The organism is Stenotrophomonas sp. 10L48, from assembly GCF_056395105.1.
In genome coordinates this window covers 57,126-171,313 of record NZ_JBFTIX010000002.1, presented here as the reverse complement: position 1 = coordinate 171,313, position 114,188 = coordinate 57,126, and the positions used below count along the sequence as shown (strand labels likewise).

The window sequence follows — 114,188 nt, the reverse complement described above, 5'->3', positions numbered from 1 at the left end:
CTCGCCTTCCAGCGTCGGCACCACCACGCGCGTAGTCCGATGCAGCAGGCGCACGCCCAGACGCTGCTCCAGTGCTTTGATCGCGTCGGTCACCGTGGCCCGCGGCAGCCCCAGGTCTTCGGCGGCACGGCTGAAGCTGCGGCGTTCGACGATCCGCACGAACGCACGCAGGGCGGTGAATCTGTCCATTGTTCGGGCGGCCGGATGATGTTTCCGGATTATCCATGATTATCCGCGACGGCGGAGAGACCAAGATGGCCGTGCGCCATGCCGGCGCGCACTTCTGGAATCTGCCATGACCTCCTCTGCTTCCCGCTCTGTCGCCCTGGTCACCGGGGGCTCCCGTGGCATCGGCGCTGCCATCTCGCGCCGGCTGGCCGCCGACGGCCATGCCGTGGTGATCAACTATGCCGGCCGCCGTAATGAGGCCGAAGCACTGGCTGCCGAACTGACCGCCAGCGGAGGGCATGCCATCGCCCTGCAGGCCGATGTCGCCGAACCGCAGGCCGTGCACGCGCTGTTCGACGCCATCGAGGCACGCTTCGGTGGCATCGATGTGGTGGTCAACAGTGCCGGCGTGCTGCAGTTGGCCGCACTGGCCGACAGCGATGATGCCCTGTTCGACCGTGTGATCGGCATCAACCTCAAGGGTGCATTCAATGTGCTGCGCGAGGCCGCGCGGCGCGTGCGCGACGGTGGTCGCATCGTCACCCTGTCCACCAGCGTGGTTGGCATCAAGCTGGAAAACTACAGCGTGTATGCCGCCAGCAAGGCCGCGGTGGAGACCATGGGCGCGATTCTCAGCAAGGAACTGCGTGGGCGCGGCATCACCGTGAACGCGGTGGCGCCCGGGCCGACCGCCACCGATCTGTTCCTGGACGGGAAGTCGCCGGAACTGATTGATCGGCTGGCGAAGATGAATCCGTTGGAGCGGCTGGGTACGCCGGAAGACATCGCCGGCGCGGTGGCGTTCCTGGCCGGTGCCGATGGCGGCTGGATCAATGGCCAGGTGCTGCGGGCCAATGGTGGGATGGTGTAGCGGCGTGCCAACCAAGGTTGGCATCTACCAGATCATGCCGCATCGGTAGTCGCCCACCTTGGTGGGCGCCCGGCATGCCAACCAAGGTTGGCATCTACCAGATCACGCCACATCGGTAGTCGCCCACCTTGGTGGGCGCGCGGCATGCCAACCAAGGTTGGCATCTACCAGATCACGCCACATCGGTAGTCGCCCACCTTGGTGGGCGCCCGGCATGCCAACCAAGGTTGGCATCTACCAGATCACGCCACATCGGTAGTCGCCCACCTTGGTGGGCGCGCGGCATGCCAACCAAGGTTGGCATCTACCAAGGGCGCCTCAATGCGGTGTGCGCGGTTCCGGTAGACGCCAACCTTGGTTGGCGCCGCCCCTCAACCGCCGGGCATGGCCCGGCGCTACCGTGGGTGTCACCGGCTCATCGAATACGGTACCTGCGCGCCCTGCCCCGGCCAGTCCTTGTTCGGTTCGGCCTGCATGGTGAAGTGCAGCTCGCCACCGGCCAGGATCTCATCGTGGCGCAGGAACGTGCGCTGCAACGGCGTGCCGTTGAGGGTCACGCTGCCGACATAGGTGTGCTTGTCGTCCAGTCCTTCGGCCACGATGGTGAAGGTCTTGCCGTTGGGCAGCCGCATTGCGGTCTTCGGCAGGAACGGGCGGCCGAGGATGTACTCGCCCGAGCCCGGCGCTACCGGGTAGAAACCCAGCGCGGTGAACACGTACCACGCCGACATCTGGCCCACGTCATCGTTGCCGGCCAGGCCATCGGGACGATCGGCATACTGCGTGTCCATGATCTGCTTCAGGCGTGCCTGCGTGCGCCACGGCTGGCCGGCATGCGAGTACAGGTAGGCGACGTGGTGGCTGGGCTCGTTGCCATGCGCATACCAGCCGATCAGGCCGGTGATGTCTTCCATGTGCTCGAAGATGGCCGGATCGACCTTCGCGTTGAACACTTCATCCAGGCGCGCCAGCAGTCTGTCACTGCCACCATGCGCTGCGGCAAGGCCGGCCACATCCTGCGGCACGTACCATGAGTACTGCCAGGCATTGCCTTCGGTGTAGTCGGTGCCGTAGCCACTGGCGCTGGGGTCGAACGGCGTACGGAAGCTGCCATCGCGCTTGCGCGCACGCATGAAGCCGGTGTCCTTGTCGAAGGCGTTGCGCCAGTTGCCCGCGCGCTTGTCGAAGGTTGCGGCGACATCGGCCTTGCCCATCGCCTGCGCCATGCGCGCGATGGTCCAGTCATCGAACGCGTATTCCAGCGTCTTGCTGGCTGCTTCGCCCTCCTCGTCGATCGGCACGTAGCCCAGCTCACGGTACTGGGCGATGCCATCGTAAGGGCCGTAGTTGGCAGTCTGCACCATCGCCTTCAGCGCCTTGTCCGCGTCGAAGCCGCGAATACCCTTCACGTAGGCATCGGCGATCACCGGCACCGCGTGGTAGCCGATCATGCACCAGTCTTCCAGGCCATGGAACGACCACACCGGCAGCATGCCGTAAGGGCTGTGCTCGTGATGGGCCAGCATGGAATTGACGAAATCGCTGTTGCGCTTCTCCGGCTGCACCAGGGTCAGCAGCGGATGCAGCGCCCGGTAGGTATCCCACAGCGAGAACGTCGAATAGTTCGTGTAGCCCTTGGCCTGGTGCACGGCGTTGTCCGCGCCGCGGTACTGGCCGTCGGCATCCATGAACAGCGTCGGCCCCAGCAGCGTGTGGTACAGCGCGGTGTACGCGCTGCGACGCGCGTGTTCCGGTGCTTCGATATCCAGCACCGACAACGCCTGCGTCCACTCCTGCTTCGCCTGCGCGCGCACACGGTCGAAATCGAAGTCGGCCACTTCCGCATCGAGGTTGGCGATGGCGCCCGCCTCGCTGACCGGCGAAATGGCCACCTTCACCACCAGCGGTGCATCCAGCTTGCCGAAGTCGAAGGTGCCCACCAGCTGCCGCCCCTCGATCTGCGCGCGCTGCGCCGGGTCCTTCTCGCCCGGGGGCGCGAAGCCCTTGTAGACGATGTCCTTTTCGGTGTTGTGCAGCGCGTGGCTGGCCAGCGGTCGCGAGAAGCGCATCGCGAAATACAGCTGGCGGCCGGCGGCCCAGCCACGCGTCTCGCGGAAGCCGGTGATGGTGCCATCGCCACGCACGCGTACCCGCGACCACAGGATCTTGCCCGGGTAGTCATACATGCTGGTACGCATGTCCAGCAGCACCTTGGCTTCGCTGCCCTTCGGGAACGCATAGCGATGCACGCCCACGCGGGCGCTGGTGGTCAGCTCGGCGCGCACCTTGTAGTCGTCCAGGGTGACCGCGTAATAGCCCGGTTCGGCCTTCTCGTCATCGTGGCGGAAACGCGAGGCGTAACCGCTGCGTGGCTTTTCGGGGTCGCCGCGCTCCAGGCCAGGGTTGCCGGTGAACGGCATCAGCAGGATGTCGCCCAAATCGGAATGACCGGTGCCGGAAAAGTGCGTGTGCGAGAAACCGACGATGCTGCTGTCGTCGTAACGGTAGCCCGCCGCCCAGCCGTAGGCCTTCTCGCGCGGCTGGATGCGCGTGTCCGGGCTGAGCTGGACCATGCCGAACGGCACCGTTGCGCCGGGGTAGGTATGCCCCTCACCGCCGGTGCCAATAAAGGGATCGACCGAGGCATAGGCCTTGTCGGCGGCGGTCTTGGCCGGGGCGGCCGCAGCCAGGCCGGAGGCGAACATCGCCGTGGCGGCGACAGCGATCAGGAGACGACGGTCCAGCGTGGGCATCGGCATTTGGATCGATTCAGGTGGTGGTCAGATCCTAGCACCGGGGTGACGGTGTCGCATGCTGCAGTGCGGATGCCGCCTTCAACGCATGCATCTGCAACCGATTGGATGGATCGACACTGGAATTGAAGGGATGCTGCCAAGCCTGGCGGGCCCATTTCGATGCGAACGCGCAAGCGGTTGTCGGAATGGGCACTACCGAGAAAAAATCAGCCCGTAATTGGAGACTTTCAGATGCAGTGCCGGGTGGAACAGACCGCCAATGCGTGTGCAGGATATCCGCGCAGCGCGAACACCGCTGCCGGGTGTGGAACCCCGAAACGGGCTTTGGGAGCTGCTTGCCGTGACTACGGCGGGCGGTGCGCGGCGGCCGCATGGCCCTCCGGCTTTTCCCAGAGCTCAGCCGAAGTTCCAACCCCGCACCGCCCGCCACCCTTGCGGTGGCCACGTCCCCTCAAGGAGCCATCGCATGTCGCATGAACCGCCCATCCTGACCCCGGAAATGGAATCCCTGTTCTTTCGCATCGAGCACGCCCTGAACACCGCCGAGGGCATGGCGATGATGATCGGCGAGAACGAACCGGCCGACCCGCAGGCGCATCTGCGCCCGGGCTACAGCCTGCAGAAGATCACTGTGGCGATGATGGCGTTGAGCCAGCATGGCCGGCGATTGCTGCATGAACTGCGCGAGCAGCATGTGCGGGTGACGCTGCATTGAAGCGGACATCGCCGGGGAAATGAGCCGAGCGTGGCTCGGCTCCATGAAGGCCACTGAAGAGGCCACTCAATCCGGCAGCGCGCTCTGCAGCGTTGCAAGATCTGCCGCATCCACCGGCCGCACCACGCGCGCCACTTCCGTGCCATCACGCAACAGGATCACGGTGGGCCACAGCTTCACCTGGAACGAGCGGCCCAGCGGCTTGCCCTTGCCGTCTTCGATCTTCCAGTGCGGCAGATCGTGTGCCTCGACGAAAGCCTGCAGTGCCGGTTGCGCGGCCTGGCAATGGCCGCACCACGGTGCACCGAATTCCAGCAACAGCCAACCGGCCTGCGCATCCACCTCCGCGCGGGCCGGCTCGGCTGCCACAGGGTCACGCATGAAGGGCATGCCGGTTACGCCTGCAGCGTGCGCTGGATGTCTTCCAGCGGCGCGTTGGTGAGATCCTTGGCGATGTCGGCCAGCAAGCGAGACTGCGTCTCCTTGTGCAGCAACGGACGGATGCGGCCCAGCGTGGTGGGATCGGCAATCAGCACCAGATGCGCATAACGGTTGTTGAGCGCGTCTTCATTGAGCTGCTCGGCCACCTGCTTGGCGAAGGTCGCCTCGTTGAGCTGCGAGATCGACATGTCCTTGGGCACCGCACCGGATGGGCCCTGACCGGACACACCCTGTTCGCTGATGTCCTGCAGGCGCAGCTCGCCTTCCTGTTTCAGGGTGAGCTTGTGCTCGTTGCCGACGTTGGTGAACACGCGGGCCGAGCCACCATCGGCGACGATAACCAGGGTGCCTTCGGGAATGCGACGGGTCATGCGTTACTCCTTGCGTTGGTTCGTGACCACCGTAAAAGCCGGGGCGTGAGCGAGGCGAGCACAACATGTTCATTCGATGTGCGTGGGTCATGTGCATGAACAGGCAACATGGAACGCTGCGTTCGTACTGGCGCGATTCTCGGCACGCTCACACTGTAATCGTTATCATGAACGCATGATCGACACGACCCACTGCACGTCAGCACCTGTTGCTGGCCTGCGGGAAGCACTGCCGACCGGCGCTTCGCTTTCCATCATTGCCTCTCCCTCGCCTTTCCATCGCCTCGCGCTGGATCCCGGCGGATGACGCCTGCGGGCCCTGCCCCGCCTGTTCCCTGCGCCTGCCCCACCCGCGCGTGCGCTGACACGTAATCGGACCCATCCGTTCGTCCTGCATGTCGCTCTGCGTTCTGGCAGCGGGCAATGCGTGTTGCGTGCGCGGCGTTTCATCGCACACGCCTTTCGCCCCCTTCCGGGTCTTCCATCCGATGCCCCTGCGCCTGCTGCGCCAGCATCGCCGTTTCCGAATTCCGGGACATTCGTACCGCCCATTCCAACGCCATTTCCATTCTTCCAAGGGAGTCCCCATGCAGGACAACTCCGATGCCCATGCCCATTTCGGCTGGTTCAAACGCCGCCGCCATCTGAAGGTCGACGAGATCACCGTTGTCGACAAACCCATGCTCAAGCGCGCCGTCGGCGCCGCTGCACTGGGCAATGCGATGGAATGGTTCGACTTCGGTGTCTATGGCTATCTTGCCGTCACCATCGGCCAGGTGTTCTTTCCCTCCAGCAATCCCACCGCGCAGGTGATTGCCGCGTTCGCCACGTTCACGGTGGCCTTCCTGGTACGCCCGCTGGGCGGCATGGTCTTCGGGCCCTTGGGCGACCGCTACGGGCGCCAGAAGGTACTGGCCTTTACCATGATCATGATGGCATTGGGTACGTTCGCCATCGGCCTGATTCCCTCCTATGAACGCATCGGCATCTGGGCGCCGGTGCTGTTGCTGCTCGCCCGCGTGGTGCAGGGCTTTTCCACCGGCGGCGAGTACGGCGGCGCGGCGACCTTCATCGCCGAGTACTCCACCGACCGCAACCGCGGCCTGATGGGCAGTTGGCTGGAGTTCGGCACGCTGGGCGGCTATATCGCCGGTGCCGGTACGGTGACTGCACTGCACATGCTGTTGAGCAGCGAGCAGATGCTGGACTGGGGCTGGCGCATTCCGTTCCTGGTGGCCGGCCCACTCGGCCTGCTGGGCCTGTACATGCGCATGCGGCTGGAGGAAACGCCAGCGTTCCGCGCGTTCGCCGAAGAGGCCGAGAAGCGCGACCATGAGCGCCCCGGCCTGGTCGACCTGTTCCGCGTGCACGGCCGCCAGCTGATCGTCTGCATGGGCCTGGTGCTGGTGTTCAACGTGACCGACTACATGCTGCTGACCTACATGCCCAGCTACCTGAGCGTGACCATGGGATATGCGGAGAGCAAGGGCCTGCTGCTGATCATCATCGTGATGCTGGTGATGATGCCGTTGAACATCGTGGGTGGCCTTTTCAGCGACAAGCTGGGCCGGCGGCCGATGATCATCGGCGCCTGCATCGCGCTGCTGGTGCTGGCGGTGCCGAGCCTGCTGCTGGTGGGCAGCGGCAACGACGGGCTGATCTTCCTTGGCYTGATGCTGCTGGGCCTGGCGCTGGTGTGCTTCACCAGTTCGATGCCGTCCACGCTGCCGGCGCTGTTCTATACGCCGGTGCGCTACAGCGCGCTGTCCATTGCGTTCAATGTGTCGGTGTCGCTGTTTGGTGGCACCACGCCGCTGGTGACCGCCTGGCTGGTGGAACGCACGGGCGATCCGCTGGTACCGGCCTACTACCTGATGGGCGCGGCGGTGATCGGCCTGATCACGATGATCTTCGTGAAGGAGACCGCCGGCCTGCCGCTGCGCGGTTCGCCGCCGGCCGTGGGCTGCGACAAGGAGGCGGCCGCGTTGTTGAAGAGCGATGCACCGGTCACGGTGGACCGCGCCCTGCCGCCGTTGCCGGACGTGGCCGAACCGGAACAGGTGACCCCGGCCTGAGTGGCTGCGGTGGCGCCAGGCATTGCCTGGCGCTGCCGTCAGCACAGGGCTAGTCGGCGCGGGTCAGCTTGCCCGGGCTCCAGCGGTACACCCAGGCATGCTGACCTTCCGGCGGGCAGGCCACCTTGCCTCGCACGCACAGCTTCGAACTGCGGGTGCTGTTGAAGGTCACGCGGATGCGGTCACCGTCCATGGTGATCGTTTCCATTTCGCCGGGGATATGCACGCTGGCGTCATCGGCGTAGCCCGAGGCGCGGATCAACGCGTAGGTTTCGTCGTCATAGGCGGATTTGCCGGGTGACGTGGCCTGGCCCCGCGCATCACCTTCGGCCAGCGGGGTCATCACCACCAGCTCGTTGAGCTGCATCGCGCTGCCGGTCTGGGTCGCGGTATAGAGATAGACGATCTCCGGGCGGCCGTCGCCATCGAGGTCGGCATTGCCGGCCCACAGCGGGCGGTAGTCGTACTGGCTGTCGGTGCCCGGGTGCAGGCGCAGCGATGCCTCGGCGGTGCGGCGTGCCTTGTCGTAGCTCATCGGCTCGTTCGGCGCCTCGACCTTGGCATCGGCCGGCGTTGCATCCTGGGCCAGCAGCGGTGCCGCTACCGTCAATGCCATGGCCACCACCAGCGCGCGCAGGCCAGTGGCCTGCCAGTGCTTCCGCTCGTACATCCGTGTTCCTCGATCAATGAATCTGCGGGCTCGGATCATCGCACAGGCGGGCCGGCAAGCGGCGTACTGTCGGCATGCAGTTCCATCGCGCGCATGACGATGGGCTTGGCCCAGTCCGGGGTGTGCAGCAGCTCCACCACCGACACCGGATACTGCAGGCCCTGGCGATCCAGCGCCAGCACCGGCAAGGGGGCAACACGCCCATAGCGATCGGCCGGCGCGCTGTTGTCATACACATGCAGTTCGGCCAGGTGCGGCATCAATGCCAACAGGTTCTCGCGTGCGGAATCGAAGCGTGCGCGGATCTTGTCCTGCGGGATGTCGTGGCCACCGGCGGCAACGCGGGCCGCCACGCGAGCAACATGCAGTTCGACGGTGGCCAACCCGCAGAACCAGATCGCCACGTCATGCTGGCTGCAGGCCTCGCGCAACAGACGCGGAATGGTGTTGCCGCCCAGGGTGGTTTCAAAGGCGAAGTCGCTGCCGTCGGCGATCGCCTGGCGCAGCCGTCGTGCGCCCTCCTGCCACGCTTCGGCGTTGGCGTCGGCCAACGGCCAGCCCGCCTCCACCAGGCGCCGGGTGAAGCTGTCCGGGTTGTACCAGCCCAGGCCGTCGGCCTCCAGCCAGGTGCCGAGCAGCGAACTCTTGCCGGCGCCATTGACGCCGGCCAACGCCAGGATCCGCCCCATGATTCAGAGCGGACGGCCGAGCGCGACCTTGTGGCCGCGGCGGATCGGCTTGCCCATCACCTTGCCCAGCCCCTCACCCTGCTGCAGCCCGGCCAGCGCCTGGTCGAACTCGCTGCGCAGGCGCGACAGCACGTCGCTGCGCTCCTCGCTGTCGCTGCCGCTGGCCCTGGCCAACAGCTCCTGGTAGGTCTTGATGTCCACGATCACCGCCTCGGGGTGATTGTGGTTGGTGATGACCAGCGCCTGCTTCTCGCGCACGGTACGCATCAGGCTGGGCCAGCCACGGGTCTTGACCGAGGATGCCGGGGCCTTGTCCAGGCCGGGCAGGTCGAGCGGGAGGGTCATGGCACGGCTCCAGCGGAAGGATATGTGGCCACTATACCCAATTTGGCCAAATTGGGGATTAATGGACTGCGCCCCCCCCTTTGCGCCGCGCCCGACGGCTCAGAACGCCCGTTCCCATTTCAGGCTCAGCAGACTGCGGTCGTGGCTGTACAGCCAGTCCACGTTGCTGTCGATGCGTGCGTAACGCAGGCTCAGGCTGGGGACCAGCCCAGCCACGGCCAGGCGCTCGCTGCGCACGATGGCGATCAGGTTCTGCTCGCTGTCCTGCCGACGCGCCTCCAGCAACGGGCTCCAGGCATCGTAGTCACGCTCACGCAGCGACACGAACACCGTGGCCGTGGTGCCGCTCCACTGGCGCGCTGCGCCCAGGCGCAGGCCGCGTTGCCGGTAGCCGTTGGCGGGATCGGCGGCGCTGCTGTCACTCAGGTCGACCCCGGCAAACACCGTCCAGCGCGGGTTGAGCGCGCGGAACCAGGTGGCATAGATCGCCGCCAGTTCACCGTCGTAGTTGCTGGCCACGCCCTGCTGTCGATAGCGCTGGCGTTTCCAGTCGGCTTCCAGCTTCAGCAGGCTGCGCGGATCTGCGGCGAACTGCCATTCGCCATGCATGCCGGCACCGCCCTGCAGCGCGTGGTTGCCGAGTCCCTGGTAATCGTAGCTGGGCGCCAGCAGCAAGGTATGCCGTGCGCTGCGCCAGCTGTAGCCGGCCTGCACGCTGGCATTGAGCTCGTTGTAGTCGCTGTGCCCACGCCACGCCTGGCCGAACGCCAGGCCGCGCAGGTACAGCCCATGGTGGCCGGCCAACGGCAGGCGCCGTTCCAGGCTGACGTCGTAGTCCAGGCCGAACGCTGCCTGTGCATCGGGCAACCGGCGTTCGATGAAGCAGGTGGTGCCGTCACCAAACAGGCAGGTGCGGCTGGCCGAACTGCGGTTGATGTTGTCGCTCCAGGCGGGGCCGGCGGCGATGCCACCCTTCCAGCGCTGGCGTGCACGCAGGGCCTGCAGGTAGCCGTCCACCCGCGTACGCACGCCCGCCGTTGCAGGGTCGCCGCCATCGATGCCGGCTGCGATCGCCTCGAACAGGGCGATGGCATCGCGGTCGCGCTGGTCTTCGGCATACACGCGCGCCAGTTCCAGCCGCGCCGGCAGGAAGTCCGGCTGCGCGGCGAGCACGGCCTCGTATTCGGCCGCGGCCTTGCCGTGCTGACCACCCACGCGCGCCAGCGCACCCTGCGCGTAGTGGCGCAGCAGCGGATCGTGGCCAGGCAGTTCGATGTACTCGGCAAGGAAGGCGGCCGCGGCCTGCCATTGCTGGTGCTGCAGCGCGAGATAGAGCGCCTGGCCGAGGTCGTCGACAGTGCGCTCCACGCGGTACTGCTGGCCGTCGAGGGTGATGGTCGGTCGCTCGTGCTCGGCCTGGCGCAGGCGCTGCTGGTCCTGCTGCTGATGACGCAGCTCGCTGCCCTGTTCGAGCACACGGCGCAGGTCATCCTGCTGCGCGTGGGCATTGTTGAGCGGCCAGGCCAGCAGCAGGACGACAAGAAAGAGAAGGTGGCGCATGTTCGATCCGGTTGAAGCACTATCGCAGGCCGAAGCAGGGACTGGCGGATCGCGGCTTGTCCCTGCCCTGCCCCGTCAGGGGCGTGGCGATCAGTTCTTGCTGCCGCCGAAGGCGGTGTCGTACTGGCTGTTGCCGGCGAAGGTGGCGATGCCGGCCAGGGTGGCGGCGTTGGCACCGAAGAACTGGCCCTGGGTGCTGCCCGACACCGAGCCGTTGGCCACGGCCGTGCCTGCGAAGGACGCATTGGCGCTGTTGATGGCAGCGTTGACGCCCACGGTCAGGCCGCCACCGGCGATCTGGCCGCGCAGGGTGCCGGCACCGAAGTCGGCGCGGAACGCACCGGTCAGCAGGTTGCTGCCGTTGAACTTGTTCAGGCCCGCCACGCTGTAGGTGGCCACGCCTGCCGGCAACGTGGTGCCTGCACGGTCACCAGCGAAATAGACCTGGCGGTTGTTGAAGCCACCGGCGGCGCCATCCTTGGACCATTCACCAAACCAGACATCGCCGCTGCCCACCTTGACGAAGTTGAAGTGGCCCATGCCGGCGTGGTTGCCCGGGGTGCCGGTGATCGGCATGGCCAGGGTGCGCACGGTGGTGCCGTTGACAGTGGTGGGTGCCGAATAGGCGCTCAGGCCCTGGAAGTCCACGCGGGTGCCACCGGACACGGTGCCGACGCCGATGCCGGCCTTGCCAGCGACGTGCGGGCCACCATTGACCTGCGATTCGCCGACATTGACGTTCAACTGCGGATCGGTGACGGCGCTGGCGGCGCCGACGATATCGGCAGCATGGGCGGCACCGGCCAGGGCCAGGCTGGCGGCCACGGTGAGCAGGGAGCGGGAGAACATTTTCATGGAAAAACTCCTTGGATTGAGGGAACTACAGGTACAACGCTTGAATCGGTGAGGCGTCAGAAGCGCGCGGTGACTGCGAGCTTGAGGGTGCGACCGGGCGCCGGCAGCGTGGAGCGCGTGGCCGGGTCGACGTAGTAGCGGTTGCCGAGATTGCTGCCGACCAGTTCGACGCTGGCGTGGTCGTTGAAGCGCCAGCGCGCATAGGCATCCACCGTGGTGATGTTTCCCCAGGTGAACGGCACGTTCTGCCACAGCAGGCTGCTGCCGCCGGCCAGCAAGCGGTCGCGGTAGGCCTGCAGGTCCGGGTTGTGGTGACGCCGGTAGTGCATGATGCGGCTGCCCAGTTCCAGCCGCTCGTCGAACAGGCGGGTGCCCAGCGACAGGTTCACCGACAGCTTCGGCACGGCCTGGGTCAGCAAGTAACCACCGACGAAGCCATCCTGCACGCAGTTGGGCACCAGGCCGCGGTTGGCATCCAGCTGTACTGCGGTGCTTTCGTCGCACACTTCGTTTTCAAGGGTGCGGGCGATGCCCAGGTCGCTGAAGAAGCGGCGGTTGTCGAAGCGCGCCTGCAGCTCAATGCCGCGCAGGGTCTGCTTGTCGATGTTGTCGAACAGGAAGTACGCATCGCGCTCGATCACATCGCGGGTTTTCTGTACGTAGTAGCTGAGCTTTACGTCCGCATCGGCGGTGCCGTCGAACAGCGCAGAGAGGTTGTGCACATAACCCAGCTCGTAGTTGTAAGCGTGTTCGGGCTTGAGCGGATACAGCGGATTGAGGCTGCTGGAAAACGCGATGGTGCTTTCGAACATGCTGGGGAAGCGCTTGGCCTCGGTGTAGCGGGCATACAGGCGCGCAGCAGGCGAGAAATGCACGGTGGCCGAGAACGTGGGCAGCCAGGCATGGTCGCGGCGGCGGCTGTTGTGCGCCTGCACCGCCTGCCCCTGCACGGCGTTCTGCACCCGGCAGGTCTGGTCGGTACCGAGCACCATCGGCAGCAGCCCGGGGATGGCGGCCACCTGGCCGTTGAGGCACGGGTTGCTGGCTCGCGTGTAGTTGCCATCGGCATCCGCTGCCCAGGCGATGCTGTGCTCCACCGGCACCGGCGTTTCGTACTTGCTCAGCAGGTTCTTCAGCAGGTCGTCGACCAGCGAGCCCATGCCGATGCTTTCCCAGAACTCACGCTCCGATTCGATCGCATCGATCTCTCCCTGCAGGCTGGCGGGGCGTGGTGGCAGCTCGTTGACCCGGTAGCGCGCCTCCTTGCTGCCGACACTGCGGGTCAGCAGCTCCGGATGCGCCTGCAGGAAATCGTCGAACGCCCAGTAGCGGCTGTAGCGCACACCGGCGTTGAGGGTAAGGAACTCGACCGGCCGCCATTCCAGGCTCAGGTAGCCCTCGCCTTCCTGGCGCCGGCCGGCGCGTGGGTACATGCGCCAGCCGTCGGTTGCGCCGAAGTACGGATCGCCCGAGCGCAGTGTTTCGTACTGCCAGTTGCCACCCACGGTCAGGTCAAGCGTGGAATGCAGGCCGAAGCGGTTGCTCAGGGTCAGCCCGGTACGATCGTTGCGGGCATTGGCCAGGGCGGTGTTGCGCAGGATCGGACTGCGGCTGGAATCCCAATCGGGGTTGCCCGAGGCGAAGTTGGGGAAGCCACCAGCGGTGTAGGTATCGCTGTTGGTTTCGGTTCGCCACAGGTTGGCGCGCAGGTCGAGCCAACGACTGCCGGCCGGCTGCCAGCGGTATTCCAGGTTCCAGGCATCGGAATCGACCCGGCTGAGCGGCCACTGGATGCGCCCGTAATCCGGTGCGGACAGGATGCGCGAGGGCATGATCTCGCCATAGTGCGAAAGCGTGTGCCGCCAGGTGGCCTTGAGCTGCTGGTCGTCGGTGATCTGCCAGGTGGCCTTCAGCAGCCACGACTCCTGTTCGCTGGACGTGTTGGGCACTTCATCACCCGGCTTGAAGTAGCGCGCCAGCGTGGTGATGTAGTCGATGCCCTGGTATTCGTACTGCTCGCGCGGGTCCTGGTCGTAGTACGCACTGCCCTTGCTGCCGGAGAAATAGTTGCCGCGCTTGCGCCACGCGTAGGCGGCCATCACGTCCACCCTCTCACCGCGCCAGCCCAGCGCCAGGCGCCAGGCCTGGTCATCGCCATCGAACGGGTTGTCACCACTGCGCGATTTCACTGGCACCACCAGGGTGCGGTCAGCATAGGGCGAGGCCGGCGACGACTGCGGGAACCCCTCCACCGTGCGGTAGTCCTCGCCGGTGTGCAGCCGTGGCAGGCGCGGCGAGACCGCATTGCTGCTACCTTCGATCTTCAGCTCCCCGCCGAAGCGCTCGCCGGCCGGCACGATGTCGTCGACGTCGAGGGTCTTGATGACCATCGCTCCGCCGATACCGCTGTGTACATCGCGCACCAACGCTGGCCCCTTGATGACCTGGATGCCACCAATCAGGTTGGGATCGATGTAGTTGCGGTTGCTGACGCCGTTGTAGCCCCGCCATACGGTCAGTGCCTGCTCGCCGCCGTCGATGCTGACCGGCACCCGTCCCGGCCCCTGGATGCCGCGGATGTTGAGGTCCAGTGCGCCGCTGTTGCGGGCGTCGCCGCTGAACACACCGACCAGGTCCTTGACCACGTCGGCCGGGTTGGCGCCGCGATAGCGCTCCACCCGGTCGCGACCGGAATAGGCCGTGCTCAGGTCGAGCGCGAACACGTCGTCGTATCCCCAACGATCACGTGTTTCGCCGCCGTCGGCCTGCAGGCGTCCGCCCACCTTCAGCGTGTCGGTGACCACCACCCCGCCGTCATCGGCGGCGGCCTGCAGGGTCCAGGTACCGCCCGGCTCCTGCTGCGCGCGCAGGCCACTGCCCTGCAGCAACTGGTCCAGTGCCTCGGCGGGGCTGTACTGGCCCTGCACTGCGCGCGAGCGCCGCCCTTCCACCAGATCGCTGCGGAACACCACCTGCACCTGCGACTGGCGACCGAAGCTGCGCACTGCGCCGGCCAGGGCTTGTTCGGGGATGGCATACGCGCGCACGGAGGCGGTAGCGGCCTGGGCGCGGGCGGTCGGCGCCCAAGCGAAGGGAACCAGTGCCGTGGCGATGGCCAGGGCGAGGATGGTGGCGCGGCGATGACGGGCGGATGCCGGGAACGGCATGAACGGTGACTCCTCAAGGTGGCGGGACCGTGCGCACTTCGGGTGCACGCGGCTCGGTTGGCTTGAGAAGAAACGCGGTTTCGCTCTGGCTATACCACTAGAGACAAGGTGGGATCGGATCTGCCCACGGTTTTTTTCGTTGATCGACAGATCATCCACGCATGGCGTGGATCTACCATGCGCCCGAATAGATCCACGCCATGCGTGGATGAACACGAATCACGCCAGTAGATCCACGCCATGCGTGGATGAACCCACCCACTAGTCCCGTGGCATCACCACACCAACAACGCGCCGCCCGGCAGGCGCTGGCTGCGCAGACCGGCCTGCCGGGCCACTGCGGCAATCGCCGCATCCGGCTGCTGCAGGTGGAACAACCCACTCACCGCCACCTGCGCGCCCTGACCGTGCAGAACCCAGACCGGCGCACGCCGATAGCGGGCAAGGCGCTCGATCGCCTGTTGCGCAGGCAGATCATCAATGACGATCTCGCCGCGTCGCCACGGTGCGATGGCCTCCACATCGGCCAGCTGCAACGGCTGCAGCCAGCGGCCATCACGGAACGCGCGTGCCTGGCCCGCCTGCAGCCGCTGCGCGGCGACATGACCCGGCCTGATCTCCACTTCGCCCTGGCTGACCTCGGTGGTCACCACGGCATCCTGCAGTGCAACGCTGAACGCCGTGCCGATGTCACGGATCTCGCCACCGCCTGCCTCCACCCGGAACGGTCGTGCTTCGTGCGCCACCTGGAACCAGGCCCTGCCACGCAGCAACTGCAGGCGGCGCTGGCCGGCGCTGAAATCAAGCGCCAGCGCGCTGCCTGCATCCAATATGGCAGTGCTGCCATCCTGCAGCTGCACCGTGCGCGGCGCGTTGTCGCTGCGCACGTCGCTGCGGACCAGCAGCCACGCGTGCGGCGCCGCTGTTACCGAAAGCAGCAGCACCGCCGCACTGGCCAGCAGCCAAGGCACTCGACGACGCGGCTGCAGGGGCCGCAGCGCGGGTTCGGCGGTCAGCTCCGGAAGCGCAGCCAGGACATCCGGGCCGGCGGCATCCAGGCATTGCCAGAAGGCCTGCTGCTGGCGCCAGGCATCGGCATGCCGGGGATCGGCCTGCAGCCAGCGTTGCAGGGCGCGTTGCTGGCGCTCCGGCAACCGGCCCGCATTGCACCGTATCACCCAGCGCAACGCCTGCCTGGCCTGACGCGGCGAGGGTATGGACGTAGTCATGATTGTGGCCTGCGGCACCACCAACGGGTGCGCCTTACAGTTGAGACAACGGCGAGCGGCATCTGCCCACGGCACATGCCGGTCATGCGCGGCTTCCCCGCTGGTGCTGCTGGATGAGCAGGGCCGCGCGCATCACGTACTTGCCCACCACGCTCTTGGAAATACCCAGGCGCTCGGCGATCTCGCGTTCGCTCAGCCCCAGGTAGCGGTTGAGCACGAAACACTCGCGCACCTGCGGCGGCAGCGCCAGGATGGTCTGGCTGATCTCGCGCAGCTGGGCCTGGTCCAGCGCCTGCGCCTGGCCATCAGTGCTGGCATCGGCCAGGTCGCTGGCGTACTCCGCCATCGCCCGCCGTTCGCGTGCGTCGGCCTGGCTGCGGTTGAGCGCGTGGTGGTAGGCCATGCGGTACAGGTACCCGCGCGGTTCCAGGATCGGCGGGTCGCCGGGCACGCTGCTGGCCTTCAGATAAAGGTTCTGCAGGGTGTCCTCGGTACTGGCCGGGTCGAGGTAGCGGGCAATGAAGCGGGACAACGCACGGCGCTCGCGGATCAACAGCTCGATCAGCGCCAGGGCATTGGGAGACATAAGTGCCAAGGCCGGACCGGGGAATGATGGGCGTGATGGCGACGGTCCGGACCGGGAGTGTAGGCGGCAACCGCCGATCCTGCACCCCCGGTCATCCGCCACGTTGCACGCACGGCCTGGATCTACGGCTCCTCCAGCGCCTCGAAACGCTCGGCCAGATAGTCGATCAACGCGCGTACCGCCGGCAGCAGGCCGCGCCGCGACGGGAACACCGCATGCACGATGCCGTGCCTGGGCTGCCACTGCGGCAGGATCGGCACCAGCGCGCCGCTGGCCAGTTCGTCGGTGATCATCATCCGCGGCAGCATCAGCACGCCGACACCCGCCACCGCCGCACTGCGCAGGGCGATCATGTCATCGCTGACCAGCCGCGGGCGGTGGTGCACGCTGGCCTGCACCTGCTCCGGCCCGGCGTATTCCCAGGCATGCACCTGGGCGGGCGATGCCAGGTCCACGGTCGGCATCATCGCCAGATCAGCCGGCACTTTCGGCGTACCCATGCGCTTGAGCAGGGCCGGGCTGGCAGCCGTACACCAGATGCGGCGGGCCAGCACGCGCACCACCAGATCGCTGTCCTCCAGCGGTGGCGGGCGCACGCGGATGGCCACATCCACGCCCTCGCCCACCACGTCCACGCGCCGGTTGGTGGCATCCAGCTGCAGGGTCACCTGCGGATGCAGGGCCAGGAAGTCAGCCAGCATGGCGCCAATGCGCGCGTGCAGCAGTGCGATCGGACAGGCCAGCCGCAGGGTGCCGCGTGGCTCGGCACGCGACAGCGCGATGGCCTCCTCGGCGGCTTCGGCCTCCACCAGCATCGCCTTGCAGTGCCGGTAGTAGTCCTGGCCGATCTCGGTGACCGAGAAGCGGCGGGTCGAACGTTGGATCAGGCGGACACCCAGCCGCTCCTCCAGCAGGGCGATGCGGCGGCTGAGCTTGGACTTGGGCATCGCCAGCGCGCGCCCGGCCTGCGAGAAGCCGCCATGCTCGACCACCATGGCGAAGTAGAACAGGTCGTTCAGATCGCAGCGGCGGATGTCGGCGATGAACACGGGACGATCTCCTGCGGCCCTTGCCGGGCCTGCATCGTTCACTAAATAGGACTATGACGGCAAATTCTGCCGACTACCGGGGCCATTGTCACGCCGATATCGTCTCCGCAACGAAAAACAGCGACCGGTTGCCCCGGTCAGGAGATCGCCATGAAGCGTGTCACCGGTACCTACAGCGCCCCCCGCCCGCACTGGGTGGGCGACGGCTTCCCCGCCCGTTCGATGTTCTCCTACAACACCCACGGCCAGCACCTGAGCCCGTTCCTGCTGCTGGACTACGCCGGGCCGTACAGTTTCCCGCCCAGCGAGACCCCGCGCGGGGTCGGCCAGCATCCGCATCGCGGCTTCGAGACGGTCACCATCGTCTACGAAGGCGAAGTGGCCCATCGCGACTCGACGGGTGCCGGCGGCACCATCGGCCCGGGTGACGTGCAGTGGATGACCGCTGCCTCCGGCATCCTCCATGAGGAATTCCACACGCCGGAATTCAGCAAGCGCGGCGGCACCCTGGACATGGTGCAGCTGTGGGTCAACCTGCCCGCCAAGGACAAGATGGGCGCACCGGGCTACCAGACCCTGCTCGATGCGCAGATTCCTTCAGTGGCCTTGCCCGACGGTGCCGGCCGCGTACGCGTCATCGCCGGGACATTCGATGGCCATGCCGGCCCGGCCCGCACGCATACCCCGATGGACGTGTGGGACATCCGCCTGCTGCAGGGCCAGCACGCCGAGCTGCCGGTGGCCGACGGCCGCACCCTGGCGCTGGTGGTGTTGAAGGGCACGGTGCGGATCAACGGTGGCCAGGCAGTCGGCGAAGCACAGCTGGTGACCTTCGACCGCAGCGGCGAAGACGTGTTCATCGACGCCGACAGCGACGCCACCGTGCTGCTGCTCAGCGGCGAACCCATCGACGAGCCGGTGGTGGGCTATGGCCCGTTCGTGATGAACACCCAGGCCGAGATCAGCCAGGCCGTCAACGATTTCAACGGCGGCCGCTTCGGCCAGATCGCGCACTGATCCACTGCATTGCGGCGGGCAACCGCCCGCCGCATTCCGGGCCTTCGCCCCCTCCCCAGGAGACTGACCATGAGTACCCCCGCCAACTTCAACGGCGCCCGCCCGGTGATCGACCCGGACAACGCCGCGATGCTGCTGATCGACCACCAGAGTGGCCTGTTCCAGACCATCGGTGACATGCCGTTCACTTCAGTACGCGCGCACGCCACCGCCCTGGCGAAGATGGCCGCGCTGGCGAAGATGCCGGTGATCACCACCGCGTCGGTACCGCAGGGGCCGAACGGCCCGCTGATCCCGGAGATCCATGACGCCGCACCGCATGCGCAATACGTAGCGCGACGGGGCGAGATCAACGCATGGGACAACCCCGAATTCGTGGCCGCGGTGAAGGCCACCGGCCGCAGCCAGCTGATCATTGCCGGCACCATCACCAGCGTCTGCATGGCCTTCCCCTCCATTGCCGCCGTCGCCGACGGCTACCAGGTGTTCGCGGTGGTCGATGCCTCCGGCACCTATTCGAAGATGGCCGAGGAAATCACCCTGGCGCGCGTGGTGCAGGCCGGTGTGGTGCCGATGGATACCGCTGCGGTCGCCTCGGAAATCCAGCGCACCTGGAACCGCGAGGACGCCCAGCAGTGGGCCGCGATCTACACGCAGATCTTCCCCAACTACCAGCTGCTGATCGAGAGCTACCAGAAAGCGCAGGACGTGCAGAAGAACCACGAGCAGCTGGATTCGCAGCGTAGCTGAGCCGCTGCATCCGCGGCGATTTCCGCCTGCCGGCACGCCGCCGGCACCACCGCAAGCCAACCCCGACCAGGACACCCCCATGGCCAGTGAACCGATCCGCGACCCCGTCAGCGACCACCTGCTGACCCCGCAGAATTCCGCCTTCATCATCATCGACTACCAGCCGGTACAGGTGAACTCCATCGCCTCGATGGACCGCCAGCTGCTGGTCAACAACATCGTCGGCACTGCCAAGGCGGCGGTCGCCTATGGCCTGCCGATCGTGCATTCGACCGTGAACGTACAGACCGGCCTGAACAAGCCGCCGATCGCGCAGCTGCGCAAGGTGCTGGGCGACTACCCGACCTACGACCGCACCACCATCAACTCCTGGGAAGATGTCGAGTTCCGCAAGGCGGTGAAGGCCACCGGCCGCAGGAAACTGATCATGACCGCGCTGTGGACCGAAGCCTGCCTGACCTTCCCCGCGCTGGATGCGCTGAAGGAAGGCTATGAGGTCTACGTGGTGGTCGACGCGGTGGGCGGCACGTCGCTGGCCGCGCATGATGCCGCGCTGCGCCGCATCGAACAGGCCGGCGGCCAGCTGATCAGCGTGACGCAGCTGTTCTGCGAACTGCAGCGCGACTGGGTACGGGCGGAGACCGTGCCGGCCTTCATGAATCTCTTCATCGAAACCGGTGGCACGGCTGGCATCCAGTTCTCGTACGATCGTACCGAGTGATTCCTTGGCGGCTCCGGCTCCGGCTGGCGCCGCCTTTTCCTGCAACCGAGCATGGCTCGGCCCTACCACCGGGAATTCCCATGGCCTACGCACGCATTGTTTCGACCGCCGACAACTACCTGCACCACATCAGCAACGGCCACTTCGATGTCGCGGCCGATGAACCCGCTTCACTCGGCGGCCAGGGCAAGGGCTTCGCCCCGTTCGACCTGTACCTGGCCTCGCTGGCCGCGTGTACCGCCATCACCCTGCGCATGTACGCGCAGCGCAAGGGCTGGGAGCTGGGCGAGTTCCACGCCGAGCTGCGTTCCGAACGTGATGCGGATGGACGCTTCCATGTGCACCGTGTACTGCATGCCACCGCCGAGCTGAGCGATGCGCAGTGGCAGCGCTTGCTGGAGGTGGTGGAAAAGACCCCGGTGACGTTGGTGATGCGCGAAGGTGCACGGATCACCAGCGAGCGCGGGGCTGCTGCCTGATCGCCGGGCATGGCCCGGCGCTACCGGAGGAGCCTGGCGCCATCAGGTAACGCCGGGCCATGCCCGGCGGCCCTGGTTTCAACGCCGCGAATGCAGCACGGTGCGCTGGCGCATGGCGTTGAATTCCTGTTCGACCTGCTGGATGTCTTCGACCTGGAAGCCGGCGGCATCGAGCAGCTGATCGGCCGCGGCGGCAGCCAGCGGATCATCCTCGCGCTGGCGCCAGCAGCGTGCCGGCAGGAAATAGCCGACCTCGCTGCGCCCGCGCATGATGACCACCGGCCGCCCTGCATACAGCAGGAATTCGGCCAGATGCTGGCGCAATCCCTCCACCGAGACATAGGCCGGCCCGATGCCCAGTGCCTGCGCGGCGGGCTCGGAACTCTCGAACAGTTTGCGACGGCTCATCCACTCCTCCTTTGTGCAACGCGTGGTCTCCTTTCCTAGACGGGCGCATTGCCGCACCCCCGCCACACGTGTCGTGACTGCGATCACGCTGTCCGATCAGAAACCGGTATTGAACTCCAGCTGGAACAAATCGATCGACAACGGCGGGCCCGACACTTCCTTGGCCGCCATCCACTTGCCGCTGATCCAGCTGCGCGCGTCCAGCGCATAGGCGCCGCCCACGTAGTAGCCGCGCGCATTGGTGCCGCCCAGGTGAAAGTTCGGATCGTTGTAGGCATCGGGCAGTGCATCGGCCTCGATCCGCTTGTAGCCCAGCAGGGCCTGCCACTGGCCCTTCTCCTTCAGCTCGGTGGCGCCGAAGGTGGCCTGCAGCATCCAGGCGGTGTCGCCGCTGCGGAAGGTGTCGATGCTGGCACTGCCACCGGCACCGTAGTTGTTGACGATGCCGTTGTTGGCCCGCGCGAACATGGCCTGCTTGTCATAGGCCAGGTTGCGGATGTAGTCCGCATCCAGGCGCATGCCGATGTCCTGCGCAAGCTGTGTATCCCAGCGCAGGTTGAAGGTCGCCAGGCGGAAGGCAGAAGCCAGGCCCACATACTGCGGCGTGGGCGTGTTGGCCGGATCCAACGGGTTGCGGGCGATGTCGCGGATCAGCATCAGGGTGTTGCCCTTCTGCATGAACGCCGGCCGCGACCAGTCGGTATCGCAACCGACCGCGCCGGCGTACAGCGCGCAGGGAGACGACAGGCGACCACTGATGTTCTTGAAATCGTAGTAGCCCAGCGCCGCACGCAGGCTGTTGTCATCGTTGAAGCGCCAGTTCACCCCCACCTGCGCACCGGACAGCCACTTGTTCTCGTTGGGCGTCTTCACCCGGCTCTGGCTGGGCGCGCTGTCGGAGGTGTACTCCAACGGCACCACCGCCAGGTTGCCGAACAGGCCGACGTCCTCGGCGAGGTCGTAGCTGAGGTTGGCCGCCAGGCCGTCGAAGTTCAGATCGTTGGAGAACAGCGTGTCACTGGTCCAGAACGGATTGCCGAAGCGTCCGCCGCGCACCGTCACCCAGTCGGCCGGGCTGTAGGCCAGCCATGCCTGGTCCAGCCACACGTCCTTCTTGCCCAGGCCACCGCCAAGCTGTTCGGTGGTGGACACCGGCCCGTTGCTGCTGCCGCTGGCCAGGCGCACGCCTGCGGTGGTGTGCTGGCCGATCGTCGCTTCGATGCCCAGCCGTGCGCGGATGCGCCACAGATTGCGGCGGTCCTGGCGGGTGTTGAGCAGCGGCGGCAGCTGCAGGTTGGTGTTGTTGTTGGTATCGAAGCCGTTGCCGGCGTTCACCGAGGCCCAGTTGGTCTCGATGTCGCTGTTGCGCTCGGAGTAGAAGCGCGATTCGCTGCGCACACGCATGTCACCGCTGACCTTGATGCGCTTGGTCCACTCGGCCACCTCGTTCGGCGCGGCCCAGCCCTCGGCTTTGGCCTGCGCCATCACGTCCTGGCGTACCTCATCTCGGATGCCATCGCGCACGCTCTGCGGCACGTACGGCACACGTACGTCGCCGGCTTCCAGCGCCACGCCGCCGCTGCTGGCTGCGCTGACCGCGGTACCGCGTTGCGCAGCCGCCGCTTCTGCTTCGGCCTGCACCAACAGGGCCTGGCCGTCTTCGGGCTTGAGCGCGCCGCTGGCGATCAGCCCCTTGATCAACTTGACCATGGTGGTTTCGGCAGCCATCGCACTGGCCGGCGCGGCCAGGCTGAGCAGTACGGCGCAGCACAGCAACGCCCGTCGGGCCGGCCGTGGGCGGCGGGATGCGGTTCGAGCGCGGTCGTGGTCGTTCATCACGGTTCTCATCGAAAGAAGGGAAATCACGGAAGTCATCGGTCACGCGCCGGGACGGCGCCCCTGGATCAGCACGCGCGCGGGGAAATCCAGCGACGCCGGTGGCATCTGGTCGACCTTGCCGATCTGTCGCAGTGCTTCAAGCACGGCCACGTCGGCCTCTTCGTTGCCGCTGCCACGCACCAGCTCGACCTTCTCCAGCCGGCCATCGGGCGCCAGCCAGACATTCACCTGCAGCTGGAACGCCAGGCGCTTGACCCGCGCGTCGCGCGAAATCGCCTGCTGCATCAGATAGCCCAGGTAGCGGCCATAGCTGGCGTTGCCGGCACCGCCGCGGCCAACGCCGGACGAGCCACCGCCGCTGCCCGACTGGATGCCGAAGTTGTCACCACCGGCCTGTGCATCGGCGTCCATGGTCACAGGGTCGGCGTTGTCCGGCGTCGGCGTCGGTTCTTCGGCCGGCGTTGGCTGGTCCAGCGGTTCCGGCTCTGGCACGGTCTCTTCCGGCGGCGTCTCCGGCTCAGGCGGCTTTTCCGGTGGTGGTGGTGGAGGCGGCGGCGGTGGTGGCAACGCCAGCATGGGCGGCTGCAGCACCGGCCGGCGGGTGCTGGCGGTGTCCTTGAACAGCAGCCACCACACGGCAACATCCAGTACCAGCAGCGCCGCCAGCACCAGCGCGATCGTCACCAGCAACTGGCGTCCGCGCGTACCGGGCTCCTGCAGGGGTGGTCGATGACCGGCCATGCCTCAGCCCTGCGCCTTGCCGGTGACCAGGCCGACCTGGGCCAGCTCCAGCCGACGCAGCAGATCCAGCACCTCGACCACGCGCGCGTACTGCACCTGCGCATCACCGCGCACGATCACCGGGAAATCCGGCGAGGTTGCCCGTTCGGTACGCAGGCGGTCCTCCAGCTCGGTCATCGTCACCGGGTAGGCATCCAGGAACACCTGGCCACTGGGGTCGATGGTGATCGCCTTGGTCTTGGGCTTCTCCAGTGCGGTGCTGTTGCTGGCCTTCGGCAGGTTGACCTCGATGCCGGGAATGGAGGCGTTGCTGGTCAGGATGAAGATCACCAACACCACCAGCAGCACGTCGACGAAAGGCGTCACGTTGATGCCCTTCTCGCGCTTCTTGATGCCGAACTTCGCCTTGTAGCCCATGGCCGGCCCCTCAGCCCTGGACCACGGCCGGGCCGCGCCCGTCCTGCTCTTCGGCCAGGCGGGCGGCGAACTCGTCGATGAACACCGCCATGTCGGCGCCGATCGCTTCGGCGCGAGCCCCCAGCCAGTTGTAGCCGAACAGCGCAGGAATCGCGACGCCCAGGCCGGCGGCGGTACACAGCAGCGCTGCCGCCATGCCCGGGGCCACCGAGTTGATGTCCACCGCACCGGCCATCGCCGCCACCACGAACACCAGCATGATGCCGATCACGGTGCCGAACAGACCGACATACGGTGCGCCCTCGATGGTGGTCGACAGCCAGTTCATGCGCCTCGCCATCGCTTCCTGTTCGCGCACCATCACCGCATCCATCGACGCGCGGATGGCGGCGATGGTGGCCGCGCTCAGGTAGCCGGAGTTGCCATCGCGCTGATGACGCTGCTGCATTTCATCGATGGCCACCTGGTAGATGCGCCACAGCGAGCCATCGTGCATCGCCGTCGGCACCTTGCCCTGCCGGTCCATCTCGGACAACGTGCGCAGCGGCACGCCGGAGAGCTTGCTGAAGCTCTCGGTGAACACCGCATTGGCCTTGCTGGTGCGGCCGAAATGACGGCTCTTGGCGATCATGATCGCCCAGGACAACAGCATCATCAGGCCGAGGATGGCGACCACCACCCAGGCATCGAACGGCATCGCCTTGAGGATGAAGGCGAAGTGGCTCTGCCCGGCCGACTGCTCGTCGGCGCCGTAGCTGATCAGGCGCGAATCGGCGCCCTGCGCGGTGGCATCTGCCAGCAGCAGCGCCGCCGGGCGTGCTACGCGTGAGATGCGCAGTTCATCCAGCGCGCCATCGAAGTTGGCCAGCGGTTGCGCCGCGCCCGGCGCATCGGCACCCACCACCGCTGCGGTGGTCAGTGCCGGCAGCTCACCACTGAGCTGGGCCACCACGCGACCGTTCAGATACAGCTGCAGCGACCCCTTCTCGGCGGTAACCGCAACATGCGCCCACTGCCCTTCCGGAATCGGCTGCGCCGGCGTGCTGCGTTGACCGTTGAGCTGCACGAACGGCACCCGGTTGTCGATGCCCACCACCAGCTCTGCGCTGCCATCGCGCCGGGCGTAGATCGCCTGCGCGGTGGTCAGCGCGCCCGGTTTGATCCAGGCAGAAACAGTGAGCGGCGCACCCGCTTCCTGTGCCAGCGAAGCACTGGCCGGCAGCGGCAGTGGACCGACGCCCAGCTGCACGCCACGCCCGATCACCGTGCTTTCCGCCGCAGGCACTACTGCACCGGCCGTGTTGCCGTAGGCCGTGGTATCACGGGCCGGCGCATTGGCTTCAGCAAAGTGGTAGACCAGCGTGTAATCCGGATCGAACACCTGCTGGCCATTGCCGCTGGCCGGTGCCTTCGCGTTGCCGTAGTACATCCAGATCGTCTGCGGCGCGCTGGCGGTCAGTGCCGGAACGTCCACCCAGACCAGGGCCAGGCCCAGGTTCGGGTCGAACTGCTCGATCTGATGGGCCAGCACGGTGCGACCGTCGGCAGAAACGAAACGCAGGTCGTTGCCACCCTCCTGGGTGCCATCAAAACCGAAGTTGCCGGTATGCAGGCGCAGCAGCAGCGGCGTACGCCCGGGGTTGCCGGTCAACCCCGCGCCCTGTGGGCCTGCGTCGACGGTGATCGGCTTGCGGTACTTCCATTCGGCCTGCCACCAGTTGGCATCGGCCGCGGCCGCGGGCAGCGCGATCAGCGCAGCCAACAGCAGCAACATTCGGGAAAGCAGACGGTCCATGCAAAAGGTCTCCGGAGAACGCATCTCAAGGGAAGGGTCAGTAGCTGGTGCTGATGTTGAAATGCAGGCGCGGGTCGTCCTTGCGCGTGACCGGGCCATCGGCGTAGGGCCAGGCGTAGTCCAGGCGCAGCTGCAGGTGTTCGCCCAGGCGCAGCTGCGCGCCCAGCCCGACCGACGCCAGGTTGTACTTGTCGCGCTGTTCCGGCAGCGGCTGACGCAGGCGCAGGTAGGCCGCGTCGGCGAAGCTGTACAGCCGCAGGTCGGTACCGCTCCACAGCGACCACGCCGGGGTGCGCCATTCCAGGTTGGCCAGGCCACCGTAGTCGCCGATCGCTTCGGCCGACAGGTAGCCGCGCACGGTGTACATGCCGCCGGCGGCGAACTGTTCGGCCGAGACCAGCGGTGCATCGGTCGCCTGCAGCGAGCCACGCGCAGACCACTGCCAGTCGTTGCCGAAGGTGTGCGTGTTGGAGACATCGGCCTTGAACGCCACGAAACTCGGATCGGCCCAGTAGCGCTTCTGACCGAAATCGGTGGCGTTGCTGCCATAGCCGAACAGACGCCGGGTTCCCGCCACCAGCTGCGTGTTGATGCTCAGCTGATCGTGCTCGCCCTGGCGCACGCCGACGAAGGCCAGCGTGACCGGTGCGTACTTCAAGGGCGTCTTCAGGCTGTCCTTGCCCATCTGCGTGTCTTCTTCGGTGTCCTTGAAGTCCACGCCGAGGCTGAGCTGGCGCCACCAAGCGCCGCTGCCCGGCAGGCGGTAGTTGAGCTTGAGACCAATGGAATGACCGTTGCCGATCACGTTGGTGCCGGTGCCCGTGCCTGCGCCGCCTTGTCCGCCGGCATTGAGTACGCGGCTGTCGGACGTGTAGCCTGATGCCTCAAGACTCCACGGCGTGCCCTCGAAGGGAACGGTGTAGGAGGCGGAGAACACCTTTGCCTGGTGGGTGTCTTCCGGCGCGATGAACACGCCGATGCTCGCACTGTGGCCGCGCCGCCACAGGTTGTCGTGGGCCAGCGATGCACTCAGGCGCAGCTTCTCGGTATCGGCGCTGTGGTCGTTGTTGAGCGCCGCACTGGCACGCCAGGGCGACTTCTCTTCCACCTGCAGGTCCACATCCATGGTGCCCGGCACCTGGCCTTCGCGCACCAATGGCATCACCTGGCGGCGGCCCCCTTCGTTCAGCGCCGTCAGTTCCTTCTGTGCCTGGTCGAAATCGGGCACGCGCCCTTCAGCCAACGACGGCACCCGCTCGCGGATGCGCTCGGGTGAGTCATGGCGGGCACCGACCACGCGCAGCTGGCCAATGGGCGTCTGCTGCACCTTCAGCAGCACCACGCCCGCGTTGACCTGCTGCTCGGGCAGCTCCACATAGACCGATTGGTAGCCGGCCTGCTGGTACAGCGCGTTGACTGCATCGCGCGCCTTCTCGACATCGGCGAGCGTTTTGCCGGGGCCGAGGAACGGTTCGACCGCGCGCTCGATCTGGCGCGCATCGAGCACGGTGTTGCCGCGCACGATGTACTCGTTGATGTTCACCGTGGGCGCTGGCGCGGCGTCCTGCGCGAACGCTGGAGACGGCAGCGAGGCCAAGGCCAGCAGCAAGGGATGCAGGCGCAGCGGAAGGCGAACGGCACGGCACGGAACGGGAGTCATCGAAGGCATCGCGTCGTATCGAAGGGAATGGCCAGGGAGCGGCGCGTGGGTCTACCAACAGGACGTGCAGGCCGCGTTAAAACCGCCAACAGTTTTGTGACAGCACTGTCATCTGTTGACGATGCTGAAACAGGCGCAGGCGGACACTTCGCCTGGCACACGTCTTCATTGCAAAGCGCTTGCTGCCTCGGGTGATTCAGGATGCACACCACTCTGCTTACGCCAAACCGCCCTGCCCTCTGCCTGACGTTGGTTCTGGCTCTGGCTTCGCCCTGGGCGCGGGCCGACCAGGCTGCCAAACAGGCAGATGCAGCGCCATGCATCGAAGTACAGGTCAATGGCGAGCGCATCCCCGCCTGGGACTGCCTGCAACGCAAGCTGGCGCCGGCAGAGAACAACGCCCTCCATCCCAATCTTCCCGAGGCCGAGCGCTTGATGCGCAAGCCCGGCAACCAGTTGCTGCAGTACAACCTGGAGGGCACGCGGCAGCGCATGGGCGATGCGTTCGGGCGTTCGGTGGTGCCGCAGCGTCCAGCGCGCTGAGCCGTGTTCAGTGCCGCCCCAGCGCGGCGGGAACGATGCCATCGGTGGGCAGCGGCGGCAGTTCGGGCACGGGCAGCGAGCGCGGTTGTCCTGCCTGCTGCAGTTCAACCGCGTTCGCGCTGATTGCTGCCAATACGGTAGATGGACCAAGCCGCTGCCCCGGCGCATAGGCCTGGGCAGGTGCCCTATCCACCGACAGCAATGCCAGTGGCGCCTGCCGCCCTGCCATCACCCCCAGCACGGTCACCTCGGTCTGTACTGCACCTGGCGAAAGCAGCCGCACCAGCGGTGCGCTCGCAGCGTCGTCGAAGGCCGGGGCAGCGGGTACGGCGATCTGCACCGTGGCGGCGGAAACGCGAGCCGGCGCCATGAACAGGGCCATGCCCCAGTATCCCGCGACGGTCAGCAGCAGCATGGCCGCCAGCAGGGTCAACGTGCGATTGCGATCCCAACGCCTGCCGTCCATGTTCCGCACCTTCGCCAGGTTCCTGTGCGGCCACGCTAGCAGCTGACGCTGACGCTTTTGTTTCATCATCCGCGCCTACGCTGGCAGGTATCGGCAAGGACGGGAAGCGATGTGCGATGCAAGGCAGACCACGCGGTTTCACCCTGATCGAACTGATGGTGGTGCTGGTCATCATCGGCATCTGCACGGCGGGTATCGGCCTCGGCCTGGGCAGCCTGCTCGACCCTGCGCGGCAGCTGCGCCAGGAATCGGAGCGGCTGGCGCAGCGCCTGCAGGTCGCTCGCGATGAAGCGCGCATTGATGGTCGGCCGATCCGCTGGCAGGCCACTGCAGAGGGTTACCGCTTCAGCCGCCGCGACAGCCAGGGCTGGGTCGAGCTGCGGCGTGATGACCTGCTGCGCCCCCAGCAGTGGCAGACCCGTGGCATCACCGTGCAACCCACGGCTGCCATCGAGCTGAGCCCCGAATGGATTGGTGTGCCGTGGGAGCTGGCGTTGTCGCTGGACGGTCGTCGACTGCGTCTTCGTGATGATGGCAGCGGACAATTGCAGGTCCTGCAGTGAAACGGCAGCAACACGGATTCACCCTGATTGAGGTGCTGATCGCGTTGGCCATCGTGGCCATCGCATTGGCGGCGGTGATGCGCTCGGTGGCGGTGGCGACCGATGACCAGTCGCGTCTGCGTGACCGTCGGCTGGCCCTGTTGTGCGCGCAGGACCGCTGGCAGGAGCTGCGTCTGTCCGCACAGCCTCCCGGCGATGCACGTCTGCTGTGCCTGCAGGGGCGCACCCGCTTCCTGGTGCAGCAGCACCTGGGCAATGGCGCCGACGGACAACCGCAGCTGGAGTTGAGCGTGGTGGCCGAAGATGCACCGAAACAATCGCTGACGCGCCTGCAGTTGCCGTGGACGGCGGCGCCATGAAACGCGCGGCGGGCGGTTTCACCCTGATCGAGGTGATGATCGCCATCACCATCATGGGCGTGCTGGCGGTGATCTGCTGGCGCGCCCTGGACAGCGTGGCCAATACGGACCAGCGCCTGCGCCAGGCCGATGCCGAGACCAGCACGGCGATGCGGGTGCTGCAGCAGTTCCAGCGCGATATCGAGATGCGCGCTGACGATGCGCTGATGAACGGCGCGGTGCGCCCGGCCGATCAGCCTGCGCGGCTGTTGCCGCCGTCGTTGACCAGTGAGCGCCACCCCGATGGTGGCTTCACGCTGGAGATCACCCGCAGCGTCGGTAGTGATGGGCTGCAGTGGCAGCGCGTTCGCTGGTGGCGGCAAGGCAGCACGTTGTGGCGTGCCAGCGGTGCGCCTTCCGATCATTATCCGCTGCCTGTGCCCGAGCCAACGCGCGGGTTGCTGGTGGCACGTGATGTGCAGCGCTTCGAGGTGCGGGCGTGGCAGCCAGGGGTGGGTTGGGCGATGCTGCCGAGCCAGGGGGAGGTTTTGCCGGCGACCGGCCTGGAGTTGCGGTTGGGGTTGCTTGATGGGCGCGGGCCGTTGAGTTATCGGCGGGTGTTGGCGCTCTGAGGCGCATCCACGCATGGCGTGGATCTACTGCCAGGCCGGCATCTGCTGCCAAGCCTGTTCTGGTGGGTGCCGACCGTTGGTCGGCACTGAAGCTGCCCCAGCCATCCACGCATGGCGTGGATCTACTGGACTGCATCCACGCATGGCGTGGATCTACTGCCAGGCCTGCTTTGCTGCCAGGCCTGCTCTGGTGGGTGCCGACCGTTGGTCGGCACTGAAAGCTGACCCAGCCATCCACGCATGGCGTGGATCTACTGAGAGGCATCCACGCATGGCGTGGATCTACTGGACGACATCCACGCGGGGCGTGGATCTACTGAGAGGCGTCCACGCATGGCGTGGATCTACCGCCCTCCTGCCGCCGGGCGCTGTCCCGCGCCCGGCGGCGCCGTGTCGGTGGTCCTCACCGCTGATGGCTGCTCCCTGCCCTCGGTGCCGTCCTGGCTGGGGCCGCCACCGTTCCCTGGCAGCTGGCCCGATCCTCTGTTCTGCGCGTGATGGGTGCGGTCCTTGGCCCGCACCGTTCCTCCATCCACGCATGCCTGGATCTACTGCACCTGCTGCTTGCCCGCGTCTGCCCGGGCCTGCGGGAACTGGAAGGCGCTGTTGACGTCGTAGCCCGTGGCGGCGGCCGTGTTTCCGCGTGTTGGCGGATCGATGCTGCTGCTGGCACTGCCGAAGCCCAGGATCTGCACGCTGATCACCGACGGCTGGTTGCGGCGCGCATCGTCCTGGCTCTTGCGCATCACGTCCTGTGCGGCCTGGCTGGCGCTGTTGGCCGCAGCGCTTGCCGACGCCAGCGCGTTGACGTTCACCGAGGCCAGTACCGGCAGGCCCTTGCTGTCGCCCTGCACCTGGATATTGGCGGCGTTGAGCACCTGCAGTGCCGCCAGGTTGATGTTGCCCGACACGCGGATACCCGCCTCGCCGGCATCGATGGTGCCCAGCGGCGCGATCAGGTCGACATCGCCAGGTGCCACTTCGGCGATCGGGTTCAACGTTGCGATGCCGGCGCCGCTGGCCGGTGCCTGCGGCGACAGGATCACGTTGCCCCAGGTGTCGTAGACCCGACGCGGCGGGGTGTACAGCAGCGTGGTCTGCGAGCCACGGCCGGCGTTGATGTCGCCCTGCTCGGACCACGCCAGGATGTCACCACCAAAGGTGGTCATCACCCGCGACAGGCCCAGCAGCACGCTGTCCTGGCTGAACAGACGGATGTCGCCCTGGCCCTGGGTGACCAGGCCCGCGCTGGCCGGAGGCACCACGCCCTGCACGCCCACCACGATCTGCCCGCCTGGCGCCATCAGCTCGATGTTGCCACCCGCTTCGGTGCGCACACCGGAGCCGCCATACATCACGATATCGCCAGTACGGTTGATCGTTGCGCCATTGGCATCCTTGTCCGGCATCAGCGTGGCGATCGCTTCGCGCCCGCGCAGATAGGAACCGAAACGCGGCCCTTCTGCATTGGTGTACTCACGACCACCTTCGCGCAGTTCAGCGTAGTAGACCTGGCGCAGGAAGATGCGCTGCTGCTCCTTCGGCAATGCGTCGAACACGGCCAGCGCCCCGGCGCCATCGGCAGCCAGACCGAAGCGCTGCTGCAGCCACTGCTTCAGTTCCTTGTCATAGATCTTCACGGCCTTGCCGGGCTGCGATGCCAGCGACTGCGCCGGATCGGCCAGGTTGGCCGGATCCAGGTAGCGCGTGCGCAGTGCATCGAAGTCAATGCCCTGATTGCCGGCAGTCACTGCGATGCTGGCACCGGGACGGGCATCGCCCTGGACGACGCCACCCAGGCTCACGATGCTTCCGGCCTCTTCCTGGCGCAGCTGCCGGCCCGCACTCACTTCAACGTTGCCGGGGCCGGCCACCGTCAGGTTGCTGCGGATGATGTCCCGGCCCGCCTCGATCCCGCTGATATCGGTACCGCTGGTGTTGAGCGCTGTGACGTTCGCATTGATCACGTCGCGACCGGCGCGCAGCTGTACGGCCGAGCCCGCTTCGTACCAGTCGAACAGTGTCCTGCTCTCCTCGCCGATGTTCCGCCTCAATTGCCTGCGCCCGCCGCTGCCCAACCCGATGATGTCACCGGCAACGGCATAGAAGCGGCTGGGCGACGTGGGCCGGGACGTCAGCGCACCCGTGGTCGGAGTACTGGGGCCGAACGCGAACAAGGGCAGGATCGCCGACGGATCCGCTCCCTGCACCCCATCGTCGGAGAGATTGTGGCCGACCCGGGTCAGGCTGACGCCCCGCTGGGCCATGAATGCAGGATCAAACGGGCCAGGCAGGCGGGCGTCGCTACCGGAACGTGCAATGCCGGTGGCGTTGATCGCGGCATAGATCGAGCCTCCGGCCAGAACATCGAGCTGGCCGCTGGCCGAAGGCGCGAGCAGGATCACATCGCCCGTAGTCGCCCCTGGTCCGAGACCTCGAAGCGAGGCGCTGATGATGTCACCACTCGCTGCCACCGCGCTGAACCTGGACGGATACAGCCAGTAATTGATGCTGGCGGGAACGGATTGCTCGCGCAGCGCGATGCCTTCAGCGAACATGTTGCTACCGGTTGCATGCAGACTTCCGGCCAGGCTGGGTGCGAGATTTCCGCCTGCCGAGAACAGGTCCAGTGCCGTGCCTCGGGTCCAGAGCGAGAACCACGTCGTGCCAGCTGCATGCTGGCCATCGCCCAGAACCACGTCGTTGTAGTTGGCCGTCGGTACACGCCCTGCATCTGCGGCGCCACCGAGAACAATGTCACCACGGGCCTGCAGCCGGGCCGTGGAATCACCCAGAATGAGCAGGGGCCCCGCCATCGCCACCGGGGCGCCCGCCACGAACGGATCCATCAGGCCCAGCGTTCCGTAGCTGCTCTGTATCGCGCTGAGGCCACCGATGCGTGCCGCCTGCAGCAGGGTGCTGCCGCGCAGGTTGGTCACCGCGCCATTGAGATCCAGATCCTGCAGGAAACTCTCCGGCTGCTGCGCGCTGGCGCGCAGGCCAGGATTCAACGCACCGCCACTGCGCAGGGTCAGGTCGCCGCCACCGGTCAGATGCAGCTCACCGTTGCTGACGCGCCCGGTCGACCCGACCGCAGCAACAATCGCGCTGGAATGAGGCGCGGTCAACAGACCCAGGGCATTGCCCATCGGGTCGAGCACGCCCGCGTGGCGGCCCGCTTCCAGTGAAAGATTGCCGCCTCCCAACGTGCCGAAGCCGGTGAACCCGACCATGCGGGGAGCTGCGTCCGCTTCGGCGCCCACGGTGCTGTACGTGCCGAAGTTGATCCACCAGCTCGTGGGTGTTGCCTGGACGCCTTCGGTGGTGCCCGTACCCTGCCGCCACAACCAGCCGCCCACGGCTGCGCTTGAATGCCCGGCCTGGTCGCGCTGCGCCGTACCGGATTCGGACCGGGCGGTCCAGGCCTCGCCGATGATGTCGCGTCCAGCTTCAACCCTGACATCGCCGCCATGGTCGGGATACCACGCACGGTAACTGGCCAGCGCCGCATCATAGTTGCCCGAGACCTGGTTCCTGCCCAGCAGCGAGGTGTGCCAGGGCGCAGCCGTACGCACCGGATTGAACTGGGGGTCGCGGCCATCGCCCAGTAGCGTCGGCGCACCAGCGGTGTACACGCCGAAGCCGGACTTCATGCGCACGTCCTGCGCGGCCAGCAGTGCCAGATCACCCTTGCCGGTACGCAGCACGCTCCAAGCCGGCGAGCCCAGGCGCTTGCCGTAGGTGGTGACTTCGGTAAGCGTACCGCCGCCGTAGCAGTAGCCCATTGCCGCGCAGATCTCTTCCTCCGACATGCCCATCTCGGCACCCAGTTCCGTCGCCGGGCGGCCGACCCAGGATTCATCGCCCCACCATGCCAGCGAGCCTTCCTTGTCCACCAGGCGCGGCGCGGGGCCGCAGAAGGAGCCTGCACCACAGATCTCCGCCTCGGTGGTCCCGATGATCTCGGCCACCTCGGCAGGTGACTTTCCGGCCAGACTCTCATCGCCCCACCAGTACAGAGAACCCTCCAGATTGACGATGCGATCACCCTTCCATTCTGTCGTCGTGGTTACTGTCCCGATGGTGCTGTAGTGGCTGTCGGCCAGCACGATGCTGCCGTCACTTCCCCAGCGGCGAGTACGCGGATCGGCGGCGGTCGTATCGGCACCGGCCACTGCGGTCAGATCCCACGACGTGGTGCCGTCGGGCAGCATCGCCGCCAGCGCCCAGTTGCGCCCCTGGCGCCCGCTGGCATCGGCCGTTCGCAGCTTCACCGGCGCATCGCCGGCCAGCTCCACCTTGGTCATCGACGGGATGATCGCACCGGCATGCAGGTCCAGTGCGCCGGAAAGCTTCATTGCCATGGGCAGGGCGACACCGGCCGGCCACACCTGTGCGGCCACCGGCGCCGGCGTGCGCAGGCGGAAGCCAGCGCCCAGGCGGGCACCGGACTGCAAAGCCAGCGCCTGTGCCAGCACGGTACCGGCCGCCATCACCTGTCCGCTGCCTGTCGTCACGGCCGCGCCCAGAACGGTACCGGCGGGCAGCAGCAGCGGCCCGGACAACACCATCTCCGCCGGCAGCACGGTTCCCGCCGGCAAGGTTACGGCCTCGAATGGCAGTGCATAGTTCAGCGTGGCGCCAGCACGGAACTCGGTGCCGCGCTGCAGCTGGACACCTTCGCCGGGCACGATCAGGTCGCCGCCGAACGCGGTGTTGGGCGTACCGCTACTGCGCCCTTCCAGCAACACCCAGCCGTCCTCATCGGGATTGGCGGGCGGCGGCGCGAAGCCGTCGTTGATGCTGCCATAGACATTGATATCGCCCTCGGCACGCAGCACCAGCGCGGCCGATTCACCGAAGCCGCGGCGCGCAGGATCGAGCCGGTTCGACTGCGGTCCGTAGCGATAGCCGGACAGATCGATATCGCCGGCCACGACCAGATCGCCACGCGGGTTGTCACTGCTGGTCCGCGCCACGATCTGCACGCCGGGGCGCAGGCGGTAGCTGCCCAAGGCGGCAATGCGCTGCTGCAATCCCGTATTGACCAGCGCGGCGTTCATCCACTGGCTGTTGTCCGGGTCCACCACCGTATCCAGCCATTGCTGGTTGATCACCTGCGGACGATGGCCGTGCACGTCCGGAGCGCTGGCCAGCGGCGCCGAATCATAGCTGCGGAAGGCGTTGACCTGGAGATCGCCGGCACCGGCAATGCGGATGCCGCTGGCCACCTCGATCGCTGCATCGTTGGTGCCCACGCGTGGCACGTTGAGCTTGACGCTGCCGCGCGCGCGGCCGTCGTTCTGGCCCGGGCCGCCACCCGTGGCCACCGAGGTGCCGCTGCGCAGGTCCATCGAGGAGGCCGCACCCAGCTGCAGGCCGCCATTGGCCGAGGTCAGTTCGATCATGGCCCGGTTCGGGCTGTCGATGATCTTGCCGTAACTATCGACGCGCAAGGCGCTGCCATGCGCGTCCAATGTTCCGTCGATACGCAGCACATCGCGGGCGGACAGGCGGATGCTGCCGACCTGTTCGCCACTGGCATCAATGCGGCCATTGACGAGCAGACTGCCACCATCGACGCTGATATCAACGTTGCGTGCCTTCACTTCATCGCCGATCACCAGGTCGCCTGCGCTCAACTGGAACGTCCGGCCACCGGTAATGCCACCGGCGGTAAGCCGGGTGTTCAGGCCGGAGAAGTCCTGCAACTGGCGTGCACGCACTACCAGCTCGCCGCCGTCGTAGGGCACTTCAGTGCCACCGGCGTCGTAGCGGCCGCTGGCTCCGCCAAGCAACGTACCTGCCAGATCCACACGGCCGCCCTGCGCGCCCAGCGCAGCGACCGTCAAGCGGCCGCCGCGGTTGTTGCGGGCGGAAAGATCGATGCGCGACGCCGCGTCGGCAACGATGTCACCTTCGCGACTCGACAGTGCCACGTCGCCGCCCCAGCTGTACTTGTCCACGTCGAACAGGCTGACCTTGCGCCCGGCCATGTCCAGCACCGCATTGCTGCCGAGCGCCACGCCCTGGCGTGCATTGGCTTCAAACCTGCCGGACGCCAGCGCCACCCGGCTGTCGATCACAACGCGCTCTGCCGCTATCGACAGCTCCGCACCCAATGCATCGCTGCCCGCGGTTGCCGCAGCGCCGTGCAACTGCACCGTGCCGCCGTTGCGGATTGCCAGCTGCGCACCCGCGTTACCGGTCAGCAAGGGGGTGACGATATCCAGCGCGCCGCCGCTGAACTGCCAACCGCTGCCTGCCACGTAATCGCCCTGCCGCTGGAAGACCTCCAGGCTGCCCTTGCCCGAGAACAGCATGCGATCAGACGCTGCCAGCGTAACGCCGGCGAAACCGAGCACCTGGCGATCCGCGGCCACCGACGAACTGGGCCGGGTAAAGGGCGCACGCCCCAGCTCCAGCGCCCTTGCATTGATTTCCAGCTGCCCTTGGCCAAGCCGGCCCACCATCGCCTCGCCGGCCGGCTGGGTCTGCTCACCGCCGGGCAACGTGGTGCCGGCCAGCGTACCGTCCCAGACCAGCGTATCGGCGAAGATGCGTGCGCGATCGGTAGCGGTGCCGTAACCGTGAATGGCCGGTGCGCCCAGCACCAGGCTGCGCAGGCTGCTGCGTCCGGTTGCGCCCTCACGGGTGTCCAGGTCCACGCTGCCGAAGACATTGATGGCATCGCGCGCGGTCAGGCTGAGGGCCTCCAGCGCCGGCGCACCGGTGGCGGTGTTTCCCCGCAGCAATCGCTGCAACACCTCCTGGTTCATGGTCATGCCCGCCGGCAGGGCGCCGGCCGCCGCTGCCGCCGCAATGGCCTCGGCGCTGCCGAGATTGAGCGCCGACATGCCCAGGCCGAGCTGGCGCGTGCCGTAGCTCACCGAATCACCAATGTTCAAGGCACCGTCGGTGACCACATTGATGCTGCCTGCCGACAGCAACCGGGTCTGGCCATCGCAGTCCACCACGCATCCGCCGATGTCGATCGCCACCGGACCGGCGGCACTGCCGCCCTGCGCACTGAGCGCCGTCAAGCGCTGGTTGGACACGGCAAGCAGGCCGCCCGACACCAGGTAGGGCGCCGTGGGCTGCGCAACTCGCGACGGATCGGCCCCGGTCAAGGTGTCGATCGCAGCGCCCTGCTCGATCAGGATCCCCTTGCCTCCGAAGGCGGCCGACAGCAGCACTTCCTGCGCCGTCAGGGTGACGCCGTTGCGCACCACGATGTGCCGCGCGCTGCCTTCCAGCGAATAGGTCGTCGCGTCACGTCGCAGCACGCCGCCAATCAGCATCGTTTCCGGGCGGAACGCATTGAGCGCGGAGTCGAAGATGGTTGCACCGCTGCCGCTGCCGGCGCTGTCGCCTTCGGTGGCAATCTCCAGCACCGCGCCATCGGAGGTGCGCAGGTTGACCGAAAGCGTGCCGCCGCGCCCGTCATTGCTGCCGGCGTTGAAATGGGACAGGCCCTGGAAGATCGCGGCTGGCACGGCCGAACGTCCTGCGCCGTCGCCCAACACCAGGTTGAGGTTGCCGGCGTCGGTCGGCCGCCAGCGCAGCGCTTCGCCACGCCGCTCGGCCACGCCCTGCACGAACGCGCTGTAGGCGGTCTCGTTGTAGCTGGCATGGCGGCGCACCACCTCCGCCGGCGTCAGCACCAGATCGGTGAGCAGCGGTGAGACACCACCGCCCAGGCTCTGCGCCTGGTGTCCACTGACGCGCCAGGAGCCAGTGCCGGTCGCCACTGGCTGGCGGCTGCCGACGGCGCTTTCGGCGCCAACTTCGACGCGGAATGCGCCCTTCTGCAGAGCGTAGCTGGCCGGCAGCAACGTGTAGGTTCCCGCCGGAAGGCCGGGAACACCGGCGGTTATGATGATCTGTTGGCCAACGCGCGGATCGGCACTGCCGTCAGCGGTGCCCAGCGGCGCCTGCGTGCCCGAGCGTCCCGGCATGATCGCGTAGACCGCATTGTCACTGCCGCTGAAGCGGTAGCGCGGGTTCGCATCCGCCAGCGCATGCCGCAGGATGTCCACCGAGCCACCGCGCCCTGCCACGAACGCGGCACCGGACAGCTCGCCTCCGCCGGACACATCCAGCACGCTGCCCGCCGCGCCACTGAAGGCATTGGCCACGATGTCGATACCGATCGGGATGCTGATCGAGCCGGGGCCCAGTACATCGAAGTCGGCATCGTTGCGGCGCCAGCTCACACCGTCCACGGTGCCGCCAAAGGGCAGCGCCAGCCCGGCGCCACTGATGGAGGTCACGCTGCCGGCAAGCAGATCGACACGGCTGGCACGATTCGAGTTGAACTCGTTGCCGCCCAGCTGCACGCGGCCCCACGGCGCCTGCACCGTGCCGCCCTGCACCACCGTTGCCGCCACCAGCTCCAGGCTGCCGAACGCAGAATCCGGTGCCGGTTGCGCGCCGCCCGCAATGCCATGGATGCGCAGCACGGCGTCGGGGTTCTGCCAGGACGGCACCCCCGAGGGACCGATGTCGGGAACGCCGGCCACGATGCGTCCCTGGGCCCTGGCCGCAGGGTACAGGCGTGCGGCGCTGATATCGATCGAACCCGGGCTTGCCAGCGTGGAGATTCGTGAAGTGCTGGCGACTGGCGCCAGCATGCGGATGTCGCCGCTGCTGCGCAGCCCGACCTGATCAAAGCCGGCCAGCCAGGTGACGTCGCGCAGGTCGATCAGATCGGCGTCCACCTCCAGGCGATGCTGCCGGCCGGTATCGAACGGTGCCTCCAGCGGGCGCAGCGTCCCTTCCCCGGCCGGCTGCCACCAGCGCCCCTGCGCAAGGCGGACATACGGCGCGGCCAGTTGCAGGCGGCTGCCCGCGCTGTTGCCCGGGACGAAGCCGAGGTAACGCTCGTTCACGCCCTGCAGGCGCAGGCTCTGGTCCATGCGCAGATTGACATCTCCCTGGGCGCGGATATCGCCGAACAGGGCCAGATGATCGAAACCACCGGCCTCGACCTGCTGCACCGACAGTGCCGCATGGCCGTATTCAAGGCGTGCAGGCAGGCTCGCCGTCTGCGCGGCGTGCTGGGTCAGCGAGATCACCCGCGGCGCCAGCACCTCCTTACCGTCTGCCGTTCTGCCGTAGGTGCCGCCACCGAAGGCAACACCAAGGGTGCCACCGCGCGCACCGTCGCCGCCCGCCGCTGCATCCAGTTCGCCGTGCAGGTACAGGGCATTGCCCGCACGCAGCACGATGCTGCCGCCATCGCTGTCGACCCGGGTACGCCCGCTGCCATCGATATCGAGCAGCGCCGAAGCACCGGACGCATCCAGCCGTGCACCGCGCTCCACCACCACGAAGGTATCGGGCGGCAGGTGGCGCACGTTGTCCTGGTCCTCCCAGTCCAGCGCCCCCCCGATCTCGATGGTTCCGCCCCTGCGCACCTGCCCGCGCAACGCCCTGCGCGCGTCGGGCAGGGAAACGGTGTCGCCACTCACGTCAAGCAGTGCGCCATCGGCGATCGTCCACTGGCGCTCGCGGCGTGCATCGCCGCGTACGCCCGACGGATCGAATGCCTCGGCCAGGCGGATGCGCCCGCCGGCCGCCTTCAGACTACCGGCCACAGTCAGGTTGCCGGCGCTGAACAGTTCGATCGACTGGCCCGGGTCGACCTCGATCCTGGCCCCCTTGCCAACGCGCAGGTCGGCCGTGGACAACAGATGCCCGGCGCGCAGTGTCAGGCTGGCGCCGCCACGCTGCGACACGCGTCCGCTGGCTGGATCGGCCTCGTACAACGATGGCGTCCAGGCCTGCACACCCTGCTCGCGGGCCAGTGCCTGCTGTGCGCCCTCGGCCAGCCGCAGCGCCGGTCGTTCCACCTGCAGCTGGGTACCCTCTTCGACCGTCAAGCCGTTGTGACCGGCGATGTCATAGCCGGCAAAGCCACTCTTGAACAGCGCTTCCTGCAAGTGCAGCGACGCCGCCGATGCGTCCGTGCCAGGCGCGCCGATGGCCACCGCACCGCCTGTTGCCAAAGTGAAGTTGCCGCTGCCATTGCCGAGCGCGCTGAAGCGTGCGTCCTTGCCGATACGCAGCCGGCCACTGCCGTCGGTGGCGACCTCGGTGCTGGCCGCGAGCAGGCTGACACTGCCCCCCTTGCCTACGCGCCCCTTGCCATTGGCATCGATGACACCACCGGCATCCACCGAAATCCGTGCACCCTCGCCCACGTTGATGTCGTGGCTGCCGTTGAAGCGCAGCTGTCCACCGTCGATCCACGCCTGTGCGGGACCGCCTTCCGGCGCGGCAAGCGCATTGCTCCAGCCGCCGCCAAGATCGATCCGCGCGCCCGCCGCAACATCGAGCGCGCCGCGCCCGGAGGACAGCAGGGCCGTCGGCCTGCCGAGCACCAGAAGCAGGTTGCCGGCCTCCACCTGGCCGCCGGCAATCTGCACCGTTCCGCCGAGGCTGACGCGGCTTGCGGCAAGGCCAAGCCGGCCGCCCTCCTGCAACCTGAGCGTGCCGTCCAGATCGATGCGGCCGGCCGAAGCGAGGTCCACCTGCCCCCAACGCTGGGCGCTCAGGACCTCACTGTCCAACCACACGGTATTGCGCTGTGCTTCCCCGACCGGCGCCTGCAGCGTCCACGGCCGGGTGTCGGCCTGGAGCTCTCCGATGCGGACCTGCGAATCGAACACTGCACTGCGCCCGGTGTTGTCGAAACGCCCAAGCCAAAGCTGGGCGTTGCGGGCCGCCGCCGTCTGCGCCTGCGCGTACCCGTCCTGCCCCTGGTCTGGGCGGCGCGTCTGCTGCACGCCCTGGAAGGCCACCGTATCCACCTTGCCCTGCAGGACGGCCGTGGGCGCCGAGATCAACAGGCGGCCGGCGTCGCGTCCCACGGTGTAGCCATTGTCGAAGCGCTGGCCAGGGGCAACCAGTGGATTGCGGAAGGATTCGGTGACCCCCCAACGCTCCTGCTTCAGTTCGTAGCCCTGGTACAGACCGTCGTACAGCATCTCCGCCGGCGCATCGTCAAGCCGGTACAACTGGCCATCGCGCCCACGCAGCCAGCTCTGCTGGACCACGCCGGACTGCACATCCAGGCTGCCACCGGCCAGATTGATGCGCGAACCCGCGTGGCTGACCACTTCCTTGCCTGCCAGCTGGACGGTGCCGCCCTGCGCCGCCCATTCGCTGATCGAATGCCCCTGATTGTCCAGGTAGCCACCCACTTCCAGCAGGCCGCCGCCGGCATACCAGCGCGTACCTTCATAGCCACCGGTACCGGCGGCAACTTCGATCAACTGGCGGCGGTCGATCCACACCTCGCTGCTGATCAGCTTGCCGCTGTCACGGTTGTCCGGCGAATCGCGCAGCTCGTTGCCCTGCACCTTCACCTTGACGTTGTTGCTCTCCATCGCCACCTGCACGCCCACCGCACCGGAGACGTCCACGCGCGCGCCATCATCCAGGTAGCTGCGCCGGCTGGCGTCGGCGATCACCTGGCCGCCGGTGGCCACCGCCAGCGAGCCGGCCTGGAAGTTCACATCGCCGCCGGAGACGACTTCGATGCGTGATTGCTCCCGGCGGTCCTGCAGCCGCGAGAGATTGTCGAAGGTGCCACTGTTGCTGGCGGCACGAAGCTTGTCCTGCTCGGCCGATTCCTTGATGAGGGCGTCGCGCTGGCTGTCAAGCGCGGTGGTCTTGCCATCATCTTCGATCAGCACTGCCGTCGTCGAACCCGTGGCCAGGGTCACGCTGCCCTTGCTGTCGGAGGACGAACTCAGCAGATGCACGGTGCCGCGCTGGTTCAACGTCGTTGTGGCCACCGCCACGCCGGCCTGTTCGACCGTGCGGCCGGCAAGAGTGACGTCGCCCTCGCGCGCCTGGATCAGACCGCTGTTGCGAACGCTGCCGGCCGTGCTGTCGGTGACGAAGCGCGGCGCGATCTCATTGCCCCGCGTGGTCGAAGCCGTGTTCTGCGCCGTGCCCACGCCGCGGCGGATCACGAAGCTGTCGCCGGCCGCCAGCTGGGTCTGGCCCCTCCGGGTTTCGATCTGGCCCGCATTCTCCACGCTGTGGCCGGCCAGCAGCACATAGCCACCGCCGCGCGTTGCGCTGGTGGGCTCATGCGTGGTGATGCGCGCACCACGTTCAACCATGATCTTGCCCACCGCATCGGTCAGGGCGGACGTGTTCGCATCAACGCTGTACAGACCGTTGTCACGGAACTGCGCGTCGCTGATACGTGCTGCAGCAGCAACCAGGTTGCGGACATTGACCTGGCTGTTGTTGCCGAACACCACGCCGTTGCGGTTGGCAACGAACACCGTGCCATTGGCCTTCAGCTGGCCGAGAATCTGACTGGGCCTTGCGGCCGGATCATTGACCCGGTTCAACACGGCCCAGTCAGCGTTCTGCAGGAAATTCAGCGTGGTGTTGCCACCGATGTTGAAGGTTTCCCAGTTCAGGATCGCCTGGTCGGCGGTCTGCTCGATGCTGACCTGCACCCGGCCGTCGGCGCCCTGCGACTGGGTCGCTTCGCGGGCATTGATCCAGCCACGGGTCAGCGGATTCTCGTCCACCTTCAGGCCATCCTTGCCCAGCCCATCGGCCACCACGAAGCCCGCCTCCCGTCGCGCCTGCCTGGCCTGCTCCTGCATGCGCTGCTGCAATGCGATGGCCTGCGCGGCCGTGCCGAGGTTGTCGATCGACTGCTGCAGCTTCTGTCGCGCCGCATCCTGCTGTTGTGCAGGCAGCTGGAACTGGATCGGCGCGCCATTGGGCATACGGCCACTCTGCGCTGCCGCACCTTGGGCGGCGCCGCGGTCGGCGAACCAGCCGGGGCTGAAGGCCTGCTGCGCCTGGCTGGCAGGAGCGACCACGCTGCCCAGCGCCACGGCCACGGCCCAGGCCATCGGGTGGCTGCGCCAGAGGGAGGCGGAGAAATGGGCGGCGGGCGAATGCGGGTGCGACATCGGGGACCTCGTCAACCTGATGGGCCGCGTCGGCCGCGGCGAGTACGAAGGGGGCCTGCGTAACGCATGCCCTGCACCTGATAGACGGTGGCCGCGGCGTGAAGACGACAGCTCAGCGCGGATGCGGTGCCACCACGAAGGAAAGCGCCGGCATTTCGGCCGGCGCTTCGATCAGCAGGTGTTGCCTTGCAGACAGTTACAGCGGACGGCCGATGCTGGCGCAGGTGCTCGGGTTGTTCACGGCGCCAGCATTGCTGGCAGTCGCGAAGCGGGCACGGACCGCATCACGCCAGGCCTTGGTCAGCGGGATGAACTTGTGCGCGCGGATCGCGGCATCGTTCGGGCCCTGCTCGACGCCGGCGACCACGACACTGCCGTAATGGCGGGTCAGGAAGCCACGCACGTTGGCGCCGACAGTGGCGTTCTTGTAGCACTGGCCGAACACGAAGTTGGTGTAGCCAGCGATCGGGTAGCCCGCGCTCGGGTTGCCGAACACCGGCACCCAGTTGGCGGGATTTTCAGCAGCGGCGCCGGTCGGCGGCGCAGCGGTTTCCAGGGTCGCCTGCACGCTCACTTCATCCGGCGAGAAGGACTTGACCTTGGCCACCTTGGTGGCATCGGTCAGGCTCGGGATGACGTCCGGGCCAACGTAGCCGATGCGGCCGTCAACGGCGTACACCGCGTTGTACAGCGAGGTGCCACCGGTGGCCGGCGCGGCGATGAAGTTCGACGGCACGGTGGTGAACAGGTTGGCGAAGGTCGACTGCACCGAGAACGCCGGCACGCCGTTGGTCAGCTTCAGGGTGGTGCCGGAGACGTCCGCCGGCTGGCAGGCGCTGGTCAGGAAGCGGGCCAGCAGCTCGCTGGTACCGCTGCTCTCGCCACGGTAGACAACCTGCAGGGCACCGGTACGGCCCGAACCAGCCAGCTGGCTCCAGTCATTGATCTTGCCGGAGAAGATGCCGCAGATCTGGGTGACCGACAGATCAACCGCCGAACCGGCCTTGTTGAACGGGATGGTGACCGAGGTGGCGACCGACGGGATCTGCACCAGCGCGCCGAAGCGGTTGGCATCGCCGGCCACGTTGTAGGTGCTGTTGTAGGTGCTCAGCTCGGTGCTGCTCAGCACCGAGTCGCTGCCGGCGAAATGCACGGTACCGGTGGTCGAGAACAGCGCCGAGTTGTTTTCCAGGAAGGCCTTCTTGCCGGTGCCCGAACCGGTCACGGCGTAGCTGAAGTTGGCCGGCAGGATGCTGTCGGCCTGGCCCTTGTAGAGGTCGGCCGGCAGCGAAGCGCCGCCGCCGGTGACAGCGGTCTGGGCCGACGCGGCACCAGCAGTGGCGAGCAGCGCGGTAGCAACCAGCGCGGCCAGGGTCTTGTACTTGGTCATGATCTTCTCCTGAAGGGTTTACTGCGAAGGTGAAACACCAAGGGAGGAACGGTCACTACACGCCTGCTGCCGCCGAGGGCCTCCCAGCCCACTCTGCGGCGACAGGGACATGCTGGTCGCCGCCGATGACAGGCCGCTTAAGAAACCTGTGGAAGATCGAGAAAAGGTGTGGAGGATTGTGTGGAGAATCGAAAGCCTGCCGCGCTGCGCGCTCGCCGGGCATGGCGCGTCGCTACCCGTGATGCGCTTCGCGCATCACTGCACCAGCTGGTTCATTTCCATGATCGGCATCAGCACGGCCAGCACGATGGTCAGCACCACGCCCCCCATCACCAGGATCATCGTGGGCTCCAGCAATGCAGTGAGTGCCATCGCGCGGCGTTCAATCTCGCGTGAGATGGTCTGTGCAGCGCGGTCGAGCAACGGTGCCAAGGTACCGGTCTTCTCGCCACTGGCCACCAGATGCACCAGGATCGGCGGATACACTTTCTGCACCTTCAGCGCAGCGCCAAGCGAAGTACCTTCGCGCACGCGTGCGGCCACATCATCGGCACAGCGCGCCAGCAGCGCATTGCCCAGTGTCTGTCGTGCGGCGTCCAGTGCGCGCAGCAAGGGCACACCGGCATCAAGCAGGATCGCCAGTGTCGATGCGAAGCGTGCGCTGTTCACGCCCAGCACGAAGCGGCCCACCATCGGTACGCGCAGCAGCAGGCTGTCCCAGCGCAGGCGAAGATCCGGCCGCCGCAGCGCCAGCCGCCAGCCCACCACCAGCGCGCCGATACCGATCCCCGTCCATATGCCCCATGCGCGTACGAACGCACTGGCAGCCAGCATCACCTGGGTCAGCATCGGCAGCGTCTGGCGCGCCTGCACGAACGCAGTCACTACCTGGGGAACCACGTAGCTGAGCAGGAAGATCACGATCGCCACCGACACCAGGCTGATCGCCGCCGGGTAGATGAACGCCGTCAGCACCTTCGCCTGCAGCGCGTTGCGCTCTTCGATGTAGTCGGCCAGGCGCTCCATCACCCGCGCCAGATCGCCGGAATCCTCGCCGGCACCCACCAGGGCACGATAGATCGCGGGAAAGTCGCGCGGCCGCGCCGCCAGCGCCACGGTCAACCGTTGGCCGCCGCGCACATCGGCACGCACCGCAGTGAGTGCCTGCGCAACGTGCGGGCGTTCGGCCTGTTCGATCACGGCGCTCAATGCGCTTTCCAGCGGCAGGCTGGCGGCCAGCAGGCTGGCCAGTTGCCGCGTGGCCCAGGCCAGTTCGCTGGCCGACAGCCTGCGCGTGCCCCAGCCACTGCCAGCACTGCGTGCGGCTGATACCTGTACCGGTGTCAGCCCACGCCCGCGCAGTTGCTGGCGCACGCCGCGCGCGTTGTCGGCGTCCAGCTGTCCCTTCTCGATGCGCCCCTGCGCGTTGGCGGCCTGGTAGTCGAACAGTGCCATGCGCGCCTCAGTCGTCGCCGGTCACGCGCAGGATCTCCTCCAGCGTAGTCACCCCGCTGTCGACCCAGCGCTGCCCGTCCTGGCGCAGGGTGCGCATGCCGGCGCGCCGCGCGGCCTCGCGCAGCGCAGGTTCGCCCTGCCCTTCATGGATCAGTGCCCGCACGCGCTCATCCACCACGAACAGTTCGTGGATACCGGTGCGCCCGCGGTAGCCGCTGTTCGCACAGGCGGGGCAGCCTACGGCCCGCCACACGGTGCGGCCCTCGGCATCCACTTCGGCACGCCGGCACTGCAGGCACAGCCTGCGCACCAGCCGCTGCGCCAGCACGCCACGCAACGATGAGGCCAGCAGGAAAGGTTCCACGCCCATGTCCGCCAGTCGGGTCACCGCCGAAATCGCATCATTGGTATGCAGCGATGCCAGCACGCCGTGGCCGGTCAGCGACGACTGCACCGCGATCTGCGCCGTTTCCAGGTCACGGATCTCACCGATCATGATGGTGTCCGGATCCTGGCGCAGGATCGCGCGCAACGCCGTGCCGAAACTCATGCCGATGCGCGCGTTGACCTGGATCTGGCCGATGCCGGCGAAGTCGTACTCCACCGGGTCTTCCACCGTGAGGATGTTGCTGGTGCTGCTGTCGAGCTGCCCCAGTGCCGCATACAGCGATGTGGTCTTGCCGCTGCCGGTCGGCCCGGTCACCAGCACGATGCCATGCGGCTGGCGGATCAACCCGGTGAAGGTGGCCAGCGTATCGTCGGCCATGCCGAGGCGTTGCAGCTGCAACCGCCCGGCATCCTTTTCCAGCAGGCGCAGCACCGCCCGTTCGCCGTGCCCGGTGGGCACGGTGGAGACGCGGATATCCAGCGGCCGGCCACCCACGCGGATCGCAATGCGCCCATCCTGCGGCAGGCGCTTCTCGGCGATATCCAGGTGGGCCATGATCTTGATGCGCGAGACCAGCGCCGCGTGCAACGCACGTCGTGGCTGCACCATGTCACGCAGGGTGCCATCGACGCGGTAGCGCACCACCGAATGAGTTTCGAAAGGTTCGATGTGCAGATCGCTTGCACCGTCACGCGCGGCCTGTGCCAGCAGGGCGTTGATCATGCGGATCACCGGCGCGTCGTCCTGTGCATCCAGCAGATCGGTCACCTCGGGCATGTCCTGCATCAGCCGGTCGAGATCGACTTCACTTTCGGCCGCGCCGACCAGTGCAGCGGCATCGCCACCGTCACGATACTGCTCGCCCAACCGCTGCTGCCAGGCCGCCGCATCCAGCACCTGGAACGGCAGCGGCCCATGCCGGCGGCGCAGTTCGGCCACCGCCCAGGCGGCGGTCTCGGCAGTTCCCAGCAGAACCGGCGCGCCGCCTGCTTCGGCCAGCATCACGCCGTGGCTGCGCACCCAGGCATACGGCAGCGCTGGCGGCGGCGTGGCCATGCTCATGGGCCGATGACCAGTTCCGGGGTGTAGCCCAGCCCGCGCAGCTGCTGCAGCGCCGGGTCGAGCGTGGCCGGGTCGCGTGCCACCCGCACCCGCAGTCGCTGTCCGGTTTCGCCCGGCGTGGTTTCGGCATAGGCCTGCAGGCCAAGCGCGCGCACCTGTGCCACGGCCTGCGTGGCACGCGCTGCATCCAGCCCCTGCGCGAACTGCACCACCTGCACAGTGCCCTCGCTGGCCGGATACAACGCCGCAAGGCTGCCGTTCTGCAGCGGCTGGCCCTGTCCATCGCGCGCATTGCCCTGGCCGAGCACAGACAGGTCCTGCGGTGGCAGCTGCGGCGCCGACAGCGCCGGCAATGCCCAGCTCTGCACCGGCTGCGCGCCGGCCTGTGCATTGCGCATGTAGTCGTAGCGGTCGCGGGTCAGGCGCTGGCCGGCAGCCGGGTCACGCACCACGTGCGGGCGCAGGAACACCATCAGGTTGGTCTTGGCGCGCTTGCGGGTGTCACTGCGGAACAGTGCGCCCAGCACTGGAATCTTGCCCAGGCCCGGCACCGCATCACGGCCATGACTGACGCTGTCTTCCAGCAGGCCGCCCAGCACCATGATCTGGCCGTCATCGAGCAGCACGCTGGTGTCCAGCGCGCGCTTGTTGGTGATGATGCCGGCGCTGCCCGAGCTCTGCGCATCGATGCTGCTGACTTCCTGGTAGATGTCCAGCTTCACCGTGCCGCCCTCGGAAATCTGCGGGCGCACCCGCAGCTTCAGGCCCACGTCCTCGCGTTCGATGGTCTGGAACGGGTTGTTGCTGCCACCACCGCCATCGGTCACATAGCGGCCACTGACGAAGGGCACGGTCTGCCCGACCATGATGCTGGCCGCCTCGTTGTCCAGCGTCATCAGGTTCGGCGTGGAGAGGATGTTGGCGCCGCCTTTGCTCTGCAGTGCGTTGGCCAGCGCCTTCATGTTGAGGATCTGGCCCACGCCCGGCAGGTTGATCGTGCCGTCGATCACGCCGACGTTCAGCCCGTCCTTCGGCAGCACGTCGAGCGTGGTGCGCGCGGTGGTGTTCAGCCCACTACCACCGGTGGTGCCGCCGAAATGGGTGCCACCGAAGGTGCGGCCGTTGCCCAGCATCCATTGCACGCCCAGTTCGGCAGCGTCGGTCTGGTTGACCTCCACGATCAGGCTCTCCACCAGCACCTGCGCCCGACGCTGGTCCAGCTGGTCGATCACCCGCCGCAGGTTGCGGTACACCGGCTCCGGGGCAGAGATCAGCAAGGTGTTGGTGGCGATGTCGGCCTGCACCGAAATGCCGTTCTGGCTGAAGCCGGTGCTGCCGGCATCGGTCGGTTCGCGACGGCCGGGATCAAGCCGCGGCGATTCCAGCGCATTCCCTTTGTTCTTGCCCTGTGCAGGCTGCGGCGGCGGGCTGGCATTGCGGCTGGTCTCGCCCGGCAATGCAGTGATGCCGTCGCTGCTGCCCATTGCCGGCGCATCGCTCTGCCCTGCCACCACGCCCCGCAGCACCCCGGCCAGCTGCGTGGCCTGGGCGTTGCGCAGGTACACCACATGCAGGTTGCCGGACTCGTCCTGGGCCTTGTCCAGCTTCTCCACCAGCTGCCGCGCCAGGCGCGTGCGGCCCGGGCTGCTGGAACGCAGCAGCACGCTGTTGCTGCGCGGGTCGGCCATCACCACCACCTTCTGCGCCGGCTCCGCGCCCTGCGCATCCAGCAGCGGTGCGACCATCGCCGCCACGTCCACGGCAATGCCCTGCTGCAGCTTCACCACGTCGGTGTCCATGCCGGCCGGTGTATCCACGCTGGCGATGACCCGCGCGATGCGCTCCAGGTTGTCGGCGTAGTCGGTGATGACCAGCGTGTTGTTGCCGGGGTTCGCGGTGATCGGATTGTCCGCGGTGATCATCGGCCGCAGCACCGCCACCAGCGCTGCGGCACTCTCGTAGCGCAGGGAAAACGTGCGCGTGGCTATTTCGCCGCCCGCGCCACCGGCACCAACGCGGCCGCCCAGCAGCTTGGCATCCGCCTGCGGCACCACCCGGCTGACACCCCCGCTTTCAACCACGGCAAAACCGCGCATGCGCAATGCACCCAGCAGCAGCTGGTAAGCCTGCACACGGCTGACCGGCCCATCGGAGACCACGGTCATCTTGCCGCTCACCCGGGGGTCGACCAGGAACTGGCGGCCGGTGAAGCGTGCCGCCATGCGCAGCACCCCACCGATATCGGTGTCCACCAGGTTCAGCTGCACCGGTTCGCCATTGGCGTCCTGCGCCTGCACCGGCGCCGGAAGATGGGCCAGGCCCACCACCAGTGCCAATGCCGCGCTGCAGCCCAGGCTGCGCATCGCCTTCATGGATGGCCACCGCCCTGGGCGGCCATCACGATGTTTCCGGAAATCCGTGCCGCCGGCATGTTCGCGTCCCCTGTCCGTTGCAGTTGCAGTTGCTGCAGTTCGATGGCCGGGTCGGCCAGCAGAGGCAGCAGCCAGTTCCAGAGCGCATCGGCGGGCACACTGCGTACCTGCAGGTGCCAGCGCCCGTCGCGCGTTTCGATATGCAGGCTGCCCGCCAGGCCGGCAGCGGTGATCTGTTGGCGCAGGCCTGCAAGTGTCGGCCGCCGGCCTTGCGCCTGCTGCTGTTGTTCACGGGCGCGCAGCAGCGGTGCAAGTGCTGCCGCCTGCGCCTGCAGCCGTGGAAGCTCAGCCTGCCAATGGCTGCGCTGCTTAAGCAGCGGCTGCAGCCAGCCCAGCCACAGTGCGGCCGCCGCTATCGCCACAGCCATCAACAGCAGCATCGCGCGCTCGCGCGCCGCCAGCCGCTGCCAACGCTGCGACAGTCCGCGCACGACGCCCGCCGGCCGTAGTTCCGATGCGGTCACGGAGCAGTCCCGCTGCTGATCCGCAAGCGGCCACCGGCTTCGTGCGCAAGCTGCAACCCCTGTGCCTGCATCGCCTGCTGCCAGCGCTCCAGCCGTTGCGCGTCCTCGGCCAAGGCTTGCGCGTCGGCATCCAGCTCCATCTCCAGCTGGCCCGGCTGATAGCGCAGGCTGCGGACCTGGCCAGCCAACTCGGGGATGGCCTGCAGCACGCTGGCAACCTGCTGCTGCACGGCGGGAAGTGCCCGTGGCACTGCCGGCACCGCCAGTGCCCGCCGCGCCTGCACCACCGGATCGACCACATCGTGGATCTCGGGGAAGTGCGTGCTGAACTGCCGCGCCATGTCATGCTGCAGGGCTTCACCCTCGCTGTGCCAGCGCGACACCTGCAGTTGCAGGCCCAGTGCAGCCAGCACCGCCGCCGCCAGCGCAAGACCGATAGCCAGGCGTGGCGCACCTGCACCCGAGGCCGGCAACGGCAGTGACCAGCCAGGCAGCGGACCGCTGCACTGCACCGCCTGCGTCAGCACGCTGGCCGGCAGACGCTCGGCCCAAGCGGGCGGCACGGCATCGATCCACTGCACTGCCTGCACCCCGGCCTGCTGCAGGCGCACGGCCAGCACCTGCATCACCGAGGCCAGGTCACGCCCACCGCACCACTGCACGAAGCCACGATCACGGCCACAGCGGACCAGCACCTGATCACCACACAGCTGCAGGGTGGCCTGCCCGACCGCCCACGGCAGCAGCAAGGGCGTTGGGTGCAGCGCCTGCAACTGCAGCCCGCACTCCTGCAGCTGCTGCTGTACGCGCGCAATCGCCTGCAGGCCAAGCCACGCCACCGCCACCGTGCCATCGGCCGCCTGGGTGCCATGGCCCAGCGCCACCTCCTGCAGATCATCCAGCAGCATCGCTTCCACTTCACCCTGCAGGGCCGCCTGCAGGCGTCGCCCGGGCAGCGGCGGCAGCTGCAGCTCAAGCAGGATCAGGTCCTGCGGATCAAGGCTCGCATGCACCCTCGCCTGCGGAAAGCGCTGGCCCAGCGTCGACAGAGGGTCGCTTCCCGTGGCCAGCACGCGGTCCTTGTGCAGCTGCGACCACTCCACCGCGCTGTCCCCATCCAATCGTTCCAGCGCCGGCAGGCGCACTCTCAGCTGCAGGCTCATGCACCGATCCTTGTCCATACCCGTTGCACACGCACGCTGTCGTCACGGTACTCGCGCCAGATCAATGCGCGGAAATCCACCGATGCGCCGTCTGCCTGTACCTGGCCTACCGCCAGGAACCACTCGCTGTGGATACCCAGCGGCATCAGCGCCATCTGTTCGTTGCTCAGCTGCAGCCGGTTGGCGATGTCCCCGCGGTTGAGCAGCCAGTGGCCACGATCGCGCTCGCCCAGCAGCGCCTGCAGGCGCCCGGCATCCACCCCCGGTGCAACCGCCTGCAGTACGGCGATATCACCTGTATTGGCGTTGACCAGGGTCTGCGCTGGCAGCACCACCGTACGCCGCGCCAGTGCCTGTATCGCCACCGGATCAGCGCCTGCCAGCACCTGTTCAATCAGCGACTCACGCGGCAACGGTGCCCGCGCCTGCCGATCGCCATCGCGCAGGCGCGACTGGACCTGCGTTGCGGCGCTGGCACAGGCCGCGCGGGGCAGCCCCTGCCCCACACACAGCGAAGTGAACGCACGCAGTGCCTCTGCGGCAGGCTGGCCGTCAGCCAGCAGCGTGCGCAGGTTGAACCTCGACTGCGCGTCCACCAGCTGCAGGTGCACCGGCAGCGGCGCCTGCAGCTGCACCGGCCGCGCCCAGCGCCCGTTGCCAACGGTAGTCAACTGCTCGCGCGCGTCGTCACGCAACTGCTGCGCCGCGCGTTCCAGCGTGACGTCCACTGCCATGCGTACCTGCATGCGCAGCTGGTCGCTGCGTACCGCACGCAGCTGTGCGGCCTGCCGGGTCAGCAGCGCAGTGGCGATCACCGCCACCAGTGCCACCACCAGCATCGCCACGATCACCGCCATGCCCTGCTGGCGGGTAAACGCACCTGGAATGTTCCGGCGTGCCATTGTCCGGCCTCACAACTGCCAGGAGCCGATGTCCGCGTTGCCGGCCTCACCGCCGGGCTTGCTGTCGGCCCCCAGCGAGAACACGTCGATATCGCCGTGCGTGCCGGGGTTCTGGTACTGGTAGGGGTGCCCCCACGGGTCATCCGGCAGGCGGTCGAGGTACGGCGTGACCGGCATCGCGCCGCTGCCCTGCGGCGGTCTCAGCAGCGCCTGCAGCCCCTGCCCGGCACTGGGGTAACGCCCATTGTCCAGCCGGTACAGCTTCATGGCCTGCATCAGTGCGGCGATGTCCTGGCGTGCCGCCACCACGCGGGCCTGGTCGGGGCGATCCATCAGGCGGGGCACGATCAGTGCAGCCAGAATGCCGATGATGACCACCACCACCATGATCTCGATCAGGCTGAAGCCCTGCTGCCGAGCCCTGCGACCACCCATCTGCATTGCCATTGTTCCGCCCTCATCATCCTGGAAGAGACCGCCGCCCCATGGTCAGCGGCGCATGTGTCAGTACGATAAACATCCTGCGGAAATCGGCCGTTCCTGCAGCCGATCACCCACACGGCGCGCATTCCCCACGCAGGCAGCGTCCACCAGCGACGACGGAACGCGCGCAAGCGTTTCCTCCACGCAGCGCTGCAGCACTGGCGCGGCACACGCCTGCAGCAGGCGCATGCACTGCAGGGGCGACCAGGCCATGCCATGATCGAAGCCGATGAACTGCCGGTACACCTGGTGATAGCGAAGATCGTCGTGCAGGCGCTGCACGCTGCCAGGGGCGCACAGCGCGATCAGCAGCACCGCACGTTGCACCATGCGCATCTCCGCGCTCTCCTGCGCAAGCGTGGCCAAGGCCGCTTCAGGCCACGGCTGCAGGCATGCGTCCAGCGCCTGCCGCAGCAGCATCAACGGATGGCCGCTGACATCCAGCGCTGACCACCTTGCCGCATCGGCCCAGGCATCGCTGGACAGCATCCACACCCACGGCTGCCCATAGCGCTGCACATTCACTGGGGCGTGCCGCGCCTGCTCCAGCGACTGGCTCAGGTGGCGGTCCAGCTCCAGCATGCTGATCCTGCGACTGTCGTTCATCGGCGTCGCCTGCGCTCCGCGACGCGGGAGCGTCGTACTCTGCAGAAGACGTCAGCAAGGCAGCCGAAGCGACAGCACGAATGCGATGTTGAGCAGTGCGTGGCAGCATCGCGGGAATGTCACCGCAACGTCATCCTCCTGCAGGCTTGCAGGTCCAGGCGCGGCGCCTCTCCGCCACACCGCCGGGCCAGCACGACAACGTCGCTGCGCTGCGCGAATGCCGCCAGCGCGTGCATCGCGTCCGCGTCATCCAGCAGCGCCGCCGTCGCCGCCGGCAGCAGTGGCAGCTGCCATCCCTCCATCTGTGCATCGCTGGCGGCCACGAACCAGTGCCACAACCGGTGGTAGCGCACGTGATCGTGAAGTGCCGCCAGACCCTCGATGCCGTGCATGGCCATCAGCAACAAGGCACGTGCCAGTGCAGCAGCAGGCAGCATTCCCGATTCCGAAAGTGGCAGCGCCTGCCGCTGCAACCGCAGCAGCATCGCCAACGGATGGTCCTGTGGCTCGAACTCCAGCAGCACCGCCTGCTGCCGCCACTGCGGGTCGGACACCACGCATACCCACGGCGCGCCATAGCGGTGCACCATCAGCGGCCGCCGCTGGGTGGTTTCCAGCAGCGCCGACAGATTGCGGCGCAGATCCAACACACCGATGGTCTCGTTGCGCATCCTTGGCCTCTCCATGCATGCAGCGGGCGTGCGCGTCGCGCGCAGCCAGGGTCTTACCCCAAGACGGCAATTCCACCGGGAAAGCGACGCAGGCCGAGTGACAGCGTCTGCCCGAGCTGCTCCAGTGCGGCATCCGGATCATCAATGCGGAAGCGACCACTGACCGGCGCCCGCGCCAATGCGGATTCGCCCAGCAGCACCTTGCCGCGCCGGTAGCGGTTGATCTCGGCCACCACCTCACGCAGTGGCGCGCGGCGGAACACCAGCATGCCTTCGGTCCAGGCGCTGACTTCGGCCGCCACGGCTTCGGCCACCACGCCACTGAGGCGCTCGTCATACACCGTCTGCTGGCCGGCCTGCAGCTGCAGGCGACCTTGCGGATGCTCGATGCGCACGCTGCCGCGCAGGCAGGTCACGCGCACCTGGCCGTCGGTGTTGCGCACATCCAGGCGTGCTGCGCCCTCGTCGGCCACCAGGCAACCCGGCCCGGCGAACAGCGCCAGGCGCGCTCCCGCAGCGGCCTCGATCGCCGCCTGTCCCTGCACCAGCTCGAAGCCTTCACCCTCGGCATCACTGCGCCGGCGCAGGCTGCTCTGCGTATCCAGCTCGATCTTCACGTGCGGCGTCGGCGCAATCTGCAGCCGCTCGCCGGTACCGGTATGGAAATCGGCGGTCATCGCCGTCACCGAAGGCCACAGGCCCAGTGGCGGGTGCAGCGCAGCCACCACGGCCAGGCTCGCCGGCGCTGCCACAGCCGCACCCAGGAATGCACGCCGGCTCCAGCGTTGTGCCGGGGTTGCCGCTTGCGGCTGTCGTGCGGCGGCAGGCAGCTGCTCACCGGCCAGGCGTACCTGCTCCCATTGCCGTTTCGCGCGCGCAAAGGCGTGCCGATGGCCGGGATCGGCCTCGCACCATTGGCGGAATTTCCTGGCATCGGCCGCAGTGGCTTCGCCCGAGGTCAACCGTACCACCCACGCGTGGGCCTGGCGCTCCACGGCGTCGAGCGGGCGGTGCGGTTGGTCGTCAGCGTCCATGAGGGCTCTTGCCGTCCCCGCACGCTGCGGGGTTCTGCTCGGCGTCAAAGTGTAGACGGATGCCGTGCCTCAGAACCGCACCTGCCGTCCCTGCCCGCTGCGTTCGGCCAGATAATCCTGTGCGGCTTTCAGCTCACGCTGCACCAGCCGCAACGACACGCCCAGGTGCTCGGCCACATCGCGCTGCTGCAGGCCGTCCACGCGGATCGCCAGCAGTATCCGGCGGCGGCGCTCGGGCATCCGCTGCAGCAGGCCGACCATGTCTTCCAGCGCCATCTCCTGCTCGGCCGCCTGTGCCGGCCCCGGGCCGGGATCGGCCATGTCCATCAACGTATCCACTTCTTCCAGGCTCAGCAGGCGATGGTCGGCGCGCTGGCGGTCGATCACGGTGTTCATCGCCATGCGCAGCAGGTACGCCGCTGGGTTCTGTACCGGGTCCAGGCGATCGCGACGCGTGCTCAGGCGCATCCAGGTGTCCTGCAGCGCGTCGCCGGCCAGCTCTTCCGAGCCCAGCTTGCGCACCAGGCGGCGCTTCAGTTCGTCGTACGCGCCCAGCAGATGGTCCATCAGGTCTACCGCCCCAGCCGTGCTGTTGCTCATGTTCGATTCCTTGACGTCATGGTTGGGGCGGGCGCCGGCCACAGTCGTGGCCCGCGCTGGAAGGACGGATCTGCAGGGTCACCGGCTGCGGCAGCGCGGCAGCATCGGCGTCCAGCCGCAGCGCCTGCATCGCCTGCAGAAGACGCGCATCGCGGCGGGTGCTGCCGCTGCCGGCAAGCAGTTCGGGTTCCTGCACCTGGCCGTCGTTGGCAATGCGGAAGCGCAGCGTCGCCGCATAGGCGCCCGGTGCAAGGTCAGGGTCGCCACAGAACGCAGTGCGCAGCCGCTGCTGCAGGTCGCCGAAGCGGCGACGCTGCCCGAGGTCGTTGGCCACACCGGTCGCAGAGGCCTCGGCAGCGGCGCGTGCGGCGCGGCGCAGGACCACGCGCTGCGCGCCGATCAGCTCGGCCTCGACACCCGTATCCTGCAGCACCACCTGCAGCGCCTGCAGTGGCGGCAGGCTGGCCTGCAGCGGATGGCTGCTGCGGCCCGTGCCGAGGTCGCCGGGATACATCACCGACCAGCCGCTGACGACGCTGAAGCGCTCGACCGCCTGTTCCAGCGGCTGCGCGGGAATGTCATAGGCGCGGATGTCGTCCTGTGCGGCGGCAGCGAAGGCGAACAGCAACCCGGCGGCGGCCGCCACCCTCCAACGTCTGATCGCATGCTGTCCATTCAGCCCCCTGACGTAGAACACATGACCCTCGGCAGCGACATCAGCTGCAGCGGCGAAGCGCGGTGCGACCAGGCGGGTCGACCTGCGCACGGCCGGCAAGCGGGTCAAACCGTAGCGGCGTCACGTGTCATTGCGATGACGGCGGCGCGCAGGGGACGCGCCGGGCCGTTCAGACCGGCAGTTCAGTGGTCTGCTTGATCCGCTGCATGGGGATTTCGGTCTTGGTGTTCTGCACCCCGGCGATCCGGTTGAGGTGCTGTATCTGGAACTGCCGGTACGCATCAAGGTCGGCCACCGCCACCCGCAGCAGGAAGTCGCAGTCGCCCGCCATCAGATGGCATTCAAGCACTTCCGGGAAGGACTTGATGCTGTTGATGAAGTGGTTGGTGGTGTCTTCGTCCTGGCCACGCAGCCACACGCGGACGAACACCGTGAACCCACGCCCGATCCTCGCCGCGTTGAGCAGGGCCACGTAGCGATCGATGTAGCCGCCCTCTTCCAGCAGGCGGACCCGGCGCAGACAGGCGGACGGCGACAGCCCCACCTGTCGCGAAAGCTCCAGGTTCTGCAGGCGACCATCGCGCTGCAGGGCGTCGAGGATGCGGCGATCCAGGTTGTCGAGCTGGTACTGCATGAAATTTCACCCATCAGGCTGATGGCCGCATGATATTCCACATTCCGTCGGCTCAATGGCATCAACGCAACCCGATTTCGTGATCGGACCGTTAGCATGGGCCACCCCCACCCGTTGTTGATCCATGGACGCCCGAACCACCCTGCCCCTGCCTGATCCCGCGTGCGACACCGCACCGCGCGCCGAATTCCTGCGCGGCCTGCGCGCCGCCGTGCCGGTGATGATCGGCTTCATTCCTTTCGCCCTGGTGCTCGGTGCCCAGGCCGCCCAGAAGGGCCTGTCGGTGCTGGAAGTGCCGCTGATGACCGGCCTCAACTTTGCCGGTGGCTCTGAATTCGCCGCGGTCGAACTGTGGACTTCGCCGCCACACATCGCGCTGATCGTAGCGATCACCGCGCTGGTCAACAGCCGCCACCTGTTGATGGGTGCCAGCCTGGCGCCGTTGCTGCAGCACCTGCCGCGCCGTCGCGTGCTGCCGGCGCTGTTCTTCATGTGCGATGAAAGCTGGGCACTGGGCGTGGCCGATGCGCGCCGTCGCGCACTGGGCTTCAGCCTGTCCTACTACCTCGGCGTGTCGGCCGGCCTGTACACCGTGTGGGTACTGTGCACCGCGCTGGGCGCGATCGTCGGCCCACTGCTCGGTGACATCCACGCCTATGGCTTCGACATGGCCTTCCCCGCCGTGTTCCTGGTGTTGCTGCGTGGCATGTGGCAAGGCATGCGCGCCGCCCGGCCATGGCTGGTCAGCCTGGTGGTGGCAGCGGGCACCTACCTGCTGGTGCCCGGCGCCTGGTACGTCGCCAGCGGCGCGCTGGCCGGTCTGGCCGCTGCGTGGCTGCTGGCCGAGGACGCCGCATGATCTTCAACGGCCTGATCCACTGGACCTCGGTGCTGACCATCATCCTGATGGCCGCCGCCACCTATCTCACCCGCATCATCGGTTTCCTCGCGCTGCGCAACCGCACCCTGGGCAAGCGCGCGGTGACGGTGATGGAAGCCGCCCCGGGCTGCGTGCTGATCTCGGTGATCGCCCCGGACTTCGTGGCCGACAAGCCGGCCGACCTGGCTGCACTGGCGATCACGTTGCTTGCGGCCACGCGGCTGTCGATGCTGCCGACGGTGCTGATCGGCGTGGTATCGGCGGGTGTGCTGCGGTATGTGATGGGGTGAGCGCCAGAGGACAACCGGCGCCGACCATCGGCTTCCCTATGCAACACGTCTGATTGTGCGTGCGCCGGGGCGTCTGCAAGGATGCATCCACCGCCTTGGAAGGGTGATCTCCTGCAGATGGAATCCTGGTTGCGGCACGCCACGGGCGCAGCAGCGCTGCTGCTCTGCGCCAGTGCGTGCAATACCCTCGATATTCCCCCGCGAGATAGTGTCGGCGCGGACGGAGGGTTTGCCACGCGCCTGCGCGGAGCGCCCTTGCAGCTGAGCGTTGGCACCGCATCGGTACTGCGCGGCCAGGAGAGTTCCGAGCAGACGACGCACTCGCACACTTGCCAACGGGAAACAATCGAAGTGATGGTGCGCTGGGTCGAACCCAGCCTATCCACTGACCAGGCCGTGATTCTATGCACTGCCGCCGCGCACGCCGCGAGACAACCGCTCCATGCCGCAGGCCTGAACGATACACCGGTCCGCTACCAGGTCACGATCGTCAGCGACGGCGGCGGCATCTGGCAACAACCTGCCAGACCAGTCCGACCAGAACTGGTGGTGGCGTTCTGGTTTCCCGCTGGCGACGACGCTGCTGCACTGCGTGCGCGCGTAATCTCCACCACCGCGCACGAGTTCCACCATATCGCCACCGCGATGGCAGGCCAGCGCCGATGGGGAGCGCACCGGGAACCGGAGGCCTACCTCGCCGGGGCATGCGCGCTGCTGGCGATTGAACGTGAGCTTCGGCGCGAGCAGCTACCTGGCCGCCATGATCCCCGCGCTGACAGCCTGCTGCCGGCGGCTGCACAGCGCTCTGGAAATGCCGGCAACGCGATGGGCCAGTCGTTGCAGGCATTCTTCAGCGGGGATCGTATCCAACGCGATGACGAAGAAGGGCGCGCACTGCTACGGCACTGCCACCACACCATCGGATTCCCCGCCATCGCCCACTAGCGCCGCCCCTCCCTGCGACAGCCGGTCGCAGCCCCCTCCGGGCACACGCTTGACCTATATCAATCCGCCCCACGCCACGGGCGCGTATCTCTATGCAGGAACCCAATACGCCGGCGTCACCGGCATCCAAAGGACCTGCGATGAGCTACACCCCCGACAACGCCCAGCTGCTCAACGCCATGCAGAACGTGATGGTGATTTCCACCACCGACCTGCAGGGCAACATCACCTATGCCAACGACCTGTTCTGCACGCTCACCGGGTTCGCGCGCGAGGAACTGATCGGCCAGCCGCACAGCATCGTCCGCCATCCTGACGTACCCAAGGCCGTCTACAAGGACATGTGGGACACCATCAAGGCCGGCAAGACCTGGACCGGCATCGTCCCCAACCTTGGCAAGGGCGGCGTGCTCTACGTGGTCGACACCACCGTGCAGCCACTGTTCGACGCCGATGGCAACATCACCTCGTACATCAGCATCCGCCGCGTGGTGAACGACCTGATGCAGAACTACGACCTTGTCGAGTTCAGCAAGGAAAAGTTCGACGACTTCTACGAGGCTGCGTGAACGCCATCCCCACACGCAGGCCCATCAGCCGGCTGCTGGTGGGTTTCGCCTCCGAGTCGGGCAACGCCCGCGCCCTGGCCCAACGCCTGGGCGCGGACCCGGAACTGCAGCCGCATGGACCGCAGGTCCTGCCGTTCAATGACATCGATGTGGCCGGCCTCGGCCACGGCGATGTGCTGCTGGCCATCTCCAGCTCGTTCGGCGACGGCGAGCCACCGGCCAATGGCGAGCGCTTCTTCGAGTCGCTGCGACAGGCGCCCGCCCTGCCCGGACTGCGCTACGCGGTGTTCGGCCTGGGGGATACCGGCTACCCCAGCTTCTGCGGTTTCACCAAGGCGCTGGATGCAGCGTTGAGTGATCGTCAGGCGCAGCCACTACTGCACCGTGTCGACGCCGACCTCGGCTACGAACAGTTCTTCCAGCAGTGGCGGCCGGTGCTGGGCCAGGTACTGGACGGTGATGCGACCGCCGGCCAGGATCTGCGCCTGCAGGTGACGGCTTACGGCGAAGACAACGCGTTCGCCGCCGGCATTGTCGAACGGCGCCGACTGAATCACAGCACCCCCGCCGCCTGGCACCTGCAGCTGGACATCGCGGGCAGCGGCATGGCCTACCGGGCCGGCGACACCCTGCATCTGATTGCAGAAAACGATCCTGCGCTGCTGCAGGCTCTGGCCAGCTGGTATGGCGATTCCAGCGCCGTCGACGCGCTGCGCGACCGCGAACTGCGCCTGCTCAGCAAGGGCGTACTGCGCGAACTGGCCAGGCTGGGGGGTAGCGACGTACTGAAAAGCCTGCTGAAGATCAGCCAGAAACGCGAACTCGACGCCTACCTGCATGGCTTGGACCTGCTGGACGTGCTGCAGGACCACGCCACCCCGCAGTCGGTTCCGCTGGCGCGATTGCGCGAGCTGCTATCACCCTGCCTGCCGCGCGCCTACTCGATTGCCTCGCATCCGCGCGATGACCAGCTGAGCCTGTGTGTACGCGAAGTGCGCTACACCCTGCGTGGCCGCGAACGCTTCGGCACCGCCACCGGCAGCCTGCTGCAAGGCGGCGACACGGCGCGTGTGTACTGCCGCTCCAATCCGGGCTTCCACCTGCCCGAAGGCGACAACGCACCTCTGCTGCTGGTGGGCACCGGTACCGGCATCGCGCCGCTGATGGGCCTGATGCAGGAACTGCAGGCAACCGGCGATGCGCGGGAGGTCCATCTGGTGTTCGGCGAGAAGCACCGCGAGCATGACTTCCTGTACCGCGAGCAGTTGCAGGACTGGCAGGCGCGTGGCGTACTGGCCAGCCTGCACACGGCGTTCTCGCGCGATGCTGCGCAGAAGGTCTATGTGCAGCATGTGTTGCAGCAGCAGGCCACGCAGATGCGGGAAGTGCTGGCCCGTGGCGGCCACATCTACCTGTGTGGCAACAAGAGCCACCTGGAAGGTGCGATGCGCGAAGCCATCGACGCGATCGGCGGCGAAGGCCATTGGGATGCCCTGCGCGGTGAGGGCCGCACCCACTGCGAGCTGTATTGAACCGTCCCTACGACGCTGCCGGCCAGCGGCCGGCACTACCCGCGTGGATGCACAGCGCGCCAGGATATGGCTCGCCAAGACCGCCGCGTATCAACCATCGACGACGCGCCCGTCCACCACGCGCGCCACCTGCTGGCCGAACACCGCCACATCCTGATTTGAACCGTCCCTCGGGTAGTGCCGGCCGCTGGCCGGCTGCTCTTCGCACTACGGCGCTGCCGGCCAGCGGCCGGCACTACCCGCGTGGATACACGGCGCGCCAGGATATGGCCCGGCACCAACGCCGCGCGTCATCCGCCGACGACGCGCCCGTCCACCACCCGCGCTACCTGCTGGCCGAACACCGCCACATCCTGATTTGAACCGTCCTTCGGGTAGAGCCGGCCGCKGGCCGGCTGCTGTTGGCGCTACGAAGCTGCCGGCCAGCGGTCGGCACTACCCACGTGGATGCACAGCGTGCCGGTGTCCGCCGGGCATGGCCCGGCACGACCGCCGCGCGTCATCCGCCGACGATGCGCCCGTCCACCACGCGCGCCACCTGCTGGCCGAACACCGCCACATCCTGCGGATCGTGGCTGATCAGCAGCAGCGGAATACCGGTTTCATCCAGCACGGTTTCCAGCTCCTGGCGCAGGTGCTGGCGCAGGTCGTGGTCGAGCGCTGCGAACGGTTCGTCCAGCAGCAACGCCTGTGGCCGGGTCACCAGTGCACGCGCCAACGCCGTGCGCTGGCGCTGTCCGCCGGATACCTGTGACGGCAGCAGATCCGCCACATGCTCGATCCGGAATGCCTGCAGCCACTGCTCCACTGCCTCGATACGGGTGCCGCGCGGTGGATTCAACCAGCCCCGCTGCAGCCCGAACGCCACGTTCTGGCGCACGCTCAGGTGCGGAAACAGCGCGTAGTCCTGGAACACATATCCCAGGCGACGACGCTGCGGTGGCAGATCGACCCCTGCTCCCGCATCGAACAGTGTCTGCCCGTGCAGGCGCACATGACCATGCTCCGGGCGCAGCAGGCCGGCCACCGCTTTCAGCGTCAGGCTCTTGCCGGCACCGGAAGGCCCGAACAGCACCACCTGCCGCTGCGTGCACTGCAGTGCTACGTCCAGCTCGAACGTCTGGCCGGACGCCTGCAATCGCCGCTGCACCTGCAGGTCAAGCCACATCGCGCAGCTCCCGACGGCGCCCACCCACCAGCCGCGCGGCCAGCAGCAGGATCACGATGCACACCACCGACGTCAGGATCACCAGCGCATTGGCCTTGCCATCCTGCCCCGCCTGCACCGCTTCATAGATGGCGATCGACAAGGTCTGCGTGCGGCCCGGAATGCTGCCGGCCACCATCAGCGTGGCGCCGAACTCACCCATCGCCCGTGCGAACGCCAGCAGCAGGCCCGCCAGGATCCCGCGCCATGCCAGCGGCAGGGTGATGCGGAAGAACACCGCCGCTTCGGACACGCCCAGCGTGCGCGCGGCCTGCTCCAACTGGCCGTCCACTTCCTCGAATGCAGCGCGTGCCGGTTTGAACACCAGCGGAAACGACGCCACCGCAGCAGCGATCACCGCCGCCTGCCAGGTAAACACCAGGTTGATGCCGAACCACGACTGCAACCAGGCGCCGATCGGGCCATTGCGCCCGATCAGCACCAGCAGGTAATAGCCCAGCACCGTCGGCGGCAGCACCATCGGCAGGGTCAGTATCGAATCCAGCAGTTCCCGACCGGGAAAGCGCCGCCGCGCCAGCAGCGCGCCAAGCGCCACGCCGGCAACAAGATTGATCGCCGTGGCCCAGCCGGCCACCTTCAACGACAATCCCAGTGCGCTCCAGTCCAGGTCCATCCGTCAGGGCTTGCCGAACCCGTGCTTGTGCAGGATCGCCTGGCCCTGCGCCGAGCGCACGAACGCCGCGAAGCGCCTGGCTTCCACCGGCTGCGTGCTGGCCTGCACAACCGCCAGCGGATAGGCGATGCGTCCGGCAACCGGAACCTGGAACGCGCGCCGCACGCGATCAGGCATTGCCTGCGCGTCGGTGGCGTAGACAAACCCCGCATCCACCTCGCCCCGCGCCACGTAATCCAGCGACTGCCGCACATTCTGCGTACTGATCACCTTGCCCTGCACGGCCGGCCACAGCTTGGCAGCCTGCAGCGCGCCCTGCGCGTAGCGGCCCACCGGCACGCTGTCCGGGTTGCCCACTGCGATGCGCTGCACGCCGGCACCCGCCAGATCGGCCAGTGCGCGCGGCGGCGCCTTCGCCTGCGGTGGCACGACCACCCACAACGCGTTCACCGCAAAAACCTCACGCGTACCGGCCGCCAGCAGCTTCTGCTGCGCAGCCTGGTCCATCGTTGCTTCATCGGCCGAAGCGAACACATCCACCGGCGCGCCGCGCGCGATCTGCTGCAGCAGTACGCCGGAAGCGGCAAAGTTGAAGTCGACCCTGCTGCCCGGGTTCGCCTTCTCATAGGCTGCGCCCAGCTCGCGGAAGCTTTCGGTAAGGCTGGATGCCGCCGACACTGTAAGTTCGGCCGACCACGCCGGCAGCGCAGCCACCATCCCCAGCAACAACACGCCCAGCGTCTTCATATCGGCTCCTTGTCCGTGTTCAATCCGTTTCGGAATCCCTGGCCACGGCCAGCGCCGCCAGCCGCTCGGGTTGCAGCAGCAGCATCTCACGTTGGTTGACTGCGATGACACCCTCATCGCTCAGCCGCCGCAGCACCCGGCTGACCGTCTCCGGCGCCATCCGCAGATAATTGGCGATCTCGGTGCGGGCCATGGTCAGGTTGAAGCGGGTCGCGGAAAAACCACGCCGCGCATAACGCGCCGACATATCCAGCAGGAACGCCGCCATCCGCTCCTCGGTGCGGTGGTTGGCCGCCAGCGTGGCGACCTTGCCGATCTCCGCGCTGAGCAGGCTGAACAGCTTGGCCTGCAACCCCGGCATGCGGGTGGCCAGCAGGCTCAGCTTGGGGAACGAAATGCGGCACAGGTGCACCGTATCCAGTGCCACCGCATTGCAGGGGAAGCGCGAACCGTGAATCGCGTTGAGCCCGATCACCTCGCCCGGCAGAGCAAAACCCAGCACCTGCTCGTTGCCCTGGCTGTCGTCGACGAAGGTCTTGACCATGCCTGCGCGCACAGCGGCGATGGAATCGAAGGCCTCACCCGCACGGAAGATGTATTCCCCCGCATGGAACGGCCCCACGTGGTCTACCAGCACATGCAGTTCGCCCAGCGCCGTCTTGTCATAGCCCTGCGACATGCAAGCATCGGAGAAGGCACAAGTGCTGCAGAAATGCAGCGCGTCGCCATCATCGGCGGCGGCAGGATTCGGCGTGGCCCGGCCGGGGCGCGGCTGAGGGGACGGAATCGAAGACATTACGGCAACGCTCGAACGGAAGCATCCATCATACGGCACGGCCCCATCGCCTTCCGTGCACTGCACGGGTCACGCCGCTGGTGACGTGCCGCGCCGGCCTGCGCCGCGCTGGCGCACGCTGTCGCGCACATCCACATCGAACTGCAGTTGCAGCGTGGTGCCGTCGTCCAGATACAGCGCAAAGGCCAGTCCATCGCGGCATGGCAGGCGCCCAGCCAGGTCCTCCACGGAAGACCGGGGCAATACCAGGCGGCAATCGGTGCCGCTGTCGAGCAGCACCGCGCTTTCGCCGCCGTGCAACGAAACGGCCGTGCCCCAACCGCCGCTGCCACCGAACCGGGTCAGGTTCTCCACCGTTTCACCGGCCAGCAGCGTGGCCAGCTCGGCCTCGTCCAGGCGCAAGCGCATTGTCTGTTCCTGCAACTGCACCTTCATGAGGCAACGTCCTCCCATTGGGTGGGGGTATTGCAGTTGACCAGGGCGCCTTCATCGGCATGGGCCAGGCGCAGGGTCTGCGCGTCCAGCCGGTGTTGCAGGGCCTGCAGGGAGCGCGGGCCGAGGGGATCGTGGATCATGTTTTCGAGGATCGTGCGGCTTTCATTGGCTACATTAAACAGCATCGGAAGCGGATGCCCGTCAAAGATCGTGCAAGCGCCGCTGTGCCGGTCACGCAGCTGCTGCAATAGCTCCGGGGTCAACCGGGGTGTATCCACCGGCACCACCCAGGCAGGGCCATCGGGCATCTGCATCGCCACGCTGTACAGGCCACCCAGTGGCCCGCAGCGCGTGATCTGGTCCGGCACGCCGCCGAACGCCGGATAGCGTCCGCTCACCCAGACCCGGTCTGCCCCGGCCAGCCGCAAGGTGCCGCGCATGTGCTCCAGCAGGGTGCGCCCCTGCCAGGGCAGCATTGCCTTGTCGCGGCCCATCCGGCTGGACAGGCCGCCGGCCAGCACGATGCCGGCAATGGGCGTTTTCACGCGGGAAACCCGACCACGCCATACGTGGCCGCTCCTGTCGGGCGCGAGGGGAAGGCCCCATCCACGCATGGAGCAACCGTGCAGGTACGCCTCAATAGATCCACGCCATGCGTGGCTGCTTCTGCCAAGCGCGAGGGGAAGGCGCCATCCACGCATGGAGCAACCGTGCAGGTACGCCTCAGTAGAGCCACGCCATGCGTGGCTGCTTCTGCCAAGCGCGAGGGGAAGGCGCCATCCACGCATGGCGTGGATCTACTGCCGTCAGTGGTGATCATGCGCCGGTTCACCATCGGCGTGGCACAGCGTGCAGCCTTCGCTCCACTCGCTGTCGCCGTCCTCGTAATGTTCCTGCTTCCAGATCGGGCACTGGTGTTTCACCGCCTCGATCAACTGCCGGCACGCGCGGAACGCCTCATCACGGTGCGGGCTGCCCGCAGCCACCACCACCGCAACATCGCCAATGCCCAAGCGGCCCTTGGCATGCGCCACATACAGCTTCAGCTTCGGCCCGAACGTCGCTTCGATCTCCGCCGCAAAGCGCTGGATCTCGTTCAGCACCAGCGGTTCGAACAGGTCATAGGTGATGCCGGTCACCGGCCGCCCCACATTGAAGTCGCGCACCTTGCCGATGAACACATCTATGCCGCCGAATGCCGGGTCGGACACCGCCGCGATGCCTTCGGCCGGGTCGATGGCGTGCTGCGCACGGTCCACCACCTTTGCCGTCACGTTGCTGCTCATGGCTCAGCCCCCGCTCACCGGCGGCAGGATCGCCACCTTGCCATCGGCAGGCAGCGCCTCGTGGTCACGCAGCACGCGCTGCTGGTCGGCAAAGGCAGAATAGTCCAGCAACCCGGCGCGGAAACCGGGAAAGCGCACCGGCAACAGCTCACGCAGCGCCTGGCGCAGATCGGCCACCGTGCCACCGGCCACCTCCAGCGCAATCTCGCGGCTGTCATCCAGATCGGAAAACGCACCGAACAACTGCAGATTCACCTGTTTCATCGTCACTCCTGGGTTGCCAGCTGCAGCGGGTCCTGATGGCCCCAGCCCTGCACACGCACCGGTGTGCCGGCCGCGACGAGGTCCCCCTCGCCCTCCAGCACCACCCAGGCGTTGGCCTGCAGCATGGATTTCAAACGGAACGATTCCTGCCCAGACAGCACGCGCGCGCTCAAGCGCCCCTGCGCGTCCACGTCCACCCGCGCACGCGCGTGGAAGCGCAGGCCCGGCGGTTTGCGCACATCGGCCTGCAACGGCAGCTGCAGCAGCGGCTCTGCGGCCAGGCCCAGCAGGCGGCGCAGCACTGGTTCAACGAAGAAACGCTGCCCCACCGCCGCCGACACCGGGTTGCCCGGCAGGCCGAAATACAGCGCGCCATCGGGCAGCACTGCAAACAGCAGTGGCTTGCCCGGGCGGATCGCCACCTTGTGGAACACGATGCGGGCGCCGCGGGCGCGCAACGCATCGGGAATGAAGTCGTAGCGGCCGGCCGACACCGCGCCGGTGCTGATCAGCACCTTCGCACCCGCAGCCAGCGCGTCGTCCAGCACCGCATCGAAGGCAGCCACGTCATCGCCCACCGTGCCCTGCCACACCACCTCGGCACCGGCGGCCTGCAGGCGGGCGATCAGGTAGGGCCGGTTGCTGTCACGGATCTGTCCGGAGTCCAGCGCCTGCGCCGCTTCGGTCACCAGCTCCTTGCCAGTGGCAATGACAGCGACCTTCGGCCGTGCCACCACCGCCACCTCGGCCACACCGATGGCGTGCAGCAGGGTGCGTGCATTGATGTCCAAGGCCTGCCCGGCCTGCAGCACGCGCTCGCCTTCTTCCACGTCCTGTCCGCGCAGGCGCACGTTCTGGCCAGGTTTCACCCCGCTCTTCAACGCAATGCGGGTCGGGCGACCCTGCTCGCTGGCAAGGATCTCCACGTTCTCGATCGGCACCACCGTATCCAGCCCAACCGGCATGCGCGCGCCAGTCATGATTTCCCATGCACCGTCGCCGCCCTCGGCACCGGCGTCGCCCGCCGCCTGCCAGCCCTGCACCACAAATTCGGTATCGCTTTCGAACGGCGTGCCATTGGCGCGCAGCGCGAAGCCGTCCATCGCCGAGTTGTCGAACGGCGGCAACGACTGCCCGCTGATGATGTCCGTGGCCAGGATGCGACCCGCAGCCTCATGCAATGCCAGCCGCTCGGCCGGCAGCGGTGCAGCCGCTTCCATCAGGTGCTGCAGCGCTTCGCTGTAGGCAATCATGCGTGGCCACCGCCATCGACCATCGCCAATGCGTGGCCCAGCACCGGCGCCAGGATGTCCAGGCACTGCGCGGCCGCACGCGGGCTGCCCGGCAGCGCAAACACCAGCATGTCATCCAGCTGCACCACCTCGGCCCGGCTCAGCCAGGCCATCGGCGTGTGCTGCGCACTCAACGCGCGCACCATCTGCGCCAAGCCGTGCACCGGTCGCGCATTCAACGAACGCAGCGCCTCCGGGGTCAGGTCGCGCGGGCCAAGCCCGGTGCCGCCGGTACACAGGCACAAGCGCACGCCCTCGCCCGCCAGCGCACGCAGGCGGCCCGCCAGCGGCTCGATGCCATCGGGCAATACCTCGGCAGCCACCACCTCGCCACCGAGCGACTGCAACCCGCTCACCAGCTTCGGGCCGGACTCGTCGGCATAGCTACCCTCGCTGGCGCGATCGCTCAGGGTGATCACCGCGCAGGCCGCGCCGTTCAGGCCCTTCGGCGGGCGCGGCCTGAAGCGCGCGCGCTCGCCCTCGTCCATGCCGTCGGGATGCAGCCACAGGCCGCGCTTGCCGCCCTCCTTGAACAACAGGCGGATGCCCTCGATGCGCAGCGCCGGCTCCACCGGCTTGCTCAGGTCGTACAGGGTCAGCAGTGCCGCGTTGACGCCGGCAAGCGCCTCCATCTCCACACCGGTGCGGGCCTCGCTGGCGCACTCGCACCACACGCGTATCGCCTGCCGCTCCGGCACCGGCGCGCAGTACACCTGCACCAGTTCCAGCGGCAACGGGTGGCACAGCGGCATCAGCATCGAGGCCATCTTGGCGCCCTGCAGCCCAGCAATCTCGGCCATCACCAGCGCATCGCCCTTTGGCAACCGGCGCTCGACAATCAGCGGGTAGGCCACTGGCCCGGCATGCAGCTCGCCCACCGCCACCGCGCGGCGGCGGGTAATACGTTTGTCGCGCACATCGGCCATGTGGAAGGCCGCCTTCAGATCACCCGGCATCGTGTTCCTCATCCTCCAATCGAAGCCAGGTGCGGAATCAATCCGGTCTGGCCCTGGTGCAATCCGTGCCCGGCCGCTTTCAGGCCAAGCTGTGTGGTGATGCGTGCCAGCAGCGCGTCCTGGTCGTCGTCGCTCTGCAGCAGCGGGCGCAGCGGCACGCCGAATTCGCCGAACAGGCACAGCCGCAGATCGCCCTTGGCGGTCACCCGCAGGCGGTTGCAGCCCTTGCAGAAGTCACGCGAGTACGGGGCGATGATGCCCACCGTGCCGCGATGCTGCGGGTGGCTGAACTCGCGCGCGGGGCCGGCATCGTCCGCGCGCGGGCGCTCGTGCCAGCCAGCGGCCAGCAGCTGCTCGATCACCACGTCGGCGCGCAGATGGTGGCGCTGGAAATAGGCTTCGTTGTCGCCGGTACGCATCAGTTCGATGAAGCGCACGCTGAAAGGACGGTCGCGCAGGAAGTTCATCCACTGCGGCAACTCATCGTCGTTCAGGCCGCGCAGCAGCACCGCGTTGAGCTTGATGGCCGGCAGGCCCAATGCCTGTGCCATCGCCAGCCCCTGCTGGATTTCCGGCAGGCGGTCGTGGCCGGTGATGGTCCTGAAGCGCTCGCGCTGCAGGCTGTCCATGCTTACGTTCAGCGCGGTCAGGCCGGCCCGGTGCCAGCCGGGAAGGCGCCGCGGCAGCAGCGTGCCATTGGTGGTGATGGCCACCTTGCGGATGCCCGGCACGGCCGCCACCGCAGCGATGATCTCGTCCAGGTCCTTGCGCAGGCTGGGCTCACCCCCGGTAAGGCGGATCTTGCTCATCCCCAGCATGGCAAAGGCGCGCACCAGGCGCGCGATCTCGTCCACCGCCAGGAAGCGCGGACGGCCGTCGGCCTGGTAGCCATCGGGCAGGCAATAACTGCAACGGAAGTTGCAGGCCTCGGTCAATGACAGGCGCAGATACGGGAAGCGGCGTCCGAACCCGTCGGTGAGTTGGCTCATGGCTGTTTCACTCCTGAGCCCACCATGCCGCTGGGCGCCTGAACAGGTTGTCGACCCGAGCCCTCAGAGTGCGCCGGGGCGCTGAAAGCGTCAACCCGGAGCTCGACTGCGGTGGCGCTGAAGGGTACAGCCTTCAACCCTGTCGTTTTCGAACCGGCCGCTACGTCCCGCTTCTTCACCCAACCACGACACCTGTCGCAGATTGCCTGGTCGCGGTGGGTCATCGCGGCAGCCAGCAGTGCCGGTACTTAACAGCGTGGTTCAATGCCGAAAGCGTCTCCAATCGTGAGCTATTTGCAACTCTTCTGATTGGCATTGCACAGCGACGCGGGCTCAGATGGCGTGCCACCGAAAACGGGTGGCCGGGTTTCGAATCCCGTGTTGACCTTGAGTGATTGCGCTTGCCAGTCGGCGTCCACATTCCGTGGCGCCGGCTGGCAATCCGTCTGCCGGCTATGGCGGGCGGTGCGTGGGGGCGTTCGCGCCCGCCGGCTTGAGGTCAACCCGGATTCGAACCACGTACCGTCCGCCACCTCTGTGTGGCGGCTACCGATTGCCTTGCACGGAGCCATGCCATGAACGGATCTGACCTGCCCCATCTGCACGCCTACAGCGACCCGGCCAACGCCGATGACCTGGCAGAGGCCGTGCACCCGGATGCGAACACCTTGAGTGCCAACCTGAGACGCATCGGCAAAGGCGCCGCCGCCGACGGGCAGCCCTGGCCAGAGCGACACCAGCTGCCCGGGCGCTGCATGGCGCTGGCCGATGCCGATTGCGCATTGGCCGGCTTGCGGGTGGTGCAGGAGGTACTGCTGGCGGCGGAGCGAACCCGGCAGAACGGCGAGCCCGAGGACTACGTGGGCGACCGGGTGATGGAGGGGCTGATGCTGGCGTGCCTGGCGTTGAGTGCGCAGGCTGTGGGGCGGTTGCAGGTGGAGGGGTGAACGGGACTCGCTTGGAATGCACCTTGCGCCTCCAGGTTCACCAGCGAACGGGAAAAAGCCCACCGGTACTGCAGCCCCCCCCCCCCCTTTGTCTCGCGTGTTACTCCGTCTCAACAACAGCATTGCCCCACGCTCACTCGCCTGTTGCTCTCTTTCCGGATAGAGCAACCAGAAAGATCAGAACAAGGACGATGCATACCGCCAGGTTGAACAAGAGGATGGGGCGTATGGCGAGGTAGAGCTCACCAACTCCCACAGAATAAGAACCATGATTGGACTGCGAGCCTAGCGCTCTTGCAGTGATCTGAATCCACACAAGCGAAGCTATTTGAACAACAGCGATTCCAATCGCGGAGAACAGCCGTCTGGTAGGAGTTCTGCCGACCATTGCGACATACGCGAGCACCGAGAGCGCCGCATAGAAAACAACCAACATCCAAGTCATCACCGCTTCCGTTCGGAATTCTCCGCCCTCATGCAACCCGTGCTCGCTGGGCCTTCATCAGGCCTTCCTTGGTACGCGGAAGCTAATGTGCCTCGCCTTGGCAAACGCCGGTCTGCTCCCTTCCGCTTCTGGCATGAACCGCTGCACGCCGCCCCGCAGCTGGGAACGCCCAACCTGTCAGCCTTGGGGGGCTTGGTCATTTCCGGGATCGACAGCTGAGCCGGCCGCACGTTGAGCAGCGCTGCTCGTACTCCTTGATGCACGATGGCTTGCAGCACTACGCCGGCGTCCGTGGAACCGAAAAGCCTTCATCGTTGACGCCGTTTCTTTCCTGACTGGGCTGATGGACTTTCGCGCAGCCCTTGTCGGATCGCGATATCCAACGCTACTGCCGCCGCGACGAAGCACATCGCCGCGACGGACCTCTCATAGGCCAATTGGCCAAAGTACTGCTGAATCGCAAATCCAAAACCACAAAGTCGACCGCACAGCGTGCCGCTATTGTTGATTCCAAACTTCAGAACCAAGACGCCCATGAAGGCAGCCAGACTGCAGAATACCAAGCCCGGAAAGAAGACGAGGGGGCGCCAAGCTCGCTTTGATTTCGACATCAACGGCTCCAATGCGGTCGTGGCAGTGCTGGGGGTTTCCTTTGGCGTGACACACTTGGCCGAGGCGACCCTCGCGTCATAGCTGTAGCCCACACTAAGATTAGGGCATGGCTAGGCGATTCGGACCAAGCGGGTAAGCGCATCGTAGCGATTAGTAACACTGCGCGGGTCGGTGGCGATCTTGCTATTCCCGACGGCGTCGACGGCAAAGCTGTTCGCACCACTGCCCGGGCTGACCCGGCCAGTCAGATCACCGAAACCGCTGGAAGTTCAGGTGGCGCGCAACCCCTTCGGGACGGTGACCTAGATGATCTGGTCCCATGCGCCGTACTGGTCGTACTGGCTGTGAATTTCCGCCTTCACGCCGCCCACGTCCTGCAGGGTCTGAGCCAGCCTGTTCAGCGGGTCGAACTGCTAGCGGCTGACACTCCGCAGGGGACACGCACTTATATTCAGAGTGCTGAACACGGCCCTTCGAGTCGAACGACTGCGTCGCACCGTAATTGGCTCCAACGCCTGCGCCGATGATACCGAGAGTTCCCGATGCCTCTGCGTAGACTCCTACTCCGTTGGCAGACTCACATGAGTCGGCAGCTTTCTGATCGGGGCTTCCACCCATAGGATCGAATGAGAACCCGCCGCCTACGCCGATACCAGCCCTGATAGCTCAAAGTCCCCAGAAGCCATCCCAGATCAAGCGCCACCAAGATTTGGTTGTTCGGGCCACTTCACTTGGCTTTCTTGTGAGAGCCAAAATGACCCAAATGGTGCTTCCGCCCATGATGATTAGCCCAATCAACGTCATCAGCGCGGGGCTTATGTGCCTATAAAACCACCAGCCCAGGAGGATCAGGATCATCAAAGCAACATAGCGGAGCAGCAATCCAGTTTTCATAGTCCTATGGTTCCTACTTCCTGCAAGAATTCACTTGGCTTATGGACAGCCTCCTTAACGTGCTTCTCCATAATATCAATCCAAAAAGGCTCACCAGGGTCATCTGACTCAGTTCCCCAAGGCAACAAACCCGAGTATGTCTTCAGGACGTCGCCCCTTGAATAATTGCTACTGTCTTCACAGGCTGCCTCCGCCCACTGCTGCTCGGCGCGAGCCCACGCCTTCTGGCCACTAGTGATGTTCCAGACGCCCAACCCAATACTTGCGGAGCCCGGTGCGGCGGTCACTACTGCACCCTCCATGCCAAGTCCTCCAGCGATCCTCAGCGTACCTGAAGCAAGCAAGCGCCCAGCGTTGATGGCATTCCCAATTGCGACGGCTGTCTTGTGCACGTTCCTTAATCCCAACGGGTCTATCAAGCTAAGTGAGTTTCCGCCAGCGTATCCGTAGGTGCTGATTCCGCCTCGTAACCCAATCGGATCACTCTGCGAATACCGCCCCACTGCCGGGTCGTACTCCCGTTGGTAGTTGTAGAACAACCCACTCGCATCCGTCGCCTGCTGGCCCGGGAAGCGCAGCGCCAGCTCGAACGCCACACCGTCGCCATCCGGGTCGGCACTCGTAATCTGGTTGCCGAACACTTCGCTCTTGTTGCTCCACTCCCAGATCGAGACGTTCCGTACCGGGTCGATCACCACGCGCGGCGTACCCAGATGATCCGGCTGGACGTAGGCCAGCTCCGGTACGCCGGCGCTCGGCACATTGATCAACGCCACCGGATAGTTGTCCAGCCAGATCGCCTGCTGCTGCGCCTGCCCCGTGGCCGAGTAGTTGCCCACCCACTGCCCTGCCTCGTCATACAGGGTAATCTGAGCCGCACCACCGGCCGGGGTACGCAGCACGCGCTCACCGCGATGGTTGTAGGCGTAGCTCTCCAATGTGGCGTTGCCCTGCTTCACTGCGTTCATGCGGTTGGCATCGTTGTAGGTGAAAGCCTTGCTGCCAATGCTGGTGGTGTTGCCCGATGCGTCGTGATTCCGCACCTCGCCATCCACCGCAGTCAGCCGGTGGCTGGTGGCCGGATAGGTGTAATTGGCGGTTCCTGCCGAAGTGGTCAGCGAGATGCGGTTGCCGGTTGCGTCGTAGCCGTAGGTTTCAATCGGCGTGCCGGTCGTACCGTCCTGGGTCTGGGTCAGGCGGCCGAGCGCGTCATAGGCGTACTTGGCCAGCACTTCGGACCCTGCTCCATTCTTCAGCTCGATGATCGAACCGACCGGATCATAGCCATAGCTCAGCGATAGCCCGCCTGTTGCCGGGTCATGCACGGCCTGCTGGCGGTAATCCAGGTCCAGTGGCCGCTGCAATTGACGCCCGTTGCCGTAGGTCCACCCTGACGCCGGGCCGAAGGCCGCGTAGGTCACGTTGTTCACCACGATCTGCCGCGACTGCCCAGGGCGGGTCAGGCCGATCTCACTGACGCGCCCCTGGGTATCTCGCACGTAGTCGGCCACGCTGCCGTCCGGGTAGGTCAACGCGGTCAGGCGGCCGGACTTGCTGTAGGCATAACGCAGCGTGCTGACGACGCCGTTGACGGTCTGCACCTTGCGGGTGACCTGGCCGAAGCGGTCATGGCAGTACTGGGTGCTGCCATTCGCGTGCAACACCTGCCCCAGGCGCCCCTTGGCAAAGCGCTCGTCGGCGGCGCAGGCAGCCGGTGCCACGTCATAGCTGTAGCCCACGTCCAGATTGGGGTCCGGATAGGCGATGCCGATCAGGCGGTTGAGCGCGTCGTAGCTGTAGGTAGCGGTGAGGCCCCGCGCATCGGTGGCGGTCTTGCGGTTGCCAGCCACATCAACGGTGAAGCTGCTGGCGCCACTGTCCGGACTGACCTGTCCAGTCAGATCACCGAAACCGTTATAGGCATAGGTAGTGTGCAGGCCCTTCGGGTCAGTCACCTGGGTGACCTGGTCCAGCGCGTTGTACTGGCTGCGGATTTCCGCAGCAACTCCTCCCACGTCCTGCAGGGTCCGCGCCAGCCGGTTCAGGGGATCGTACTGCTGGCTGGAGACGCGCTGCAGGGCGTCGGTTACCGTCTGCGGGTTGCCGTTTGCATCGTAGGTGAAGCCAGTGGCGTGGTTGCCGGCGTCTTTCAGCGCCGTAAGCTGGCCAATCGTGTTGAAGGTGCGTGCCAGGGTGCGGCGCAGGGTGCCGCCTGCATCCAGAGTGTCCTCCTTCAGGCGATTGCCGGCATTGTCCAGCGTGTAGTGGACGGTGTTGCCGGCGTTGTCCTCGATGTCGGTCAGTCGTTGTGCAGCGTCATACACGTAGGTCACGCTGTTGCCATCGGGCTCGGTGATCTGCTGCACCTGGCCGGTGGGCCAGTAGCTGATGTGGGTGGATCGATCATCGGCGGTAGTGGCTCCGCGTACGGTCACCGAGGTGGGCCAGCCCCGGGCATGGTAGGCGTAGTCGGTGACCACGCCATTGGCATCCTTCACCGACAACGGTCGCCCGTAGGCGTCGTAGGCCAACGTCTCCACCGTCTGACCAAGTGCATTGGTGACGCTGCGCAGGTCGCCCTTGCGATAGGTGCAGGCCCCATTGGTCGCGCACCCTGCGTCGTCTGCGGCGTAGTAGGCATAGGTGCTGACGTCGGCCACGTCGGTGCGCGCGCCATCCACGCTCTTCAGCAGCCCCTCCACGGGGCAACTGCCCGCCGCGGCCACATCCGCAGCCTCGCAATAGGTATATGTGGTCGTACGCGTCTGCCCGGATGCCAGATCCTTCAGGGTCACGCTCACCGGTTGTCGGCGCGGGTTGTAGGCGGTACGCGTCTCACGCTGACCGATGGTCGTCGCCAGCACCGCGTTGGTCACACTGTCGCGCACGGCCTGCACAACACGCTGTTCAGGCAGGCCCACCGCATCGGTGATGGTATGGGTGTTGACCGGTCGGCCCGTCACCGCGTCGACGCCTTCGCTATATGTGTGCTTGGTCTGGACGCCGCGCCGGTCCGTATAGGTATCCAGACGCCGGCGGAAATCGACCGCGCCGTCATAGTAGGTGCGGCTGACCGAACCCTGGGCATCGGTCGTGCCCGACACCTTGCGGGGAGGTGCGCTGTCGCCACCGGCTGTCAGCGTGTAATCGGTCTGATGGCCCAATGCATCAGTGACCACCGCACCGCCATTGGGGCTGTAGGCAAGGGTTACGCCATCAGCGCCACCCGCGTGCTGGCTCGAAATGACGCGACCGATGGTGTCATAGGTGAAGGTGCTGTAGCGGCGCCCATCCTCGGCGGTAATGCCGGTCAGGTGCTGGGGGAAATCCAGATTCTCGTAGTGATAGGTGCGCACCCCGCCGCCCGCGTACGTGACGGTAGCGACCTGCCCGTGCGCGGTATAGGTATAGCTCGCCTGCGGTACGCCCGCGACCAGAACGGAGCTGATCAATGCTTCGTAGTCGTTGGACTGATAGACGAATTCAAGCGTACGGCCGCTGCTGTGCACGACGGCAGCGAGGCGCTGGCTATCGTCATAGATGAAGGTGAGCGACGTGCCGTCCACAAAGCGCTTCACGGCGAGCCGGCCCGCATCGTCGAATGTCGAAATGGCGTCGGACGCGTACAGCGTCCAGTTTCCATTCTGGACCAGGCGATCGCCACTGCTGTCGGCGGCCTCGTAGACCTGGCCGATCTTCTTGAAGGCGCGCTGGAAACCGGTGGCTTCAACGATGCCTGCGCCGCCCGCCCCATCCAGTGCGAGCTGGGCACCTAGCGAGTGTGTCCAACCGTAGCCGAAGCCTCCGGACGAGGTGGATATTCCCGAATGGTAGTAGCGCGTCAGTGCAACCCAGCCCAGATCGAAGTCCTGCGCGATCTCGTACTTCTCACCGGTCTTCACGTCGCAGGGGTTGCCTACGGTGCCAGTGCACGGAGGCTCCTGCGATGCCGGAGTGCTGGAGGGGTTCGGGCTCATGCCACTCATGGCGCTGTTACCCGAGGTCGGGCAATTGCCGTTCCCGCCATCCTTGTCGCACTGCGTCGTCTTGGAGGTGATGGTTGCTACGAACTCTTCGCTGACGCAGGCTTCGTGCTTGTTGGACCACTGGGTGAGGGGGACCGGGCAGTTCAGACGCCGGGTCCGCGTCATATGGGCATCGCTTGGGTAGGGCGTGCACGGCGACTCGGCTGTGTTGTCGCCGGTCATGTATATCACTTCAAAATCACGTGTCTCGATGGTTCCTTCCATGTCCGGGCTGAGCGCATACCACTCGCTTGTAGGCGTAACGGCTGCACCCGGGCATACAGGATTGAACGCCTTGATATCGGCGAGATAGGAAGCAACCATCGCCTCTTCTGTCGGGAATATAGCGGTACTCAGATACGACCAATCAGGGTCGGAGGGCTGGGACTTGCCCATCCAGTACGTGATTGAGGTATTTCCCTCCAGGTCCACGACCTTCGACTTGATCGAATTGACGGACTGCCAACCGAACTGGAGCTCAGGCGGGAACGGACTCGGCGCGGGCAGGCTCTTGATCGCCTGCACTGCCTCCTGCTGAGTCTTGTACTGGGTCGAATTCCCGCTTGGCTGGGAGATGCGCCAGGTTGTCTTGCTCTCCTGCGCCTGCGCGGCAAGGGGGGCCGCGCAGCCAAGCGCGGCCATCGTCAGCGCCACACACACCAGCTTCATTGTCCGTTCGAACATCCGTGTTCTCCTTCCTGGGCGAATACCGCGCCGGGAGGGACGAAGGCGCACGGGCGGTTCACCGCCCTATCGCGCCCTGCTTCGGATCGTCCCTGTTCCGGAATGCGGCAACGCCGCACGGGGCAGTTATCGCGCAAGCCCATTACATAATCAAGTCAAGCCGTGGGATGTCGGTCACGATTATCGATATCGGCAACGCCCCTCCCTGGTGATCAGAGTACTCCCCCAAACTGCTTCCAGTCTTCATTGGTGCTAGCGTGCACCGTCAAGCCAGTGATGCAAGGATGCGCTGCAGGATCGTCTATGACGCCGACATTACCTCCATTTTCAGACCGCATGAGGCTGTTCCTCCTCTTCGCGCTCTGCTTGATACTCATCTCCTGCGATCTGGATCTGGTGATGGACAGCTCCTACGCCACGAAGCAGGAAGCCGTCGACGCCGAGATGATTGCCAAGGGCTGGATTCCCGCGTGGGTGCCCGAGGAGGCGACCGACCTGCGTGAGGTGCACGACCTCGATTCAAACGTGAGCGCGCTTGCCTTCAGCAAACCACGCAGCAAGCAGTTGCTGTTGCCGCCCGGTTGCCGGCCCCTCAACCACAGCGCTACCCAGCCGGCGCTGTTCAATCGAAGCTGGTGGCCGAGTGAGACCGCTCTGAAGCGCTCCTATATCTTCTTTCGTTGCGAGCCCGAATTCGGCAAGTCGATCTTCGTCGCAACAAGCGGAACCGGCGATCATGTGCTCTTCTGGCGCACGTACGCTCGCTGATGCGCATGCCCGCCCTCCCCTGCAACCCGACACTACAGATGCACACTCCAGGAACGGTCCTCACCACCCTCGCCCTTTGCCTGTTGCCCAGCCTTCCGGTCTACGCAGAGCAACGCACGCCTGCCGATGTGGAAGCGATCGAACAGGTGATCGAGTCCTTCCGCACCTCGCTGATCAACAAGGGCTGGTCCGCACCGAGCGGGGCTGGAAGATCTTTTCGGTGATCTATTCGATACGTGACAAACGCAGTTCCGCAGAGAGCTGATGCGCCCTTTCAGCAAATCAACGTCAGCCAGTCACCATCAACCACCACGCGCAGCTGAATCCTGATCCCGCAACCGCGCCGCAAAATACCGCGTGGGCGATTGCCCCAGCGCCTTCTTGAACATCGTGATGAACGCCGTCACCGATTCATAGCCCAGGGTTTCAGAAACCCGCTGCACCGCCGCGCCGCCTGCAAGCTCGCGAATGGCAACCAGCAGATGCAGCTGCTGCCGCCAGCGCCCGAACGACAGTCCGGTTTCCCGATCAATCAGCCGCGTCAACGTGCGCTCACCCAACGCCAGGCGTTTGGCCCACTCGCTGATGGTGCTGCGGTCGGCCGGATTGGCTGACAGCGCCGCAGCCAGCGCGCGGATCTTGGGGTGGTCACTCACCGGCAGGTACAACCGCTCGGCCGGCATCTGCACCAGTTCGTCCAGCAGCACTCGCGCCAGGCGATCGGTGTGCCCACCGCGCGGGTAGTCCTGCGGCGCATCGGCCAGGTGCAGGATCATCTCGCGCACCATCGGCGAGATCGACAGCGTCACGCAGTGCAGTGGCAGGTCGACAACGCCCGGCTCGACGAACAGATAGCACAGGCGGGCGTTGGCGGTGGCCCGGTTGCTGTGCGGCATGCTGCCCGGAATCCACACGCCGCACTGTGGCGGCACGATCCACAACGCATTGGCCACCTCGCAGGTCACCGCGCCATGAAGTGCCAGGATCAGCTGTCCCTTGCGGTGGTCATGCACTGGAATCTCGGCATCGTGGTCGGCCACCTGCAGGCGGCTGGCCACTGCCGGCCGATCCGTCGCGTCCGGGTCCAGATCAAAGCCAGGCAGTGAAATGCGAGTCATTCTCGATGACCGGATTCAGCGATAGACTGACATTCTAGCGAAATTCGGCGACGGGGCTCGCTGAATACGATGGCGCCATGCACATCCCCGCCCCCACCCGCCCTTGGCTTTTGCGCCCCATCGCGCTGTTGACGTCGCCCGCATTGAAGGTCGACCGCGAAGCGGTGCTGTTCTCGCTCAAATGCCTGCTCGCCGCCATCCTCGGGCTGTATGTCTCGCTGCGCATCGGCCTGACCCGCCCGTTCTGGGTGATCGGCACTGTCTACCTGGTGTCGCAGCCGATGTCCGGCGCGACACTCAGCCGTGGCCTGTTCCGGCTGCTGGGAACGGTCGGCGGTGCGGTTGCTACGGTGCTGCTGGTGCCGCGGTTCGCCAACGCGCCGATGGTGTTGGGCGTGGTACTGGCCGCCTGGATGGGCCTGTGCCTGTATTTGGCCATGCTCGACCGCACACCGCGTGCGTACGCCTTCCTGCTGGCCGGGTACACCACCAGCCTGATTGGTTTCCCGGCGGTGATGGTGCCCGATGACGTCTTCACCATCGCCATCACCCGCGTGCAGGAAATCTCCATCGGCATTCTTGCGGCGACGCTGGTCCATGGCCTGCTGTGGCCACGCCGGGTCTCGCCGCGTGTGCACGCGCGCGTCGCATCGATCCTCGCCGATGCGGAGCGCTGGACGCGGGACATGCGCGCTGGCGCAAACGAAACGGTACTGGCTGCGGATCGCTCCAAGGTAGCCGCGGACCTCCTCGACCTGCACACGCTGTCCATCCACCTGCCGTTCGACAGTGTGCACGGCGTCGCCCAGGTGCAGATCCTGCGCGCACTGCATGACCGGATGCTCGATGTGCTGATGCTGTCCAGCGCCGTGGACGAATCACTGGCCCAGTTGCGCGCGCAGCCCGCTGGCACGGCGCACACCACTTGGCAGGAATTGATGCGTGCAGATCTCTGCGCAGGTCAGGCCGAACTCGATGCTGCGCATCACGACTGCCGGCTGCTGGAAGAGCAGCTGCACGCCGCCCGCCCGGCCTGGCGCCTGCATGTGCCCGCGCACCTTGCCAGGAAGGCGAGCGGTCATGTGCTGCATCGTGACCACCGGATCGCCCTGCGCAGCGCCTTGGGTGCCTTCGTTGGCATCGTACTGGCCTGCGCGCTGTGGATCATTACCGCGTGGTCCGATGGTGCAACCGCCGTCTCCATCATCGGCACGGCCTGCGTGTTGTTCGGGACCACCGAGGCACCTGCCGGGCATGTCATGCGCTATCTGATCGGGTCGACCATCGGCGTGGTCATCGGGCTGTTCTACGCGCTGTTGATCTTTCCGGGTCTGTCCGATTTCGTCGGCCTGGCCATGGCACTGGCGCCGGCACTGCTGGTGTGTGGCTCGTTCCTCGCCCGCCCGCCGTTCATCATGGGCGCATTGGGGGTAGTGCTCACCTTCCCCCTCATCGCCGGGTTGGGCGCCACCAATGCCACCCACATCGCGGGCGCGCTCAACAGCAGCGTCGCGCTGTTCGTGGGTACGGCGGCGGCGCTGTGCAGCATGTCGCTGTTGCAGACGCTGGACAGCAATCGCAGCCGCGCGCGCCTGCAGGATGTGATCCGACGGGACATCGCACGCCGCGCCGCCGGGCAGGTGCGAAATGCCAGCGACTGGACAAGCCGCATGGTGGATCGGCTTGCGCTGCTTGCCCCTCGCCTGCGCGGCCATCCGGATGCAGCCCCCACGTTGCGGACGCTGTTTGCGGACATGCGCGCGGCCAGTGCCGTGGCCGAACTTCGCGTAATTGGCGGGGCGTTGAATGATCGCCGCAGCCACGACTGCCTGGCCCAGTTGCTGCACAGCGCGTCGGCCCACTTCCGTATCCGTACCTCCACATGCCGCACAGTGGATACGCCGGTGCTGGAATCACTCGAGCGCACACGCGAGGTGATCATCGCTGGCAGCAACGGCGCATCCAAGCCTGTTCTTGCGCTGCTTTGCGGCCTGCGCCGTGACCTGATCGCTCCGTTGATCGTACATGGGGACTGAGTCGATGTTTTCCGATATCTCCATTGACGGCGTCTTCGTTCCCGGGCTGCTGGCGGTGGCACTCATCGCGCTGGCGCTGTCGATGATGGCCTCGCGGTTATTGGCAAGCCTCGGCCTGTACCGACTGTTCGCCTATCGCCCGCTGGTGGGCCTTTCGCTGTTCGTGATCCTGGCGGAGCTGCTGATCCAGCTCGCGCCCCTGCTTGAGAACCTGAAATGAAGCACCTGTTGAGTGTCATTGGCCGCTGGAGCGCAACGCTCTGCCTCTTCGTCGTTGCCGTCATCGCGGCCCTGTCCCTGTGGAACCGCTACGAAGCGCAGCCGTGGACGCGCGACGGCCGCGTACGGGCGGACGTGATCCGCGTGGCGTCGGACATGGGCGGGCTGGTCACCCAGGTGCTGGTGCAGGACAACCAGCGGGTGAAAGCCGGGCAGCTGCTGCTGGTGCTGGACCAGCCGCGCTACGCCGCCGCGCTGGACAAGGCCGATGCCGCGGTGAACAGCGCGCAGGCCACGCTTGCCCTTGCCCGCCGTGAATCGAAGCGGGACATCGCGCTGGGCAACCTGGTGGCTTCGGAAACGCGGGAGCGCAATGCCGCCAAGGTCGATACCGAAGTGGCCGGCCTTGCACAGGCCCGAGCGGAGCGGCGGGTGGCGCTGCTGAACGTGCAGCGCACCGAAGTGCGCGCCAGCGCCGATGGCATCGTCACCAACCTCGACCTGCACCCGGGCGACTTCCTGCAGCCGGGTGCCCAGGCGCTGGCGCTGATCGACGGCGCCAGCCTCCGGGTCGAAGGCTATTTCGAAGAAACCAAGCTCAACTGCATCAACGAAGGCGATGCCGCTGTCGCCCGCCTGATGGGCGATGGCCGCGACGTGCATGGGCATGTGGAGAGCATCGCCGCCGGCATTGCCGACGATCAGCGCGCGAGCACCCACAACCTGCTGCCATCGGTTGCGTCAACGTATACCTGGGTGCGGCTGGCGCAGCGGATACCGGTGCGCATCCACTTGGACGACGTGGCACCGGATACGCGCCTGATCGTCGGCAGGACCGCCAGCGTGACCATCACGCCGCGCGCGCAGGGAGCCTGCAAGTGATCGGCACGGCATCACGCGTGGGCGTGCTCGCCTGTGCGCTGTCGCTGGCCGGCTGCGTGTCCGGCCCGGACTACACGCTGCCGGCCAATGCGGTTGCCGCCGCCCCGGCAGCCCGCCGCGCATTCGTATCGAGCCACCAGGCGGCCTACGCACAGGCGGAGCTGCCGGACCGCTGGTGGCAGCTGTACGATGATCCACGACTCGATGCTTACGTCAGCGAAGCACTGCGAGCCAACACCGATCTGCGCGCGGCTGATGCCAACCTGCGCCGCGCCACGGCGATGGTGCTGCAGTACCAGGCCGAGGGCTCGGTAAGCACCGACGCAGATGCATCGGCCACGCTGGCCCATGCCGGGGGATATACCTCACCCACCTCGCCACCGCAGGTGTATGCGCTCGGCATCCACCTGTCCTACCCACTGGATCTGGCAGGTGGCATCCGCCGCGGTATCGAAGCTGGCAGCGCCGATGCAGAGGCTGTCGCTGCAGCACGTGACCAGGTGCGGGTGGTGGTCGCCGCCGCTGTCACCCGCGCTTATGTCGGCATCTGTTCGACCAACCTCACCCTGGCGGCGACGCAGCGGGTGCTCGCTACGCAGCGCGCTACGTTGGACGCCACCACGCGCTTGGCGGCCGGCGGACGCGGAACCGAGTTCGACGTCAGCCGGGCACGCGCGGCGGCCAACCGCAGTGCGGCGGCGGTGCCGCATCTGGTTGCCGAACGGCAGGCGGCCCTGTTCGCGCTGGCGGCGCTGATGGGACGCGTACCGGCCGACTATCCGCAGGACGTCGCCAACTGCCAACAACCGCCGCGCCTGCAGCAACCGGTTCCGGTCGGCGACGGTGGCCAGCTGATCCAGCGCCGCCCGGATGTCCGCGCGGCCGAGCGCAGCCTGGCGGCCGCCACCGCGATGATCGGCGTGGAAACGGCAGCCCTGTACCCACAGGTGAGCATCGGCGCGTCCGCCGGCACGGCAGGTTCATTCAAGCAGCTGCTGAGCAGCGACAGCCTCGGCGCGTCCTTCGGGCCGCTGCTGTCGTGGCGCTGGCCGAACCGCCGCGCAACCCGGGCGCGGATCGATGCGGCCGGCGCCAACGCCGATGCCAGGCTGGCATCGTTCGATGGCGTGGTGCTGGACGCGCTGCGGCAGACAGAAACCGCGCTGTCGGCCTACGCACAGGAGATCGATCGCGAGCACAGCCTTGCCCTCGCCCGCGACGACGCGGCACATGCGAGCGACCAGGCCGGGCAGTTGTACCGGTTCGGCAGGATCGACTTCATCGACGTGCTGTCTGCCGAGGCTGCGCTGGCCGATGCAGAGTCTGCCCTGGCAGCATCGCGCGCGCAGCTGGGGGACCGTCAGGTGGATCTGTTCCTGGCGCTGGGTGGGGGCTGGGCGGCGGCAGGCACAACGCCCGACGCGCTTGATCGCTGAACCGCGCTCAATCGTGAGCGGCTGGCCTGTGAAACCAGCCGCTCCCGCACTGCCATCGATGTTGCGGCCCTGGGCTTACTTCGGCATCAGCACCGAATCGACCACATGCACCACGCCATTGGACTGCCTCACGTCGGCGGTGGTCACCGCAGACTTGCCGCCTTTGGCGTCGACCACCCAGACCTTGCCATCCTGCAGCTTCACCGTCAGCGCTTCACCCTGCACCGTTTTCAGCGTGCTGCTGCCACCGTGGCTGCGCGCTGCTGCGGTCAGCTGGGTGGAGGTGTAGGTGCCCGGCACCACGTGATAGGTCAGGACCTGGGTCAGCTTGGCCTTGTTTTCAGGCTTCAGCAGCGTTTCCACGGTGCCTGCGGGCAGCTTGGCGAAAGCCTGGTTGTCGGGAGCAAATACGGTGAAAGGACCCTTGCCGCTGAGCGTGTCGACAAGCCCGGCCGCCTTCACGGCAGTCACCAAGGTGCTCAGGTTCTGGGCGGTGGAGGCGTTTTCGACAATGGTCTTGTTCGCGTACATCGGCACGCCACCCACCATCGGGTTGTCGGCGGCAAAGGCGGCCGGGGCAGTTGCGCAGGCAACCGCGACGGTGGCGGCAAGGGTCAGGCGCTGGATCTGGGTACGCATGTTCGTGTCCTCGTTGATAGCCCAACCGGGCTGGGAAATGCGCAGCGTTCGCTGCCGTCACTGCACCACCTTGCAGCCATGCGGGAATGCAGGGCGTCCGTAGCAGCAGGGAAGAAGCGTTGCGTGCATGAGGGCATACGCCGCAAGCCGATGGCCGGATGCATCGCCTGGCGCCGGGGCAGTGAACGGTTCAACAAGGTGCGTGCCGCGTCGTGAGGATGTTCACGGGATCGTGATGCGCTGAAGAGCGGAGAGTTGCCGCGATCGGCTGTCCAAGCAGAGGGGCGGTGCTTCAGCTTTCGCCGCTGGCCCTGAGCTGGGCACTCAACAGACGTGTCAGGGTCCTGCGTGCCAACCAGCCCTGCAGTTGCTTGGCCTTGATGGTCTTGGCCATGAGGCAGGGCGCGCCTTCCACGGTGTGGTCGATGTGGTAGCAGCGCGAGGCGCCACAGAGCTCGGCCTGGCTGGCGGTCACGATGACGACGGACACCTCCAGGCTGGTGAAGGCGATATCCGCCTTGATGTCCGGGTTCTCAGTGCCGGCACGGTCGATGAGCGTGCGGAAGCGGCCCAGGTCGCGTTCTCCGCCGCTGCTGAGCGGCCCCACGTTGGTGGCGCGCCGGATGTCCTCCTCCTCTCCGGGGACAGCGTTGTTCCAATGTTCAGTGCGCTCGGGAATGACTGCGCGGACGACCTTGCCGCCCGGCTCGATCAGATCGATGACCACATCCAGCAGATACACCGGCTCCAACCCAAGGTTGGTCACAAAACAGTGCGCATCCAGATGCTTGCCCGCACCGGAGGTGATCAGAATGGATGGCCGTTGCTGGCGGCGGTAGCTGCGCAGGAACACGCTCAGATAGACCACCCAGATCAGCGCCGTTACGCAGGTCATGGCGGCGGTGATCAGAGGTGCAAGGTGAAGCAGATTCTGGAGCATTCCCGATGGTGTCTCACGCAGCTTCGCTGGAGAGAACATCATCGCGATTGCATCGCTCGCGGGCCGTGAAGCCATGCTCGTGGCGAAGACGGCACCTCTGCGCGGTTGCCCGCTGGCGTCGGTGCCCGGCTTGGTCGACGCGTCCAACAGTCGTCGTCAGCGGGCAGAAGGAGCTGACTGGCCCGGCTGCGCACTGCAGCGGCCGAGCAAAGGCTCGGCGCCGCAATGCGGTACTCGATCAGTTGGCCAGAGCGAAATCCAACCCCGCGCACACCGCCGCCACCTGGGCGTCGTTGCATTCCTGCGGGTTGGTGCGCGGGCTGTCCGGGTACACCTCGGTGGTGGTGGCATACAGCGCATCGGTGAAGCCGGCACATGCACCAATGGAACGCGACTCGCCCCACACCACGCCCAACGACTGCAGCGGCATGCCCACCAGATTGCCTTCGGCATCGGCCGGGGCAATGTGGGTGATCGGGGCCACCGCGGCGATCAGCGCCTTCTGGAATTCGTGCTGCGGGTCTTCGCTGTTGCCGATCACATAGAAGCCATCGGGAATGGTGTCGCGCTCGAACGGCTTGCCGTCGCGGGCGCAGCGGGCCGGGTCGAACTCGTGCAGATCGCTGTCGGTGGTCTCGTGCAGGTCCAGGTGGACCCGGATGTTGGCCTTGCGTTCGGCCACCCAGCGCATCAGCGAGGCGGCTTCCTCGATCAGGCCGCCGTCACGGAAGCTGCGGTTGGGATCGATGGCGATGGGGTTCCAGCGCTGGATGCGCTCATAGCCCCACGGGCTCACGCACGGGGCCACGATCAGGTTGAAGCGGCCCAGGTAACGCTCGGCGTGCTGCTCCAGGAACTGCAGGGCGCCATGCACGCCGCTGGTTTCGTAGCCATGCACGCCGCCGGTGACCAGCGCGGTCGGCAGGGCCGGGTTCCAGTCGTGGTTCACCACCGCAAACAGAGGGTAGTGGTCCGGGGCGTAGTCCAATTGGCCGTACTGCACCACGTCGAAGCGCTCGTCCAGCCGTTCCAGCGCGGTCACCACGTCTTCGTGGTAGCTGCGCTGTCGCTGCTGGCGGGCCCGCCACTGCGCGCGTTCGGCGTCGCCCCAGGGCTGTCCGGGGGTGCCGATCGGGTAGAACTGCGCAACGGTCATCTCAAGCTCCAGAAGTCGGGGTGCGGTGGTACAGCCGACCATTTTAAGCCTTGTGGCCCGATCGGTGCTGCCCCTCGCCCCCGCCTTCATACGGCCGGCCTCATCTGGTTGTAAAATCAACGGTTTTTGGCCCCCACCCCCTTGATGGCGAACGCAGCGCAGCCGGTCGTGGATGGACCGGACTTCCTCCGTCTGCTCGCCCGTCTCAGCGACGGCGCGATGCCGGCCTCCAGTCCCGCCCTGACCGATCGCCTCGGCCAGTGGGTGGACTGGAGCCGTGCCGTGGCCCTTGCCGGGGCGCTGGATGGCCGCCTGGCTGAACCGGCCGAGGCCGCCGAAGCGCTGGATGATCTGCTGGCCGATTGCGCCCAGGCCGAAGCGAGCCTGTTGGCTTCGCTGAGCGAGGATGCCGAGGCCGAGCGCCTGCTGGACCTGGCCGAGGCCGCCGCCGCGCCGAACTTCGCTTCGTTGCGGCAGCGCTACCGGGTGCTGCAGCAGGCCATCCAGACCGCTACCGGCCGCCTGCGCGGCCGCCTGCGCGACCAGCTGGTGCAGGCGTCACCGGAGCTGGCGCGGCTGGCCGAGGTCGATGCGGTGATGGAGCAGACCTTGAGCCCGCGCGAGCACAGCCTGCTCGCCACCGCCCCGGCGGTGCTGGGTGCCCGATTCGAACGCGTGCACGGCCAGCCCGGCTGGCGCGCGTCCTTCCGCCACGACATGCGCACGCTGCTGCTCGCCGAGCTGCAACTGCGCTTCCACCCGATCCAGGGGCTGCTTGCCGCCCTGCGCTCACACTGACCGGAACACCATGTCCAGAACTGTTTTCCACGTCCTTGTCTTCCTTGCTGGCCTGCTGGCCGTGTGCTGGATTGGCGTCGGCTATGTCTCGGTGCACCCGCTGGGTGCAGCCGTGGCAGCGATCATCGCAGCCTGCTACATCGCCGGTGGCGTGGAGCTGTACCGCTACCGGCAGGCCAGCAATGGCCTGCGCGCCGCACTGGCTGACCTTTCGCTGGCCAAGGAAAGCCTGGCACCGTGGCTGGAGCGTTTGCCGCTGGGCCTGCGCAATGCCGTGCGCCTGCGCGTGGAAGGCGAACGCACCGCCCTGCCCTCGCCGGTGCTGACGCCCTATCTGGTAGGCCTGCTGGTGCTGCTGGGCATGCTCGGCACGCTGCTGGGCATGATGGACACCCTGCGCGGCACCGGCCTGGCGCTGCAGAGCGCCACCGACATGGCGGCCATCCGCGGCTCGCTGGCCTCGCCAGTGCAGGGGCTGGCGGTGGCCTTCGGCACGTCCATCGCCGGCGTGGCCAGCTCGGCCATGCTGGGCCTGCTGTCGGCACTGCTGCGCCGCGACCGCCTGCAGGTGGTGCAGCAGCTGGACCGCGCCATCGCCACTGACCTGCATCCGTATTCGCAAGCCTGGCAGCGTGCCGAGTCGCTGCGCCTGCTGCAGTCGCAGTCTGCGGCGCTGCCTACGCTGATCGATCGCCTGCAGGCGATGACCAGCACCTTCGAACAGCACAGCGCGGCCGCCAATGAGCGCCTGCTGGCCGGTCAGGCCGAGTTCCTGACGCAGAGCCAGGCGTTGCAGGAACGCCTGGCAACCTCGCTGCAGCAGTCGCTGCGCGAGGGGGCCGAAGCCAGTGCTGCGGCCATTGGTGGCGCACTGCAACCGATGGCCGAAACCACCTTGGCCGGTCTGGCCAGCCACGGCCAGGCGCTGCATTCGCGTGTCGAACAGGCCGTGCAGCAGCAGTTGAATGGTCTGGCCGAGGGCTTCGAGCGCAGCCGCGTGGCGACCGAAGCGAGCTGGGCCAGGGTAGTGGCCGAGCAGACCGGCGCGCAGCAGGCGCTGGTTGCCGAACTGCGCCAGCATCTGCAGTCCTTCAGCGAAGGCCAGAGCACGCAGGGTGAAGCCCTGGTGGCACGCATCGGCGAGCGCCTGCAGGCCGATGCCAGCAGCAACGCCGAGGCCTGGCGCGCTGCTGCCGAACAGCAGCATGCATTGAACAGTGAACTGGTCGAGCGCCAGCAGCAGGCGCTGCAGCATGCCAGCAGCCACCTGGATGACCGTGCGCAGGCGCTGCTGCATGCCCTGGATGAGCGCCACGCCGCCGGCCAGTCGCTGCTGCAGGAACACGAACAACAGCGCCTGCAGGATTGGCAGGCCGCACAGGCCGCCACCGCCACGGCGCATGCCGAACTGCAGGCGGGCCTGGATGCACGCGAACAGCAGCGCCAGCTGCGTTGGGACGCGGTAAGTACCGAGCTGCAGCAGGCGCACGCGGCGTTGCAGGCCCAGCTGCTGGCAGGCGACGAACAGCGCCTGCAGCGCTGGAGCGATGCGTTGCAGAGCGTTTCGGCCGATCTGGCCGAGCGCCTGCAGGCCGATGGCCAGCGCCTTGCCGAACAGCAGCAGCAGGTCTGCGACACGTTGGCACAGACCGCGCAGCAGATCGGCGAGAACGGCCGTGCCCAGGCCAGCGCCACGCTGGCCGAAGTGTCCACCCTGCTGCAGACTGCGGCCGCGGCACCGAAGGCCGCCGCCGAGGTCATCAACGAACTGCGCAGCACCCTGTCCGAAAGCCTGGTGCGCGACAACAGGATGCTGGAAGAACGCGGCCACCTGCTGGCCACCGTGCAGACCCTGCTGGACGCGATCAACCACGCCTCGCACGAGCAGCGCACCGCTGTCGATGCACTGGTCGGAGGCTCGGCCGAACTGCTGGAACGCGTCGGTAGCCGTTTCAGCGACCATATCGCGGCCGAGACCGGCAAGCTCGATGGCATCGCCACGTTGCTCAATGGCAGTGCCGGTGAAGTGGGCCAGCTGGCCGGCACCTTCGGCGCTGCCGTCGAGCAGTTCGGCACCGCTTCGGCAGAGCTCTCCGGGCGCCTGGAGCAGATTGGCGGTGCGCTGGACGCCTCGCTGGCGCGCAGCGATGAGCAGTTGGCGTACTACGTGGCGCAGGCGCGCGAGGTGGTCGACCTCAGCCTGCTGTCACAGAAGCAGGTGATGGAAGAACTGCAGCAGCTGGCCGCGCGCCGCGGCAAGGCCGGCAGCGCATGAGCGACGAGCTGGAGGTCGACGGCGGCTCACACGCCCCGATCTGGGCGGCATTCGGCGATCTGATGTCGGTGCTGCTGGGCGCGTTCGTGCTGATCCTGGTCGGCGTGGTCGCCGTGCAGCTGGAGTTGTCGCAGCGCCTGGACCAGGAGGTCAAGCAGCGCCAGGCCGAAGCCAAGCGCCTGCAGACGCTGGAACAGGCGCTGGCTGGCCCGCTCGCCGCCGGCCGGGTGACGCTGGTGAATGGCCGCATCGGCATCAGCGGCAGCGTGCTGTTCGCGCTGAACTCCGACCAGCTGCAGCCGGAAGGCCAGGAACTGCTGCGCAGCCTGGCCGCGCCGCTGGCGGCCTATCTCGGCACGCGCGAAGAGATCCTGATGGTCAGCGGTTTCACCGATGACGCACCGGTGCGGGAAGGCAACCGCCGTTTTGCCGACAACTGGGAGCTGTCCGCGCAGCGCTCGCTGACGGTCACCCGTACCCTGATCGCCGACGGCGTACCGGCCGATGCGGTGTTCGCCGCCGCGTTCGGCAGCGAGCAGCCGGTCAGCTCCAATGCCAACGAAGATGGTCGCGCGCGCAACCGCCGTGTGGAGATCGCGCCGATTCCCAAGCCCAAGGCTGCTGCGCCAGGCGAGAAAAACGGCAATGGCAGCTGAGCCCTCGCCTTTGGAGGGATTGCGTGCCCTGGTGCGCGACCTCGACAGCGGGTCGCGATCGCTGCTGCACTACCCGCAGGTGCCGATGCTGGACGACGTGCGCCGCGAGTGGTCCGAGCTGCGCAGCGAACTGCAGGTGCGCCGCTCGCTGCGCACCGAAGCCCCGGCGGATGGTGGCCCGCTGAACTCGGCGGTGCTGGTGCAGCGCATGCTGGACACGATGCAGGCGACCAGCCCCGGGTATCTGCGCCACTTCATCGACTATGTCGATACGCTGTCGTGGCTGCAGGCGTTGCAGGATGGTGCCGCCAGCGGCGCTGATGCAGCAAAACCCAAACGCACACGCAAGCCGCGCAACGCGGGTTGATCCCGTCGACGCTGCCACTCCGGTAGATGCCAACCTTGGTTGGCGCCTCTCGACAACACAACGCAGCGGTCCGCAGCGCCGCATGCCAACCAAGGTTGGCATCTACCCGTGGCACGGGGTTCGATGACCATGTCACCAGACAGTCATCTGTCTAGCGCACCATTTTCACGTTGATCGCGCGGCGCCCAAGGCGCCCGTGATCGCATCGCGTGTTTCCCCTTTCATCTGCCTGAGCTCCGCTTCCATGCGGCGGCTCGCGCTTGCCTGAGTGCCTGTTCCATGACCAAGACCCTGTTGGCTGCTGCGTTGTCCCTGGCCCTTGCACCGACCGCGTGGGCGCAGCAGGCGCCGTCGGCCACCGAACTCGATGCGGTTTCAGTCATCGGCAGTGGCGAGGCGCGCCAGGTGCAGCGCATCACCCGCGAGAATCTGGACATCCTGCCGCCGGGTACCAGCCTGCAGAAGACGCTCAACCTGCTGCCCGGCGTCAACGCGCAGTCGGCCGACGCGCTGGGCACCAACGAACAGTCGATGACCCTGAGCCTGCGCGGTTTCAACTCCACCCGCCTGGGCTACACGCTGGACGGCGTGCCGCTGGGCGATGGTGCGTACAACAACTACAACGGCCTGACCATCAACCGTGCGCTGATCAGCGAGAACATGGCGGGCGCCGAACTGGCGGTGGGCATCGGCAGCCTCGGCACGCCGTCCACCAGCAACCTCGGCGGCACCATTTCCTATACCTCCGACGGCCCAGCGCAGGAACTGGGCGGCCGCGTGGTGCAGACCATCGGCAGCGATGCCAACCGTCGCACCTTCGTGCGCGTGGACAGCGGCGAGTACAACGGATTCTCCGGCTACGTATCGGGCATGAACGCGGTCTCGGACCTGTGGAACGACCAGACCGCGTACAACAAATCCACTACCAAGCAGTTCAACGCGAAGGGCGTGTGGAACTTCGGCAGCGGCCAGATCACAGGTTTCGTCGACACTTCGCGGACCAGCCAGGCGGACTACTTCTACCTGTCCAAGGACGAGATGTCCCGCGGCCTGGGCTGGGACTGGGGCGGCTACGCACCGGACTGGAACAAGGCCGTGGCCAAGGCCTACTGCAACACCGCCAGCCTCAACGCGAAGAAGTGCGACAACAGCGGTCCGGACAAGGACGCCGACGGCGCATTCACCGCCGGGCAGATCCTGCGCGATGACAACCTGTACTACCTGGCCGGTGATTTCTTCCTGGCCGATGGCTTCAGCTTGCGGGCACTGGCCTACCACCACGATGACCGCGGCGAAGGCCACAACTGGAACAGCGGTGCGTGGTCCAACAAAGGCACCGCGCAGGAAATCCCGATCATCTTCCGCAACACCATCTACACCATCGACCGCGATGGCGGCACGCTGTACTTCGATTGGGAGCTGGGCGCACACCGCCTCGAAGGTGGCGTCTGGTACGAACGCAACACCAGCAGCGCCGAACGCTACCAGACGGCGGTGGACGGTCCACGCGACCTCAGCGGCATGAACACCCTGCCCTCGGATGTGGGCGTGTTCGCCCAGCGTACGCGCTGGAGGACCCACCAGTTCTTCCTGAAGGACACCTGGCGCCTGCTCGATGACCGCCTGACCCTGGAGTTCGGCGCCAAGAGCCCGCACGCCACCTCCGATGCGCAGGTGCTGCCGGGCGATGCGAAGACACCGATCCTGCCGAGCTCGAACAACCAGTTCGCCACCGGTTCGCTGAAGGCCAGCAGGAATTTCCTGCCCAGCGTGGGTGCCAACTTCCGCCTCAGCGAGCATCACGAAGTGTTCGCCAGCTACGCCGAGAACATCGCCATGTTCCAGGGCGGCTTCAAACTTGGCCCACAGGCGGTCAGCCAGGCCACCTGGAACGCGCAGGGCAACCTGAAGCCGGAAGAATCACGCTCGCTGGAGGCGGGCTATCGCTTCGTCACCGATACGTTGCAGGCATCGGTCGCTGCCTACAGCGTGCGCTTTGACAATCGCCTGCTGCAGTACAACCCCTGCGATTCGCGGCAGCCGGTCGGCCCCACCTGCGGCAACCGTTTCTACAATGTCGGCGGCGTCGACAGCCGCGGTGCTGAACTGACCGTGCTGTGGACACCGAACGAGCACTTCAGCTGGTACACCTCGGCGTCGCTGAACCGCTCGACATATGCCTCCAACTACACGCAGGCCGGCGTCGAGCAGCAGATCAAGGGCAAGATCCAGACCGACACGCCCAAGCAGCTGCTGGCCACCGAAATCACCTGGCGCGACAACGGCTGGTTCGCCAGCCTGCGCGGCAAGTACACCGGCGAACGCTTCTACACCTATACCAACGACCAGGGCTTTGGTGGCTTCACCGTGTTCGACCTGGCCGGTGGCTACGATTTCGGTCAGGTTGGCTTCGCCAAGGGCATGCGCCTGTCGCTGAACGTGACCAACGTGGGTGACAAGCGCTACGCCAGCAACCTGGACTCGAGCGTGTTCGCACCCAGCGACCCGGCCGGCAAGCTGTATGTGTTCCATGCGTCGGCACCTCGCCAGGTGTTCGGTACCATCGACATCCGTTTCTGATCGCCGGCCGAGGAGTCCATTGATGTCCGCTACTGCCCTGCTGTTGGCCGCGCTCTCGGTCAGCGGCTACAACGCACCGCATGAAGCCCGCGGCATGCCACCACGCGCGGTGGACGTGGCCAGCTTCACTTACGTGGACAGGGGATTGGTCGCCGCCGGACGATTGCCGGCCGGCACCGTGGACTTCCTCGGCGATACGCTGGGCTCGTTCTCGTCGTTGGCGGTACAGCCGGGCACGTGGCGGCGTACCGCGCGTGGCTATGAAGGGGTGCTGTGGACCCTGCCCGACCGCGGTCGCAACGATCCRGAAGCCGGCCTGTTCTACGACTACGCCGGTCGCCTGGAGCGCATGCAGCTGCGCATCGACTGGCCCGCGGACAAGCCAGAGAGCTTCGGCACGCTGACGATGAAGCCGGAAAAGGGGCTGGTGCTGAAGGACTACAACGGCCAGCCATTCACCGGTGCCGACCCCGGTGATCACACCATCATCCAGCGTGGCGTGGTGCTGCCCTCCCCCGCCGTGGGCGCGGGGGCCGGCAAGGTCGCACTTGATGCCGAATCGCTGCAGTTCACTGCGGACGGCCACTTCTACATCGGCGACGAGTACACCGCCAACGTCTATTACTTCAACGCACAGGGCCAGCTGCAGGGCGTGATCGTGCCGCCGCAGGCGATCCAGCCACAACGTGATGGCAAGCCTGCCTTTGGATCATTGGCTCCGCCGCAGACCGGGCGCCGCAACAACCAGGGCGTGGAAGGCATGGGCCTGTCGCCCGACGGCACACGGCTGTTCGTTGCCCTGCAGAGCGCGCTGATGCAGGACAGCGCGGCGGGCAATGCCGCCGGCCGCATCAACACCCGCGTACTGGTCTACGACGTGTCTGCCAACCCGACGCCGACGCAACCGGTGGGCCACCATGTGATGATCCTGCCCGCCTACGCCCACGACGGCAAAGGCAAGCTCGACCGTACCGCTGCACAGAGCGAGCTGCGTGCGCTGGACAACGAGCGTTTCCTGATGCTGGCGCGCGATGGCAATGGACTGGGCAAGGAGGGCGACGACCCGATCGTCTATAAATCGGTGCTGCTGGTGAACGTGGCGCAGGCCTCCAATCTGGTGGGCACGGCCTATGAGACCGGCACGGCATCGGTGCTGGCCGATCCCGCTGACGCCATGTTGAAGACCGGCATCGTGCCCGCCAACGTCAAAGAGGTGCTGAACCTGCTCGACCGGCCGCAGCTGGCCCGGGCCGGGCTGGACCTGGATACAGGACGTGGCCCTCACCCGGGATTGCTGTCGGAGAAGTGGGAAGCAATGGACGTCTTGCCGGCGCTTGATCCAGAGCACCCGAACGACGTACTGCTGCTGATCGGCAACGACAACGACTTCACCGCCCGCAACTGCCGCATGCAGGGCGAGCACTGCGACAGTGCGTACGACAACGACAACCGGGTGCTGGTGTATCGGCTCACCCTGCCGTAGTGCCGGCCGCTGGCCGGCAACTTCGTGAACCTCCGGACGCACCGCCTGGTTGCCGGCCAGCGGCCGGCACTACCCGACAGGAAAAACCCGCGCGCCTGCCCCATGGTAGTGCCGGCCGCTGGCCGGCAGCCTCATGAATCTCCGGAAACACCGCCTGGTTGCCGGCCAGCGGCCGGCACTACCAGATCGACCACGCATAGGGATACTGGCCAATCTCCCTGGCCAGGCCCGCTCGAATGGGATTTCCCAGGATATACAGAGCCTGGCGATGCAACGATTCCTCTGCCCTGACCGCATGATCGAAGTACCCGGACTGCCAGACCACGCCGCGGCGACCGACCAGCCGATTCAAGGCCAACGCGCTGGATGATTTGAACCGGCGGGCGATGCCCGACAGCTCCGACGCACGCAGTCGCAACATCCAATGCACATGATCCGGCATCACCACCCATGCCAGTGACTGGACCAGGCCTTGTCGCTCCAGTTCCTCAAACTGGCTGGAGACGCAGCCTGCGGTAGCGCCGCATTCAAAGCGTCGGCGGCGCTGGCATGTTGTCGTGGTCAGCACATATACCTGACCGATGATGGAGCGCCGCCCGTGGCGCAGGAGATCGCTGCTCATGGCCCATCGTGGATCAGGCAGACCTCGCTGGCTGTCGGGGAACAGCGCGAGATTCCATGAGGATGTTGCTGACAGTCTGCTGGGGTTGCCGGCCAGCGGCCGGCACTACCCAACGCAAAAGCCCGTCACGTCCGCCCCGTGGTAGTGCCGGCTGCTGGCCGGCAACCCAAGCCAACGCACAAGCCCATCGCGCCTGCCCCATGGTAGTGCCGGCCGCTGGCCGGCAACCCATGCCAACGCACAAGCCCATCGGGCCTGCCCCGTGGTAGTGCCGGCCGCTGGCCGGCAACCCATGAACCCCGCCCGGCGGTGTGCCCGGCCCCGTCACCCGCGCAGCGTGGCGCCACCATCCACGTACAGGTCACTCATCGCCACGTGCCCGGCCTGCTCGGACAGCAGGAACATCACCGCCTGCGCGATGTCCTCCGGCGTGGCCAGCTTGCGCAAGGGGATGCCCGCCTTGTAGGTGGCCGGATTGCCGGCGATCACCCGTGCCGCGCCCTGCTCGTCTTCCCACATGCCGGTCTGCATCGGGGTCAGCGTGGAGCCCGGCGCAACGATGTTGCAACGGATGCCCAACGGTGCAAGCTCCAGGCCCAGGCAACGGGTGAACATCGTCGCCGCCGCCTTCGAGGCGGCATAGGCGGCCATGCCATGCCGTGGCACGCCCGCCGCGTTGGAACTGACGGTCACGATGGCGCCTTGCCGGCGCGGCGACATCACCCGTGCCAGTGCGCGGCCCACATGGAACACACCATCGGCATTGACCGCGAACACCCTGCGCCAATCCGCGTCACGGGTGTCCACGACCTCGCCGACATGCAGCACGCCCGCCACGCTGGCCGCCAACATGATCGGTCCCACCGTGGCTTCCACCTGGTTTACCAGCGCGTCCACGGCCGCGCCGTCGGTGACGTCCAGTGCGAAAGCCTGCACGCGACCATCGTCGGCTGCCAGCGCAGGTCGCTCGCGATCGGTTGCCACGACCCGGCACCCTGCGTCCAGCAGTTGCCCCACCAGCGCCGCACCGATACCGCCGGCTGCGCCGGTCACCAGCGCCACATTCCCTTCAAAACCCGTCAGCTGCATGTTGCACTCTCCTGTTGCCTGTCCCACTGCTGCAGCCGCGCCGACAACCACGGTGCCAGCTGCGCCACCGCATCACGCCCGGTCAGTTCGGCGTGCAGGAACGGCAGCTCGATGGCATCCACCTGCAGCGCATGTGCCTTCCACAGCGCGGACTGCAACTGCGGCCGTGCCTGATGATCGCGTCCGGCCCGCACATGCGCCAGCGTTCCGACGAAGGGTCGGTGCTGGTGTTCGCGGATCAGTCGATTGGTTCCGGTCACCGCCCGTACCACGCCGTCGAGCACCACCTCGGGCAGGCTGCCCAGCGCGCTGCCGCCGCGCCGCAGGAAGGCGAGGATGCGCTCGCGATCGTCCAGTTCCGGATGCGCGTCCGGGTCATGCCCGGCGATGGCCAACAGCGCCCGCAGCGCCGCGATCGGGTCGGGCTCCGGTTCGGCACGCCAGCATTCGCTGGGATAGGCATCGAGCAGCACCAGTTCGCCGACCTCGCGGCCGATGTCGTGCAGGCGCACGGCCATCGCCTGCGCGAGGATGCCCCCCACCGACCAGCCCAGCAGATGGATCGGCCCCTGTGGCTGCAGCGTGATCACCCGCTGCACATAGTCATTGGCCATGGCCTCGATGCTGCCTGGCAGCGGTTGCGTGGGGTCGAGCGCGGGTGACTGAAGCCCGTACACCGCGCGCGTTGGCTGCAGCGCCCGGGCCAGTGCGCGATAGTTCCAGGCAATGCCGCCTGCCGGGTGCAGCACGAACAGGGGGGCTGCGGTTGCCTCGTCGGATGCCGACAGCGCAATCACCGGCCCCAGCGCGTGATCGGCGCGTGCGGGCGGCTCGGCAATGCGTGCCGCCAGCGCGGCTACGGTCGGTTGCGCGAACAGCGCACCCAGCCCCAGCTCGCAACGCCAGCGCTGCTCGATGGCCAGCAGCAGGTGCACGGCCGACAGGGAGTCGCCTCCGATGCTGAAGAAATCCACATCAACCGCCACCGGCAGTTCACGCCCCAGCGCCTGTGCAAACAGCCCGGCCAGTTCCTGCTCCAGCGGCGTGCGCGGCGCCTGCCCGGCGGCCTCTTGCTGCCGTGGTTTCGGCAGCGCAGACCGGTCCAGTTTGCCATTGGCGGTCACCGGCCAATGATCCACGCCCACGAACGCAGACGGCACCATGTAGTCCGGCACCCGCGCCAGCAGATGGCTGCGCAGCGCCGCTGCATCGAGCAGCGCCGTCGGCACATAGGCGACCAGCCGCGCCTCGCCGGGTAGATCATCGCGCAACAGCACTTCCACCCGGTCCATTCCAGGCAGCTCGCGCAACGCTGCTTCAATCTCGCCAAGTTCGATGCGCAGGCCGCGCAGCTTTACCTGATGGTCGCTGCGCCCCAGGTACTCGACAGCACCGTCGCCCCGCCAGCGTGCCACGTCGCCGGTGCGGTAGATGCGCTCACCCGGCAGGAACGGATCCGCCAGGAAGCGCTCGGCCGTCAGGTCGTGGCGGCCGAGATAGCCGCGTGCCAACTGCACACCGCCGAGGTACAGGTCACCGGCCACGCCCACCGGCACGGGCTGCATCCGTGCGTCCAGCACATACAGGCGGGTGTTCCAGACCGGGAAACCGATCGGCACCGGGCGCGAGCGGTCATCGGCCGACGCCGGCCACCAGCTCACATCCACTGCCGCTTCGGTCGGCCCGTAGAGGTTGTGCAGTTCGGCATGTACCCGCGCATGGAAGCGGTCGCGCAGTGCGGCATCCAGCGCCTCGCCACTGGTGAACACGCGCCGCAGCCGCAGGTCCTGTGAGGCCGGTGCAGCCAGGAACGCATCCAGCATCGACGGTACGAAATGTGCGGTGGTGACACCATGGACGCGGATCAATCGCGCCAGCTCGGTCGGGTCGCGGTGTGCGTCCGGCCCCGCCAACACCAGCGTCGCGCCGCACAGCAGTGGCAGGAAGAATTCCCAGACCGATACGTCGAACGTTGCCGGGGTCTTCTGCAGAATCCGGTCGTCGGCACCCATGCCATAGTGCTCGCGCATCCACAGCAGGCGATTGACGATGGCGCGATGTTCGATCACCACGCCCTTGGGCTCGCCGGTCGAACCGGAGGTATAGATCACATAGGCCGCATCGTCGCCCATCGGGCCCGGCCAGGGTGCGGCAAAGCTCACGTCGGTCCACTGCTCCGGCGGCAGCACCGGCACATCTGAAAGACGGGATTGCACGCCGGCCTCTGCCAATACGCAGACCGGTTGCGCCGACGCCAGGATGCGCGCCAGGCGCTCCGCGGGATGGGCAAGGTCCAGTGGCAGGTACGCGCCGCCTGCACGCAGCACCGCCAGCAACGCAACCACCAGTTCCAGCGAACGCGGCAGCGCTACGGCAACGACCGTGCCCGGGCCCACGCCCAGCGAGCGCAGCTGCGCGGCCAGGGCGAAGCTGCGCGCCTCCAGCGCAGCATGGTCCAGCGTCGTATCGCCGAACACCAGCGCCGCTGCCGACGGATCGCGGTCCATGCCCTGCTGCAGCAGTTCGGCCAGGGTGGTGTCAGGCAGCGCATGCGTGGTGGCATTGAAGCCATGCACGACCTGCTTCGATTCTTCCGGCGTGGCCAGTGGCACCGTCGCGATGTCTTCGGCCAGCAGCGCGGCCGACACGAAATGCAGCAGCCGCCGGGCATGCGCCTTCATGTCATCCAGGCCATAAAGGGCCGGGTTTGCTTCAATCTCCAGATCCAGCAGGGTCTGTCCATCGCCACGGAAGCCCAGTGTCAGGTCGTCAACCGGGCCGGTGCTCAGCACTTCCAGTGAGGCCTGCACACCCGGCAGCGCCAGCGGCTTGTAGAACGGCTGTACATTGATCAACGGCCCATGCAGACGGTGCTGTGCACCGACCAGGCCGAGGTCACGACGCAGCTGTTCGCCACGGTAGCGCCCATGCTTGCGGCTCTGGCTGAGCTGGCGCCCGATGCGCCCGCAGAATTCCTCGACACCGCCCTCGCCGCCCGCCACCCGCAGCGGCAGCACGTTCATCACCATCGCCGGCACCCGCGCCGCCGCGTTGCCAAGCCGCGCCATGTACGGCACCCCGAGCACGACTTCCTCGGACGCGCTCATGCGACGCACATACTCGGCGGCCAACGCGGCAAGCACATCCGGCCACGGCTGCAGCCACGATGCCGAGACCTGCAGCAGGCGCTTGCGCAAGGCGGGGTCCACCGGCTGCACCCAGCGCAGTGCATCGTCACTGGCCGCGGCGGTGCCGGCCAGGCCGGTGGAGGCCGGGGCGCCCTGCAGCGCCTGCAACCACCACTGCCGGTCGACGTCGCGGCGCGCATCACTGCGGTAGCTGGCATCATCGGCCAGCACGCCCGCCAACCCTGGCAGCGCACTACCGGTGCGCCCCGCATACAGGGCGCAGACGCGGTCAGTGAACAGCGCCATGCCATAGCCATCGGTGGCCAGGTGATGCACGCGCAGGTACCAGGCCCAGCGCTGGCCACCCAGGTCGAACAGCACCTGCTGGCTCAGCCGGTCGCGGGTCGGGTCGACCGCGCTGCAGCGGTCAGCCAGCATCGCCGCGCGCGCCGTCTGCTGCGGATCATCGGCCGCGGCGACATCGCGCAGCTGCAGCAATGGCACCCGCGCGGGCTCGTGCCACTGCACGGGCTGGCCGTCCTCGGCCTCGGCGAAACGCAACGCCAGCGCCTCGGCCTCGACGGCGGCCTGGTTGGCGGCAGCGATGAACGCCGGCACATCCAGCGAACCCTCGATCCACACCGCGTGCGCGGTATTGAATGCAGGATTCTGCGGTGCCAGCCGCTGGGCAAACCACAGCCCTGCCTGCGCCTCGGTCAGCGGCAGCGGCGATCCGCTCATGACGTCTGCGCGGCCTGCAGCTGCTGCACCACCGCCCACCACTGGCGCAGCGTGGTGTGCTCAGCCAGCTGCGCGAACTCCAGTGGCAGCCCGGTGTTGCCCCAGGCCAGCACCAGCCCCAGCATGCGCATCGAATCCAGATCCAGATCGATCAGGTTGTCATCATCGCCGATGTCAGCCGCGTGGCAGTCCAGCACGCGGGCGACGTCGGCGCGCATGCGCTCCAGGGTCAAGGTTTCGGTCGTCGCGTTCATCACATTGCCTCCAGCAGCTGGTCGGTGGTCATCGGTACGCCGCACGTGCGGGCGATCCAGTGCAGCGCCTGGTCATGGTCGGCACGCGAGAAATCGGCCACGGCATCGGCAGCGATGAACGTCTCGATGTCACGCTGGAACGCCTCCACCGCCGTCGCGGTGCATCCGATGTGCGCGTAGACGCCGGTGATCAGCAACTGGTCGCGGCCGCGCACGCGCATCAGCGTTTCCAGATTGCTGCGCTGGAACGCGCTGTAGCGGTGCTTGACCAGCACATGCTCGCCCGGCTGCGGCGCGAGTGCGTCGATGATCGGCTCGTGGTCGGCACGCCGGCCCATGCCCGGGCCCCACAGGTCTGCCTGCAGGCCGCGGTCGCGACGGTCCTGGTCGCCATGCTGGGCGGTGTAGAACACCGGAATGCCGTGCGTACGGCAATGTCCCAGCAGGCGCGCGATGTTGTCCACCGCCGGCTGCAGCGGTGCGTTGCCGGCGTCGAATGCGGCGAGGAAATAGCGCTGCATGTCGTGTACCAGCAAGGCAACACGATCACGCTGGGGACGCCAGGCGCCTCGCGCCTGCGGCAGTTCCGCAGCGGTCGGCAGGGAATACGGGGTAATGCGGGGCAGCGCCATCAGCGCGTTCCTCCTGTCTGTTGCAGATGACGCGCGCGCAGCAGCGCGCGCAGTTCGCGGCGGCTGATCTTGCCAACCGCCGTAGTGTCGAAACTGTCCACGAAAACAATCTGATCGGGCACCTTGAAGGCGGCCAGGCCACGCCCGCGCATCCACGCCTTCAGCGCCGGCGCCTTGATGGCCTCGCCCTGCTGGATCACGAAGGCACAGCTGCGCTCGCCCAGGTAGTCGTCAGGAATGGAGACCACGGCGGCGTCGAACACGCTGGGATGGGCCAGCAGATGGTCTTCGATCTCCTCGGCGGAGATCTTCTCGCCCGCCCGGTTGATGTGGTCGCCGGCACGGCCCTGCACCACCAGATAGCCGCCGGGCAGCTGCTGCACGCGGTCGCCGGTGCGGTAGAAGCCGTCGTCGGTGAACGAGCGCGCGTTGGCCGCCGCGTCATTGTGGTAACTGCGGATGGTGTACGGACCGCGCGTGAGCAGATGACCGACCTCGCCTTCGGCAACGGGCTGGTCGTGGTCGTCGACCACGCGCACTTCATCATCCTCGCTGATCGGCCTGCCCTGGCAGGCGACGACCAGGTCCTGCGGGTCATCCAGCCGGGTGTAGTTGACCAGGCCTTCGGCCATGCCGAACACCTGCTGCAACGTGCAACCGAGGCCATCGATGACCCGCCGCGCGGCTTCCGGCACCAGCTTCGCTCCCCCGACCTGCAGCACCCGCAGGCTGGACAGATCGTGCCTGCTGGTCGCCGCCGCCTGCGCCCACAGCAGCGCCAGGGGCGGCACCAGACCACAGCAGGTCACCTTCTCGCGCGCGATCAACGGAAACGCCGCATCCGGGCCGGGGCCCGGGCTGAGCACCACGCGGGCGCCGGCGTACAGCGCACCGAAGAAACCCGGCGAGCTCATCGGGAAGTTGTGTGCTGCCGGCAGCGCAACCAGGTACACGCTGTCGCGGTCGATCCCACAGATTTCGTTGCTGGCGCGGAACGAGTAGATGTAATCGTCGTGCGTGCGCGGAATGAGCTTTGACAGCCCGGTGCTGCCGCCGGAGATCTGCAGGAACGCCACCGACTGCGGATCGGGATCGGCCGGCAGCTGGCTGCGATCGCCCTGCAGCGATTCCAGCGCGACGAACTCGGCCGCATCGCCGTCGATCAGCACGTGGCGTACCGCCGGCACTTCCGCCTGCAGCGCGCGCGCCAGGCCACGATGATCGAATCCTTCATGGACATCGGTACTGATGTAGGCACTGGCCTCGGCCTTGCGCGCAAAGTGGGCCAGCTCGGTGATGCGATGTGCCGGCAGCGCGTACACCGGCACCAGCCCGGCGCGGAACAGGCCACAGACCGTTGCGATGAAACCGGCCGTATTGCCCAGCTGCACCAGCACGCGCTCGCCGGGTTGCAGGCCCAGCGCCAGCAGCCCGGCGCCGATGCGCCCGGCCTCATGCCAGAGCTGCGCATAGCTCAGGCGCACATCGCCAGCCACCACCGCGATGTCATCGGCATGGCGCTCGGCGCGTTCGCGCAGGAAACCCGGGAAGGTTTCGCCACGCCAATGACCTGCGGCCCGATAGCGCGCGACCAGCGCTTCAGGCCATTGCTGCTGCAGTGGCAGGCGCGAATCAACGGTGGACGGCGTCATGCGGATACCTCGATCAGGGACAGCGGGTCCTGCACGCCCAATGCGTTCAGCAGGGCAGCAAACTTGGCGGCGGTTTCGGCCACTTCGGCCTCGGGCTGCGAGTCGGCGACGATGCCGGCGCCGGCATACAGGCGCAGCTGGGTGCCCTGCAGGCGCGCGCAGCGGATCGCCACATACCAGTCGCCGTCCCCCTGCGCATCGAGCCAGCCCACCGCACCGGCATAGAAACCGCGCGGCACCGGTTCCAGCGCACGGATGCGCTGCAGTGCCTGCAGCCGCGGGGTACCGCAGACGGCCGGGGTGGGATGCAGCTCGGCCAGCAGGGTCGCCGCCGACGTAGCAGCGTCCTTCAGCGTGGCGTGGATGCGCGTACCCAGATGCCACATGCTGGCGGTGGCGTGCAGCACCGGGCGTGGCTGCGCTTCGATATGGCTGCACCAGGGCGAGAGGCCATCGACAATGGCGTCGACCACATGCCGGTGTTCGTCATGATCCTTCGCCGATGCCAGCAACGCCTGCGCGGCGCGCTCGTCCGCAACCGGATCGGCACTGCGCCTGGCCGAACCGGCCAGCGGATGCGACAGCACCTGCGCCCCGCGTTTGCGCAGCAGCAGCTCCGGTGTCGCCCCCACCAGCCATGCCGGCGCCTGGCCAACGTCCACCGGCAGCGGCACGGCGTAGGTCGCCACCGAAGGATCGGTGCCGAGGCGGGCCAGCAGCATTTCCGGTGACAGCGCCTGCTGCGTGTGCGCCAACAGGCTGCGCGCCAGTACCACCTTGTGCAGCTCCGGGTCCGGCGCGCGCATCGCGCTGACCGCGTCGGCCACGGCCGCTGCATACGCCTGCGCCGAGGGCTCGGCAGTCAGCGCTCCGGACAGCGCCGGCGCCGCCTGCGACTGTACGGGCAATGCCGGCAGCAGGCGCTCGGGCTGGTACAACGCATCATCGGCGCGCGGCTCGAACGGCACCGCGCCGACCAGCAGGCCCGGCCCACCGCGCTGCTGCGCGAAGAACGTCGCCACGCGCTCGGCCAGCGTCGCCAGCGCACCGGTCGGCAAGGGTGCGCGGCAGCCGCGCGCGTGCATCTGCTGATCGGCCTGCCGCAGCAGGAACAGCGACGCTTCGGCGGTGGGCTCGGGCAGCATCGACGCAGCCTCCGGCCACGCGCCCTGCATCAGGGAATCGTTCATGGGGTCTCCTTCATCCGATACGCTGCTGCCAGCACGCACAGCACCAGCAGCAGCACGCCGACCAGCAGGTAAGGCAGGCTGGCGCCGCCGCGATACAACAGGGTGCCGAGCATCGGCCCGGCCACCATGCCCAGCCCCTGCGCCGCCGCGACGGTGCCGGCCGCCGCCCCCTGTTCGTGCGCCTGCACCGCGTCGGCGGCCAACGCCTGGAACGAGGGGAACACGAAGCCCATGCCGAACGCTGCAAGCGCGTAGGCCGCCGGCAACTGCCAGGTCTGCTGCACCGCCGCCACCGACGCAAAGCCGATGCCTGCGATCAGTGCGCCGAGGATGATCCAGCGCCGGGGATGCACGTCCAGTTTCATCACCAGCCCCTGCGCGAGGATCAGGCCCACGCCGACTGCAGTCAGTGCGATGCCGGCCATGCGTGCACCTTCGGCTGCATCCAGGCCGAAGCGATCGATGGCGAAGAAGCCGACCGTGACCTGGGCGATGGTCACCGACACCATCGCCACGAACGCGGCCATCTGCGGCAGGCGCAGCCGCCGGTCGAGGCGCGACAGTGGTACGCGGTTGCGGCTGTGTGCGGCTGCCACCGTCGGCGTGGCCGGCAGGCGCCAGGCCAGCAGGCCCAGCGCGAGCAGCGGCAACAGCGCAGCCACGTACAGCGCCAGCGGCAGGTTCTTGTAGGCAAGCCATCCGGCAGCAGCCGGACCCAGCACCATCCCCAGCGCGTTGGCGCTGCCCAGGCGGGCGAGGAATTTCGCACGTTGGCCGGTGGGTGCCTTGTCGGCGATCAGCGCGGCAGCGGTCGGCGGCACAGCCGCGTAGAACAGGCCGATCAGGCCACGCGCACCGACCAGCACCAGCACCGAGACCAGCATCGGCGGTATTGTCTGCAGCGCGACATCGATGAACACCGCCAGCGCGATGTAGACCACGGTGTAGGCACTCATCGCCAGCATCAGCACGCGCTTGCGGCCGATGCGGTCGCTGAGCTGGCCCCACGGGCGCGCGGCCAGCATCCACAACACGCCTGCGGCCGTGACCGATAGACCGGCATGCCATTCGGACAGGCCCAGCAGGCGGACCACCGGGCCGATGACGGCGACGAAGGACATCATCGCCATGGTGCCGATCAGGGCAGCCAACACCAGCGCCGGCAAGCCGGGAACCACGGGACGTGAATGCATGGAACACCAACCGTAACCAGGGAGGGAACGCCGGGCGCATCCGCACCCCGCGCGACGTCGCCCTGTCAGGCGGCGACGTCATCCTTAAATGATAACGGCTCGCATTTGCATTTGATACCCATTCGCTTGACGGGCACGCACCTGCGGGTGCATCACTGCCCTGCGCGTACCGACAGCAGGCCGCGACGCTTGAACCACCACTCCAGCGGCAGGGTCACCAGCGGCGGAACCGCAGCCAGCAACGCCAGCCCCGTTGCCCACCATGGCCAGCGCAGGCGCAGCGCCGCAAACAGAGTCACCGCCACGTAGACCAGGAACGCCACGCCATGCAGCGGCCCGAACAGCTTCACCAGCGCGACGTTGGCCTGCGGGCCGTACTTGAGCCACATGCCGGCCAGCAGACCGGCCCAGGTGATGGCCTCGATGAAGGCGACGACGGCGAAAAGGCGCCCGGTCGGGTGCAGCGGGTTACGGTGGGTCACGCAGGGCTCCAGCGCTGGATATCAAATGCGAATGATACGCAGATGCGAACGATCCGAACACCGAGGGTAGCGCCGGGCCATGCCCGGCGAACGGTAGAGCTCTGTCCACCAAGGTGGACACCTACCGACGCGTATCGGGCAGGACGTGCTCGCCGATCTCGCCCAGTACGTCGTCCACCGGTCGGCCGTTGTCCACCAGGTTGAACATCACATGCGCCACACCCTGCGCGTGTACGCGTTGCAGGTACCCCCGCAGCCCATCGCGGCCCACCTTCAGGCCCAGCGGCAGCGGCTCCGCCGGCGCAGTTGGATCGGCCTGCAGGTCCAGCAGCATCGACTGCACGAATGGCTTGGGCGCGCCTCCGCTCTGGGCCAGCGCCTGCTGCCACAGACCGATGCGCCCTTCCTGCGCGGTCTCTTCGCGGTGATAGGTCGCCCAGCCTTCGGCCTCGCGTGCGATCCACTGCAGGCTTTGCCGCGCGGTACCGACCACCAGCATCGGAATGCGCCTTGCCGGCGCGGGAAGTACGTCGTATCCACCGGTTGCCTGCAACACCGGCGCGCGCTCGGAGGGTTCGGAGGACAGCGCCGCACGCAGCAGCGACCAGCGCTCGCGGAAGGTGCCCGCCCTGCCCTGTAGGTCCTCGCCGAAGGCCGCGAACTCTTCTGGTCGATCACCCGAGCCCAGCCCCAGCACGAAGCGTCCACCGCTGATCCGGTCCAGCGTCAGCGCCGATTTCGCCACCTGCAGCGGTTGCCGCAACGGCAGCACGATGGCCGCAGTGCCGATCACGATGCGTTCGGTCGCCGCGGCCAGCATGCCCAACCACAGGAACGGATCATCCAGCGCACTGGCGGTCGCATCCGGCCCCTGCGGCACCATCAGCGGCACATCGCGGGTCCACAGCGCAGCAAAGCCCAGATCGTCGGCCAGCCGCGCGACGCGGCACGCCTCCAGTGGATCGGCCAGGCCGCGCGCGGCCACCGGCGTCATCAGGCCAAGGCTCAAGCCCTGCTCTGGAAACAGACGTGCATGGGCAGGATTGAAATCAGTCATGCCGCCAGCTTAGCGTGGGGCATTGATGGCGTCCCACAACAGGAAGTACAGCGCATGCCCAGGATCCGTCCCGCCCACGTCGATGACCTGCCCGCGATCAGCGCGGTGTGCATGGCGGCCTTCAATGCAGCCGTTGCGCCCATGCTTACCGCCGAGGGCATCGCCACCTTCGGCAACGTGGCCGCAGCCAGCGCCTTCGCCGAGCGCCTGCAGGGTGACAACCACATCCTGGTGGCCGAACAGGAGGGCCGTGTGGTCGGCGTGGTGGAACTGAAGGCGGGCCAGCACCTGGCGATGCTGTTCGTCGCGCCGGAGCTGCAGGGGCAAGGCATCGGTCGTGCCCTGCTGCAGGCGGTGCTGCCGCAGGTACGCGGCCCGCAGATGACCGTGCGCGCCTCGCTCAACGCGGTGCCGGCGTACGAACACTATGGGTTCGTGCTGGATGGCGACGTCGGCGAGTACCACGGCCTGATCTACCAGCCGTTGGTGTTGGCGGTGTCCGCTGCGGTGGCTGCGCCCCCTGGTCCGCACTGATACCCAGCCCACATGCCGTGCAGCGCGTGCGACATAAGCAAACTGCATCAGCCAGCACCCCGACCGTTCCTACAATGGCCCACCACCCTGTCCTTCGAGATGCTGCCGATGCGCGTCGCGCTTTCCCTGTTGCTGCTGGCCTCGGCCCTGAGCGCCTGCTCCCCCGCGTCCGCGCCGGTACCGACGGCGAAGGCGGCATCGACCGCCCCGGCCTCCGCCATCGCCTGGCGCCAGGGCGACGTGGATGATGCCTTCAACGAAGCCGCCGAGAGTGGCAAGCCGGTGCTGCTGTACTGGGGCGCGGTGTGGTGCCCGCCGTGCAACCAGCTCAAGGCGGGGCTGTTCAAGGATCCGGCCTTCATCGCACTGACCGGCAAATTCGTGCCGGTCTACCTGGACGGCGACGAAGAAGGCGCGCAGGCATGGGGCGAACGCTTCGGCGTGCGCGGCTATCCGACCCTGATCGTGCTCGACCCGCAGCGCAACGAAATCACCCGCGTGGCCGGCGGCAACGACGCGGCCGAACTGACCCGGGCCCTGACCGTCGCCGCCAGCCGCCGCAGCGCCGTTGCTGAAACGCTCGCGACCGCGCTGGCAACGCCGGCCACGCTCGGCGCCGAAGACTGGCAGGTACTGGGCGATTACGGCTGGGAGGTGGATGCCAACCGCCTGGCTGGCAAGCGCAGCGCCCAGGACGTGCTGCAGCAGCTGGCCAAGGCCGCACCCGAGCCTGCGCTGCAGCGTCGCTTCGCGCTGCTCGCCTTGGCTACCGCCGAGAAACCGACGGCAGCGCCCACCCAGGTACGCGAACTGTTGCAGGCGGTGCTGGCACAACCGGCGGAGGTACGTCGCAACCGCGAGTTGCTGGGGTATGCCGGCGCCGGGCTGGTCAAGCAGGCCAGCGCCGGTCCGGCCAGCAGCAATGCCCTCGGCCAGCAGTTGCTGGTCGCGCTGGAACGTGCCGACGCCGCGCGTGGTGATCGCGCAGACGATGCCTTGTCACGTGCGTTGACCGAGTTGGCGCTGGCACGCCAGCAGCAGCCTGAAGGCCCGCTGCCGGCAGCACTGGTGCAGCGCGTAAAGCAGCGCGTGGCCGCCGCAGATGCCGCAGCCACCGATGCACACGCGCGCCAGGCCACCATCAGCAGTGCCGTCTACGCGCTGCGCCAGGTCGATGATGATGCAGGCGCCGAGGCCTTGCTGCTGGCAGAGCTGAAGCGCAGCGAGCAGCCTTATTACTACATGCCGGAGCTGGCCGAACTGGCCGAGCAGCGTGGTGATACCGCCGGCGCCCTGGAATGGCTGAAGCGTGCCTACGAAGGCGCGCAGGGCCCTGCCACGCGCGTGCAGTGGGGCGTGCTGTACGTGGAAGGCCTGCTGCGGCTGGCACCCGATGATGCACCGCGTATCGAGCAGGCCACCGAGGCCTTGATCGCCGAGCTGGACAAGCAGCCGTCCGGCTACCACCAGCGCACGCGCCAGCGCTTCGAACGGCTGGCCGGGCAGCTGCAGGCGTGGAGCGCCAAGCACAAGGGTGCGGGCCCCGACCATCACCCGCTGCCGGCCAGCGGCCGGCACTACCCTGCTGCTTCTGCTCTCGCCTTTGACGTCGCCTCCGCGCCGGCGCGTGGACCTGTCCTGCGTGGGCGGACCTGCATGTGCCCATCCGCCCACGGGATCCCGGGACAGTCAACGCGCCGACAGCGCCCTCTTTTCAACCACCCCGCTTGACCTCAACCAATGTTGAGGTGCGATAACAGTCTCCCCACGGCCATACCCCTGGCCTTCCCCACGGAGACTGTCTCGATGCCGTACTCGCTTCCCGCCCTCCCCTATGCCTACGACGCCCTCGAGCCGCACTTCGATGCGCGCACGATGGAAATCCATCACAGCAAGCATCACCAGGCCTACGTCAACAACCTCAATGCCGCGCTGGAACAGGCGGGCCTGCCGGCACAGCCGGTGGAAACCCTGATCGCCGACCTCGACGCCCTGCCCGAATCGATCCGCGGTGCAGTGCGCAACAACGGCGGCGGCCACGCCAACCACAGCCTGTTCTGGACCGTGCTCAGCGCCAATGGCGGCACCGCCGACGAAGAGCTTGCCGCGGCCATCGATCGCGACCTCGGTGGCTACGACGCCTTCAAGGAGGCTTTCAGCAAAGCGGCGCAGACCCGTTTCGGCAGCGGCTGGGCGTGGCTCACCGTCGATCACCAGGGCCGCCTGCAGGTCGAAAGCACCGCCAACCAGGACAGCCCGCTGATGGGCGTGGCGGCTGGCGCCTCCGGCAACACCCCGATCCTTGCCCTGGATGTCTGGGAGCACGCCTACTACCTGCATTACCAGAACCGTCGCCCGGACTACATCGGCGCGTTCTTCAACCTCACCAACTGGGCCGAGGTCGGCCGGCGCTACCGCCAGGCCAGGGCCGCATGAACGCGGACTCCGGTGCATACGCCGGGCCGTGGGCGGGGGTGTTCCCCGCTCCGGCACCGGTGCCATCGGTCAGCCTGCCACCACGTGCGCTGCGGCGGTTGCTCGGCCATTTCCCTACCGGCGTGGCGATCGTCTGCGCCCGCGACGCACAGGGAAAACCGCAGGGGCTGACCATCAACTCGTTCGTGCCGATCTCGCTGCAGCCGCCACTGGTGCTGTGGAACCTCGCCCTGCATGCGCAGAGCCTGTCCACGTTCCAGCGCGCCACCCGCTTCGCGATCAGCGTGCTCGGCGCTGGCCAGGAAGCCCTGGCGCGCCGGTTCGCCGATCCGCAGGTGCGCCATCGATTCACCGATGTGCCCTTGCTGGACGACGGCGAAGATGCGCCACCGCGTATCGCCGGTGCCGTGGTCCACCTCACCTGCACCCGCCACGCGCAGTGGCCGGTCGGCGATCACCTGTTGCTGGCCGGGCGCATTGTCGATGTGCAGGAAGCAGGCGGTGCACCACTGCTGTTCCATCGCGGCCGCTTCCAGGCGGGACCGGTGGAAACCCTGCTGGAGGTGCGCTGATGGACATCGAAACGCTGGAGAGGATGCTTGCCGCCGGCAAGGACAGCGCACTGCTGCGCTTCGGCCTGGGCAAGAGCTGGCTGGATGCCGGCGACCCGGTGCGCGCAGCCACCCATCTGGGCCGCTGCGTGGTGCTGGACCCGCACTATTCGGCGGCGTGGAAGCTGCTGGGCAAGGCCTGGCTGGCTGGTGGCCAGCCGCAGGCGGCGCGCGAAGCGTGGCAGCGCGGGCTCAGCGTGGCCGGCAGCAAGGGCGACCAGCAGGCCCGCAAGGAAATGCAGGTGTTCCTGCGCAGGCTCGATCGCGATTCACCTGCGCTGTTGGCGAAGGCCGGGTGAAGACTCAGCCGGCGTTGGCCGACGCCGGTGCCGGCATGATGTCCGGCATCGGCAGGCGGCGCGGCTTGCTCGGGAACGCGTGGCGCAGGATGCGCCAGACCACCTGGGTGAACTGCCGCGGCAGCGAGCCGTTGTTGTAGTGCTGGCCGTAGCGCCGGCAGATTTCCTTCACTTCCTTGGCGATGGCCGCATAGCGGTTTGCCGGCAGGTCCGGGTAGAAGTGGTGCTCGATCTGGTGGCTGAGGTTGCCCGACAGCACGTTGATCACGAAACCACCGCTGATGTTGGACGAACCGCGCAGCTGGCGCAGGTACCAGTGGCCACGCGATTCATTGCGCAGGCATTCCTTCGGGAAGGTTTCCGATTCGGCGGTGAAGTGGCCGCAGAAGATGATCACGTAGGTCCAGATGTTGCGCAGGCCGTTGGCCACCATGTTGCCCAGCATCACCGGCAGGAAGAACGGACCGGCCAGCAGCGGGAAGAACACGTAGTCCTTCAGCACCTGGCGGATCATCTTGCGGGCCACCGGACGAGTCTGCAGCCACATCGCACGGCTGCTGATGCGGCCCTTGAACCAGCGCCCCAGGCGCAGGTCCTGCGCCGCCACGCCCCACTGGAACAGCAGCGCGAAGATCGGTGCGATGATCGGCTGCAGCAGGTAGAACGGCTTCCAGCGCTGTTCCGGGAAGATGCGCAGCAGGCCATAGCCGATGTCATCGTCCATGCCACGCACGTTGGTGTAGGTGTGGTGGCGGAAATTGTGGGTCTTGCGCCAGTTGTCGGCGGTGGCAACGATGTCCCATTCGTAGGTGTTGCCGTTGAGCTTGGGATCGCCGGTCCAGTCGTACTGGCCGTGCATCACGTTGTGGCCCAGTTCCATGTTTTCCAGGATCTTGGCCAGCGCCAGCAGCAGCGTGCCGGCGATGCAGGCCGGCCACAGCAGCGGCGCCCAGAACAACGGAGAGAACGCACCCAGGAACAGCAGGCTGCGGCCGAGCACGCCGGACCAGCGCACAGCCGCTGCGACGCGGCGGATGTAACGGGTGTCGGAGGCGCCGAGGCTGCCGATCACACGGTCGCGGATCGCATCGAGTTCCTCACCAAACGTCTGCATCTCGGYAGGGCTCAGGGCACGGTCGGTAGCGCGGGTCATGGCAGCGGAGTCCTCAGAGATCCAGGGTCAGGTCGGTGGTCGGCGCGCTCACGCAGATCCGCACCGGCACGGCCGTTTCGGACTGGGTATCGCCGGTGCGCAGGTGGCGGGTGGTGCCACTGACGCGTTCACAGGTACAGCTGTTGCAGATGCCCATGCGGCAGCCGTGCTTGGGCGCGATGCCCTGCGCCTCCAGGCTTTCCAGCAGCGAGCGGCCACGCGGCACGATCAGCCGCCGGCCGCTGCGGGCCAGGGTCAATGCGACCTCACCCAGGCTGTCGGCATCACTGAGTGCCGCAGGTGGCGTAAAGGCTTCAGCCTGGAAACCGGCCACCTGCTGCGCCAGGCGCGTGCGCGCAGCGGCAACGAAGCCATCCGGGCCACAGGCCAGCACATGGCGCTGCGCCAGCGGGGTGTCGTCACCGGCAACGGCCAACGTGTGGCTGTCGATGCGCGCGGCCGGCACCTCGCCTTCGCGGGTGGTCAGCAGATGCACGCGCAGGTTCGGGTTCGCTGCGGCCAGCGCCTGCAGCTCATCACGGAACTGGAACGCCGCGGCGCTGCGCTCCCAGTAGAACAGGTCGACCGGCGCCGCCAGCGGGCGCTGGCAGGCGTCGCGCAGCAGGCTGCGCATGGGCGTGATGCCGCTGCCGGCGGCCAGTAGAAGCACCGGCGCTGCGGCAGGCATGTGGAAATCACCGAAGGCCGCATCCAGCCGGAACAGGTCGCCCGGCTTGGCATGCGCGACCAGATGCTGGCTGACCTTGCCGCCTTCCACCGCCTTGACGGTAATGGCCAGCTCACGACGGCCCAGGCGGGTCGGGCTGTAGCTGCGGCGCAATACACGCCCCTCAAGCTCGACGCCCAGGGTGACGTGCTGGCCGGCGCGCATCCCGGCCCAGTGCCGGTTGCAGCGCAGGACCAGGGTGGCGGCGCCCTCGCCGGCCGGCTCGCGCCGTACCAGGCGGGCCATCGGCTCACGCAGGGTCCACAACGGATTCAGCTGGCCCGCCCAGAAGTCGAACAGCGACGGCGACAGCCAGCGGTACGGGGAAAACAGGGAAGGACGGACGACAGCGCTCATGGATGCACTATACGGCCGCACACACAGCTGTGTATACATGTGTATATTGCACCGGATTGGGTATGATTCAGCCTTGCCCCTCCGGAAGTACCATGGCCGCCGCCACCGTTCTGTCTCCGCCTGAAGATGCCAGCAGCCCGGCCCGCCGTACGGTGAGCCGCGAAGATCTGCTGGCCGCCGCGTTGAAACTGATCGGCCCGCATCGCAGCCTCTCCACCCTCAGCCTGCGCGAAGTCGCGCGCGAGGCGGGCATCGCACCCAACAGCTTCTACCGCCAGTTCCGCGACATGGACGAACTGGCCGTCGCCTTGATCGACGTGGCTGGGCGCTCGCTGCGCACCATCATTGGTGAAGCCCGCCAGCGCGCTACGTCCAGCGCCACCAGCGTGGTACGCGTGTCGGTGGAAACCTTCATGGAACAGCTGCGTGCCGACGACAAGCTGCTGCACGTACTGTTACGCGAAGGCGCGGTCGGCTCGGACGATTTCAAGCACGCGGTCGAACGCGAACTGCACTACTTCGAAGAAGAACTGCAGCATGACCTGGTGCGCCTGGCCGCACTGGATGGCGCAGTGCTCTACAAGCCGGAACTGGTGTCGATGGCGATCACCCGGCTGGTGTTTGCGATGGGCGCTTCGGCCATGGACCAGCCCCCTGAGAACGATCCGGAACTGGTCGAACAGATCTCCACGATGATCCGCATGATCATCGTCGGCGCGCGCACTCCCGCCGCCTTCCGCCGCGGCTGACCGCTTCCGGTGCATGACCACCGGCACACGCGCGTGCGCATTATGTAATGTTATAACAATTACGTTCGAGTAAAGGCCACGGTTTACGCACGCGCCGAGACCCTGATATAGCAATTGCTATGTTGATGACCATCTGCTTTCATGTGCGCCAGCCAGGTCGCCCTCGCCGCCCTCCCTCCCCAAGGACGACGCCCTCATGCGCATTGCTGCCTCCCTTCTCCGCCGGCTGCCGCTGGCTGCCGGTATTGCCGCCGCCCTGCCGGTGACCGCATTCGCCGCACCGCCTTCGCCTACCGAGCTGGACCGCGTGCAGGTGAAAGTCAGCACGGCCACCCGCAGCGAACGCCTGCTGTCGGACGTGCCGATCCGCACCGAGGTACTGCGCAAGGAGGACATCGCCCTGCGCGCGGCCACCGACTTCTCCCGCGCGGTCGAGCTGATCAACGGCCTGCGGGTGGAGAGCAACTGCCAGAACTGCAACACCAGCGAAGTGCAGCTGCTGGGCCTTCCCGGTGCCTACAACCAGCTGCTGTTCGATGGCATTCCACTGTTGTCCACGCTGGGCAGTGTGTATGGGCTGGAACAGATTCCCGCCGGCTTCGTCGACCGCATCGAAGTGGTCAAGGGCGGTGGTTCGTCGCTGTACGGGCCGGGCGCCGTAGCCGGTGTCA

General features: G+C 67.0%; 100 protein-coding genes and 3 pseudogenes (2 of these 103 cut by a window edge). 36 read left to right on the top strand and 67 right to left on the bottom strand.

Annotation, left to right across the window (positions count from 1 at the left end):
* Positions 1-189: the 5' end (the start) of a LysR family transcriptional regulator gene (locus AC1DCU_RS04140; RefSeq protein ID WP_312963620.1), read on the bottom strand. It extends 705 nt beyond the left edge of the window; the window shows 189 of its 894 coding nt (coding positions 1-189); the start codon lies at positions 187-189; its stop codon lies off the left edge, out of view.
* A 106-nt stretch (positions 190-295) separates the two neighbouring features.
* Here AC1DCU_RS04140 and AC1DCU_RS04135 point away from each other — a divergent pair, with 106 nt between their 5' ends.
* Positions 296-1,039 carry an SDR family oxidoreductase gene (locus tag AC1DCU_RS04135; RefSeq protein WP_442251785.1) on the top strand — a complete coding sequence of 248 codons (744 nt, stop codon included), beginning with the start codon at positions 296-298 and terminating at the stop codon, positions 1,037-1,039.
* Positions 1,040-1,446: 407 nt separating this feature from the next.
* Here AC1DCU_RS04135 and AC1DCU_RS04130 read toward each other — a convergent pair whose 3' ends face one another.
* Positions 1,447-3,798: a GH92 family glycosyl hydrolase gene (locus AC1DCU_RS04130; protein ID WP_442251784.1), complete on the bottom strand. Its 2,352-nt coding sequence runs from the start codon at positions 3,796-3,798 to the stop codon at positions 1,447-1,449.
* 463 nt (positions 3,799-4,261) lie between these two features.
* Between AC1DCU_RS04130 and AC1DCU_RS04125 the strand changes: the two genes are divergently transcribed.
* Positions 4,262-4,510, top strand: a complete 249-nt coding sequence (locus AC1DCU_RS04125) for a hypothetical protein (protein ID WP_025874402.1) — start codon at positions 4,262-4,264, stop codon at positions 4,508-4,510.
* 66 nt (positions 4,511-4,576) lie between these two features.
* On the opposite strand, the gene AC1DCU_RS04120 is transcribed toward AC1DCU_RS04125, so the two are convergent.
* Positions 4,577-4,900 (bottom strand): thioredoxin family protein, encoded by a 324-nt coding sequence (locus AC1DCU_RS04120; protein ID WP_442251783.1) that lies wholly within the window; start codon positions 4,898-4,900, stop codon positions 4,577-4,579.
* A 5-nt stretch (positions 4,901-4,905) separates the two neighbouring features.
* Positions 4,906-5,322, bottom strand: coding sequence for a baeRF12 domain-containing protein (locus tag AC1DCU_RS04115; protein ID WP_032974590.1), 417 nt, complete (start codon positions 5,320-5,322; stop codon positions 4,906-4,908).
* A 587-nt stretch (positions 5,323-5,909) separates the two neighbouring features.
* On the opposite strand from AC1DCU_RS04115, the gene proP reads away from it, so the two are divergent.
* Positions 5,910-7,397, top strand: a complete 1,488-nt coding sequence (proP, locus tag AC1DCU_RS04110; RefSeq protein ID WP_025874399.1) for a glycine betaine/L-proline transporter ProP — start codon at positions 5,910-5,912, stop codon at positions 7,395-7,397.
* 49 nt (positions 7,398-7,446) lie between these two features.
* Here the strand turns inward: proP and AC1DCU_RS04105 are convergent, their stop codons facing one another.
* The 9 genes from AC1DCU_RS04105 to AC1DCU_RS04065 form a co-directional block, all read right to left on the bottom strand.
* Positions 7,447-8,067 (bottom strand): hypothetical protein, encoded by a 621-nt coding sequence (locus tag AC1DCU_RS04105; protein WP_313444657.1) that lies wholly within the window; start codon positions 8,065-8,067, stop codon positions 7,447-7,449.
* Positions 8,068-8,102: 35 nt separating this feature from the next.
* A complete protein-coding gene (locus tag AC1DCU_RS04100; RefSeq protein WP_099842614.1) occupies positions 8,103-8,756 on the bottom strand; it encodes an ATPase in 654 nt (217 codons plus the stop codon).
* Between the two features lie 3 nt (positions 8,757-8,759).
* Positions 8,760-9,101, bottom strand: a complete 342-nt coding sequence (locus tag AC1DCU_RS04095) for a type II toxin-antitoxin system prevent-host-death family antitoxin (RefSeq protein WP_025874396.1) — start codon at positions 9,099-9,101, stop codon at positions 8,760-8,762.
* A gap of 99 nt (positions 9,102-9,200) precedes the next feature.
* Complete coding sequence (locus tag AC1DCU_RS04090) at positions 9,201-10,661, bottom strand: surface lipoprotein assembly modifier (protein ID WP_478013497.1); 1,461 nt, start codon at positions 10,659-10,661, stop codon at positions 9,201-9,203.
* 90 nt (positions 10,662-10,751) lie between these two features.
* Positions 10,752-11,516, bottom strand: a complete 765-nt coding sequence (locus tag AC1DCU_RS04085) for a Slam-dependent surface lipoprotein (RefSeq protein ID WP_025874394.1) — start codon at positions 11,514-11,516, stop codon at positions 10,752-10,754.
* A gap of 56 nt (positions 11,517-11,572) precedes the next feature.
* On the bottom strand, positions 11,573-14,683 hold the full coding sequence (locus AC1DCU_RS04080) for a TonB-dependent receptor (protein ID WP_478013496.1): 3,111 nt from the start codon (positions 14,681-14,683) through the stop codon (positions 11,573-11,575).
* 275 nt (positions 14,684-14,958) lie between these two features.
* Positions 14,959-15,912, bottom strand: a complete 954-nt coding sequence (locus tag AC1DCU_RS04075; RefSeq protein WP_442251779.1) for a FecR family protein — start codon at positions 15,910-15,912, stop codon at positions 14,959-14,961.
* A gap of 82 nt (positions 15,913-15,994) precedes the next feature.
* A complete protein-coding gene (locus tag AC1DCU_RS04070; protein WP_025874391.1) occupies positions 15,995-16,498 on the bottom strand; it encodes an RNA polymerase sigma factor in 504 nt (167 codons plus the stop codon).
* Between the two features lie 122 nt (positions 16,499-16,620).
* The gene (locus AC1DCU_RS04065; protein ID WP_032974583.1) at positions 16,621-17,547 is read right to left on the bottom strand and encodes a LysR family transcriptional regulator; all 927 of its coding nucleotides are present in this window, start codon (positions 17,545-17,547) and stop codon (positions 16,621-16,623) included.
* 150 nt (positions 17,548-17,697) lie between these two features.
* On the opposite strand from AC1DCU_RS04065, the gene AC1DCU_RS04060 reads away from it, so the two are divergent.
* From AC1DCU_RS04060 to AC1DCU_RS04045, 4 genes are all read left to right on the top strand, one after another.
* Complete coding sequence (locus AC1DCU_RS04060) at positions 17,698-18,564, top strand: pirin family protein (protein ID WP_134832649.1); 867 nt, start codon at positions 17,698-17,700, stop codon at positions 18,562-18,564.
* Between the two features lie 69 nt (positions 18,565-18,633).
* Entirely contained in the window at positions 18,634-19,314 is a 681-nt protein-coding gene (locus tag AC1DCU_RS04055; RefSeq protein WP_442251387.1) for an isochorismatase family protein, read from the top strand.
* A gap of 79 nt (positions 19,315-19,393) precedes the next feature.
* Positions 19,394-20,035 carry a hydrolase gene (locus AC1DCU_RS04050; RefSeq protein WP_025874387.1) on the top strand — a complete coding sequence of 214 codons (642 nt, stop codon included), beginning with the start codon at positions 19,394-19,396 and terminating at the stop codon, positions 20,033-20,035.
* An 80-nt stretch (positions 20,036-20,115) separates the two neighbouring features.
* Entirely contained in the window at positions 20,116-20,514 is a 399-nt protein-coding gene (locus AC1DCU_RS04045) for an OsmC family protein (protein WP_025874386.1), read from the top strand.
* Between the two features lie 78 nt (positions 20,515-20,592).
* Here the strand turns inward: AC1DCU_RS04045 and AC1DCU_RS04040 are convergent, their stop codons facing one another.
* The 6 genes from AC1DCU_RS04040 to AC1DCU_RS04015 form a co-directional block, all read right to left on the bottom strand.
* Positions 20,593-20,922 carry a hypothetical protein gene (locus AC1DCU_RS04040; protein ID WP_025874385.1) on the bottom strand — a complete coding sequence of 110 codons (330 nt, stop codon included), beginning with the start codon at positions 20,920-20,922 and terminating at the stop codon, positions 20,593-20,595.
* A 96-nt stretch (positions 20,923-21,018) separates the two neighbouring features.
* Positions 21,019-22,758: a putative porin gene (locus tag AC1DCU_RS04035; RefSeq protein WP_442251386.1), complete on the bottom strand. Its 1,740-nt coding sequence runs from the start codon at positions 22,756-22,758 to the stop codon at positions 21,019-21,021.
* Between the two features lie 42 nt (positions 22,759-22,800).
* Positions 22,801-23,502 carry a cell envelope integrity protein TolA gene (tolA, locus tag AC1DCU_RS04030; RefSeq protein WP_442251385.1) on the bottom strand — a complete coding sequence of 234 codons (702 nt, stop codon included), beginning with the start codon at positions 23,500-23,502 and terminating at the stop codon, positions 22,801-22,803.
* 3 nt (positions 23,503-23,505) lie between these two features.
* Positions 23,506-23,919, bottom strand: a complete 414-nt coding sequence (locus tag AC1DCU_RS04025; protein WP_025874382.1) for an ExbD/TolR family protein — start codon at positions 23,917-23,919, stop codon at positions 23,506-23,508.
* A 10-nt stretch (positions 23,920-23,929) separates the two neighbouring features.
* Complete coding sequence (locus AC1DCU_RS04020; RefSeq protein ID WP_442251384.1) at positions 23,930-25,714, bottom strand: DUF2341 domain-containing protein; 1,785 nt, start codon at positions 25,712-25,714, stop codon at positions 23,930-23,932.
* Positions 25,715-25,751: 37 nt separating this feature from the next.
* A complete protein-coding gene (locus AC1DCU_RS04015; RefSeq protein WP_059064319.1) occupies positions 25,752-27,374 on the bottom strand; it encodes a ShlB/FhaC/HecB family hemolysin secretion/activation protein in 1,623 nt (540 codons plus the stop codon).
* Between the two features lie 201 nt (positions 27,375-27,575).
* On the opposite strand from AC1DCU_RS04015, the gene AC1DCU_RS04010 reads away from it, so the two are divergent.
* Positions 27,576-27,917 (top strand): hypothetical protein, encoded by a 342-nt coding sequence (locus AC1DCU_RS04010; RefSeq protein WP_032974574.1) that lies wholly within the window; start codon positions 27,576-27,578, stop codon positions 27,915-27,917.
* 7 nt (positions 27,918-27,924) lie between these two features.
* Here AC1DCU_RS04010 and AC1DCU_RS04005 read toward each other — a convergent pair whose 3' ends face one another.
* The gene (locus AC1DCU_RS04005; RefSeq protein WP_032974572.1) at positions 27,925-28,383 is read right to left on the bottom strand and encodes a general secretion pathway protein; all 459 of its coding nucleotides are present in this window, start codon (positions 28,381-28,383) and stop codon (positions 27,925-27,927) included.
* A gap of 116 nt (positions 28,384-28,499) precedes the next feature.
* On the opposite strand from AC1DCU_RS04005, the gene gspH reads away from it, so the two are divergent.
* Genes gspH through AC1DCU_RS03990 form a run of 3 tightly spaced genes read left to right on the top strand, consistent with a single transcriptional unit; the run spans position 28,500 to position 29,916 of the window.
* Complete coding sequence (gene gspH / locus AC1DCU_RS04000) at positions 28,500-28,946, top strand: type II secretion system minor pseudopilin GspH (RefSeq protein ID WP_059064322.1); 447 nt, start codon at positions 28,500-28,502, stop codon at positions 28,944-28,946.
* Positions 28,943-29,305: a type II secretion system minor pseudopilin GspI gene (gene gspI / locus AC1DCU_RS03995; protein WP_025874376.1), complete on the top strand. Its 363-nt coding sequence runs from the start codon at positions 28,943-28,945 to the stop codon at positions 29,303-29,305. The genes gspH and gspI overlap by 4 nt, the downstream gene beginning before the upstream one ends.
* Complete coding sequence (locus AC1DCU_RS03990) at positions 29,302-29,916, top strand: prepilin-type N-terminal cleavage/methylation domain-containing protein (RefSeq protein ID WP_442251382.1); 615 nt, start codon at positions 29,302-29,304, stop codon at positions 29,914-29,916. Before gspI ends, AC1DCU_RS03990 begins: the two co-directional genes overlap by 4 nt.
* A 548-nt stretch (positions 29,917-30,464) precedes the next feature.
* On the opposite strand, the gene AC1DCU_RS03985 is transcribed toward AC1DCU_RS03990, so the two are convergent.
* The 15 genes from AC1DCU_RS03985 to AC1DCU_RS03915 form a co-directional block, all read right to left on the bottom strand.
* Positions 30,465-42,869, bottom strand: coding sequence for a filamentous haemagglutinin family protein (locus tag AC1DCU_RS03985; RefSeq protein ID WP_478013495.1), 12,405 nt, complete (start codon positions 42,867-42,869; stop codon positions 30,465-30,467).
* 196 nt (positions 42,870-43,065) lie between these two features.
* Positions 43,066-44,259 carry a substrate-binding domain-containing protein gene (locus tag AC1DCU_RS03980; protein ID WP_025874374.1) on the bottom strand — a complete coding sequence of 398 codons (1,194 nt, stop codon included), beginning with the start codon at positions 44,257-44,259 and terminating at the stop codon, positions 43,066-43,068.
* A gap of 255 nt (positions 44,260-44,514) precedes the next feature.
* Positions 44,515-45,714, bottom strand: a complete 1,200-nt coding sequence (gspF, locus tag AC1DCU_RS03975; protein WP_442251380.1) for a type II secretion system inner membrane protein GspF — start codon at positions 45,712-45,714, stop codon at positions 44,515-44,517.
* Positions 45,715-45,721: 7 nt separating this feature from the next.
* On the bottom strand, positions 45,722-47,164 hold the full coding sequence (gene gspE / locus AC1DCU_RS03970; protein ID WP_032974563.1) for a type II secretion system ATPase GspE: 1,443 nt from the start codon (positions 47,162-47,164) through the stop codon (positions 45,722-45,724).
* Positions 47,161-49,536 (bottom strand): type II secretion system secretin GspD, encoded by a 2,376-nt coding sequence (gspD, locus tag AC1DCU_RS03965; RefSeq protein ID WP_032974562.1) that lies wholly within the window; start codon positions 49,534-49,536, stop codon positions 47,161-47,163. The genes gspE and gspD overlap by 4 nt, the downstream gene beginning before the upstream one ends.
* On the bottom strand, positions 49,533-50,060 hold the full coding sequence (gene gspM / locus AC1DCU_RS03960) for a type II secretion system protein GspM (protein ID WP_032974561.1): 528 nt from the start codon (positions 50,058-50,060) through the stop codon (positions 49,533-49,535). Before gspM ends, gspD begins: the two co-directional genes overlap by 4 nt.
* A complete protein-coding gene (gene gspL, locus AC1DCU_RS03955; protein WP_032974560.1) occupies positions 50,057-51,223 on the bottom strand; it encodes a type II secretion system protein GspL in 1,167 nt (388 codons plus the stop codon). The genes gspM and gspL overlap by 4 nt, the downstream gene beginning before the upstream one ends.
* Positions 51,220-52,080, bottom strand: a complete 861-nt coding sequence (gene gspK, locus AC1DCU_RS03950; RefSeq protein ID WP_152543261.1) for a type II secretion system minor pseudopilin GspK — start codon at positions 52,078-52,080, stop codon at positions 51,220-51,222. The genes gspL and gspK overlap by 4 nt, the downstream gene beginning before the upstream one ends.
* Positions 52,081-52,134: 54 nt before the next feature.
* Complete coding sequence (gspG, locus tag AC1DCU_RS03945; protein WP_442251378.1) at positions 52,135-52,572, bottom strand: type II secretion system major pseudopilin GspG; 438 nt, start codon at positions 52,570-52,572, stop codon at positions 52,135-52,137.
* Between the two features lie 57 nt (positions 52,573-52,629).
* Positions 52,630-53,214 (bottom strand): hypothetical protein, encoded by a 585-nt coding sequence (locus tag AC1DCU_RS03940; protein ID WP_032974555.1) that lies wholly within the window; start codon positions 53,212-53,214, stop codon positions 52,630-52,632.
* 119 nt (positions 53,215-53,333) lie between these two features.
* Positions 53,334-53,885 (bottom strand): hypothetical protein, encoded by a 552-nt coding sequence (locus tag AC1DCU_RS03935; protein WP_032974553.1) that lies wholly within the window; start codon positions 53,883-53,885, stop codon positions 53,334-53,336.
* A 53-nt stretch (positions 53,886-53,938) separates the two neighbouring features.
* Entirely contained in the window at positions 53,939-54,919 is a 981-nt protein-coding gene (locus tag AC1DCU_RS03930; RefSeq protein WP_032974552.1) for a FecR family protein, read from the bottom strand.
* A gap of 69 nt (positions 54,920-54,988) precedes the next feature.
* On the bottom strand, positions 54,989-55,519 hold the full coding sequence (locus AC1DCU_RS03925) for an RNA polymerase sigma factor (protein WP_025874363.1): 531 nt from the start codon (positions 55,517-55,519) through the stop codon (positions 54,989-54,991).
* A 16-nt stretch (positions 55,520-55,535) separates the two neighbouring features.
* Positions 55,536-56,216: an STN domain-containing protein gene (locus tag AC1DCU_RS03920; protein ID WP_032974850.1), complete on the bottom strand. Its 681-nt coding sequence runs from the start codon at positions 56,214-56,216 to the stop codon at positions 55,536-55,538.
* 148 nt (positions 56,217-56,364) lie between these two features.
* The gene (locus AC1DCU_RS03915; protein ID WP_025874361.1) at positions 56,365-56,829 is read right to left on the bottom strand and encodes an Lrp/AsnC family transcriptional regulator; all 465 of its coding nucleotides are present in this window, start codon (positions 56,827-56,829) and stop codon (positions 56,365-56,367) included.
* 124 nt (positions 56,830-56,953) lie between these two features.
* Between AC1DCU_RS03915 and AC1DCU_RS03910 the strand changes: the two genes are divergently transcribed.
* The 5 genes from AC1DCU_RS03910 to AC1DCU_RS03890 all read left to right on the top strand — a co-directional run bounded on the left by AC1DCU_RS03910 (position 56,954) and on the right by AC1DCU_RS03890 (position 61,045).
* Entirely contained in the window at positions 56,954-57,688 is a 735-nt protein-coding gene (locus AC1DCU_RS03910; protein WP_032974550.1) for an AzlC family ABC transporter permease, read from the top strand.
* Positions 57,685-57,999 carry an AzlD family protein gene (locus AC1DCU_RS03905; RefSeq protein ID WP_032951659.1) on the top strand — a complete coding sequence of 105 codons (315 nt, stop codon included), beginning with the start codon at positions 57,685-57,687 and terminating at the stop codon, positions 57,997-57,999. The genes AC1DCU_RS03910 and AC1DCU_RS03905 overlap by 4 nt, the downstream gene beginning before the upstream one ends.
* Before the next feature lie 117 nt (positions 58,000-58,116).
* Entirely contained in the window at positions 58,117-58,944 is an 828-nt protein-coding gene (locus tag AC1DCU_RS03900) for a hypothetical protein (protein WP_032974549.1), read from the top strand.
* Positions 58,945-59,084: 140 nt separating this feature from the next.
* Positions 59,085-59,513, top strand: coding sequence for a PAS domain-containing protein (locus tag AC1DCU_RS03895; RefSeq protein ID WP_005409905.1), 429 nt, complete (start codon positions 59,085-59,087; stop codon positions 59,511-59,513).
* On the top strand, positions 59,510-61,045 hold the full coding sequence (locus AC1DCU_RS03890; RefSeq protein ID WP_442251376.1) for a diflavin oxidoreductase: 1,536 nt from the start codon (positions 59,510-59,512) through the stop codon (positions 61,043-61,045). Before AC1DCU_RS03895 ends, AC1DCU_RS03890 begins: the two co-directional genes overlap by 4 nt.
* Positions 61,046-61,544: 499 nt before the next feature.
* On the opposite strand, the gene AC1DCU_RS03885 is transcribed toward AC1DCU_RS03890, so the two are convergent.
* The 11 genes from AC1DCU_RS03885 to moaA all read right to left on the bottom strand — a co-directional run bounded on the left by AC1DCU_RS03885 (position 61,545) and on the right by moaA (position 69,651).
* Entirely contained in the window at positions 61,545-62,213 is a 669-nt protein-coding gene (locus tag AC1DCU_RS03885; RefSeq protein WP_032974546.1) for a sulfate/molybdate ABC transporter ATP-binding protein, read from the bottom strand.
* Complete coding sequence (gene modB, locus AC1DCU_RS03880; protein ID WP_025874355.1) at positions 62,203-62,886, bottom strand: molybdate ABC transporter permease subunit; 684 nt, start codon at positions 62,884-62,886, stop codon at positions 62,203-62,205. The genes AC1DCU_RS03885 and modB overlap by 11 nt, the downstream gene beginning before the upstream one ends.
* A 3-nt stretch (positions 62,887-62,889) precedes the next feature.
* Positions 62,890-63,633, bottom strand: coding sequence for a molybdate ABC transporter substrate-binding protein (gene modA, locus AC1DCU_RS03875; protein ID WP_032974545.1), 744 nt, complete (start codon positions 63,631-63,633; stop codon positions 62,890-62,892).
* 19 nt (positions 63,634-63,652) lie between these two features.
* Complete coding sequence (locus AC1DCU_RS03870) at positions 63,653-64,429, bottom strand: helix-turn-helix domain-containing protein (RefSeq protein ID WP_032974543.1); 777 nt, start codon at positions 64,427-64,429, stop codon at positions 63,653-63,655.
* A 69-nt stretch (positions 64,430-64,498) separates the two neighbouring features.
* Positions 64,499-64,864, bottom strand: coding sequence for a hypothetical protein (locus AC1DCU_RS03865; protein ID WP_032974542.1), 366 nt, complete (start codon positions 64,862-64,864; stop codon positions 64,499-64,501).
* A complete protein-coding gene (mobA, locus tag AC1DCU_RS03860) occupies positions 64,861-65,409 on the bottom strand; it encodes a molybdenum cofactor guanylyltransferase (protein WP_032974541.1) in 549 nt (182 codons plus the stop codon). The genes AC1DCU_RS03865 and mobA overlap by 4 nt, the downstream gene beginning before the upstream one ends.
* A 261-nt stretch (positions 65,410-65,670) precedes the next feature.
* On the bottom strand, positions 65,671-66,150 hold the full coding sequence (locus AC1DCU_RS03855) for a molybdenum cofactor biosynthesis protein MoaE (RefSeq protein WP_032974540.1): 480 nt from the start codon (positions 66,148-66,150) through the stop codon (positions 65,671-65,673).
* 3 nt (positions 66,151-66,153) lie between these two features.
* On the bottom strand, positions 66,154-66,414 hold the full coding sequence (locus tag AC1DCU_RS03850) for a MoaD/ThiS family protein (protein WP_025874341.1): 261 nt from the start codon (positions 66,412-66,414) through the stop codon (positions 66,154-66,156).
* Between the two features lie 2 nt (positions 66,415-66,416).
* Positions 66,417-67,667 carry a molybdopterin molybdotransferase MoeA gene (locus AC1DCU_RS03845; RefSeq protein WP_032974539.1) on the bottom strand — a complete coding sequence of 417 codons (1,251 nt, stop codon included), beginning with the start codon at positions 67,665-67,667 and terminating at the stop codon, positions 66,417-66,419.
* Complete coding sequence (gene moaCB, locus AC1DCU_RS03840) at positions 67,664-68,662, bottom strand: bifunctional molybdenum cofactor biosynthesis protein MoaC/MoaB (RefSeq protein ID WP_032974538.1); 999 nt, start codon at positions 68,660-68,662, stop codon at positions 67,664-67,666. The genes AC1DCU_RS03845 and moaCB overlap by 4 nt, the downstream gene beginning before the upstream one ends.
* An 8-nt stretch (positions 68,663-68,670) precedes the next feature.
* Positions 68,671-69,651 (bottom strand): GTP 3',8-cyclase MoaA, encoded by a 981-nt coding sequence (moaA, locus tag AC1DCU_RS03835; protein WP_032974537.1) that lies wholly within the window; start codon positions 69,649-69,651, stop codon positions 68,671-68,673.
* A gap of 575 nt (positions 69,652-70,226) precedes the next feature.
* Here moaA and AC1DCU_RS03830 point away from each other — a divergent pair.
* The gene (locus tag AC1DCU_RS03830; protein WP_032974535.1) at positions 70,227-70,598 is read left to right on the top strand and encodes a hypothetical protein; all 372 of its coding nucleotides are present in this window, start codon (positions 70,227-70,229) and stop codon (positions 70,596-70,598) included.
* Between the two features lie 133 nt (positions 70,599-70,731).
* Here the strand turns inward: AC1DCU_RS03830 and AC1DCU_RS03825 are convergent, their stop codons facing one another.
* From AC1DCU_RS03825 to AC1DCU_RS03805, 5 genes and pseudogenes are all read right to left on the bottom strand, one after another.
* Positions 70,732-71,043, bottom strand: a complete 312-nt coding sequence (locus AC1DCU_RS03825) for a hypothetical protein (protein ID WP_032974534.1) — start codon at positions 71,041-71,043, stop codon at positions 70,732-70,734.
* Between the two features lie 308 nt (positions 71,044-71,351).
* Positions 71,352-71,654 carry a hypothetical protein gene (locus AC1DCU_RS03820; protein WP_152543251.1) on the bottom strand — a complete coding sequence of 101 codons (303 nt, stop codon included), beginning with the start codon at positions 71,652-71,654 and terminating at the stop codon, positions 71,352-71,354.
* A pseudogene (locus AC1DCU_RS03815) lies at positions 71,641-72,068 on the bottom strand (RHS repeat protein); the annotation flags it as partial. The pseudogene AC1DCU_RS03815 and the gene AC1DCU_RS03820, both read right to left, overlap by 14 nt.
* Positions 72,069-72,321: 253 nt before the next feature.
* Positions 72,322-72,549, bottom strand: a complete 228-nt coding sequence (locus AC1DCU_RS03810) for a hypothetical protein (protein ID WP_032974533.1) — start codon at positions 72,547-72,549, stop codon at positions 72,322-72,324.
* Positions 72,546-77,258: an RHS repeat-associated core domain-containing protein gene (locus AC1DCU_RS03805; protein ID WP_032974532.1), complete on the bottom strand. Its 4,713-nt coding sequence runs from the start codon at positions 77,256-77,258 to the stop codon at positions 72,546-72,548. The genes AC1DCU_RS03810 and AC1DCU_RS03805 overlap by 4 nt, the downstream gene beginning before the upstream one ends.
* 336 nt (positions 77,259-77,594) lie before the next feature.
* Here AC1DCU_RS03805 and AC1DCU_RS03800 point away from each other — a divergent pair, with 336 nt between their 5' ends.
* The gene (locus tag AC1DCU_RS03800) at positions 77,595-78,026 is read left to right on the top strand and encodes a YbbD-related protein (protein ID WP_442251374.1); all 432 of its coding nucleotides are present in this window, start codon (positions 77,595-77,597) and stop codon (positions 78,024-78,026) included.
* Between the two features lie 38 nt (positions 78,027-78,064).
* Positions 78,065-78,208, top strand: a pseudogene (locus tag AC1DCU_RS03795) (nuclear transport factor 2 family protein); the annotation flags it as partial.
* 120 nt (positions 78,209-78,328) lie between these two features.
* Here the strand turns inward: AC1DCU_RS03795 and AC1DCU_RS03790 are convergent.
* Positions 78,329-79,144, bottom strand: coding sequence for an AraC family transcriptional regulator (locus AC1DCU_RS03790; RefSeq protein WP_032974530.1), 816 nt, complete (start codon positions 79,142-79,144; stop codon positions 78,329-78,331).
* Positions 79,145-79,221: 77 nt separating this feature from the next.
* Between AC1DCU_RS03790 and AC1DCU_RS03785 the strand changes: the two genes are divergently transcribed.
* Genes AC1DCU_RS03785 through AC1DCU_RS03770 form a run of 4 tightly spaced genes read left to right on the top strand, consistent with a single transcriptional unit; the run spans position 79,222 to position 83,717 of the window.
* Positions 79,222-81,180 (top strand): FUSC family protein, encoded by a 1,959-nt coding sequence (locus tag AC1DCU_RS03785; RefSeq protein ID WP_442251373.1) that lies wholly within the window; start codon positions 79,222-79,224, stop codon positions 81,178-81,180.
* 4 nt (positions 81,181-81,184) lie between these two features.
* Positions 81,185-81,400, top strand: a complete 216-nt coding sequence (locus tag AC1DCU_RS03780) for a DUF1656 domain-containing protein (RefSeq protein WP_032975345.1) — start codon at positions 81,185-81,187, stop codon at positions 81,398-81,400.
* A complete protein-coding gene (locus tag AC1DCU_RS03775; protein ID WP_032975344.1) occupies positions 81,397-82,281 on the top strand; it encodes an HlyD family secretion protein in 885 nt (294 codons plus the stop codon). The genes AC1DCU_RS03780 and AC1DCU_RS03775 overlap by 4 nt, the downstream gene beginning before the upstream one ends.
* Positions 82,278-83,717, top strand: a complete 1,440-nt coding sequence (locus AC1DCU_RS03770; RefSeq protein ID WP_032975343.1) for an efflux transporter outer membrane subunit — start codon at positions 82,278-82,280, stop codon at positions 83,715-83,717. The genes AC1DCU_RS03775 and AC1DCU_RS03770 overlap by 4 nt, the downstream gene beginning before the upstream one ends.
* A 75-nt stretch (positions 83,718-83,792) precedes the next feature.
* Here the strand turns inward: AC1DCU_RS03770 and AC1DCU_RS03765 are convergent, their stop codons facing one another.
* The 3 genes from AC1DCU_RS03765 to AC1DCU_RS03755 all read right to left on the bottom strand — a co-directional run bounded on the left by AC1DCU_RS03765 (position 83,793) and on the right by AC1DCU_RS03755 (position 86,452).
* Positions 83,793-84,356, bottom strand: coding sequence for a fasciclin domain-containing protein (locus AC1DCU_RS03765; protein WP_025874323.1), 564 nt, complete (start codon positions 84,354-84,356; stop codon positions 83,793-83,795).
* Positions 84,357-84,648: 292 nt separating this feature from the next.
* On the bottom strand, positions 84,649-85,443 hold the full coding sequence (locus tag AC1DCU_RS03760; RefSeq protein WP_152543279.1) for a hypothetical protein: 795 nt from the start codon (positions 85,441-85,443) through the stop codon (positions 84,649-84,651).
* 91 nt (positions 85,444-85,534) lie between these two features.
* Entirely contained in the window at positions 85,535-86,452 is a 918-nt protein-coding gene (locus tag AC1DCU_RS03755) for a M14 family metallopeptidase (RefSeq protein ID WP_032975342.1), read from the bottom strand.
* A gap of 144 nt (positions 86,453-86,596) precedes the next feature.
* On the opposite strand from AC1DCU_RS03755, the gene AC1DCU_RS03750 reads away from it, so the two are divergent.
* The 6 genes from AC1DCU_RS03750 to AC1DCU_RS03725 all read left to right on the top strand — a co-directional run bounded on the left by AC1DCU_RS03750 (position 86,597) and on the right by AC1DCU_RS03725 (position 94,611).
* Positions 86,597-87,250 carry a DUF3348 family protein gene (locus AC1DCU_RS03750; protein WP_032975341.1) on the top strand — a complete coding sequence of 218 codons (654 nt, stop codon included), beginning with the start codon at positions 86,597-86,599 and terminating at the stop codon, positions 87,248-87,250.
* Between the two features lie 10 nt (positions 87,251-87,260).
* Entirely contained in the window at positions 87,261-89,525 is a 2,265-nt protein-coding gene (locus tag AC1DCU_RS03745) for a DUF802 domain-containing protein (protein ID WP_032975339.1), read from the top strand.
* Positions 89,522-90,181 carry an OmpA family protein gene (locus tag AC1DCU_RS03740; RefSeq protein WP_025874313.1) on the top strand — a complete coding sequence of 220 codons (660 nt, stop codon included), beginning with the start codon at positions 89,522-89,524 and terminating at the stop codon, positions 90,179-90,181. Before AC1DCU_RS03745 ends, AC1DCU_RS03740 begins: the two co-directional genes overlap by 4 nt.
* Complete coding sequence (locus tag AC1DCU_RS03735) at positions 90,171-90,548, top strand: DUF2894 domain-containing protein (protein WP_032975338.1); 378 nt, start codon at positions 90,171-90,173, stop codon at positions 90,546-90,548. The genes AC1DCU_RS03740 and AC1DCU_RS03735 overlap by 11 nt, the downstream gene beginning before the upstream one ends.
* A 279-nt stretch (positions 90,549-90,827) precedes the next feature.
* The gene (locus tag AC1DCU_RS03730; protein WP_032975336.1) at positions 90,828-93,128 is read left to right on the top strand and encodes a TonB-dependent receptor; all 2,301 of its coding nucleotides are present in this window, start codon (positions 90,828-90,830) and stop codon (positions 93,126-93,128) included.
* 22 nt (positions 93,129-93,150) lie between these two features.
* Entirely contained in the window at positions 93,151-94,611 is a 1,461-nt protein-coding gene (locus AC1DCU_RS03725) for an esterase-like activity of phytase family protein (RefSeq protein ID WP_478013494.1), read from the top strand.
* A gap of 178 nt (positions 94,612-94,789) precedes the next feature.
* Here AC1DCU_RS03725 and AC1DCU_RS03720 read toward each other — a convergent pair whose 3' ends face one another.
* From AC1DCU_RS03720 to AC1DCU_RS03675, 10 genes are all read right to left on the bottom strand, one after another.
* Positions 94,790-95,233, bottom strand: a complete 444-nt coding sequence (locus tag AC1DCU_RS03720) for an REP-associated tyrosine transposase (protein ID WP_032975334.1) — start codon at positions 95,231-95,233, stop codon at positions 94,790-94,792.
* Positions 95,234-95,557: 324 nt separating this feature from the next.
* A complete protein-coding gene (locus tag AC1DCU_RS03715) occupies positions 95,558-96,322 on the bottom strand; it encodes a 2,3-dihydro-2,3-dihydroxybenzoate dehydrogenase (protein ID WP_032975332.1) in 765 nt (254 codons plus the stop codon).
* Positions 96,313-100,191 (bottom strand): amino acid adenylation domain-containing protein, encoded by a 3,879-nt coding sequence (locus tag AC1DCU_RS03710; RefSeq protein ID WP_442252164.1) that lies wholly within the window; start codon positions 100,189-100,191, stop codon positions 96,313-96,315. The genes AC1DCU_RS03715 and AC1DCU_RS03710 overlap by 10 nt, the downstream gene beginning before the upstream one ends.
* Positions 100,188-100,445 (bottom strand): phosphopantetheine-binding protein, encoded by a 258-nt coding sequence (locus AC1DCU_RS03705; protein WP_032975329.1) that lies wholly within the window; start codon positions 100,443-100,445, stop codon positions 100,188-100,190. The genes AC1DCU_RS03710 and AC1DCU_RS03705 overlap by 4 nt, the downstream gene beginning before the upstream one ends.
* The gene (locus AC1DCU_RS03700; RefSeq protein ID WP_025878587.1) at positions 100,445-101,077 is read right to left on the bottom strand and encodes an isochorismatase family protein; all 633 of its coding nucleotides are present in this window, start codon (positions 101,075-101,077) and stop codon (positions 100,445-100,447) included. The genes AC1DCU_RS03705 and AC1DCU_RS03700 overlap by 1 nt, the downstream gene beginning before the upstream one ends.
* Positions 101,077-102,729, bottom strand: coding sequence for a (2,3-dihydroxybenzoyl)adenylate synthase (locus AC1DCU_RS03695; protein ID WP_442252165.1), 1,653 nt, complete (start codon positions 102,727-102,729; stop codon positions 101,077-101,079). The genes AC1DCU_RS03700 and AC1DCU_RS03695 overlap by 1 nt, the downstream gene beginning before the upstream one ends.
* A complete protein-coding gene (locus AC1DCU_RS03690) occupies positions 102,726-103,919 on the bottom strand; it encodes an isochorismate synthase (RefSeq protein WP_032975325.1) in 1,194 nt (397 codons plus the stop codon). Before AC1DCU_RS03690 ends, AC1DCU_RS03695 begins: the two co-directional genes overlap by 4 nt.
* Positions 103,916-105,112: an MFS transporter gene (locus tag AC1DCU_RS03685; RefSeq protein WP_032975324.1), complete on the bottom strand. Its 1,197-nt coding sequence runs from the start codon at positions 105,110-105,112 to the stop codon at positions 103,916-103,918. The genes AC1DCU_RS03690 and AC1DCU_RS03685 overlap by 4 nt, the downstream gene beginning before the upstream one ends.
* A gap of 152 nt (positions 105,113-105,264) precedes the next feature.
* Positions 105,265-105,594 carry a DUF3817 domain-containing protein gene (locus AC1DCU_RS03680; RefSeq protein WP_235189905.1) on the bottom strand — a complete coding sequence of 110 codons (330 nt, stop codon included), beginning with the start codon at positions 105,592-105,594 and terminating at the stop codon, positions 105,265-105,267.
* 121 nt (positions 105,595-105,715) lie between these two features.
* Entirely contained in the window at positions 105,716-106,651 is a 936-nt protein-coding gene (locus tag AC1DCU_RS03675) for a TIGR03571 family LLM class oxidoreductase (protein WP_032975323.1), read from the bottom strand.
* Between the two features lie 54 nt (positions 106,652-106,705).
* On the opposite strand from AC1DCU_RS03675, the gene AC1DCU_RS03670 reads away from it, so the two are divergent.
* From AC1DCU_RS03670 to AC1DCU_RS03650, 5 genes and pseudogenes are all read left to right on the top strand, one after another.
* Complete coding sequence (locus tag AC1DCU_RS03670) at positions 106,706-107,185, top strand: GNAT family N-acetyltransferase (RefSeq protein ID WP_032975322.1); 480 nt, start codon at positions 106,706-106,708, stop codon at positions 107,183-107,185.
* 99 nt (positions 107,186-107,284) lie between these two features.
* Positions 107,285-108,724 (top strand): annotated as a pseudogene (locus AC1DCU_RS03665) (thioredoxin family protein); the annotation flags it as partial.
* 267 nt (positions 108,725-108,991) lie between these two features.
* Positions 108,992-109,621 carry a superoxide dismutase gene (locus AC1DCU_RS03660; RefSeq protein ID WP_032975320.1) on the top strand — a complete coding sequence of 210 codons (630 nt, stop codon included), beginning with the start codon at positions 108,992-108,994 and terminating at the stop codon, positions 109,619-109,621.
* Entirely contained in the window at positions 109,618-110,193 is a 576-nt protein-coding gene (locus AC1DCU_RS03655) for a flavin reductase family protein (protein WP_032975319.1), read from the top strand. The genes AC1DCU_RS03660 and AC1DCU_RS03655 overlap by 4 nt, the downstream gene beginning before the upstream one ends.
* Positions 110,193-110,531: a tetratricopeptide repeat protein gene (locus AC1DCU_RS03650; RefSeq protein ID WP_032975318.1), complete on the top strand. Its 339-nt coding sequence runs from the start codon at positions 110,193-110,195 to the stop codon at positions 110,529-110,531. Before AC1DCU_RS03655 ends, AC1DCU_RS03650 begins: the two co-directional genes overlap by 1 nt.
* Before the next feature lie 4 nt (positions 110,532-110,535).
* Here AC1DCU_RS03650 and AC1DCU_RS03645 read toward each other — a convergent pair whose 3' ends face one another.
* Positions 110,536-111,684, bottom strand: coding sequence for a fatty acid desaturase family protein (locus AC1DCU_RS03645; RefSeq protein ID WP_478014123.1), 1,149 nt, complete (start codon positions 111,682-111,684; stop codon positions 110,536-110,538).
* 13 nt (positions 111,685-111,697) lie between these two features.
* A complete protein-coding gene (locus AC1DCU_RS03640) occupies positions 111,698-112,768 on the bottom strand; it encodes a ferredoxin reductase (RefSeq protein WP_051584920.1) in 1,071 nt (356 codons plus the stop codon).
* A gap of 92 nt (positions 112,769-112,860) precedes the next feature.
* On the opposite strand from AC1DCU_RS03640, the gene fabR reads away from it, so the two are divergent.
* On the top strand, positions 112,861-113,517 hold the full coding sequence (fabR, locus tag AC1DCU_RS03635; protein ID WP_025878574.1) for an HTH-type transcriptional repressor FabR: 657 nt from the start codon (positions 112,861-112,863) through the stop codon (positions 113,515-113,517).
* Between the two features lie 196 nt (positions 113,518-113,713).
* On the top strand, positions 113,714-114,188 hold the beginning of the coding sequence (locus tag AC1DCU_RS03630) for a TonB-dependent receptor plug domain-containing protein (protein ID WP_032975315.1). It continues 1,685 nt past the right edge of the window; 475 of the gene's 2,160 nt are visible here — the first part of the coding sequence; its start codon is at positions 113,714-113,716; the stop codon falls past the right edge of the window.

Bases quoted from the DNA above. Each gene is read 5' to 3' on its own strand.
- AC1DCU_RS04135 (WP_442251785.1), top strand. From the start codon at position 296: ATGACCTCCTCTGCTTCCCGCTCTGTCGCCCTGGTCACCGGGGGCTCC.
- AC1DCU_RS04130 (WP_442251784.1), bottom strand. From the start codon at position 3,798: ATGCCGATGCCCACGCTGGACCGTCGTCTCCTGATCGCTGTCGCCGCC.
- AC1DCU_RS04125 (WP_025874402.1), top strand. From the start codon at position 4,262: ATGTCGCATGAACCGCCCATCCTGACCCCGGAAATGGAATCCCTGTTC.
- AC1DCU_RS04120 (WP_442251783.1), bottom strand. From the start codon at position 4,900: ATGCCCTTCATGCGTGACCCTGTGGCAGCCGAGCCGGCCCGCGCGGAG.
- AC1DCU_RS04115 (WP_032974590.1), bottom strand. From the start codon at position 5,322: ATGACCCGTCGCATTCCCGAAGGCACCCTGGTTATCGTCGCCGATGGT.
- AC1DCU_RS04105 (WP_313444657.1), bottom strand. From the start codon at position 8,067: ATGTACGAGCGGAAGCACTGGCAGGCCACTGGCCTGCGCGCGCTGGTG.
- AC1DCU_RS04100 (WP_099842614.1), bottom strand. From the start codon at position 8,756: ATGGGGCGGATCCTGGCGTTGGCCGGCGTCAATGGCGCCGGCAAGAGT.
- AC1DCU_RS04095 (WP_025874396.1), bottom strand. From the start codon at position 9,101: ATGACCCTCCCGCTCGACCTGCCCGGCCTGGACAAGGCCCCGGCATCC.
- AC1DCU_RS04090 (WP_478013497.1), bottom strand. From the start codon at position 10,661: ATGCGCCACCTTCTCTTTCTTGTCGTCCTGCTGCTGGCCTGGCCGCTC.
- AC1DCU_RS04085 (WP_025874394.1), bottom strand. From the start codon at position 11,516: ATGAAAATGTTCTCCCGCTCCCTGCTCACCGTGGCCGCCAGCCTGGCC.
- AC1DCU_RS04080 (WP_478013496.1), bottom strand. From the start codon at position 14,683: ATGCCGTTCCCGGCATCCGCCCGTCATCGCCGCGCCACCATCCTCGCC.
- AC1DCU_RS04075 (WP_442251779.1), bottom strand. From the start codon at position 15,912: ATGACTACGTCCATACCCTCGCCGCGTCAGGCCAGGCAGGCGTTGCGC.
- AC1DCU_RS04070 (WP_025874391.1), bottom strand. From the start codon at position 16,498: ATGTCTCCCAATGCCCTGGCGCTGATCGAGCTGTTGATCCGCGAGCGC.
- AC1DCU_RS04060 (WP_134832649.1), top strand. From the start codon at position 17,698: ATGAAGCGTGTCACCGGTACCTACAGCGCCCCCCGCCCGCACTGGGTG.
- AC1DCU_RS04055 (WP_442251387.1), top strand. From the start codon at position 18,634: ATGAGTACCCCCGCCAACTTCAACGGCGCCCGCCCGGTGATCGACCCG.
- AC1DCU_RS04050 (WP_025874387.1), top strand. From the start codon at position 19,394: ATGGCCAGTGAACCGATCCGCGACCCCGTCAGCGACCACCTGCTGACC.
- AC1DCU_RS04045 (WP_025874386.1), top strand. From the start codon at position 20,116: ATGGCCTACGCACGCATTGTTTCGACCGCCGACAACTACCTGCACCAC.
- AC1DCU_RS04040 (WP_025874385.1), bottom strand. From the start codon at position 20,922: ATGAGCCGTCGCAAACTGTTCGAGAGTTCCGAGCCCGCCGCGCAGGCA.
- AC1DCU_RS04035 (WP_442251386.1), bottom strand. From the start codon at position 22,758: ATGAACGACCACGACCGCGCTCGAACCGCATCCCGCCGCCCACGGCCG.
- tolA (WP_442251385.1), bottom strand. From the start codon at position 23,502: ATGGCCGGTCATCGACCACCCCTGCAGGAGCCCGGTACGCGCGGACGC.
- AC1DCU_RS04025 (WP_025874382.1), bottom strand. From the start codon at position 23,919: ATGGGCTACAAGGCGAAGTTCGGCATCAAGAAGCGCGAGAAGGGCATC.
- AC1DCU_RS04020 (WP_442251384.1), bottom strand. From the start codon at position 25,714: ATGGACCGTCTGCTTTCCCGAATGTTGCTGCTGTTGGCTGCGCTGATC.
- AC1DCU_RS04015 (WP_059064319.1), bottom strand. From the start codon at position 27,374: ATGACTCCCGTTCCGTGCCGTGCCGTTCGCCTTCCGCTGCGCCTGCAT.
- AC1DCU_RS04010 (WP_032974574.1), top strand. From the start codon at position 27,576: ATGCACACCACTCTGCTTACGCCAAACCGCCCTGCCCTCTGCCTGACG.
- AC1DCU_RS04005 (WP_032974572.1), bottom strand. From the start codon at position 28,383: ATGGACGGCAGGCGTTGGGATCGCAATCGCACGTTGACCCTGCTGGCG.
- gspH (WP_059064322.1), top strand. From the start codon at position 28,500: ATGCAAGGCAGACCACGCGGTTTCACCCTGATCGAACTGATGGTGGTG.
- AC1DCU_RS03990 (WP_442251382.1), top strand. From the start codon at position 29,302: ATGAAACGCGCGGCGGGCGGTTTCACCCTGATCGAGGTGATGATCGCC.
- AC1DCU_RS03985 (WP_478013495.1), bottom strand. From the start codon at position 42,869: ATGTCGCACCCGCATTCGCCCGCCGCCCATTTCTCCGCCTCCCTCTGG.
- AC1DCU_RS03980 (WP_025874374.1), bottom strand. From the start codon at position 44,259: ATGACCAAGTACAAGACCCTGGCCGCGCTGGTTGCTACCGCGCTGCTC.
- gspF (WP_442251380.1), bottom strand. From the start codon at position 45,714: ATGGCACTGTTCGACTACCAGGCCGCCAACGCGCAGGGGCGCATCGAG.
- gspE (WP_032974563.1), bottom strand. From the start codon at position 47,164: ATGAGCATGGCCACGCCGCCGCCAGCGCTGCCGTATGCCTGGGTGCGC.
- gspD (WP_032974562.1), bottom strand. From the start codon at position 49,536: ATGAAGGCGATGCGCAGCCTGGGCTGCAGCGCGGCATTGGCACTGGTG.
- gspL (WP_032974560.1), bottom strand. From the start codon at position 51,223: ATGAGCCTGCAGCTGAGAGTGCGCCTGCCGGCGCTGGAACGATTGGAT.
- gspK (WP_152543261.1), bottom strand. From the start codon at position 52,080: ATGGCGGTGATCGTGGCGATGCTGGTGGTGGCACTGGTGGCGGTGATC.
- gspG (WP_442251378.1), bottom strand. From the start codon at position 52,572: ATGGCAATGCAGATGGGTGGTCGCAGGGCTCGGCAGCAGGGCTTCAGC.
- AC1DCU_RS03940 (WP_032974555.1), bottom strand. From the start codon at position 53,214: ATGAACGACAGTCGCAGGATCAGCATGCTGGAGCTGGACCGCCACCTG.
- AC1DCU_RS03935 (WP_032974553.1), bottom strand. From the start codon at position 53,885: ATGCGCAACGAGACCATCGGTGTGTTGGATCTGCGCCGCAATCTGTCG.
- AC1DCU_RS03930 (WP_032974552.1), bottom strand. From the start codon at position 54,919: ATGGACGCTGACGACCAACCGCACCGCCCGCTCGACGCCGTGGAGCGC.
- AC1DCU_RS03925 (WP_025874363.1), bottom strand. From the start codon at position 55,519: ATGAGCAACAGCACGGCTGGGGCGGTAGACCTGATGGACCATCTGCTG.
- AC1DCU_RS03915 (WP_025874361.1), bottom strand. From the start codon at position 56,829: ATGCAGTACCAGCTCGACAACCTGGATCGCCGCATCCTCGACGCCCTG.
- AC1DCU_RS03910 (WP_032974550.1), top strand. From the start codon at position 56,954: ATGGACGCCCGAACCACCCTGCCCCTGCCTGATCCCGCGTGCGACACC.
- AC1DCU_RS03905 (WP_032951659.1), top strand. From the start codon at position 57,685: ATGATCTTCAACGGCCTGATCCACTGGACCTCGGTGCTGACCATCATC.
- AC1DCU_RS03900 (WP_032974549.1), top strand. From the start codon at position 58,117: ATGGAATCCTGGTTGCGGCACGCCACGGGCGCAGCAGCGCTGCTGCTC.
- AC1DCU_RS03895 (WP_005409905.1), top strand. From the start codon at position 59,085: ATGAGCTACACCCCCGACAACGCCCAGCTGCTCAACGCCATGCAGAAC.
- AC1DCU_RS03885 (WP_032974546.1), bottom strand. From the start codon at position 62,213: ATGTGGCTTGACCTGCAGGTGCAGCGGCGATTGCAGGCGTCCGGCCAG.
- modB (WP_025874355.1), bottom strand. From the start codon at position 62,886: ATGGACCTGGACTGGAGCGCACTGGGATTGTCGTTGAAGGTGGCCGGC.
- modA (WP_032974545.1), bottom strand. From the start codon at position 63,633: ATGAAGACGCTGGGCGTGTTGTTGCTGGGGATGGTGGCTGCGCTGCCG.
- AC1DCU_RS03870 (WP_032974543.1), bottom strand. From the start codon at position 64,429: ATGTCTTCGATTCCGTCCCCTCAGCCGCGCCCCGGCCGGGCCACGCCG.
- AC1DCU_RS03865 (WP_032974542.1), bottom strand. From the start codon at position 64,864: ATGAAGGTGCAGTTGCAGGAACAGACAATGCGCTTGCGCCTGGACGAG.
- AC1DCU_RS03855 (WP_032974540.1), bottom strand. From the start codon at position 66,150: ATGAGCAGCAACGTGACGGCAAAGGTGGTGGACCGTGCGCAGCACGCC.
- AC1DCU_RS03850 (WP_025874341.1), bottom strand. From the start codon at position 66,414: ATGAAACAGGTGAATCTGCAGTTGTTCGGTGCGTTTTCCGATCTGGAT.
- AC1DCU_RS03845 (WP_032974539.1), bottom strand. From the start codon at position 67,667: ATGATTGCCTACAGCGAAGCGCTGCAGCACCTGATGGAAGCGGCTGCA.
- moaCB (WP_032974538.1), bottom strand. From the start codon at position 68,662: ATGCCGGGTGATCTGAAGGCGGCCTTCCACATGGCCGATGTGCGCGAC.
- moaA (WP_032974537.1), bottom strand. From the start codon at position 69,651: ATGAGCCAACTCACCGACGGGTTCGGACGCCGCTTCCCGTATCTGCGC.
- AC1DCU_RS03830 (WP_032974535.1), top strand. From the start codon at position 70,227: ATGAACGGATCTGACCTGCCCCATCTGCACGCCTACAGCGACCCGGCC.
- AC1DCU_RS03825 (WP_032974534.1), bottom strand. From the start codon at position 71,043: ATGACTTGGATGTTGGTTGTTTTCTATGCGGCGCTCTCGGTGCTCGCG.
- AC1DCU_RS03820 (WP_152543251.1), bottom strand. From the start codon at position 71,654: ATGTCGAAATCAAAGCGAGCTTGGCGCCCCCTCGTCTTCTTTCCGGGC.
- AC1DCU_RS03810 (WP_032974533.1), bottom strand. From the start codon at position 72,549: ATGAAAACTGGATTGCTGCTCCGCTATGTTGCTTTGATGATCCTGATC.
- AC1DCU_RS03805 (WP_032974532.1), bottom strand. From the start codon at position 77,258: ATGTTCGAACGGACAATGAAGCTGGTGTGTGTGGCGCTGACGATGGCC.
- AC1DCU_RS03800 (WP_442251374.1), top strand. From the start codon at position 77,595: ATGAGGCTGTTCCTCCTCTTCGCGCTCTGCTTGATACTCATCTCCTGC.
- AC1DCU_RS03790 (WP_032974530.1), bottom strand. From the start codon at position 79,144: ATGACTCGCATTTCACTGCCTGGCTTTGATCTGGACCCGGACGCGACG.
- AC1DCU_RS03785 (WP_442251373.1), top strand. From the start codon at position 79,222: ATGCACATCCCCGCCCCCACCCGCCCTTGGCTTTTGCGCCCCATCGCG.
- AC1DCU_RS03780 (WP_032975345.1), top strand. From the start codon at position 81,185: ATGTTTTCCGATATCTCCATTGACGGCGTCTTCGTTCCCGGGCTGCTG.
- AC1DCU_RS03775 (WP_032975344.1), top strand. From the start codon at position 81,397: ATGAAGCACCTGTTGAGTGTCATTGGCCGCTGGAGCGCAACGCTCTGC.
- AC1DCU_RS03765 (WP_025874323.1), bottom strand. From the start codon at position 84,356: ATGCGTACCCAGATCCAGCGCCTGACCCTTGCCGCCACCGTCGCGGTT.
- AC1DCU_RS03755 (WP_032975342.1), bottom strand. From the start codon at position 86,452: ATGACCGTTGCGCAGTTCTACCCGATCGGCACCCCCGGACAGCCCTGG.
- AC1DCU_RS03750 (WP_032975341.1), top strand. From the start codon at position 86,597: ATGGCGAACGCAGCGCAGCCGGTCGTGGATGGACCGGACTTCCTCCGT.
- AC1DCU_RS03745 (WP_032975339.1), top strand. From the start codon at position 87,261: ATGTCCAGAACTGTTTTCCACGTCCTTGTCTTCCTTGCTGGCCTGCTG.
- AC1DCU_RS03740 (WP_025874313.1), top strand. From the start codon at position 89,522: ATGAGCGACGAGCTGGAGGTCGACGGCGGCTCACACGCCCCGATCTGG.
- AC1DCU_RS03735 (WP_032975338.1), top strand. From the start codon at position 90,171: ATGGCAGCTGAGCCCTCGCCTTTGGAGGGATTGCGTGCCCTGGTGCGC.
- AC1DCU_RS03730 (WP_032975336.1), top strand. From the start codon at position 90,828: ATGACCAAGACCCTGTTGGCTGCTGCGTTGTCCCTGGCCCTTGCACCG.
- AC1DCU_RS03720 (WP_032975334.1), bottom strand. From the start codon at position 95,233: ATGAGCAGCGATCTCCTGCGCCACGGGCGGCGCTCCATCATCGGTCAG.
- AC1DCU_RS03715 (WP_032975332.1), bottom strand. From the start codon at position 96,322: ATGCAGCTGACGGGTTTTGAAGGGAATGTGGCGCTGGTGACCGGCGCA.
- AC1DCU_RS03710 (WP_442252164.1), bottom strand. From the start codon at position 100,191: ATGAGCGGATCGCCGCTGCCGCTGACCGAGGCGCAGGCAGGGCTGTGG.
- AC1DCU_RS03705 (WP_032975329.1), bottom strand. From the start codon at position 100,445: ATGAACGCGACGACCGAAACCTTGACCCTGGAGCGCATGCGCGCCGAC.
- AC1DCU_RS03700 (WP_025878587.1), bottom strand. From the start codon at position 101,077: ATGGCGCTGCCCCGCATTACCCCGTATTCCCTGCCGACCGCTGCGGAA.
- AC1DCU_RS03695 (WP_442252165.1), bottom strand. From the start codon at position 102,729: ATGACGCCGTCCACCGTTGATTCGCGCCTGCCACTGCAGCAGCAATGG.
- AC1DCU_RS03690 (WP_032975325.1), bottom strand. From the start codon at position 103,919: ATGAACGATTCCCTGATGCAGGGCGCGTGGCCGGAGGCTGCGTCGATG.
- AC1DCU_RS03685 (WP_032975324.1), bottom strand. From the start codon at position 105,112: ATGCATTCACGTCCCGTGGTTCCCGGCTTGCCGGCGCTGGTGTTGGCT.
- AC1DCU_RS03675 (WP_032975323.1), bottom strand. From the start codon at position 106,651: ATGACTGATTTCAATCCTGCCCATGCACGTCTGTTTCCAGAGCAGGGC.
- AC1DCU_RS03670 (WP_032975322.1), top strand. From the start codon at position 106,706: ATGCCCAGGATCCGTCCCGCCCACGTCGATGACCTGCCCGCGATCAGC.
- AC1DCU_RS03660 (WP_032975320.1), top strand. From the start codon at position 108,992: ATGCCGTACTCGCTTCCCGCCCTCCCCTATGCCTACGACGCCCTCGAG.
- AC1DCU_RS03655 (WP_032975319.1), top strand. From the start codon at position 109,618: ATGAACGCGGACTCCGGTGCATACGCCGGGCCGTGGGCGGGGGTGTTC.
- AC1DCU_RS03650 (WP_032975318.1), top strand. From the start codon at position 110,193: ATGGACATCGAAACGCTGGAGAGGATGCTTGCCGCCGGCAAGGACAGC.
- AC1DCU_RS03640 (WP_051584920.1), bottom strand. From the start codon at position 112,768: ATGAGCGCTGTCGTCCGTCCTTCCCTGTTTTCCCCGTACCGCTGGCTG.
- fabR (WP_025878574.1), top strand. From the start codon at position 112,861: ATGGCCGCCGCCACCGTTCTGTCTCCGCCTGAAGATGCCAGCAGCCCG.